This window comes from Rhodoplanes sp. P11 (assembly GCF_964266735.1).
Classification (GTDB): Bacteria; Pseudomonadota; Alphaproteobacteria; order Rhizobiales; family Xanthobacteraceae; genus Rhodoplanes; species Rhodoplanes serenus.
In genome coordinates, this window is the sequence record NZ_CAXWGY010000001.1 from 335,274 (window position 1) to 450,145 (window position 114,872).

Genomic DNA, 114,872 nt, shown 5'->3' on the forward strand with positions numbered 1-114,872 from the left:
GCCGCTGAAAGCCGACCATCCGCTGGCGCGCCTCGACAACGTCACCCTCACGGCGCACGCCGCCTTCCGCACCCGGGAGGCGTCCGAGACGCTGATCCGCCGGGCGATCGACATCGTCCGCGGCCTCGTGGCAACGCCGGCCTGAGCCGATCGGCCCGCCGGCCGGCTCTGCGGCACCGCGGTGAAACCTTTCGCCACATGGCCGGTTGTCGGGAAGCTCCACCGCGGCGCACGGCCGCCGTGGCCGGCGGACCCGCAGGGGAGACCATGGCCGAGACCAAGACGGCCCGCCCGACCATCGCGGCGCATGGCGCCGAGCAACTGCCCGAGGTGGTGGTCGACAGCTACAACGCCGAGATCACCGACGACGAGGGCTTCATCGGCGATCGCGCCAGCCGGCGCGCCTTCCGCGAGATCGTCGAACGCTGGCGCAAGCCGCTGCGCGACCTCGGCGAAGACCCGTTCGGCGACGAGCCGAGCGACCGGATCAGCAAGAAGTCGCTCGACGAGCTTCTCGCCGGCGGCCACCCGGAGGCCGCCGGGGTGGTGCACGGCGCCATCGAGGACTTCGCCCAGGAGCTGGCCGGGGTGATCCGCCGCTTTCTCAAGCTGAAGGCGTGGCGCGGTACCGAGCGGATCGTCATCGGCGGTGGCTTCCGGGCCAGCCGGGTCGGCGAGCTGGCGATCGGCCGCACCGCCGTCATCCTGAAGGCCGAAAAGATCAAGGTCGACCTCGCGCTGATCCGGCACGATCCCGACGAGGCCGGGCTGATCGGCGCCGTGCATCTCGCGCCGGCCTGGATGTTCCAGGCGCACGACGCGATCCTGGCGGTCGACATCGGCGGCACCAACATCCGGGTCGGGGTGGTGCGGCTCAATCTCAAGAAGGCCGATGACCTCTCGAAGGCCGAGGTGGTGCGCTTCGAGCTGTGGCGGCACGGCGACGAGAAGCTGAGCCGCGGCGACGCCGTCGAGCGCCTGGTCGACATGCTCAAGCGGCTGATCGGCCGCGCCGACAAGGACGGCCTCGCGCTGGCGCCGTTCATCGGCATCGGCTGTCCCGGCCTGATCGCGGAAGACGGCTCGATCGAGCGCGGCGCCCAGAACCTGCCGGGCAACTGGGAAAGCCCCCGCTTCAACCTGCCGGCCGTGCTGCACGAGGCGATCCCCCGCATCGGCGATCACGAGGCCGCCATCGTGATGCACAACGACGCCGTCGTGCAGGGCCTGAGCCAAACCCCCGACATGCAGGACGTCGACCACTGGGGCGTGCTCACCATCGGCACCGGACTCGGTAATGCCCGCTTCACCAACCGCGACCCGGACTGATCGCGAGCCGCGTCCGTCAGCGTCTCCCCTCTCCTGCGTTCACCACCCTTCCGGGTGATGTCTCGGGCTAGAGCGGCGTCGGCGACGTGAGAGCCGGTCCGCGGTCGAGACTACGATCAGATAAGGCTCCCGAGAGAAATCCGATCTGGTTTCATCGGATTTCGCGCCAGGCTCGACCGGATACATGGACGTGTGGTTCCGGACGCGCCACTATCGTGCTCCTCCCGAATGCCCGCAGGCACGCGCCGGGCGCGCACGGCCGTTCGCCGGGAGGCCACGAGGACGGAACCGATGGACATCACGGTTGGCAAGCAGGCGATCGCCGACGCCTCCAAGACGCTCAGCAATTGGGGCCGGTGGGGCAAGGACGATCAGATCGGCACCCTCAATCACGTCGCGCCCGAGGACGTGATCCATGCCGCCGCGCTGATCCGCAGCGGCAAGGTGTTCGCGCTCGGCATCCCACTCGATCGAGACGGTCCACAGACCGGACTGTTCGGCGGACGCTTCAACCCGATCCACCAGATGCTCGCCACCGGCACCGACGCGGTGGCGGGCCAGCAGGACTGGAACAAGATCCGCTACGCCGACGACACGATCAATCTGTGCGTTCAGGGCGCCACCCACTGGGACGCGCTCGGCCACGTCTTCTACGAGGACAAGGCGTACAACGGCCATGACGCGCGCCTGATCGACTCGCGCGGCCTCGGCGTGCTCGGCATCGAGCACTCCAGGAACAAGATGGTCGGCCGTGGCGTGCTGCTCGACATCGCCCGCTTCCGCGGCGTCGACTGGCTGAAGGACGGTGAGGCGATCTCCAACGACGAGCTGAACACGTGCGCCCGCGCCCAGAACGTCGAGATCCGCAAGGGCGACTTCGTGATTCTCCGCACCGGGCAGATGGAACGCTGCCTCGCCGAGGGCCGGTGGGGCGGCTACGCCGGCGGCGACGCGCCGGGCGTGAAGTTCGAGAACTGCTACTGGTGCCAGGAGCATCAGATCGCCGCGATCTGCTCCGACACCTGGGGCGTCGAGGTGCGGCCGAACGAGACCGACGAGGCGAACCAGCCGTGGCACTGGGTGGTGATCCCGGCCATGGGCCTGTGCATGGGCGAGATGTTCTACGTCAAGGAGCTCGCAGCCGACTGCGCCGACGACGGCGTCTACGAGTTCTTCTTCTGCGGCCCGCCGCTGATCATCACGGGCGGCACCGGCTCGCCCATCAACCCGCAGGCCGTCAAGTAGGCGGCGGCTCACGGCCAGGAGCCGGGACGAGCCCCGGGTGGCGGCGCGCCCCGTCGGGGAACCGCGCCGCGGCGCCGCTACATCTTCACCGGATAGACCGGCTTCTCGCCCGACAGCACGCGGGCGACGTCGGTCGCGCACTTGGTCTCCAGCTCCAGCAGCGCCTCGACCGAGTAGAAGCCGGTGTGCGGCGTCAGCACCACGTTGTCGCGGCCGATCAGCGGCGAGTCCTTCGGCAGCGGCTCGGTGGTGACGACGTCGAGCCCGGCGGCCGCGACCTTGCCGGCATCGAGCGCACGGACCAGCGCCGCCTCGTCGATCAGCGGGCCGCGCGCCGTGTTCACGATCATCACGCCCGGCTTCATCTTGGCGAAGGCGTCGTCGTTCACCAGCCCGCGGGTCTGCGGCGTCAGCGGCGCATGCACCGAGATCAGGTCGGAGCGCGCATACAGCTCGTCGAGCGTGACGCTCTCGACGCCGGCCGCGTCGAACATCTCCTTGGGGAGATACGGATCGGAGGCGATCACCTTGAAGCCGAACGCCTGCGCCTTGGGAGCGAGGTTGCGCGGAATGCCGCCGAAGCCGATCAGCCCCAGCGTGAGCGTGTTGAAGCGGCGCAGCGGCACCACCACCGGCATTCGCCACTCGCCGCTGTGCACCGACTTGTTGGCGAGCGGGATCTTGCGGGCGATGGAGAGCAGGAGCGCCATGGCGTGGTCGGAGACCTCGTGCAGGCAGTAGTCCGGCACATAGGTGACGACGATGCCCAGCTCCTTGGCGGCCGGGATGTCGATGTTGTCGACGCCGAGGCCGAAGCGGCCGATCACCTTGAGCTTCTTGCACTCGCGCAACAGCTCGCCGGGCAACTTGGCGTAGGTGACCAGAATCCCGTCGGCGTCGCGGGCCACCGCCAGGATGTCCTCGGCGGACGGGCTCTTGGCCTGCACCACCTCGGGATCGAGCCGGGCCAGCGCCTCCTTGGCGGGATCGAGCGACGGGAACGGGCTGTCGGTGACGACGATCTTGAACTTGCTCATGGATCGCTCCGGGCGTGGCAGGCGTCGAAAGAGCCCGGCCGGGACCGGGCAGGACAGGCGGGTCGGGCGGGCCGGCTCAGGTCACCGGCCCGGCGAAGTCGAACAGGTTGGGCGGGGTGGTTCCCCGCACCAGCGCGATGGCATTCTCGGCGACGATATGCGCCATCTCGGTGCGCAGATCGACGACCGCGCTGCCGAGATGCGGCGTGAGCACCACGTTGCTCATGGCCAGCAGCTCGGTCGGCACCCGCGGCTCGTGCTCGAACACGTCGAGGCCGGCGCCCGCGATGGTGCCCGTTTGCAAGGCCCGGACCAACGCCGCTTCGTCGACGATCGGCCCTCGCGACGTGTTGATGAAATAGGCGGTCTTCTTCATCAGCGCGAACTCGCGCGCCCCGAGCGAGTGGCGGGTGTCGTCGCGCAGCGGCGAGTGCACCGAGACGATGTCGGACTCCCGCAGCAGATCGTCGATCGAGGCGTGAACGAGACCCCACTCGCGCTCCTCCGCCTCGGGCTTGCGCCGTGGCGTCGAATAGAGGACGCGCATGTCGAAGCCGCGGCAGCGCTTGGCGACCAGCTTGCCGATGCGGCCACCGCCGCCGATCAGGCCGACGGTCTTGCCGGTGACGCCGAGGCCGGCCAGGTGGTTGGACTGGCCGCCCGGATAGATGCCCGAGCGCAGCAGCCGGTCACCCTCCAGCACCCGGCGGGCGCAGCACAGGATGAGCGCCATCGCCATGTCGGCGGTGGCCTCGCTCACCATCGGCGGAATGACGGTGAGCGGGATGCCGCGCGCCGCCATCGCGCCCACGTCGATGTCCTGCGGGTGGATCGCCATGGCGGCGATGCCCTTGAGGTTCGGATTGGCGGCGATCACGTCGGCGTCGACCTTGTCGTGCATCAGGCAGAACAGCAGGTCGGCGCGCTTGACCCCTTCGATCAGGGTTGCCTTGGCGATCGGCGCCGTGGCGTCGGGATGGACTTCGACATCGGCGACGGCACGCATCGCATCGACGGCGCTCTGGGCGATCGGCTGGGTGACGAAGATCCGCGGGCGCATGCGCAGTTCCGGTGGGGGTGAATCGACGCGAGATGCTGTTCGACGCGCGAAGAACGATCGGGGGCGCCGCCGTGGAGCACACGGCCGGGCGGCACGCGACGCAGCCACGGAGAGGCAACCACGGAGACGCCGCGACGAGAGGCCCGGCAAAGGCGACGGCACGCCGCCGCGCCGCGCACCGCGCCGCTCGAACGGCAACGGGAACTCTATCCAGCCGACTGCGAGAGTTGAATAGCCGTTCGGGCATACGCCTCCCCTGCCAAACGCAACGCGGGCAGTGACCGGCGGCGTAGCCGCCCCGTCCACTCACCCGGGCGCGCCACCGGGATCGGCCGTCAGCCCCACGGCCGCGATGCCGGCGAGAGCGCAGACCTCGTCGCGATCGGAGGTGTCGCCCGAAATGCCGACGGCGCCAATGACCTGCCCGCCCGTATCGCGGATCAGCACACCCGAGGGCACCGGCACCACGCGGCCGCCGCTCGCCGCCATCAGGGCGGTGACGAAGGCTGGGTTGACCTTGGCGCGCTCCACATAGGTGCGCGAGCCGAAGCCCATGCCGAGCGCGCCCCACGCCTTGCCGAAAGCGATTTCGAAACGGAGGATGCCGGAGCCGTCCTCGCGCTTGGCGGCGACCAGATGGCCGCCGGCATCGAGCACCACGACGGTGAGCGGCTCGCAGCCGGTCTCACGTCCCTTCGCCAGGGCGGCATCGACGATCCGGCTCGCCTGCGACAATCCGACCGATCCCATGGGTTTCTCTGCTCCCTGTGCAGGCTGTCACGGCGGATCGCGGCGTTCCGAGAGGCGACCGTCGGAGACGTCGAACACCACGGTTGCATACCGAGTATCGAGAGACGCGCCGCGGCTGCGATGTGCGCACGGCACGATAGGCGATCGCCCGGCGCATAGGAAGGTGCCTTGAAACACCGCCCGTCCGGCGTATAGCGTCGGGCGGGCGCCTTCGGCACGGCGACTGCAGATATTCGGAGATGGATCATGGCGGCTCGGGCGAAGGGCGCGGTCGGCATCGTCGGCCTCGGCATCATGGGCGGCGCATTCGCCAAGAACCTGGTCGCGTCGGGCTGGCGCGTCACCGGCTACGACATCGACCCGGCCCGCCGGCGGGCGCTGGCGCGCGCCGGCGTCACCATCGCGCCGGACATCGCCGCCGCGGCGGCCGCCGCCCCCGTGCTGCTGACCAGCCTGCCGAGCCCGCAGGCTCTGCGCGACGTGGTCGCCGCCATCGTCGATGCCAAGCTGCCGCCCCGCATCATCGCCGAGACCTCGACGTTCACGCTGGAGGACAAGCTCGCGGCCGAGAAGGCGCTCAGGAAGGCCGGCCACACCGTGCTCGACACGCCGATGAGCGGCACCGGCGCGCAGGCGGCCGTCAAGGACCTCGTCGTGCTCGCCTCCGGCGACAGCAAGGCGATCGCCAAGCTGAAGCCGATGTTTCTCGGCTTCGCCCGCCTGGTGCACGATCTCGGCGTGTTCGGCAACGGCAGCCGCATGAAGTACATCGCCAACCTGCTGGTGGCGATCCACAACGTGGCGAGCGCCGAGGCCATGGTGCTCGGGATGAAGGCCGGCCTCGACCCGCAGATGGTGTTCGAGGTGATCAAGTCGGGCGCCGGCACGTCGCGCATGTTCGAGGCGCGCGCCCCCATGATGGTGGCCGACAAGTACGATCCGCCCACCATGAAGATCAAGGTGTGGCAGAAGGACATGGATGTGATCGGGGCGTTTGCCGACAGCCTCGGCGTGCCGACACCGCTGTTCAACGCCACCATGCCGATCTACGCGGCGGCGCGCTCGCTCGGCCTCGGCATGCTCGACACCGGCGCGGTCTGCACCGTGCTGGAAGGGCTCGCCGGAGTGAAGCGCACGGGCCGCCCGCGCAAGCGCAAGAGCGCCTGAGCCGCAGGCGGTTTCCCCTGCGGCGTATCCGGTGTAGCGTCGTCTGGGCGCGCCGCCGTCGGCGGCGGGCCGAGCCTGGAACAACGCTGGATCTGGAATGAAGCGCGCCGGACCGAAGCCCGCCGAACCGAAGCCCGCCAGACCTGCCGTCGCGCTCGCCGCCCTGCTGGTGCTCGCCGCCTGCGCCGGCACCTCCGACGGCCCGGCGCCGGACGCGGCGCCGCTCCCCGCGGCGGCGCCGCCGGGTGCCGCCGCGCCCGACGGACTCGCGAGCCAGGACCTCAAGGTCGGCACCGGGCCGGAGGCCCGCACCGGCCAGCGCCTGCGCGTGCACTACACCGGCAAGCTCACCAACGGCACCACCTTCGACTCGTCGGTCGGCCGCGCGCCCTTCACCTTCACGCTCGGTGGCGACCAGGTAATCAAGGGCTGGGACCAGGGCGTCGCCGGCATGCGAGTCGGCGGCAAGCGCCGGCTGGTGATCCCGCCGGAGCTCGGCTACGGCGCCCGCGGCGCGCCGCCGCAGATCCCGCCGAACAGCACGCTGGTGTTCGAGATCGACCTGTTGGGAATCGAGTAGACGGCCGGACCGCCACCGGCCGGTTGTGGGACGACCCGAAGCCTTCTATACAAGGTGCGGATCGCGCCCCGCAATCGGCCGGCGAGCGATCTTCGAAAGCGGGGACGATCGCGGGGAAGATCGCGACGGGGCGCGGCGAGCCCCGCCGGTTCGGCCGTGGGCCGCTTCCGCTTCGCCCTGTCCGGCCTCCATCCTGCCGTCCGTCACGTCTGTCACACCGAGGGGATCGCCGCATGGCGAACGATTGGAACCGCTACGGCTTCACGGCGGCTCGCCCGCAGGGCCGGCCCGGCCGCGAGCTGCGGCCCGAGAGCCTCACCGTCGACATCCATTCCCATGTCGCGGTGCCGCGTGCCGCCGAGTTCGCCAAGCCGCATCTCGACTGGTCGACCATCCCGCTGGCTCATTTCGCGACGCCGGAGACCAAGGCGCTCAACCAGAGGCAGGATGCCGAGCGGCAGGCCCAGATGACCGGCATCGGCGAGCGCCTCGCCGATCTCGACGCCATGGGGCTCGATCTCCAGGTGATCATGTGCCCGCCGCCGCAGTGCTACTACACGGTGCCGCTCGACATCGCGGCGCCGGCGAGCCGGATGGTCAACGAGGGCCTGTCCGAGTATGCGGCCCAGACCCCCGACCGCTATGCGGTGCTCGGCACGGTGCCGCTCCAGGACGGCGACGAAGCCGCCAAGGAGCTGGAGCACGCGATGACGCGGCTCGGCCACAAGGGCGTGCAGATCCTCACCAATGTGGCCGGCCGCGAGCTGTCCGATCCGGCCTTCGCGCCGTTCTGGGCCAAGGCCGAGGCGCTCGGCGCCGTGGTGCTGCTGCACCCCAACGGCTTCACCGAAGGGCAGCGGCTGACGCGCCACTACTTCAACAACGTCGTCGGCAACCCGTTCGAGACCACACTGGCGCTGCACTATCTGATCTTCGACGGCGTGCTGGAGCGGCATCCGAACCTGAAGATCGTGGCGGTGCACGGCGGCGGCTATCTGGCCGCCTATTCGGGCCGCATCGATCACGCCTGGGGCGCCCGCGCCGACGCCCATGGCACGCTGCCTCACCCGCCGACCAGCTATCTGAAGCGGATCTACGTCGACACGGTGGTGTTCACGCCCCATCAGCTCCGCGCGCTGGTCGAGGTGTTCGGACCGGACCACGTGGTGCTCGGCACCGACTATCCGTACGACATGGCCGAGTACGAGCCGATCGAGCACGTCGTCTCGTCGGGTCTCGATGCCGACACGGTGGGCAAGATCTGCGGCGGCACCGCGAGGCGGCTGCTGGGGATCTGATCGGCCGCATCGCGCGCTGTCGTTGCCCGCGCTGTCACCCCGGGAGCCAGCCGTCCAGCGCCCCGAAGGTCTGCAACAGCAGCACCACGTTGAGGAGCGACACGATCACGGCGCCCACGATGGCCCCGGCTTGCAGCAGCGGGCCGTTGGCGTGCTCGCCCATCAGATCGCGGCGGCCGGTGAACCACACCAGCGCCAGCATGGGGAATGGCAGCGCCAGGCTCAGCACCACCTGGCTCAGCACCAGCGCATCGGTGACGTTGGCGCCGAGCGCCACCACCACGAAGGCCGGCGCCATGGTCACCAGGCGACGCACCAGCAGCGGGATGCGGAAGCCGACGAAGCCCTGCATGATGAGCTGGCCCGCCATGGTGCCGACCACCGAGGACGAGATGCCGGAGGCGATCAGCGACACCAGGAACACCGCGGCGGCGCCGGCGCCGAGCAGCGGCGTCAGGGTCTTGTAGGCGGCCTCGATCTCGCCGACGTCGCTGTGGCCGAGATGGAAGGCGGCGGCCGCCATCATCACCATTGCCATGTTGACGAGGCCCGCGATGGCGAGCGCGATCACCACCTCGCGGTTCGACCAGCGCAGCAGGGCCCGCCGCTCCGCCGCGTTGCGGGCCGGCGCCCGGCTCTGGGTCAGTCCCGAGTGCAAATAGATGGCGTGCGGCATCACGGTGGCGCCGATGATGCCGACCGCGATGGTGAGCGCCTCGCCGGAGGGGATGTGCGGCGTCACCAGCCCGATGGCGGCGGCGCTCCAGTCGATCGGCGCGATGAATACCTCGATCAGGTAACAGAGGCCGATCACCACCACCATGGCGCCGATGATCAACTCCATGGCGCGGAAGCCGGCGCGCTCGAACAGCAGGATGCCGTAGGTGATCACCGCCGTGATCGCCATGCCGACCATCAGCGGCACTCCGAGCAGCAGCGAGAAGCCGATGGCGCCGCCGAGAAACTCGGCGAGGTCGGTGGCCATCGCGGCGATCTCGCCGACCACCCACATCAGCCACACCACCGGCTTCGGCAGGTTGTCGCGCGAGACCTCGGCGAGGTTCTGATTGGTGACGATGCCGAGCTTGGCCGACAGGCCCTGGAACACCATGGCCACCACGTTGGCGACCAGCACGACCCACAGCAGCGTGTAGCCGTATTTGGCGCCCGCCTGGATGTTGGTGGCGAAGTTGCCGGGGTCCATGTAGGCGATGGACGAGATGACGGCCGGTCCCGCAAACAGCAGAAACGTCCAGCGGCCCCGCCGGCGGCCCGCCAGCGCGTCGCGGATCGCCTCGGTGGTGCGATCCGAGGGCTGGTCTCCCGTCACGTCTCGCCCGGTGCCGATCGCCATGGCTGGAGATGTCCGCTCCGTCGTTCGACCGTTTATAGCCATTGCTATAAATCGGGTGAATTGCTATTTCGTCAAGGGTGCCATCCGGTCCGGTCGCGCGACCTGCCGGAACGTCTTTGATCGTGCGCGCCGGCTCTCCGGACGCATCTCGGCCACGACCATCCTGACGGCGCGTGGATGACCGCCCGATGACGCATCGCTCGACGACCCGCTCGACCACCCGCTCGGCCACGCCGGGACGACGCGCCGGCCCCGAGGCGGCCCCGACGCCGCTGCGCCCGGAGACGCGCGCGGAAGGCTTCCGGCAGGCGCGGCATGCCCGCCGCATCGAGCTGTCGGAAGACTATGTCGAGCTGATCGGCGATCTCATCCGCACGGTCGGCGAGGCCCGCCAGGTCGACATCGCGGCCCGCCTCGGCGTGGCGCAGCCGACGGTCGCGAAAATGCTCAAGCGGCTCGCCGACGAGGGGCTGGTGCTCCAGCGGCCGTATCGCGGCGTGTTCCTCACCCCGGCCGGCGAGGTGCTGGCGGAGCGATCGCGACAGCGCCACCGCGTCGTCGAGGCGTTCCTGTGCGCCCTCGGGGTGAGTGCCGAGACGGCCCGGCGCGACTCCGAAGGCATCGAGCACCATGTCAGCGACGAGACGCTGGCCGCCATGCGGCGCTTCACGGCACGCGCCGGCAAGGCTTCGGACGGCCGCTGACGGGCGGCCGATCGCCCGCCGCCCTCACGGACCCGAGCGGCCCGCCCCATAGCTTCATTTGGTCGCGTCGCCGGCGTCCACCATGATGGTCTCGACCTCGCCGGCCCCGCCGCGGCGGAATTTCGCGGCCGCGTCGTACTCGGGCGAGCGGAAGCAGGCGACGCCCTGCTCGAAGGTCGGGAACTCGATGACCACGAAGCGGTGGAACTTGTCGGGCCCTTCCATGATCTCGTAGCGCCCGCCGCGCGCCAGGACCTTGCCGCCATACTTCTTGATGATCCCGGGCACGAGGTCGGTGTACTTCTTATACTCGACCGGATCGTTGATCTTCGATCGGGCTACCCAGTAGGCCGGCATCGCGCGTCTCCTCGATTGGACGGCGGCGAGCTTCGCGGGCCGATGCGGCGCTGTCAAAAGCCGTGGGCGCATGGGGGGCCGGACGGAATTGCATCGCGCCGATGCGCCCCGCCGTTCGGCTCACGGCTCCGTCGGGGCCTGACGGATCGCCGGGGCGCGGCTCGGCCGACCACGGCGGCGTGCCGCCACCCTGTATAACAAGATCGTCCGTCGGCTCTTCCGACGGCTCGCAGCCGCCCAGGCGCTTCGCCCGCCACACGCATTCGGCGTGCCGCCCGTCCAGGACGCGGGGCGGCCGGTCGATGGTGCGGTGGAACCTTTTCGCCAATCGCGCGTTTGGTGTACTCGCGGCATCGGAGCGGGCCGGCGGCCCGCCGTGCCTCATGTCCGATCCCCCGGGGTGAGATCACGCCCCGAAACCCCCGATTCAGCGAGAGGACCAGATGGGCAAGACCTCCACCACGGCCATCGCCATCGCGGCCGCAGCCGCGCTGGCTCTGCCGGCGCTCGGAACCGCGCCCGTCGCGGCGGCGCCTGCCGGGGACGATACCCCGCTGCTGGGCTCCGGAACCGTCGAGGCGAGCGCGCAGCGCCGCTATTACCGCGGCTACCGCCGCGCCCCGATCGCTCCCTACGCGGTCGGCGCCGCCGCCGCCACGGTGATCGGCATCGCGGCCGCCAACTCGGCCAGGCGCAACTCCTACTACTACGGAAGTCCTTACGGCTACTACGGCGGGTACGCGCCCTACGGGTATTACGGGGGCGGCGGCTACGCCCCTTACGGCTACGGGTACGGCTACCGGCCCGGCTGGTAAGCCAGCCCCCCATACCGCCACTCAGGAACCAAAGGGGGCGCCGTGTCACACACGGCGCCCCTTGTCGTGACGTGCCATCTTTCGCGGAGCGGCCGCGCATGACCGGCTGGGCATGACCGGCTGAGCACGACCGGCCGCCGCAGGGTGCCGGCATGGACAACGGCCGGCGCCCCCGCTACAGCGTGGGCCGGCCCGCCGAACCGACCGGACGGGCGCCCTCGGATCGCCTCCTCGCCGGCGAGCCGGTTTCCTCGTCGCCGGAGAAGGTCCGAGCAGGCGTCATGCTGAGAAAGATGTACGACTGGTGCCTGGGCGCCGCCGGCAAGCCGCACGCCTCCTGGGCCCTCGGCGCGGTGTCGTTCGCGGAAAGCTCGTTCTTCCCGATCCCGCCCGACACCATGCTGATCCCGATGGCGCTGGCGCGCCCGGACAAGGCTTACTATTACGCGGCCCTGTGCACGATCACCTCGGTGGCGGGCGGCATCCTGGGCTACGCCATCGGGGCGTTCCTCTACGACTCGGTCGGCCTGTGGCTGATCGGCCTGTACGGCTACGGCGACAAGGTGGAGGCGTTCCGCGAAGCCTACGCGCAATGGGGCTCGTGGATCATCCTGATCAAGGGCGCCACCCCCATTCCCTACAAGATCGTCACCATCACGTCGGGCTTCGCGGGCTACAACTTCCTCCTCTTCGTGCTGCTGTCCATCGTCACCCGCGGCGCCCGCTTCTTTCTCAGCGCCTTCCTGCTCAACCGCTACGGACCGCAGGCCCGCGCCGCGATCGAGAAGCGGCTGGGCTTCTGGTTCACCGTCTTTCTCATCGTGTTCCTCGTCGGCATCGTGGCGGCGCTCTACATCATCTGAGTCTGCGCGTCCGAACGGCGTCGCCGTGACCGACACCCGCCGAGCCGGCCCGCGGCATTTGCCTGCGGCGGCGCGCCGCAGCGACGGCGCGCTAGCCCGTGGGCCGTTCCCTCGCGACGCGAAATGCCTCTAGACTGGTCCCTTGGCGAGCGGACCGAGAGCCGCCGCACGGGAGGTTTTCGCGTGATCCTGCCTGTCTGCTCTGCTCGATCTCACGGTCTCTAGACGCTCCGCTCCGCAGCCGCTCCCGATCTCCGGCCGCGGCCGGAGGTCGGCGCGTCGGCATCGGCGCGTCCACATCGCCGCGTTCGTCCCGCCCTCTGCCGCGAGGCCGCACGCCTTCGCGCCGCCGACCAGGAGCCCCCGCATGTCCCATCTCCGCAAGCTCGCCACCGCCGCCGCGACCCTCGCGCTCGTCGCCGGATCGAGCCCCGCCACGGCCGAGACCAAGCTCACCATCATGGTGTTCGCCGGCATGCAGAACCTGCCGCTGTTCGTGGCGCAGTCGAAGGGGCTGTTCGCCAAGCGCGGCCTCGCGGTCGACATGAAGATCGCCCCGAACTCGGACGAGCTGCGCAACGGCCTCGCCGACGGCCGTTTCCAGATCGTCCATGCGGCCGCCGACAACTCCGTCGCCATGGTCGAGATGGCGAAGGTCGACGCCAAGATCGTGGTGGGCGGCGACAACGGCATGAACCGCCTGTTCGTTCAGCCCGACATCGGAGCGATCACCGACCTGCGCGGCAAGACCGTGGCGGTCGACGCGCCGAACACCGCCTATGCGTTCCAGCTCTACGAGATGCTACGCCTCGCCGGCCTGGAGCGCGAGAAGGACTACACGGTGCAGGTGGTCGGCGCCACGATGCGGCGGGTCGATGCGCTGCTCGCCGACAAGACCCTGTCGGCCACCATGCTCAACCCGCCGTTCTCGCTGCGCGCCGCCAAGGCCGGCCTCAAGGACATGGGCGAGGCGACCGCCTCGATCGGCCCCTACCAGGCATCGGCCGGCTTCGTGCTCGCCTCCTGGGGCCGCGACAACGCCGAGACTGTCGTGAAGTACCTGTCGGCCTATATCGAGGGGATGCGCTGGGCCGCCGACCCGGCCAACAAGGCGGAGGCGATCCGGCTAGTCGCCGAGAACCTGAAGATGCCGGAGGACATCGCGGCGGCCGGCTACGATCTGCTGATGGCCGGCATGAACAAGGACGCGGCACTCGACATGAAGGGCTTCGAGAACGTGCTGGCGCTGCGCACCCGCCACACCGGCAAGCCGACCCGTCCGGCCGCCGACTACATCGACCTGTCCTATTATCAGAAGGCGATCGCCGGGATGTGAGACCCGCCGCTCTCACGCCCATGGAGGACGATGTGCAGGCCGAGATCTGCGCATCCCTTCGCGACGGCAGGGCCCGCCGCGCCAGAACACGATGAAGAGTGTCGCTCCATGAATCTCGCCACGCAGCTCCTCGCCCGCGAGGCCACGGGACATCCCGTCACGGTCGGCCTCGTCGGCGCCGGCAAGTTCGGCGCCATGTTCCTGGCGCAGGCGCGCCTCACCCGCGGCCTGCATGTCGTCGGCATCGCGGATCTCGACGTCGCCCGGGCCCGGCGCCAGCTCGCCGCCGCGGGCTGGGAGCCGGAGCGCAGCGCCGCCGCCTCGCTCGCCGAGGCGCTGACGAGCGGCCGCACCCATGTGAGCCAGGACGCCGCGGCGCTGATCGCCCGGCCCGAGATCGAGGTGATCGTCGAGGCGACCGGCGTGCCGGGCGCCGGCATCCGCCACGCCCGCGCCGCCATCGCCCACGGCAAGCACGTCGTGATGGTGAACGTGGAGGCCGACGCGCTCGCCGGCCCGCTGCTCGCCCGCGAAGCGACGGCCGCCGGCGTCGTCTACAGCCTCGCCTGGGGCGACCAGCCGGCGCTGATCTGCGAGCATGTCGACTGGGCGCGCGCCTGCGGGTTCCGCGTCGTCGCCGCCGGCAAGGGCACCCGCTACGAGCCCCACTACCACGCCTCGACGCCCGACACCGTGTGGGACATCCTCGACAAGTATCTGATGATCACCGACCGCGGCTCGATCAATCCGAAGATGTTCAACTCCTTCATCGACGGCACCAAGTCGGCGATCGAGATGACGGCGGTGTGCAACGCCACCGGGCTGGTGCCGCAGAGCGACGGCCTGCGCTTCCCGCCGGCGAGCCGCTTCGTGCTCGCCGATGTCTGCAAGCCGGAGCGCGACGGCGGCACGCTGGAGAAGGCCGGTGTCACCGAGGTGGTGTCCTCGGTCGACCGCCAGGGCCACGACGTGCCGCACCATCTGGCGCTTGGCACCTATGTGGTGATCGAGGGCGAGACCGAGTACGCGCGGCGCTGCTTCACGGAGTACGCCATGCTGCCCGACGCCAGCGGGCGCTACGCGGCGCTGTACCGGCCGATCCACATGATCGGGCTGGAGCTCGGCATCTCGGTGGCGAGCGCGGCGTTGCGCCGCGAGCCGACCGGCGCGCCCACCGGCTTCCGCTCCGACGTGGTGGCGATCGCCAAGCGGGCGCTGCGCCAGGGCGAGATCCTCGATGGTGAAGGCGGCTTCTGCGTCTGGGGCCGGCAGACACCGGCCGCGGCGTCGCTCGCCGCCGGCCTGCTGCCGCTCGGCCTTGCTCACAGCATACCGATGCGGCGCGACGTGCCGGCCGGTGCCGCCCTGACCTGGGACGATGTGGCGGTCGACGACGGCGACGTCGCGGTACGGGCGCGCCGTGACATGGAGGCCGCGTTCGGCGCGCGGGAGCCGGCGCCCGCGTAGCGGACGGCGAGTACGCGCGTCGTCACGCCGCGGTGGTCGGCGTCCCGTTCAAGAAGGCCGCGATGGCCGGGTCGCGGGCGAGCGCCGCGAGATCGTCGGTGGTCGGAAGCTGCGGCTTGTCGCGGCGCGCGTTGACGAGGCAGAGGAAGCCGAGCGGTTGGGCGCCGGTGGCGCGGAACTGGTGCCAGGTCATCGGCGGGATGTAGACGAGGTCGCGCTCGGCCACCGCCCGCACGCTGTCGCCGACCAGGCAGTGCCCGTGCCCGCGGAAGATCATCACGGCATGGACGTGCTCGTGACGCTCCAGCGTCGAGAAGCCGCCGGCCGCCACCTCGAAGTAGCGCAGCTCGCCGTCGAGGGCCGGATCGGAGAACAGGATCTGGCGCGTCACCCTCTTGAACAGGGCGCGCTCGTCCTCCTTGTAGGGCATCCGCTCGACGCCCTCCCACTGGTAGTCGTCGGCGGCCTTGCGGACGTTCGCTTGCATGTCGGTGGTCATGGCTGCCTCACGCGGGACCGATCTCGTTCACGGGCTGTCCCCCATATAGTCGTGCCGGCGCACCGCGGCCACGAAGTCGGCGGTCGCCTCGACCAGCCGCGGCCCGGCTTCGAGCAGCGCGCCGCCGATCAGCAGCATGACGTCGCGCCCATAGAGATCGAGCAGCTCCGGCACCCGGGCGCGCGTCATGCCGCCGGCCGGTACCGGCAGGCTCGGCGCCAAGCCGTGCCATGGCCGCCGCGCCGCGTCGGCGAGCGCCAGGCAGGTCTCGCGCGGCCAGCCGAACCGCCCGCCGGCATTCGGGAAGATCACCGCGTCGGCGCCGATCAGCCGGAACAGCGTCCCGAACAGGAGCGGCGGCGCGATGCGCGCGGCCCCGCCGAGGCTGGGATGCGCCAGGACGACCATGTCGGGATTCTCGGCGACGAGGCGCCGCACCGTGGCGAAGCCCGCCACCATGGGGGCGATCATCACGGCGGCGAGCCCGGCGGCGCGCGCCACCGCGATCTGGTCGCGCATGTGGTCGAGATCACCCGACAGATTGGGGACGTAGAGCGTGGTGTGGCCGGTGTCGCGGCAGGCTGTCCGCACCGCCGCGGCGATCGCCGGCACCCGCGCTGCGAACGGCGCATAGGCGAGATCCGCGATGCCGTGGTCGTCCTTGACGAGATCGATGCCGCCGCGGGCGAAGCGGCCGGCGAGATCGGCGAGCGCCGCCGGCGACAGCCCTTGCGGCTTCAGCGCCGTCGCGGTGAGGGCGCGGTCGTGGGCGCCGATGCGCTCGCGCAGCCCGGCGATGCCGTGGCGCGGCCCGCCGAATCCCGCCCCCATGGCGGGCGGCAGCGCGATGTCGTGAAGCACCACGTCGTCGTGCAGCGACGAGTTGCCGAACAGCATCGACATCAACTGTCCGGCGTCGTGCTCGACGGTGGCGGCGGCGAGACCGATCCGCACCGCGAACCAGCCGGCATCGTTCTCCACCGGCTCGATCGCCTCGACGCGCCCCACATAGGCGTCGCGGATCGCCGCGTCCGCGATGGCGCCGACCGGCATCTCGACGCTCTGCTCGACCGCCAGCGCGGCGGCGCGCGCCGCCACCGTGTCGGCCGCAGCCCGCACCCGATAGGTAACCTCGATTCGTTCGCTCACCGCCGTCCTCCCTCGCCGGCTTGTTAGAGCACTTTCCGGCGAAGTGGGACCCGGTTCGCCGTCGACAATGGGGTGACGCAAGCGTGTCCGGAGCGTCTCGCGCCCCCCGGACATCGGCTTGAGTGGATGGCGGCTCGTTCTGAAAATCTCGATGGTGCAGCAGCTTGCCCGGGTTTATGGCAAACGCGCCGCCGCAAAGCCGCGGTCGGCCGCCACCGTGGCGCCGAATCTCCGCCACGAAACGATGGCTCAATTCGCGCGGGGACTGGGGAATGGGGATGATCGTCTGGTCGCGGCTCCTGCGGAGCACGGCGGCGTTCGCATACGTCGACAGCACACGACGTCTCGGGTGCGACGGGCCGGGTTGCGATCCGTCGCGCCGACGGACGTCGGCTCGCCCACTGGCGGCAGGCCGCTCGGCGGCAGGCCGCTCGGCCACATATCGCTCGACCGTAAGGCGCTCGCCCGCACGTCGTTCGACCACCACCACGCCCGCCACCGTCGCGCCGGGTCCCGCTCCGGCGACGACGGCCACATCGCGCTTCTCCACGGCCCCGGCTCGACGCCGTCCGCCGCGCTCACGCCCGCTCGGGTGTCGGCTGCGGACGTCCGCCATCTCGCTCCGGCCCACGCCCGCCCGGGCGCGGCCGGTGCCCAGCAGGGGGCCCGCATGGAATCGACCCTCCACGATCTCGCGCCGGCATCGGTGCGCCGCCCGCCCACGACCCGCGAGCGGCTGCTGCGGGCGGCCCTGACGGTCTTCGCCGAGCACGGCTATGCCGGCGCCTCGGTCCGCCGCATCTGCCAGCGCGCCCGCACCAACCCGGCCGCCGTGAAGCACTATTTCGGCAACAAGGAGGGGCTCTATCACGAGGTCCTGGGCCTCGCGGCCGCCGCCTTCGCGGGCGAGGGGGACGCGCCCATGGCCGACGACGACCGCAGCCCCGAGGCGATGCTGCGCGACATGATCCGTCACCAGCTCCGCCCGGTGCTGCGACGGAACACCATCGGCCGCTGCCTCCGCGTGTTCGCCTGGGAGGATCTGGCGCCGTCGCGGCCCTACAAGCAGTTCCTCGCCTCGGGCCGCTCGCCGGTGCTGGCGACCGCCGCCACCATCGCGCGCCGGGTGCTGCCGCCGGAGGCGAGCCAGGAGGAGATCGCGGTGGCGACCGTGTGGCTGATGAACCAGGCGATGCCGTTCGTGCGCAGCCGCGAGGCCCTCGGCGGGGCGCCGTTCGGGCTCCGCTTCGACGCGGCCGCGGTGGACCGCATCGCCGAGCGGCTGACCCGGCTGGCGCTCGCCGGCCTGCCCGGCGCCGCCCGCCGCCTCGATTGACGAGCGCCCTCGCCGCGGTCGCCGCAGCGGCGGCCGGACCTCACTCCCCCTTCGGCGCCCAGGCGGGCCGCCGCTTGTCGCGGAAGGCCGCCCGCCCTTCGACGCCCTCCGCCGCCTCGAAGCCGCGGCGAAACTCCGGCTGCAAGGTGTCGATCAGCGCCGCGGTGGGCGCGAGGCCGGCGAGCCTTCGCAGATCCGCCTTGGCGGCAGCCGTCGCCTGCGGGGCCGACAGCATCACCTCGTCGACGAGCGCCGCCAGCGCCGCCTCCATCTCGGCCACGGCGCAGACGCGATGCGCGACCCCGAGGCGAAGCGCCTCGGCGGCCCCGATCCGCTCGCCGGTGATCAGCAGGCGGCGCAGCGCCCGCGCCCCGAGCGCCCGCTCGAACAGCGGCACATAGGGCGCGACCGGGAAGCCGAGCCGCAGCTCGGGCACCGCGAACATGGCATCGTCGGCCGCCAGCAGCACGTCGCAGCAGGCGGCGAGCGCGAAGGCGCCGCCGATGCAGGCGCCGTGCACGAGCGCGACGGTGGGCTTCGGGCAGGCATCGAGCGCCAGGCACACGTCCAGCATCAGTGGGCCGCCGTCGTCGCGCCCGGCATGCGCCCTGGGATCGCCGAGAATGTCGCCGCCGACGCCGAAGTGCCGGCCATTGCCGCGCAGCACCAGCACCCGCACGGCAGGGTCGGCCGAGAACCGGGCGATGCCCGCCGCCAGCAGGTCGAGCATGCGGCGATCGTAGGCGTTGCCCTTGTCGGGGCGGTCGAGCGTCAGGGTGGCGACGCCGCGCGCATCGCATGCCGCCAGGATGCCGGCCGGATCGCGCGTCATGGGGCGGCCTCGATCGGCGGCTCAGCCGGCGACGGCGCGCAGATCGGCGGCAGCTCCGTCGGCGGGCGCCGCCCCGTCGTCGGTCTCCGGCTGGTCGGAGAGGCGGAGCTGGTAGAAGGTCGCGTAGCGCTGGCCCTTGCGCAGCAGCTCCTCATGGCGGCCGACCTCGACGATCTCGCCGTTCTCGACCACATGGATGCGGTCGGCATGCGCGATGGTGTAGAGGCGATGCGCGATCACCAGGGTGGTGCGCCCCTTGGTCAGCTCGGCCATGGCGGCCTGGACGAAGGACTCCGCCTCGCTGTCGAGCGCCGCGGTCGGCTCGTCGAGCAGGATGATGGGGGCGTCGCGCACCAGCGCCCGGGCGATGGCGATGCGCTGGCGCTGGCCGCCGGAGAGCTGGGCGCCCTGCTCGCCCACCTTGGTGTCGTAACCGGCCGGAAAGCCCATGATGAAGTCGTGCGCGTAGGCCGCCTTGGCGGCCGCCACGATCTCCGCCTCGGTGGCGCCGATGCGGCCGAGCGCGATGTTCTCGCGGATGGTGCCGTGGAACAGGAACACGTCCTGGCCCACATAGGCGATGGCGCGGCGCAGCGAGTCCGGCGACACCTCGGCGATGTCCTGGCCGTCGATCAGGATGCGGCCCGCCTGCGGCCGATAGAGGCCGAGCAGCAGGTTGAACAGCGTCGACTTGCCGCCGCCGGACACGCCGACGAAGGCGGTGACGACCCGCGGCTTGGCGTCGAACGACACGCCCTTGAGCACCGGGTCGCCCGGCCGGTAGGCGAACCCGACGTTCTCGAACTGGACGTGGCCATCGCCGACGACCAGCTCGGCCGTGCGGCTGTCGGACGGCGGGGTCGGCAGGTCGAGCAGCTCGAACAGGATGCGCACACCGACGAGGCCCGCTTGCAGCTCCAGATTCAGCCGCGCGATGCGCTTGGCCGGCTCGTAGGCGAGCAGGAAGGCGGTGATGAAGGAGATGAAGCCGCCGGGCGTCGCGTCGAGCACCAGCACGCTGTAGCCGCCGATCAGCAGCACCGCCGCGATCGCCATGCCGCCGAGCGATTCCATCAAGGGCGTCGAGCGGTTCTGCACGCGGGCGAGCTTGTTGGACGCCTGCTCGATGGCGTCCACATGCTGGTAGACGCGGTCCCGCATGACGCTTTCGAGATTGAACGCCTTGATGATCTTGAAGCCCTGCACGGTCTCCTGGAGCGCCTGGAGAATCTGCATGGTGCCGCCGAACTGCGTCATGGTGATCTGACGCACGCGCTTGATCAGCTTGCGCAGCACCAGCACGGCGGGCGGCATGACCAGCAGGCCGACGATCGACAGGAGCGGCTGCTGGTAGACCATCACGGCGATCAGGCCGACCAGCGTCAGGAGATCGCGGCCGAGCGCCGTGATGAGCGCATTGAGCACGCCCGAGGCCGAGCTGGCGCCGTAGTTGATGCGCGCCACGAACTCCGAGGAGTGCTTGTCGGTGAAAAACGACATCGACTGCCGCACCAGGCGGTCGAACATCCGCTTCTGGTTGCCGGCGATGATGCGGTTGGAGATACGCGCCAGCGTCACCGCCTGGCCGTAGGTGGCGATTCCCTTGACGACGAAGATCACCACGGCGGCGACCGACACGGCGGCGACGCCGTAGAAGCTGCGGTCGACATAGACCTGATTGACCGCCGAGCCGATCAGGTAGGCGGTGGCGGCCGTGCAGGCGGCCCCGAGCCCCATGAACGCGAAGGAGACGCCGTAGCTCTTGGCGTGGCCACGGCCGAACTCGAGCAGAAGGCGCCGGACCACCACCAGGGTGGAGGTCGGATCGGCCTCCGCCCGGGGCGCCGCCAGGCGCGCCAGAAGGCGCGTCCCGAGACGCGCCAGCGGCGCCGCCAACTGCTTGAAAATACTGTTCATAGACGACTCGCTCGCAGGCCGGACGGAAGGCGCGCCGGACTGTAGTCGATCGGGCCCGCGGCGTCCAACCGCGTGGCGAGCGGCCTCGCTCACACGATCGAAGCCGGCGGGCTCGCGCGAGCGCGAGCACACCGGCGGCCAGGCCTCCAGCTCGTGCAGGTCGCTTGGGCCGGTCCCGCGCGACCACCGCGGCGGACACACGACATCCGGCTTCCGAACGCTTCCTCAGACGTAGACACCGGCCGGATGGCGGTCGACCACACCGCCGACCTTGCGGCCGATGTAGAAGAGGCAGTCGCCGCGGAAGCGATGGCTGAAGCCGAAGCGCCGGCAGTACTCGATGCCGACCGGATGCGGCGGCTCGAACACGTCGTAGGTGTCCAGCTCCTCGGTCTCGAAGCCGGCCGCTCGGGTGAGGGTCAGCAGGCTATGGCAGTCGTGCTCGAAATTGTGTCGGTAGCGGTTTCGATCCCGATGATACTGCATGTAGAAATGCGGCCGGTAACCCTCGATCACCTTGGCGACCATCGCGTACGAGGTGCTGTTCGGCGTCGACACGAACAAGTGGCCGCCGGGCTTGAGCACCCGGTTGAACTCGGCGAGCGCATACATCGGGTCGACGTCCATGTGCTCCAGCACCTCCGAGCACATCACCAGATCGAACATCGCGTCGGCCAGCGGCAGCGGCTCGTCCTCGATGTTGACGCGAACGATGGTGGCATCGATGGTCGTCCCGTCTGCCGTGACGGTGTGACGACGGCTCCCGACCGCCTCGCTGTCGGCCCGGAACTCGGTGCCGTAGACGGCTCGCATCTCCAGATCGGCGCCGAGAAGAAACAGGAACAGGTCCGTGTAGCCGATTTCCAGCGCGGCACCGCCGCGGCAGCGCATGCGCAGCAGCGCCTCCAGCGTGGCGGCGTAACGCGATCGGTGCTGCTGGTAGTAGGGCTCGCGGCCCTGGTCGAGCTGACTCAGGACGGCGTCCACCCGATCCGTGCTCTTCATCGCGAGGCTTTCCGTCCAGTCAGATCGGCCACCGAGCCGACATCCTGGTCGCGCGACCGGGTGACCCCATCGATCACCTCGCCCAGGCGCCGACAGAACAGGTCGGGCGCGTGCGCCTTGCGGAAGGCGTCGAGCCGGACCTGACGATCCCGCGACATCGTTCGTTCCTCCAGGATGATGCGGGCGAGATCGGCCGGCTCCAGCGGCTCGTCGACGGCGCGCGCAACATCACGATAGTCGGCAAAGCTGCCGATGTTGGAGAGAATCACCGGCTTGCCGATCTGCAAAAGGCGCGAGATCGGCCCCGAGCTTTCGCCCAGGCTTCTGAGGCGGAGCTGCACGGCGACGTCGACCGACTGGAGCAACGCATCGAAGGCGGCGTCGGTGGGCGAATCGTGGATCTCGAATCCGTCTTGGGGCCGCAGGCCGTGCGCCGCCGCATAGGCCGCCATGTCGAAGCCGGCGAGCACTAGCCGGGCGTCCGGCTCGTCCCGGCGGAGTATCCGGAAGGCATCGACCACCAGATCGGTCCGCTTGGCTCCTCCGGCAACGCCGAAGCTGCCGATCCGCAGCGAGCCCGCGGCAGGCACGTTCGGCGCCCGGCGTGAGACCGGCAGAAAGGGGTGGAACAGAACATGGAGCGGCACGTCGGGCAGTTCGCTCGCCACCATCTCGGCGGCCGCCTGCGAGTTCACCACGATGGCGTCGACTCCGAGGTCGGCAAACAGTGGGCGCAGGCCGTGGATGCCGTCGGCCAAGAGGCGATCGAAATCGAAGCTTCGAACTGGATCGAGGCCATAATGCGTACAGAGCGCGCGACGGAAGTCGCGCCCTTCCGCCTCCATCACGCGCTTGCACAGGTTGAGCAGGCAGGCATCGTGAATGTGGACGATCAGCGGCATCGCTGTCGGGAAGCGGCGAGCCTGACGAAGCTGCATCATCAAGGGAACGTTGTGGTCGGAGTTGCCGATCACCAGCACCTCGGCCCGGTAGCCGACCCGTCCGTGGGCGACCGGCAGGCTGCCGAGCTCGAACAAGCGCAGAGGGCCGTCGCACAGGCGCGGATCGGAGACGCCGAGCAGATAGTCCGCAATAGAGCCATAGGCGGCGAAGATGTCGACCGGATAGGCGGCGGTCCGGAACGTCAGCAGCGTGCAGGTGGCGATGCCGGTCTCGGCTGGCGGCATGCAGGAGATCACCGCCACGGCGCCGTCAGGGTGGCGGCTTGCGCCCTCCAGCCGAGCCACCGAGTGAGCCGTTGCCTGTGAATCGTCACGGCGCTTCAAGTCCGCCAATCGATGATCGATATAATTCCGTAGGTCATCGAAACGGCTCCCCCTGATCGTGACCCGGAAGTTATGGTAGGAGGCGCGAAACTTTCTGTATTTGCGAATTAAGAACATTCGTTGATCCCGCGCGATGCCATCGGCGCACGCGCCACAGAATTCACAGCCTGCACGGTGCGGACTGCCGCATCACGTTTTGCCTACCGTGTCCCAGCGGCAAAATAAAGTACTAAAGACCGATATCCAGCGTCTCATGAATGCGTCGGATTTATTAGAGATCATCGAGATTTAAGAGGATAAAATTGCAACTGTACTAGCCCGAGCATAGGTGGTTTCGCACCAGTACGACATTCATGTGACCGCTGCTTCGGATGGACCGCCTCAGCGGCACCCGGCCCCGCCGGGGCAGCCCGTCCGCTCCAGCGTCGTCGCGACGACGTGGCGGGCGATCGCCGCCGGCGTGTGGTGGGCGAGCACATGGGCGCGGCCGGCGGCCGCGATGGCGGCGAGGCGATCGGGCGCGGCGAGCGCCGCCCGCACCGCGCGGGCGAGACCGCCGGGCTCCGGGTCGTAGTAGAGGGCGTGAGTGCCATCGACGAGCGGCGCGTGCTGAAGGATAGTCGGCCGGTTGGCGAGCGGCACCGAGCCGCACAGCGCCGCCTCGTAGAGGCGGAAGCACTGCCAACCATAGCCCTCCGGCGTCCACACCAGGCGGGCGCGGGCGAGCCGCTCCAGATAGGCGTCGAGCGGCAAAGGCTGGTCGGGAATGTCGACCACGATCCCCTCGTCACGCAATGCGACGAGCTCGGCGAGGCCGCGCTCGCGCACCGTCGAGGAATCCGCCACGCGGCCGGCGAAGAACACGTCGGCGGTCTTCTCGGCCGGCGGAATCACGGCCGGCCGCGGCCGTGAGAACACCGCGAGCGGCAGCCCGAGCGACAACGGCGCGAGCTTCTCCATGCGGCGCCGGTGGCGGGCGACGCGACGGAAGCGTGGCGTCGGCACCCGCCAGTGCAGCGTGCCGGTGAACGCCTGCCAGGCGTCGGGCGGCAGCTCGCGCTTGAAGTAGACGCTGGCACGGTCGAGCAGGAACACGTTGGCGCGATCGACCACGGCGGGATCGTCGAAGTCGAGCACCGCGATCGGCGCCGCCACGCGGCCGCGCAGGAGCTGCGGCGCGAAGGCGCGGGCGAACGGCACCGAGCCACGCAGGAGGCTGCGGCGGAACACGGTCCGCCCCAACCCGCGCGGCGACCACGGGGCGCAGCTCAGCGCATGGACGACGACGAGGTCGACCGCCGGGTCGGCGAGCCGGCCGGCCAGCTCGCGCAGATTGGCGAAGGTCGGCAGCCGGCGCCCGCGTGCGGGGTCCTCGCTGGTCTCGTCCGGCCAGGTCGACCAGAACTCCGTGGTGTCGGGAAACGCGGCCTGCATGAAGCCGGTGTGGCCGATCTCCACGATGGTCGGCGTGGCCTCGTCGCCGGCGGCATTCGGACAGGTCGAATCAGGCATGGGCGGCGGGCGCGTCAGGGTGACGACGCCGTCTCCTTCTCGATGAAGGGCCGCATCGCCGCCGCGAGATGCGGCGCGATCAGCGCCTCAACGGTCCCGCGCTTCTCGTCGAAAAGCTCCGGCCGCCCCATCAGCCCGACCTCGTGCAGCCAGGTCCCGACCCACTGCAACGGCCCGTCGGCGACGGCGAGGTCGTCGCGGAACGGCACGAAACGGGTCTCCGCCTCGCGGAGCGTCGCGAGATCGAGGCGGCTGTACAGCGGCTCCCAGTTGCCGCCGCCGGTGTCGAGGCCGATGAACCAGTCCTGCCCGAAGTCGAGCGGCAGCGCCGCCACCTTGTCGAAGCGGAACATGCAGAAGCCCGCCCACAGGAACCAGCGCTCGCCGATCCGGCGCACCTGGCCGTAGACGTCCTGCTCGGCGAGCGGCGCGAACGGATCGTCGTGGGCGGTGGGGAAGAGATCGTCGTCGATGAAGCCGAAGGCGTGCGGCTCCGCCGGACGGATCAGGTTGTGCCAGGTCCAGTTGAGGGCGAGCCCGTGCGAGCGGCTCGGCGACTTGCCGGTCCACGGATTGCGCGGCAGCCGCAGATAGCGCGCGCCCTCGGCCTCGGCGACCCGGCAGATGCGGACCGCGACCTCGTCGGTCGGCGAGTTGTCGACCAGCACATGCACCACCCCCGGCACGTAGTGGCGGACCAGGGCGATCTGCCAGCGCGCCGCGTTGACGTCGGCGAACGCCACCGTCACCAGCACGTTGCGGCCGGCGATCTCGCGCGCGATCGCGGCGACGTCCCCGATCACCGCGGGACGGCTCCGATACGCCTTGTCGACGGCCCGGTAGCGGGCCGTCTTGAGGGCTTGCATCAGCGGGCGCAACCGGGCCCACTCGAGCAACGAATAGTCCGACATCGCGCGGGGCATGGCTCCCTCATACGGAATCGGCTGCGCTTGCGCCAGTGTTCCGCTGCGCGGCGCCGCCCCCCGCTCCCGTCGCGGGGGTCGTCGCTCCGGCCCGGTGTGCCTATACTAACCCCTCATGGAGATCGGGGTTTCGGTGGTGATGCCGGTGCGCGACGGCGGGGCCTTCCTGGGCGCCGCCGTCGACAGCGTTCTGGCGCAGGATTTTTCCGCATTCGAGCTGGTGGCGGTCGACGACCATTCGACCGACGCGACGCCGGCGATTCTGGCGGCGGCGGCCGCCCGCGACGCCCGGGTGCGGGTGCTGCGGCCGGAGGGGCGCGGGCTCGTGGCGGCACTCGGCTGCGCGGTGGCGGAAGCGCGCGGCCGCTACATCGCCCGCCTCGATGCCGACGACCTCGCCGCCCCGAACCGCCTGCGACGCCAGGTCGCCGCCCTGGAGGCACGGCCCCGGCTCGGGCTGCTGGGAAGCTGGGCCGAGACTATCGACGCCGGCGGCGCCGCGCTCGGGCGGCTCACCCCGGAGACCGACTCGCAGCGGCTCGTCACCCTGCTGCGGCGCACCAACCCCTTCATCCATTCGTCGGTGACGATGCCGACCGACCTGGTGCGCCAGCTCGGCGGCTACCGGGCCGCCTTCGAGGCGGCCGAGGATTACGACCTGTGGCTGAGGATCGCCGAGGTGGCCGAGGTGGCCAATCTGCCGGAGCCGCTGATCCGCTATCGCTGGCACGACAGCAACGTCACGCTGCGCAAGGAGGTGCGGCAGTGCTTCTCGGTGCGGCTCGCCCAGCAGGCCGCGGCGGCGCGGCGGGCCGGGAGCCCCGATCCGGCGGATGACCTGCGCGACCCGCCCGACTGGGCCGATCCGGCCTGCGACGGGGCCTTCTTCGCGGCGACGGCGCGGCTCTATCGGCTGCTGGCGCTCGCCGACCCGGCGGCGCCCCGCCCCGTCACCCTGCCGGCGGACCTGTCGCCGCTACTGGCCTCGCCCGAGCCGCTGTCGCATCGTGAGCGCAAGCTGGCCCAGCGGGCCATCGCGGCCCTGCTCGGGCGGACCGACCGGCCACGCGGCGCCACAGCCCTGCGGCTCCTGTGGGCGGCGCTCCGGCTGCACCCGGCGCGCGCCGCCACCCTCGCCTGGCGCTACGCCGCCGGCGGCGCCGCCTGAGCTGCGGCTCCGGAGGCAGCCGCCGCTGCGGAGCCACGCCCCGCCACCGCCGCGACGATGAGGTCGGCCGCCCTTTCGCGCCCGGCATAGAGGTCCGGACGCGCTCCGTAGACGGCGCCGTGGCGCGACCACGCGGCCCGCCGGTCCGGGTCGGCGGCCTGCCCCAGCGCGGCCGCGAAGGCGGCGGGATCGAACGGCTCGGCCAGCACCAGCCCGGCATCGGCCGCCGCCACATGGGGGGCATAGCCGCACACCGCCGACGCGATCACCGGCAGGCCGTTGACCACCGCCTCCAGGATCACCGTCCCGGTGGTGTCGAGGCGAGCCGGATGCACCAGCAGGTCGGCCGCCGCCATCACGGCCGGCATGTCCTCGCGATGGCCCAGCCAGCGGATGCGGTCGGCGACGCCGAGCCGGCTGGCGAGCCGCACCGTGTCGCGGGCGGCGCGGTCGCCCGCCGCCAGACCGGCCACCAGCAGGCACGCCTCCGGCCGGCCGGCGAGCGCCCGCACGGTGCGGTCGAGCCCCTTGGTGGCGGGCTGCACCACGACTGCGAGCCACGCCGTCGCGTCCGCCAGGCCGAGCCCCTCGCGCAGCGCCACCCGGGTGCCGTCGGTCCGCAGTCCGGGCTGGCGACGGGCCGCCGCCACGGTCGGCGGCAGCACGGTGATACGCTCCGGCTCGGTGCCCCAGGCGGCCGCATAGGCGTCGGCCTGCGGCGCCGCCAGCATCAGCAGCCGGGTCGGCCGGCCGGGTGCGAAGCAGGCCGCCTCCAGCGCCCGGAAGCCGCGGTAGCGGGGCAGCAGCCCCAGCCAGGGCGCCGCCGCCATCCGGGCCGCGATCGACGGATCGGCGCAGTAGAGGACATCGAGGCCGGGCAGCTTGTTGAAGCCGACCACGGCATCGTAGTCGCCGGCGATCGCCGCGAGGGCCGCGGCGAAGCAGGCCTGGCGGCCGTGATTGGTGCGCGCCGCCACCGGCCGCATCCGCACCGGCAGATCGTCGGCGTAATCGCCGGCCGCCCGCTCGGCCGTGACGATCTCGACCGCATGGCCGCGCGCCCTCAAGAGGCGGGCGAGCGCCAGGCCATCGCGTTGAAGGCCGCCGCCAGGGAAGAGCTTCACGATCGCGAAGGCGAGCCGCATGGTCGCACCGGCGGAACCCGCCCGGCCCCCGTCACCGCATCGCCGGGCGCGAGAACCGCGCCAGCAGCCGGTCGCGCAGGGCGCCGAGATCGAGCCGCGGCTCGAAGTCGAGCCCGCGCCCGGTGTAGATGGCGAACAGGCCGAGGCCGATCGCCCCGAACAGGACCGGGTAGAGCAGGTAGAGCACGATCGGCGTGCCCTGCCCGGCCGCCATGGCGGCGAAGCCGAGAATGCGCAGCCCGAACACGCCGAGGATGACGACCGCGGTGGACATCACCCGGCCCTGGCGTGTCGAGCGCGGCGTGCACATCAACACATAGGCGATCATCACGAAGGCGAGCGGATAGAGCGGCGCCACCAGGCGGTCGTGCAGCTCGACCCGGAACTGGTTGGGCGCGGTCTTGAGCAGCTTGTCGTCGGGATCGGGGAACAGCAGCTCCCACAAATAGCGCTCGCGCAACCCGAACGTGACCCGGCCGCCCGACGTGAACGGCGACAGGTCGAACGCATAGCGCTCGAACTTCACCATGGTGGGATCGCGGTCGGCGGCGCGGCGGCGCTGCACCCAGCCGTCGGTCATCACCAGATAGGTGCCGCGGCCGGTCTGGAGAATGTTGCCCTGCTCGGCCAGGATGGTGGCCCGCTCGGCCGGGTTGCGGAAGTCGTCGATGAGGATGCCGCCGAACTGGCTGTCGCTGCGCTTCTCGCGGATGTGGAAGGTCAGCCCGCGCTCGATCGAAGTGAAGGTGCCGGGCCGCACGATGTTGGCCACCACATCGGCGCGGATCTTCGACAGGCGCTCGTTCATCTCGCGCTGGAGACGGGGCGACAGCCAGGTGCCGATGAACGCCACCGCCAGCGACACCACCAGGGCGAGCAGGATGAAGGGGCGGAACAGCCGCCAGGGCGACACCCCGGCCGCGCTGATCACCACCAGCTCGGAGTCGTTGTTGAGCTTGGTCAGCGTATAGACCACCGCGATCAGCATGGCGATCGGGGCGAGGATGAGCATCAGGGTCGGGATGATCAGCACCGTGATCGACAGGAACATCAGCACGGTCTGGCCCTGGCCGGTGATGAGGTCGATCTGGCGCAGGATCTGGGTCACCCAGATCACGCCGGTCAGGCCGAACAGCACCATCAGGAAGGCGCTGAAGCCGGTCTTGAACACGTATCGATCGAGCGAATCCATCGGCTCTCGTCGGGGCCGGCCGGCGGGGACCGCGGCCGGGGCAACGCCCATTGCAGCGATCTTATAGGCGATGTCGTGGCGGATGGCACCCGGCGCCCGACAGGGACCCCGATACCGCTGCATCTCCTGGCGGACGAGGGCGGATCAGGCGGCGGCGCGCGACGCCTGCCCGCGAGCGTCGGCAAATCGGGTTTGAGCCGGCCGCCCGGTGCGCCTATCTCTCGGCCATGCCGTCGTCCGTCGCGTCCCCCGTGCCTCCGCCAGCCGGCTGCGAGCCCGCTCCCGTTCATCGCATCGACAGCGAGGCCGACCTCGCCCACGGCCTCGCCTGCCTGGTCGCCGCCGATCCGCGCCTCGCCGCCGTGCTGGCGACCGGGGGAGCGCCACCGCTGCGGCGCCGCGCCGCCGGCTTCGCCGGGCTCGCCGCCATCGTGGTGGGCCAGCAGGTGTCGACCGCCAGCGCCGCCGCCATCGGGGCACGGCTGTTCGCGGCGATCGATCCGTTCGAGCCGGCCGCGATCGTCCGCGCCCGCCCGGCCCGGCTGGCGCAGGTCGGGCTGTCGACCCCCAAGATCAAGGCTCTCAAGGCGATCGCCCGGGCGATTCGCGACGGCAGCCTCGACCTCGACGGGCTCGCCACCCTGCCGGCCGACGCGGCGCACGAGGCCCTGTGCGCGGTGCATGGCATCGGGCCGTGGACCGCCGACAGCTATCTCCTGTTCTGCCTCGGCCACGCCGACGCCTGGCCCGCCGGAGATCTCGCGCTCCAGGAGGCGGCGCGCCTCGCCTTCGGGCTCGACGCCCGGCCCACCGCCCGGCAACTGGTGGTGCTCGCCGAGCCGTGGCGGCCCTGGCGCGGAGTGGCGGCCTTCCTGCTGTGGACCTATTATCGCACCGCGAAGGGGCGCGAGGCGGTGCCGCCGGCGGCCCCCAGCCCGGTCTGAGAGGAGGACGACGTGGCGCCAGCGATCGACGGTCCCCGGCTGGAGCCGCGCGGCGGCGGCCCGGCGCGGCGGCTGGTCGTGTTCCTTCACGGCTACGGAGCGGACGGCAACGATCTCATCGACATCGGCCGCATGTGGCAGGACGTGCTGCCCGGCACCGCCTTCGTGGCCCCGCACGCGCCGCGCCCGTGCGGGCAGGCGCCGGTCGGCCGCGAGTGGTTCCCGCTCACCTTCCGCGAGCCCGGCGAGCGCTGGCGCGGCGTCGAGGCGGCCGGCCCCGGGCTCGACGCCTTCCTGGACCAGGAGCTGGCGCGCCACCGCCTGCCGGGCGAGGCGCTGGCGCTGGTCGGCTTCAGCCAGGGCACCATGATGGCGCTGCATGTGGGGCTGCGCCGTGCGGTGCCGCCCGCCGCCATCATCGGTTACTCGGGCATCTTCGTGCTGCCGGGCGATGGCGGGCCGGAGGCGGCCGCGGCGGTCGCCGGGGCGGTGCGGTCGCGCCCGCCGATCCTGCTGGTGCACGGCGCCGACGACGACCTGATCCCGGTGCAGGCCCTGCCGATGGCAGCCAGCGCCCTGGCCTCGCTCGACATCCCGACCGAGTGGCATATCTCCTACGGGATCGGCCACGGCATCGACGAGGACGGCTTGCGGCTCGGTGGCGCGTTCCTGGCCGGGCGATTCGGCCGTCGCTGACCGGGCTTGCACCGGCCGCCGCCCGGCGGCCGCCCGGCCGCATGCGGCCGGGCCGCCCATCCGACGGCGCTTTCACGAAAATTCGAGGAGGGGCGACGCCGCTTCACAACCCTGTCACGCCTGCCTATAAGATACGGGGGTGCTGGTTGCTGCGCTGCAGCGGTCGCGCTGCGGCGATCCAACGAACAAGGTTCCAACGAACAGGTTGGAGGGTCGTTGAACGCTCATACCTCACCGAGCGGATGGCCGGTCCTGGTGCTCAACGCCGACTTCCGTCCGCTGAGCTACTACCCGCTATCCCTGTGGTCCTGGCAGGATGCCATCAAGGCGGTCTTCCTCGACCGCGTGAACATCGTGGCCCACTACGACAAGGCGGTGCACAGCCCCTCGTTCGAGATGCGGCTGCCCAGCGTCGTCTCCCTGAAGACCTTCGTGAAGCCGACCACCAATCCGGCCTTCACCCGGTTCAACGTCTTCCTGCGCGACCGCTTCTCCTGCCAATACTGCGGCGACCACGACGATCTGACCTTCGATCATCTGATCCCGCGCTCGCGCGGCGGCCAGACCACTTGGGACAACGTCGTCACCGCCTGCGCGGCCTGCAACCTGCGCAAGGGCAACAAGACGCCGAGCGAGGCGGGCATGCGGCCGGGGCAGCTCCCGTTCCAGCCGTCTGTGACGCACCTGCACCGCAACGGCCGCCTGTTCCCGCCCAACTACCTGCACGAGTCCTGGATGGACTACCTGTACTGGGACACCGAGCTCGACCCGTAAGAGCCCGTTTGGAAACTCGGACGGAGGTTGCGTCGCAATGCGAACAGCCGGAGGCCAGGAGAGAAGCGACGCCGATATCGGGATATCGGCGAGATTCTCGACGCCGCGGCCGGCGTTCGCATCGCGACCCCGCAAGTCGGGCTTGCCCGACTTGCGTCACATGACGAGCTGAACTCGGGCGAGCCCGAGTTCAGGGGCCAGGCCGCTTTCGGCCGCCCGGTGCGTCGCCGATCTCGACCGTACTCCCTGGTACGCCCTTCGATCGGCTCCTGCCGGATCGGCCGAAATCGGCTCCGCCGCAGCCCCGTCGGAGTGTCCAAACGGGCTCTAAGCCGGCCGCAGCCGCCGCCCACCTGCCGGCACGGCAGGAGGAGCGACGGCGGGGCCCCGCCGACCGGGCGGCGCTTCACCCGGCGCAGAGCACCGGCACCGTCAGCTCGCGCAGCGTCGGCTTGCTGCGGCCGCGGCCGCCGAGCCCCAGCGTCATCAGGTCGGCACCGTGGTCGGACGCGAAGTTGAGGATCACGTCCATCAGCGACTCGTCCTCGATCAGGAACGGCTCGAACTGAGCGGTCACGCCGTGACGGGCGAGATGCGCGATGGTGCGCTCGGCGAACTCGCTGCGCTGGTCGCGCTCGTGGGCATAGAGAACCAGCGCCTCGGCCTCGGGCTGCACCAGCGCCAGGCCGTCCTCCAGCGCCCGCGCGGCGCTCGCCGTCTCGCTCCAGGCGAACAACGGCCGGCGGCCGACATCGGGGAAGTGGCCCGCATAGGGAATCACCAGCACCGGCCGGCCCGAGACCGTGCCGACATGGGTGGCGAGCTCGGCCGGGACGGTCCGGCGCGCCGTCTCGTCGAACTGGCCGAAGACGGTCAGATCGAAATAGCCGGCGAGCGCCGCGAAGCGGTGAAGAATCTCCTCCTCGCCACCGCGGTTGAGGTCGATCCACTCGGCCTCCGGCAGATCGCGGGCCGCCGCCGAGAAGGCGTCGCGGCTCGCGGCCGCAGCCTCGGCATAGGCGGCGGGCGGCCAATCGGCGACCACTCCGACCCGGTGTGCCTCGGCGAGCTGGGCGAACACGCCGGAGAGCCGCGCCCCGTGACGCACGGCGAGGCGCACCGCGAGCGCCAGCCGCTCGGCGGTGCGCGGGCCGCCGTCGAGATGGACGAGAAGGTTCTTCAGGGCCATGTCGTTCCTCCAAGGGGGCGATGACGGTTCACCGCCATGTTGTTGTTCGGGCGAGCCGGGCTGTGAGAGCGGACCGGGTTGTGAGAGCGGCTGTTCGGGCGAGCCGGATGGCAGGGGCGCGCTGGTGCGGATTCGCGACGACGATCGCGGACGGACCGGCGACGGGGTGGCGGGGCGGGGCATCGCCGCGCGCGGCGGTTCTGGGCGAGGCCACGACGCGGCGGGCGGCGAAGAGGCGGGCGGCGAAGAAGCGGGCGGCGAAGAAGCGGGCGGCTTGGAGTCGAACGGCTGAGGACGGGACGGCTGCGGGCGGGAGACGGGGCGGGGTGCGACGCGGGATGCTGCGGCGCGGGGTGGCGGCAGCCGCACGGGGCGCGGCGGCGCCGCGTCGGGTGAAGCGCCGCGGCGGGCCCGCAGGGCCGCGAGCCGCACGGCATCCTGCCCGCGACCCCAGCCGACATGCCAGACCACCGTCGCGGCGACGATCGCACCCGCCGCGATCATCTCGACCAGCACCGGGAAATACATGACGGCCCCCTACCCCGCGGTCGCACGACCGCCCTGTCGAGCGAGAGGATCGCGCGAGCGACGTCCGGCCGCAACCGGGTCGCTCGCGTCGTCACGCCGCGGTCGGCACCAGGGGCACACAGCCGGCCGCCGCGGGCGGGCGCGGCACCGCATCGGATGCGGCCCCGAGCCCGCCGAAGCGCCGCTCGCGGCCGGCGAACCAGGCGACCGCCGCGACCAGGTCGTCGGCGGAGAAGTCCGGCCACAGCCGCGGCACGAACAAGAGCTCCGCATAGGCCGATTCCCACAGCAGGAAATCGGACAAGCGCTGCTCGCCGCCGGTGCGGATCATCAGGTCGACGTCGGGAACCGGCTCGCCGGTCCCGTCACCACCGGCCAGCAATCGGGCGAAGGCGTCGCGGGTCACCGCCGGCAGCGCGGCGGCCCGCACGGCGGCATCCAGGATGGCGTCACGCGCCGAGTAGTCGAGGGCGACGCGCAGATGCAGGCGGGTGCCGCCGGCGGTCGCCTGCTCGGCCGCCGCGATCGCATCGGCGAGGCCGGAAGGCAGGCGGTCGCGCCGGCCGAGGGTGGTGAGGCGGGCGCCGGCCTCGGCCAGCCGGCTCGTCTCGTTGCGCACGAAACGGCGCAGCAGCCCCATCAGGGCCGCCACCTCGGCGGCCGGCCGGCGCCAGTTGTCGGACGAGAAGGCGAACAGCGTCAGCGTGCGGATGCCGAGCCGCGGCGCCGCTTCGACCACCCGTCGCGCCGCCTCCACCCCTTCGCGATGGCCGGCGGTGCGCGGCAGGCCGCGGGCGGTCGCCCAGCGGCCGTTGCCGTCCATGACGATGGCGACGTGCCGCGGCCCGGCCGGGAGGATGCCGCTCGGAGTCGTGACGGGGACGGACATGGGGAGCCTGTGTGCTGAGACGGTGATCGACGCGGAGACGTTGGGTGGAGGCCGCCGGAGATCAGGCGGGCGCGGGGTCGTCGGCGAGATCGCGGCGGAGCGTGCCGGGTCCGGCCGCGGCGGCCGCGTCCCGCACCACCCCTTCGAGAACGGCGAGATAGTCGAGGAAGCGGCGGCGCCCGTCGGCCGTGATGCGGCACACCGTGTGGGGCCGGTTGTGATCGTAGCCCTTCAGGATCTCGACCAGCCCGGCCTCCGCCAGCACCTGGAGATGCCGGCTCAGATTGCCGTCGGTGAGGCCGCAGAGCTGCTTGAGGTCCGCGAAGGCGAGACCGGGCGGGTGCGCCATCAGCGAGGTCAGGAGGCCGAGGCGCGCCTTCTCGTGCATGACGCGGTCGAGCCCCTCGTAGGCGAAGCGGCCCGGCGGGGCGGCCTCGGGGCCGGGCTTGCGGGTCTCAGCCATGGGGGTCGGCCTCTCCCAGGGCGCGGTGGATGACGGCGGCGAACAGGAGCTGGCCGATGCCGAACGGCACCCCCATGGTCCAGGCGGCGAACGCACGCTCCTCCGCCGCGACAGCCAGCACCACCAGGCCGCAGACGAGGTACCAGGCGCCGACCGCCGCGACCGCCCGCGGCAGGGCGCGGCTCGCCGCGAACAGGCCGAGCCCGAACACCACCTGCCAGAGTCCCGGCAGCATCCAGAGGACGTCGGGCGCCGCCCGCGCCAGCACCACCGGCAGCAGGGCGCCGGCCACCGCGGCGGGGAGGAACTGCATGGCGGCGGTGTGGATCATCTCGTCGGCGAGGCGCGAATGCAGCCGGCGCGACCGCGTCACCGTCTCGGCCGCGGTGACCGCGATGCCGAGCACCGCGGTGCTGATCCACAGGGCGAGCCAGCCGGCCGGCGTCTCGGCCGGCGCCGGCAGCCAGGCCGCCTGAGCGAGCGCCGCCGCCATCGCCATCAGGCCGGTCAGCGCCACGGTGGCCGGCCCCCAGCCGCGGAACTCGCTGTCGCGCGCGAGCTGCGCCTTGATGGCGTGAATATCGGCCAGCGCCTTCTCCAAATCCCTCATCGCCCCCTCCAGCGACTTTACATTGCAAAGTACATGGGGTCGCAAATCGACGCAAGCAGGTTTGACCGCCCGGACAGCCCCGATGGGTGTGATTTGTTCCGTTTCCTGTTGACTCTCCTGGCCACCCTTCTAAATCGGGCAGTCAGGATCGGTCGCGGGTGGTAGCCCGTCCGTACAAGCAGCCGTTGGCACGTCGCGAGCCGACCGCGCAGGCGCGCCGGAGATGCAGGCCGGCATGCCGCGGCCGAGACGGGAGCCGCCGGGCACCCCGGCCCGGACCGACATTTTGTGAATACTGCGTGGGCCCCGGCACGATCGGCGGCCCCGGGAGAACGCTCGATGCGAACGATCCCGTCGGCGCCGTTGCGGCGCGCCTCCTCCGATCTCGATCTCGACGCCATGCTGCATCCGGCCCATGCCTTCGTGCAGCCGGCCGCGGTGGTCGACGATCCCGACCTCAGCATCGCCGAGAAGCGGGCGATCCTGATCGCCTGGGCCTCGGACGCCGCCGAGCAGGCCGGGGGCGCCGGCCCGCTGCGGCCGGTCGCGGTCGACGAGATCCTCGATGCCTTGCGCGGGCTCGACCGCGCCGCCCAGGCCACCGCCGACGACATCGAGCGCTGCCGTTTCGCGCTGCGTCAGCGCTGGCGCCGCACCTTGCTGCGCGGCCGCGCCCGCGACCGCGACGACGATCGCCCCGGCCGGGCCTGACCGCGGCTCGCCGACCCGGAGCGCCGGGTCAGGCGCCCCGTCGCACCGTCCGGATCAGGCCGGCGAGCGCGACGCCCGCCAGTGCCGTCGAGATCACCACGTTCCAGCCGGCGAGCGACAGGCCGAGAAATCGCCAGCTCACCACGTCGCAGCGGATCACCGAGGTCTGCTGCATCTGGGTGAGAAGGCTGCCGGCATTGCCGAACGGCGCGATCTCGCCGGTGCAGTCGCCCGGGCCGCGCCAGAAGCCCCACTCGATGCCAGCGTGATAGGCGCCGATCCCGCCCGACACCAGCGGCAGCACCAGCAGCACCACCAATCCAGCGACGACGAGCGCCCGCGGCGCCCGCCGCCACGCCGCCGCCGCCACCAGCAGCGCCACCGGCAGCGCGATCATGTGCGGGATGCGTTGCTGGGTGCACAGCGGACAGGGCGGCACGCCGACGACGGTCTCGAAGAACACGGCGCCCAGAAGGGTCGCGGCGCAGACGGCGGCGATCACCAGCGCCGCCAGGGCGGCGGCCGGGAGGCGGCGGACCGAAGCGGCAGCGGGTGCGTCCGGCGTGGCAAGGGCGTCTGATCGTGGCGTCATGGTCGGCTCTGCGGGGCGGAAGCGCCGGCGCGGAGCCGCCGGCCGCGCCTTGTGTCGCGCCAATGGGACCAAGACAAGGCGATCGTCGCGGCGGCAGGCGGCGCGGTCAGATTCCGCGGCCGTCCGTGCCATCCGCCTCTCCGGCGGTCCGAGGCCGATCCGGCCGGGCGAGCCGCGCGGTACCACCGCACAGCGGCAGCAGCGCCGTCCCGCCGAGCCACGGCATCCAGGCGAGCTGCACGGCCTGGGTCCAGGATTGCATCCAGGACTGCGTCCAGAGGGCGAGCGGATTGGCGGTGTCCAGAAATTGGCCGACCGCCGCGAACGACGGGGTGGCTTGCAGATGGATCGACAGCCGCTCGCCATCGCCGTCCGGGGCCGTCCGGTGGACGACCTCGATATGCAGGTTGGGGAGCTGGGCGGTGGCGACGACGGTGCCGTCGTGGCCCTCGCGGCCGATGATCTCACCCTCGGCCGCGGCGGCCGTCTCGCTGTGCTGGGTCACGGCTCGTCTCCTGGACAACGCGGTCTCGACCATGCGCCGCGAACCGCCTGCTCGCGGCCGGGGCGCCCGGTCATCGGCGATCCGGACGAGGTAGCGACGCGACGGGCGCGCGGTCAAGCGGCTGGATCAATCACCGGCTGCCGCACCGGCTCGACACCACCGAGCCGGCCCGCACCGCCTACACCTCGACCGGATAGACGCCGCGCAGCACCGACTCGAAGTGGCTCTTGACCGCCTCGTTGCACAGGCAGGCGCGGGCCTTCAGCGCGTCGATGTCGCGCACCGTCACGGCGCCGCGCCGGGTCGCCAGGATTCCTTCCGCCTTGAAGCCCTGGATGACGCGGCTCGTGTAGCTGCGCCCGACCCCCAGCATGGTGGAGAGCTGCTCGTGGGTAAGCGGCACCACGCTGTCGCCGGTGCGCTCCAGCGCCGAGACGATCCACTTGGCGGTGCGCTGCTCGATGGAATGCACGGCGTTGCAGGCGGTCGACTGGAACACCTGGGCGATCAGGCAGTCGGCATAGCGGGCGAACAGGTAACGCAACGTCAGCGACTGCGCCTTGGCGGCTTCGAGCTGAACGACGCGCAGCCGCACGAACGGCCCGCCGTATTTCACGACGATGCGGCAATAGGCCGGCAGATGCCCCTGGCTGACGATACCGCCGACGGCGCCCTCGCGGCCGACCAGGATGGTCTCCACGTCGCGCCCATCCTCGTTGGCGACCAGATAGGAGACGAGACTCGGCCCGCAGGGGAAATGCACCAGCTCGACATTGTCGCCCGGGCTGTAGAGGAGCTGGTTACCGGGCTGCGCGGCGCTCTCGAGATAGGGGCCGACCAGCGCGTAATCGGCCTCCCGCAAGGTCCGCAACAGATTGTTGTCCGGCCGGTCGTCCCGTCCGGTGCAGGGTGCGCCCATGGGTGCAGGTGCCGTGATGCTGATGGCGTGAGAACGCGGTGCTGGCGGTGCTGGAATGGATTGCCGAGAGCGACTCCGACCCGATCTGACCGGACCCCCTCCCCCTCCTTGTCTGATCGTCTGATCATTGCTTCGGCGGCGAAACGGGTCTCGCTCGCCGGACGATGCTCTAGCGGATCTTCTGATCCCGATATGTTCACAAGTGCACCGACCGGACAAGACCGTGGTGCTATCGTGTTTCTACGGACCCGGGGATGACGCTCGCTCGAGGGATCACCGGAGCGCCGACGACGACCGTACCCGCCTCGCCACCGATCCGGGTGCGGCTCGGCCATGCCGCGGGGCGGCGTGGCGGCGATCCCCTCACCCGGACATCCGATGACGGCCGATCCCGGCACGACCTCCATCGATTCGAGCGCGACCATCGATCTCGGCAACTGCGATCGCGAGCCGATCCATCTGCTCGGTGCCGTGCAGCCCTTCGGCTTCCTGCTGGCCGCCCGGCTCGACGACGGCCAGGTCACCCATGCGTCCGCCAACGCGGCGGCGGCGCTGGGCGTCGCCGCCGACGCGGTGATCGGCCGGCCGCTGCATACGCTGATCGCACCCGAGGCGGTGCATTCCATCCGCGGCCTGCTCCAGGGCGTCGGCACCGACATGGTGGGGCGCGCCTTTGCAATGACGTTGACGTCCGGGCTGGTGTGCGACGTGGCCGCCCATCTGCTCCGGCACGAGGGGGCGACGCTGCTGATCATCGAGGCCGAGCCGACCTCGGGCGAGCCCGATTCCGCCGCGGCCGCGCTGGTGCGCGACATGATCGCCCGGCTCCAGCGGGCGAGCGACCAGCCCGCCTTCCATCGCGCCGCCGCCCGCGAGCTGCGCGCCCTCACCGGCTTCGACCGCGTGATGGTCTACCGCTTCGATCACGACAGCTCCGGCGAGGTGATCGGCGAGGCCGTCGATCCCGGCCATAGTCCCTTTCTGGGCCTGCATTATCCCGCCTCCGACATTCCGCACCAGGCACGCCTGCTCTACGAGCGCAACTGGCTGCGCATCATCCCGGACATCGACGCGGCGCCGGTGCCGATCGTGTCCGCGGGCGGCGGCATGCCGCTCGATCTGTCGCTGTCGGTGCTCCGCAGCGTCTCGACGATCCATATCGAGTATCTGCGCAACATGGGGGTCGCCGCCTCCATGTCGGTGTCGATCCTGCGGAACGGGCGCCTATGGGGTCTGTTCGCCTGCCACCATTACGCACCTCACCGGGTGCCGTTCGGGCGCCGCACCGCCGCCGAGCTGTTCGGCCAGGTGTTCTCGCTGCTGCTGGAGAATCGCGAGCGTGCCGTCGAGACGGCGTACGAGGCGCGCGCCCAGGCGATGCACCAGCGGCTCGTCACCGCGATGGCGCGGGAGGGAACGCGCTTCGAGAGCGTCGTGGCTCATCTCGACGAGATCGCGGCGCTGCTCGCCTGCGACGGCATCGGCGTGTGGACCGGCGGACGCGCCACCCTCAAGGGCGCGACACCGACCCCGGAGGAGTTCGCCGCCCTGATCGCCCATCTCGACGACCAGGGCATCGACAAGGTCTACGCCCGCCATGAGATCGGCGGAGACTATCCGCCCGGCCGGGCGTTCGCCGAGCGCGCCGCCGGCATGCTGGTGGTGCCGCTGTCGCGGCCGGCGCGCGACTACCTCGTGTTCTTCCGTCGCGAGGTGTCGCGCAGCGTCGCCTGGGCGGGCGATCCGACCGTGCCGAAGACATACGGTCCCAACGGCGACCGGCTGACCCCGCGGCAGAGCTTCGCGGCGTGGCGCGAGACCGTGACGGGCCAGTCGCAGCCCTGGCTGCCGCTCGAATGCCGGATCGCCGAGATGCTGCGGGTCAGCCTTCTGGAGGTGATCCTGCAACTCTCCGACCTCACCGAGGAGGAGCGCCGCCGCGCGGTGGCGCGCCAGGACTTGCTGATCGCCGAGCTGAACCATCGCATCCGCAACATCCTCGGCCTGATCCGCGGCGTCATCACCCAGAGCCGCGATTCCGCCACCAGCATCGAGAGCTTCACCGAGGTGGTGGGCGGCCGCATCCAGGCGCTCGCCCGCGCCCACGACCAGATCACCGCCGACAACTGGGGGCCGGCGTCGCTCCGCAGCCTGATCGCCGCGGAGGCCGCCGCCTATCTGGGCGGACGCGGCGAGCGCGTGCATCTCGCCGGCCCCGAGGTGCTGATCGAGCCCGAGGCGTTCACCACCATCGCGCTCGTCGTGCACGAGATGATCACCAACTCGGCCAAGTACGGCGCCCTGAGCGATCAGCGTGGCCGCGTCGATATCGCCGCGGCGTTCACAGGCGACGGCAGCCTGTCGCTGCGCTGGACCGAACGCAGCGGCCCGCCGGTGTCGCCGCCGACCCGCCGCGGCTTCGGCTCGACCGTGATCGAGCGATCGATTCGCCACGACCTCAAGGGCGAGGCGGTGGTGGACTACGCACCGAGCGGGCTCGTCGCACACTTCACCATCCCGGCCGCCTATGTGCGGCAGGCGCCCGGCGGCACCGTGCCCGGCGCCGCGGCGGCCGCGATGCCGTCGCGACCCGGCCGCCTGCCCCAGGACGTGCTGCTGGTCGAGGACACGATGATCATCGCGCTCGACGCCGAGGACATGCTGCGCCAGCTCGGCGTCGCCACGGTACGGCTCGCCGCCTCGGTGGCCGACGCGCTCGCGGTGATCGCGGTGCGGCCGCCGGCCTTCGCGCTGCTCGACGTCAATCTCGGCATCGAGTCGAGCTTCGCGGTGGCGGCGCGGCTGCGGACACTCGGCGTGCCCTTCGCGTTCGCGACCGGCTATGGCGAGCAGGCCGCCTTCCCGCCCGATTTCGTCGACACGCCGCGGCTGCGCAAGCCTTACACGGCGGAGACTCTGCGCGACCTGCTGGAGCCGTTCGCGACCGAGGAGGCGTGACGGCGACGGCCGGCCTAATCCGGGGGCGCGCGCTTGGAGCACGCTCGGTCCGGGCGTAGCATGATGCCTGCTCGCGGTGAGCGAGTCGGCCGGGCTGCGCCCGCGGGTCGAGGCAGCCAAGGGCCAAAGGGGTCGGCGAACAGGGAGGCCATGATGGTGCTTCGCAGGAGCGCGGCGCGACGCCGCTTCACGGCCGCGCTGGCGATCATGTTGCCGGCCACCGGAGCGGCGCTCGCCGATGTGCGGCACACCGAGGTGCCGATCGCCGCCCAAGGCGTCTTCATACCGGCGCCGGACAGCTGTCCGGGCCGCCCCGAGATGGTGATCACAGTGTTCCCGCGGGGCGTCGTGTGGCGCGGCCGGAGTTGCACGCTCGACTGGGTGGAGGAGCGCGCCGGAACGCCCGGCCCGATCTACTCGCTCCATCTGCGCTGCCCGGCCCCCGCCTCCGGCGATGCGGCGGCGGGGGGCGCAGCCGGCAGCTCGGCGCCGGCCGCGACCGTGCTCAACGTCGTCGTCTGGCCGAAGTCGACCGACACGGCCGCCATCGGCCCGGACTTCACGCAGCTCGCCGACTACCGGCGCTGCCGCTGATCCGCCTCGTTCTGGATCAGCCGCACGAGGGTGCCGTCGGGATCGATCAGGGCCGCCATGGTGCCGCCCCAGGGCTGAGCCTGCGGCGCATGGAGACGCGGGCATCCCTGTCGTGCCTCCGGAATATCAGCCGCCGTGCAGCGCGCGTAGAAGCCGGGCAGATCGTCGAGCCGCAGGCAACAGCTGAACCAGCTGGTGAGCGGATCGAGATCGGGATGGGGAAAGAACTCCAGCACGATGCCGCCCTGCTCGAGAATCATCCAGCCGGCATCGCGGTAGCGGACCGCGAACCCCAGGCGTCCGTAGAAGCGCACGGTCGCGTCGAAATCACGGGAGGGCAGGTTGGGCGTCGCATGATCGGCCATCTCGGCGCTCCCGGTTTGCGGCGGCGGCAGCCGCAGCCGCAGCCGCAGCCGACAGTACCGATCGGCCGATCGGTTGGAAACCTATCGGGTGACGGCGGCCGAGAGCACGTCGGTCGCGAACGCGGCCGCAGCCGGTGCAGCCGCCGCGGGTGCATCCGCCGCCGGTGCGGGCGTGGAGGCCGCCATCTCGGCGGCGCGCCGCCGGCGGATCAGCTCGCGGATGTGCGTCATCCGCATCGTGGCGCTGTTGAACACCTCGGCCGAGATCTCGTCGGCCACGAACCGCTCGACGAACCAGTCCGCCAGGTCGTCGAGCTCCCGCTCGGTGTCGTCGAGGCTCGCGGCACCGGGCGTCCGCGCCTCGCTCAGCAAGGTCGGCAGCCGCTCGATGCGAGCCCGCAGTGTCCGGATCTGGCGGCGGTTGCGCAGCGACGAGGCCCACGCCGCCATCGCCCCGAACGCGCCGGTGAACATCGAGGCGTAGTAGACATAGTTCATCGTCTCGTCGAGCAGGTCGGGGGTGTCGCCGTTCAGATACGCGATGGTGCCGGGATGCGCCGGCAGCACCACGTCGCGGTCGGTCGACGGCGCCGCGAGCTGGCCGGCCTCCGGCACTGTGGCGGCGATGTCGGTCTTGGTGGCGAGCAGCAGGCGGGTCAGCTCGCCGGCCGCGTAGTTGGACAGCGACGGGCGGGCCACCAGGAGGAGCGCCGCCCCGACCGTCGAGATGTCGTCGGCGGGTGCCGCCGGCGCGCCACCGAAGGCCCCCTGCGCGATGTCGATGGACTCGTAGACCGGAAAGCGCGCCGCGATGGCGTCGGCCTCGCCGAGATCCAGGAAGGTCGGCGGCTTGCGGGTCACCTTGCGGAACACCTGCACCGCGTCGGCGATCGGACCCGGGCCGACCGGCCCGACCACGACGACGGCGTGGACCTGCTTTCTCTGCAACGCGGCGGCGAGATCGGCGGGCGCGAGCTGGACCACGCGCTTGTCGTCGACGCCGTAGAAGCCGAGCAGCGCGCGGGCGAGCGGATCGACGGCACCGTCCCGGGTGATCACGCCGATGCGCTCGCCGGCGAGATCGGCGACGCTCTCGGCGGAGGATTGCGCCGGCACCAGCACGACGGCGGCGAGCTTGCGCAGCACGAAGATGCTGCGCCCCTCGGCGGCGTTCGGGTCGTCGCGGCGCGCCACCGCGACATCGGCCTCGCCGTTCTTCAGCGCGAGCGCACTCGCCGCGATGCTCGGCGTCGACACCACTTCGACGCGGACCCGCGGATGCGCCGCGGCGAGCTCGCGCCGGAAGGCGGTGACGAACTTTCCGCCCTCGCCGGCGAGCGGGCCGGTGGCGATGCGCAGCACATAGGCGCGGGAGAAGATGAACGGATAGGTTCGCCACACCAGGAAGACGGTGCCGGCGAGGACCATCACGAGACCGAACACCAGAACCGGCAGCAACCAGCGTCCGTGCACGTCATCCCCTCCGCCTCGCCGCTCCTCCGCGTCCGGGTGTCGATCCGCGCCTCGGCACCCGGGCCATCCGCTCGCCGCGGGTCGTCGCCGTCAGCGCCGGCGGCGCGGGGGTGGCGGCTCCGGCGGCCGCTGCCAGATGGTGCCCTTGTCGAACTGGATGGTCATGCCGTCCGGCGAGTAGACGGCACCTTGCCACGCTCCGGCCACCCAGATGCGGCCCGGGTACTCGACCCAGCCACTCGACGGCACGCCGGCGTCGTTGATCACGTTGAGCTGCGTGCCGTACTGGGTGATGAAGGCGGTGCTGCCGACGCCGCCCAGGCAGTTGGCGACGCACAGCCACCGCCCGTTGAGGTCGACGCCCTGCACCTGCGCCAGGGCACCCGTCGCACCGCCCGTGACCAGCGCCATCGCCACTGCACCCGCCGCACAGATCGTCCGCATGATCGGTCTCCGCCGTGATGGTCGTCGTCGATCCCCGTCGCGGCGCAACGATCCGTCTCCGGCTACCATCCGTCAACAGGGGAGTGCGGCCGGTGGCGACCGCCGATCATCAGAAATCCGCGAGCATGCCGGGCCGAGCCGGTCGACCGCGTCTCAGACCACCTTGCCGGGATTTAGGATGCCGCGCGGATCGAGCACCGCCTTGAGGCTGTGCATCAGCGCCATGGCGACCGGGTCCTTCACGTCCGGCAGCACGTCGCGCTTCATCACGCCGATGCCGTGCTCGGCCGAGATCGAGCCGCCGCGCGCCAGCACCTCGGCGAACACGGCCGCCGCGACCTCGTCCCAGCGGGCCAGGAACGCCGCCGTGTCGGCGCCCACCGGCTGGCTGACGTTGAAGTGGATGTTGCCGTCGCCGAGATGGCCGAACGGCACCGGCCGGCAGCCCGGCACGACGGCGCCTGCCGCTGCGCTCGCCGCCGCGATGAAGTCCGGCACCGCCGCGACCGGCACCGACACGTCGTGCTTGATCGAGCCGCCCTCGTGCTTCTGGGCATCCGAGATGAACTCGCGCAGGCGCCAGAACGCGGCGCGCTGGTCGAGGCTCTCGGCCATCACGGCATCGTCGACGAGGCCGCGTTCGAGGCCGAGCGTCAGCGTCTCTTCGATGAGATCCCGCAGGCCCTCGGGGGCACCCGAGGACAGCTCGATCAGCACGTACCAGGGATGGGTCGCCGCCAGGGGATCGCGCAGCCCGATGCCGTGACGGAGCGCGAAGTCGAGACAGATGCGCGCCATCAGCTCGAAGCTGGTCAGGCGGCCGCCGGCGCGCTCCTGCGCCAGGCCGAGAAGCGCCAGCGCCGCCGCCGGCGAGGCGAGCCCGACGACCGCGGTCTCCACCGCGCGTGGTGCCGGAAACAGCTTCAGCACCGCCGCCGTGATGATGCCGAGCGTGCCCTCCGAGCCCAGGAACAGGTGCTTCAGCTCGTAGCCGGTGTTGTCTTTCTTGAGCTTGTTGAGCCCGTGCCAGACACGCCCGTCGGCCAGCACCACCTCGAGCCCGAGCACGAGGTCGCGCGCCACCCCGTAGGCGAGCGCCGCGGTGCCGCCCGCATTGGTCGACAGGTTGCCGCCGATGGTGCAGCTCCCCTCGGCGCCGAGCGACAGCGGGAACAGCCGATCGGCGGCGGCCGCCGCTTCCTGGGCGGCCTGGAGCACCACGCCGGCCTCGCACGTCATCGTGTTGGACGCCGGATCGATCTCGCGGATGCGATCGAGGCGCTTGAGCGAGATCAGGATCTCGCCCGCGAAGGGAATCTGGCCACCGACCAGCCCGGTGTTGCCGCCCTGCGGCACCACCGCCACGCCGAGCGCGTCGGCGAGCCGCAGGATCGCCGCCACCTCGTCGGTCGAGCCCGGGCGCAGCACCACCGGGGTGACGCCGTGATAGAGGCCGCGCGGCTCGGCCAGGTAGGGCGCCTGCTCGGCCGGCGCCACGACGGCATGGCGCTCGCCCACGATGGCGGCGAAGCGGGCGATCTGCTCGGCGGAGAGCGGCGTGCGAGGAGGCGTGCGGAGAGGGGTGTCCATCGGCCGGGACTGTAGCGCGAATCACCGGCCCGTCGAGGCGCGTCCGGCGCGACCCCGCCTCGCCGTCCGGTTCTGCCGGGCTGCTCAGCCCCGCGGCGCGGCGGCCCGGACGAGGCGGTCCGCGATGGCGGCACCGAGGCCGTGGCGGGGAATCGGGGCCACCGCGATGACGGCGGCGCCCGAGGCATCGAGCGCCCGCAGATGGGCGAACAGCCGGGTCGCCGCCTCGGCGAGATCGCCCCGCTCGGACAGGTTGAGCACCGCGACGGCGTCGCCGACACCGTCCGGCAGCCGCGCCCCGAAGGCGAGCAGCGCCTCGCCGGGCGCCACCCGGGTGGCGCCCAGCCGCATGCGCGCCCGCGGAGCGTAGTGCGAGGCCAGCATGCCGGGCGCGAGCGGCGCCGGCTCCGACCCCCCACCCGGCGCCGAATCACCCGCCGGCGCAGGGCCGGCCGCGAGCGGCGCCCCGAGGACCTGCTCCAGCGCCTCGCGCGGCACCCCGCCGGGGCGCAGCAGCCGCGGCGGCCCACCGAGGCAGGCCACGATCGTCGATTCGACCCCGACCGGGGTGGCACCGCCATCGATCACCAGATCGATTCGCCCCGAAAGGTCCGCCACCACATGGGCCGCCGTGGTGGGCGAGACGTGGCCCGAGCGGTTGGCGGACGGCGCCACCACGGGCCGGCCGCAGGCGGCCAGCATGGCGGTCGCGACCGGATGGGCCGGCACCCGCAGCGCCAGGGTGTCGAGCCCGGCGGTGGCGAGATCGGCGACCGGGCAGCCGTCGGCCTTGTCGACCACCAGGGTGAGCGGGCCGGGCCAGAAGGCGGCGGCGAGCTTTTCGGCGGCGTCGTCGAATCGACCCAGCCGGCGCGCCGCATCGGCATCGGCCACATGGGCGATCAGCGGATTGAAGCGCGGGCGGCCTTTCGCGGCGTAGAGCCGGGCGATGGCGGTCGCGTCGGTGGCATCGGCACCGAGGCCGTAGACCGTCTCGGTCGGGAAGGCGACCAGGCCGCCGGCCCGCAGCGTGCGGGCGGCCGCCTCGGTCGCCTCCGGGCCCGCCGCCAGGACCCGGGTCAAAATCGTCGCCGTCACATCGTCTCCCATGCTTGCCGGGGCGAAATCACTTGGCTATAAGACCGTCCTCGCCGGCGGGACGGAGTGTAGCGCAGTCTGGTAGCGCACCTCGTTCGGGACGAGGGGGTCGCAGGTTCAAATCCTGCCACTCCGACCATTCCGCCGCACCGAGAGCGCGAGGCCCGAGGGCGTAGGCCCGACCGGCTGCCTGTGTCAATCGCACCTCCTCCGCGTCGGGCCGAGCGCGTCGTCCTGAGAGCGTGTCGGCCTGAAGGGATGCGCATCCGCGGTCGTCACCGCGTCCACAGCGAACGCGCTCCAAATGACTCCTGCCGCGGCGCCGCGCATTCTTCTCGATCTTTCCTGGACGATGCGCTGGGCCGGCCCGCCGGTCGGCATCCTGCGGGTGGAGCGCGAGCTGGCCCGCTTCGCCTTCGCGCATCTTCCGAGCGCCCGCGCCGTCTTCTTCGATCCCGTCACCGCGACCTATCGCCTGGTCGAGCCCGCCACCGCGGCCGCGTTCCTGGCGGGCGATGCCGTCCTCGACACCCTCGGGCTGCGCGATCCCGGCCGCGCCGGCCGGCGCAAGAGCGACCGCATTCCGCCGGCCCTGCGACCCGCCGCGCGCTGGCTGCTGCAATCGCGCCATATGGCGTTGCAGACCCTGGAGCGGCGCCGTCTCACCGCCGTTAACCCGGCGGTCGCCGACCGCATCGCGCGCCTGCAAGCCCCGTTGATCCGCGGCAAGTATCGCGCCCTGATGGTCAAGCCGGACGGGCATCGGCGCGCCTTCGTGCCGCCCGACCTGGTCGCCGCCGAGCCGGTGGCGTTCCGCCCCGACGACATCCTGGTCTGCGCCGGCGCGGGCTGGTCGCACACCGACATCGCCGCCGTCGCGCCGCAGAAGCGGGCGACGCCGTTCCACCTCGCCCTCCTGTGCTACGACATCATCCCGATCCTGTTCCCGCAGTTCTACAAGCCGCACGACGTCGCGAGCTTCACCCGCTACTTCGAGAGCGCCTTCCCGATCGCCGACCACCTGGTGGTCAACTCGCACCGGGTCGAGCAAGACGTCCGCGACTGGTGCACGGCCCGTGGGCTCGCGCTCGGCTCCACCGCGGTGGTGCCGCTCGGCGCCGACATCCCGACGGCGGCCCCGGCCACCGGGGCGGCGCTGCCGCACGGGCTCGAAGCCGACCGCTACGCCCTGTTCGTCAGCACCATCGAGCCCCGCAAGAACCACCGCCTGCTGCGCGACGTGTGGCTGCGGCTGCTCGCCGAGGGCGTGCCGCAGCGGACCGGCTTCAAGCTGGTGTTCGTCGGCCGCCCCGGCTGGATGGTCGACGACCTGGTGACCGACCTCGACACCGATCCGCGCCTCGCCGGAACGCTGCTCCGGCTCGATCGCGTCGACGACGCCACTCTGCGGGCCTTGCAGGGCGGCGCCGCCTTCGGCCTCTACCCGTCGCGCTACGAGGGGTACGGGCTGCCGCTGGTCGAATCGTTCCATCTCGGCAAGGCGGTGATCGCCGCGACGGGCGGCTCGCTGCCCGAGGTGGCGGGACCGTTCTCGCCCTGCCTCGATCCCGACGACGTCGACGCCTGGACCGAAACCCTGCGGGCGTGGATCACGGACCCGGCGGCCCGCGCGCCGTACGAGGACCGCATCCGCCGCGACTTCCGCCATCCGACCTGGAGCGAGGCGGCGGCCCGCTTCTTCGCTGCCATCGGCGCCCTGCCGGAGCCGGCCGGTGATTCGCCGGTCGCGCACGCCACCGATGCGGACGCCCGGCGATGACGCAGCGCCAGCGCATCCTGTTCGACCTGACGACCACCATGCGCTGGGCGGGACCGCCGGTCGGCATTCTCCGGGCCGAGGGCGAGCTCGCCCGCTTCGCCCGCCGGCGGCTGCCCCATGCCACCTTCGTGTTCTTCGATCCGGACGCGCTGCGCTACGTCGCCCTGCGGGACGACGTCGTCGACGCCTTCCTGGACGAGGATGCGCTGATCGACACCGCCACCATGTCGGACGCGACGCGGCGCCGGCGACGCAAGATCGACCGCATCCCGCCACGGCTGCGGCCGCTGGTCTCCTGGGTGCTGCGGCCACGCCATCGGGCCCTGCTGGCGTTGGAGCAGTTGCGGCACGCCGTGCCGGCCGGCGCCAGGGACCTGATCGCCCGCCTTCAACAGCCGCTGATGGCCGCCAAGGACCGCCCCCTGATGGTCAAGCCGGACAGCAGCCGCCGCTGGCTGCTGACGCCCCGACGGGCGCTCGGCCAGCCGATCGCGTTCCACCCGGACGACATCCTGGTGTGCGCCGGCACCGGCTGGACCAACACCAATATCGAGGCGATCGCGCGCAAAAAGGCGGACACCGGGTTTCGCCTGGTCTGGCACTGCTACGACATCATGCCGCTGACCATTCCGGACTGCTTCCAGCGCGGTGACGTCGAGGCGTTCGCGGCCTATGCGCCGGTCGCGCTGGCGGCGGCCGATCTCGTCGTCGTCAACGCCCGGCGAGTCGAGCAGGATATCCGCGATTGGTGCGCAGCCCACGGCCTGCCGCCCGCACGAACCGCCGTGGTGCCGCTCGGCGCCGACGGGCCGCCGCGGCTCGCGGCCGGTGGCGTCGACGCCCCGCAGGGGCTGCCGGACGGCCTCGAGGCGGGACGCTACGCCCTGTTCGTCAGCACCATCGAGCCGCGCAAGAACCATCGCCTGCTGGTCGAGGTGTGGCGGCGCCTGCTCGACGCCGGCGTGCCGCAGGCCACCGGCTTCAAGCTGGTGTTCGTCGGCCGCACCGGCTGGAAGGTCGACGGGCTGATGCAGGAGATCGCCGGCGACCCGCGCCTCGCCGGCACGCTCATCCATCTCCCGCGGGTCGAGGACGCGGCGATGACACAACTGTTCGGCAAGGCTGCCTTCTGCTGCTATCCTTCGCGGGACGAGGGTTATGGCCTGCCGGTGGTCGAGGCGTTCCGGTTCGGCAAGCCGGTGCTGGCCTCGACTGGCGGCGCCCTGCCCGAGGTGGTGGGCGAGTTCTCGCCCTGCCTCGATCCGGACGATGTCGACGGCTGGACGGCGGCGATGCGGCGCTGGATCGAGGAGCCGGCCGCGCGTGCGCCCTACGAGGAGCGCATCCGCACGGGCTTCCGCCATGTCGGCTGGGAGGACGCGGCGGCGAGCTTCTTCGCCCAGGTCCACGCGCTGGTGGCCGGGGCGCCGCGCATCTGAACCGCCGCGCGCCGGAGCACCGAGCGCCTGACCAGCCCCGCGCCGCTCCGGATCGGCGAAGAACCATGACGATCGCAGTATCGAGCGACGGAGGACGACACGATTCCCACGCGCTTCCGTGAGGAGACGACGAGGAGCCGGCCGCGGATTGCCGCCGCCGGCGCCACCATGGTTCGCGCCCTCGGCCGCGCCGAGGTGGCGGCCGCCGCCTTCGTTCTGACGCTCGGCCCGCTCGTCCTCACCAACGACCTCAATGCGGCGCATGTGCTGTTCGCCTTCGTGCTGCTGCCGGTCGCGGTGCTGCACGGTGTCGCGATCGCGGCCGATCCGGTGGGCGCCACCACGCTGCGGCGGCTGCCCCGCTCGATCGTGCTGATCGCCGTCACGGCCTATCTGCTGGCGCTGACGCTCGCCTCCGCGATGCAGCCCGATGCGCCCCCGCGGCTGATCCGCCGGCTGCTCCAGTTCGATCTCGAGATCATCGCCTTCGTGGCCGCGACCGCGCTGTTGACGGCAACCAGCCGGCAATTCCTGCGGCTGGCGAGCCTTGGCCTCGCGGCCGTGGTGGCGGCGAGCGCGCTGGTCAACGTCGCGGTGTTCCTGCCGACCCTGCCGGCCGATGCCGCCGCGCTGCTCGGCTGGCGGCTCATGGCGGTGCTCGGCATGCCGGAATACGCCAACTCGACCAATATCGGCGCCACCTACGCGGTGGTCCTGGCGATCGCCGTCGCCGCCATGGCGACCCTGGCGCGCACACGCGCCGAAGTCACGGTCCTCGCAGTCGCGACAGTGATTCTCGCCGTCGCGCTCGTGCTCACCCAGGCCCGCGGACCGGCCGCCGGCGCAGTCTGCGCCCTGGCGGCACTCGCCGCCACCCAGTCGCACCGTATCCGCCTGGCCGTCGCGGCCGGCGGCCTCCTGCTCGTCGCCGTGCTGGTGGCGACGCCACTCGGCCAGGACTGGATCGAGCGGGGCATGAGCTACCGGCCGGAGGTGTGGACGACCTTCCTGGCCAAGGCGGCGGAGCGGCCGCTGCTCGGCTGGGGCGTGCACACCGATCTGACGGTGACGATCCCGTCCGGTCTGGCACTCGACCAGGCTCACAACCTGGTGCTGTCGGGCCTGGTGCGGGGCGGCGCCGGAGCGGCGGTCGCCATGGCGGTGATCCTGGTCGGCGGCCTCGCCTGGAGCATCCGGCTGGTGCGGGCCGGCGGCTCGCCGCTGCCGCTGTGCGCCATGATCACGATGACGGTGGCCGGCATGGTCGACTACAACCTGCTGATCACCCGCCCGGCCTGGCCGTGGCTCACCTTCTGGCTGCCGATCGGGCTGGCGGCCGGAGCCGAATTGGCGGTCCACGCCGATAGGCACCGGCATGACGACGAACACGACGAGCCCGAAACCGACGAAGGCGCCGTGGCAATCCGAGCATTGCAGCGGTAACGCCTTGCGGAGCGCCGTTCGGCACCCATTATCACCGGAGGGGCGGCAGCGCCGCCCTGGATCATCCGTCCTAACCGAGCGAGCCCCCCGTGACGCTACGCCTGCATACCATCATCGCCAGCACTCGCCCCGGCCGCGTCGGCCCCGCCGTCGCCCGCTGGTTCCACGACATCGCCGCCGCCCATCCGGGCTTCGACGCCCATCTGGTCGACCTCGCCGACTTCGCCCTGCCGGTCTACGACGAGCCGCATCATCCGCGCACCCGCAACTACCAGCACGACCACACCCGGCGGTGGAGCGAGAGCGTCGCCGCCGCCGACGCCTACGTGATGGTGACACCCGAGTACAATTTCGGGCCGACGCCGGCTCTCGTGAACGCGCTGAACTACGTCTACGACGAGTGGAGCTACAAGCCGCTCGCCTTCGTCAGCTATGGCGGCGTCTCCGGCGGTCTGCGCGCCGTGCAGATGACCAAGCAGATCGCCACCACCCTCAAGCTGGTGCCGATCGTCGAGGCCGTGGTGGTGCCGTTCGTAGCCAAGCAGGTGAAGGACGGCGTCTTCTCCCCGAACGACGTGCAGGCGGGCGCCGCCCGCGAGGTGCTGACCGAGCTGCACCGCTGGGCCACGGCGCTGAAGCCGATGCGCAGCGGCACCGGCGCCTGACGGCACCCTCCGGCCTCCTGGTGATCATTCCGGGTTCGCGGCGTCGTCGCGCCCCGGAACGACACCGAGCCGAACACCCGGGACAGATCATCCGCCGCGAAGGGCGACCGGACCAACTGGTTCCATTGACCGGACCAGCGCCCGTTCCTAGGCTGCGTCCATGTCGACGCAGCTATCCCGCCCTGCCGACTCCTCTCCGCCGCCCGTCGCGCGGCCGCGGAGTGCGTCGGGGCCACCGCTGCACCACTATCACAACATCCATCTGGTGCTGCGACAGCGCATTCTCGACGGCCACTATCCGCGCGGCGCGCTGCTGAGCGGCGAGCGCGATCTCGCCGCCGAGTTCGGCGTCGCCCGCGTCACCGTGCGCTCGGCGCTCGCAGCCCTGCAACGCGACGGCCTGATCCGGCGCGAGCAGGGCCGCGGCACCATCGTGGTCGGCGTGCCGCCGGTGGCGGGCCGGGGCGATCCGGTCGACGCCTTCGACGTGCTGTTCGAAAGCATCCTGTCGCTCGGCCTGCGCAGCCGGGCGCGGGTGCTGGAGTTCGGCACCGTGGCGGCACCGCCCGGGGTGGCGGCGGCGCTGCGGCTCGATCCGGAGGCGCCGGTGCTGCGCATCGTACGCCAGCGCACCCTCGACGACCGGCCGATCTCCTACACCATCGCGTTTCTGACGCCGGCGCTCGGTCGCGGCCTGAGCCCGGACGATCTCGCGGCGCGGCCGCTGCTGAGCTGGCTCCAGGCCGCGGGCGTGCGGGTGGAGCGCGCCGACGAGACGCTGACCGCCTGCGCGGCCGAGCCCGCCGTCGCGGCCGAGCTCGATGTTCCACTCGGTGCGCCGCTGCTGGAAGCCCGGCGCACGCTCTACGACGATGCCGACATGCCGGTGATGCACTTCGTCGGCCGCTACCGCCCCGAACGTTATCAGTACCGATTGCAGCTCTCGCGCGAGCCGCGATCGGCCCGTGTCGAGGTGATCTCCGAGCGCGGCTGACGGCGCAGCCCGTCCCTTCCCCTCCTCCTTCCCCTGCAACGAGCGGAGTCGTCGATGACGTCGTTTCCCGTCCTCCGTCTGGCCACGGCGACGCTGCTCGCCGCGTCCGTTCTCGCCCTCGCGCTGCCGGCCGCCCACGCCCAGAGCCCGTCGGGCGCCCCGATCAGGCTGATCGTCGGCGCCTCGCCGGGCGGCAGCACCGACACCCTCGCCCGCAGCATCTCGGACGAGCTGTCGAAAGCCGTGGGCCAGCCGGTCATCGTCGAGAACAAGCCGGGTGCCGGCGGCAAGCTCGCCGCCATGGAGGTGGCGCGGGCGACGCCGGACGGCAACACCCTGCTGGTCAGCTTCACCAGCCACACCATCAACGCCGCGCTCTACAGCAAGCTGCAATACGATCCGCTGGCCGACTTCACGCCCATCACACTGCTCGCCCGGGTGTCGAGCGTGCTGGTGGCGCGGCCCGATCTGCCGGCCAAGGATCTCGGCGAGCTGGTCGCCCGCGCCAAGGCCGACGGCAAGGATCTGTCGTTCGCCATCGGCGGCACCGGCTCGTCCCTGCACATGGACACCTACGAGTTTCTCACCGCCACCGGCCTGAAGGGAACCCAGATTCCCTTCAAGGGCACGGCGCCGGCGATGACCGACGTGATGGCCGGCCATGTCGACCTGATGTTCGCGCCGGTCGGCGTCAGCCGGCCGCTGATCCAGGCCGGCAAGCTGCGCGCCCTAGCGGTGACCGGGACGAAGCGCATCCCGGCGCTCGCCCAGGTGCCGCCGATCAGCGAGGCGGTGCCGGCCTACAACACCAATCACGGCTGGTTCGGGGTGCTGGGGCCGGCCAAGATGTCGCCCGAGCGGACCGCCCGCATCCATGCCGGCATCGTCAAGGCGCTCGCCGACCCGAAGCTGCGCGAGCGGCTGGAGGACGACGGCAGCACGCCGGACGGCAGCGGCACCGCCGCCTTCGCGGCTTTCCTGCAAGCCGACCTCAACTACTGGGTGGCGAAGGCGAAGGTCTTCGGCATCCAGCCCGAGTGACACGAGATCCGGCTGATCAATTCGGTGGTCATTCCGGAAGCCGCGAAGCGGCTGTCCGGAATCCAGCCGAGAGCTCCGAGTTCGCCGCTGGATTCCGGGTTCGCGGCTTTGCCGCGCCCCGGAACGACGGCGAACTGATCACCCGAAAAACAGTATGACACGAGGACGAACCGCCATGCGCAAGACCACCCGGCTCAAGGAGCTGATCTTCGCCCCCGAGATCCTGGTGATGCCCGGCGCCTTCGATCCGCTGTCGGCGCGGCTGGTGCAGGAGGCGGGATTCCCCGCCATCCAGTGCTCGGGCTTCGCCATGTCGGCGACCTATCTGGGCCTGCCCGACTACAGCTTCCTGTCGTTCTCCGACATGCTGGACGTCACCCGCCGCATCGTCGACGCCGTCGAGCTGCCGGTGATGGCGGACGGCGACACCGGCTTCGGCAACGCCGTCAATGCCTGGTACACGGTACGTGCCTTCGAGCGGATCGGCGCTGCCGGCATCAATATCGAGGACCAGGTGATGCCGAAGCGCTGCGGCCATCTGGACGGCAAGACCATCGTGCCGCTCGACGAGGCGGTGGCGAAGATCCGCGCCTGCGCCGAGGCCCGCACCGATCCCGACTTCGTCATCAACGCCCGCACCGACGCCCTGGCAGTCGCCGGCATCGACGAGGTGATCCGCCGCTGTAACGCCTATCTCGACGCTGGTGCCACCATGGTGTTCATCGACGGCATGACCTCGCGGGCGCTGACCGAGCAGGCGGTGCGCGCCATCCGCGGCCCGGTCGCCATCAATCTGGTCGAAGGCGGCCGCTCGCCGGCCGACTTCGACTTCGCCGCCATGCAGGCGATCGGCGTCGCCCGCGTCAGCCTGCCGCTCACCACCATCCTGGGCGCCATCCACGGCATGCGGCAGGCCCTCGCCGCCGTGCGGACGCATGGCGGGATCGCCGGCAATGCCGGCCTGGTGGCACCGTTCGCCGATCTGAAGCATCTGGCCGGCTTCGACGAGGTGTTCGCGCTGGAGCAGCGGCATCTCGCCGGGCTGCGCCGGGACGAGGTCCCGGCCGGAGCGCGGTGACACGACCATGACGATGACGCCACACGGCCGCACGGTCATCGACCGCATCTGGGACGCCCATGTGGTGACCGAGCTCGGCGGCGAGCGCACCCTCCTGCATATCGACCGCATCTTGCTGCACGAGCGCACCGGCCCGGCACTCCTCGCCGGGCTGGCGGCGGCCGGCCGCGAGCCCGCCCATCCCGAGCTGGTGTTCGGGATGATGGACCACACCGTCGACACCCGGCCGACCCGCAGCGAGGACCCGCGGGCGCCGAGCGGCAGCGTCTTCATCGACAGCTTCCGCCAGCGCACCGCGGCGGCGGGCATCCGGGTGTTCGACCTCGGCGACCCGCGCCAGGGCATCGTCCATGTGGTGTCGCCCGAGCAGGGCATCGTGCTGCCGGGCAGCACCGTGGTCTGCCCCGACAGCCACACCTGCACGCTCGGCGGCATCGGGGCGCTGGCCTGGGGCATCGGCTCGACCGAGGGCGAGCACGCGGTGGCGACCCAGACGCTGGTGCGGCCGTGGCCGCGCCGCATGCAGGTCCGCTTCGACGGCCGGCTGTCCGCCGGGGTCAGCGCCAAGGACCTGGTGCTGGCGCTGATCGCCCGCTTCGGGGTCAATGGCGGCCAGGGCTGCGCCATCGAGTTCGCCGGCGAGGCGGTGCAGGCGATGCCGGTCGAGGCGCGGCTGACCCTGTGCAACATGGCGGTCGAGTTCGGCGCCTGGACCGGGCTCGTCGCGCCCGACGACACCACCATCGAATGGATCGCCGGGCGGCCGTTCGCTCCCGGCGGGACCCTGTGGGACCGGGCGGTGGCGCATTGGCGCAGCCTCGTCTCCGATCCCGATGCCGACTGGTGCGAGATGCTGAGCCTCGATGCCGGAGCGCTCGCCCCGCAGGTCACCTGGGGCACCAATCCCGGCCAGACGGTGGCGATCGACCAGCCGGTGCCCGACCCGGCCGCCGCGCCCGACGGCCAGCGCCGCGCCGCCATGGAGCGCGCCCTCGCCTACATGGATCTGCGCCCTGGCACGCCGCTCGCCGGCACGCCGATCGAGGCGGCCTTCATCGGCTCCTGCACCAACAGCCGCCTGCCCGACCTGCGCGAAGCCGCCGCCGTGCTGCGCGGCCGGCGGGTCGCCGAGGGCGTGCGGGCAATCGTCGTCCCAGGCTCGACGGCGGTGCGCGCCGCCGCCGAGGCCGAGGGGCTCGACCATGTCTTCACGGCGGCCGGCTTCGAGTGGCGCAAGAGCGGCTGCTCGCTGTGCTTCTTCAGCGGGGCGGACGACTTCGGCGGCGCCCGCCGGGTGATCAGCACTACCAACCGCAACTTCGAGGGCCGCCAGGGGCCGGGCGTACGCACCCATCTGGCCAGCCCCGCCACGGTCGCCGCCTCGGCGGTCGCCGGCCGCATCGCCGACGTGCGACACACGCCGAGGAGCTGAGCCATGGAGCCGCTGAACCGGATCGAGGGGATCGCCGCCCCGCTCATGCGCCCCGACATCGACACCGACATCATCATCCCGTCGCGCGAGATCACCTCGCCGGATCGTACCGGCTTCGGCGACAAGCTGTTCGCGCCCTGGCGCTATCTCGATGGGACGCGGCGCGAGAACCCGGATTTCGTGCTCAACCGCGCGCCGTTCCGGCATGCCCGCATCCTGATCGCCGGCGACAATTTCGGCTGCGGCTCGTCGCGCGAGATGGCGGTGTGGGCGCTCCACCAGTTCGGCATCCGCTGTATCGTGGCGCCCTCCTTCGGGGCGATCTTCCGCACCAACTGCATCCGCAACGCGCTCCTGCCGGTGGAGTTGCCGGAGGCCGACGTGCAGGCGCTGGCGGCGGCCGCCGAGGCGGCCCCCCTCCACCTCGTGGTGGACCTGGAGCGCTGCGAGATCACCGGCCTCGCCCACCGCCGGCTGCGCTTCGAGATGGATGCGGGCGAGCGTGACTGCCTCATCGCCGGGCTCGACGCCATCGACCTCACCTGGCGGCATCGTGCCGCCATCGAGGCGTTCCAGGCGCGGGACCGCCAGGCCCGGCCGTGGATCTGGGAGCCACGCTGAGACCCGCCGCCCCGGCCCGTTCCGCTCCGCCCGGTGTGCGCGCGGCCGACTGCCGCTATACTCCCTCCCTGGTGAGGCGACCGATATCCGGCAACCAGGGACGTCAGCATGAGGACGCGCCGGCGCGGCGGCCTGTTCGGCAAGTATGTCGGCACCTTCGTCGGCTTCGCGGTGTTCGTGCTGGCGGTCAACGGCGCGCTCGAGCTGGCGTTCACCTATCGCGAGACCACCGCCGCGGTGATCAAGCTGGAGAGCGAGAAGGCCGAGGCGGCGGCCGCCCGCATCGCCGGTGAGATCGCCGAGATCGAGCGCCAGATCGCCTGGACGACGCGGGCGAGCGCCAGCCCGGAGCAGCGCCGCAGCGACTACATGCTGCTCTTGCAGCAGGTGCCGGCGATCGACGAGCTGATGCAGATCGACGGCCGCGGCAAGGCGCTGCTGCGCGTCTCCCGTTTCGCCGTCGAGGCGACCGGCGACGCCGATTACGCCCGTGACCCGCGCTTCGTCGAGGCGATCGCGCGCCGCCTGTGGGTCGGGCCGGTCGGCTTCCGCAACGAGGTCGACCCGTCTTTCACGATCGCAATGGCCCATTCGGGCCAGCAGGCCGGCGTCACCGTCGCCGAGATCGACCTGCGGTTCCTGCGCGACCTGGTGGCGCCCTTCGCGGTCGGTGAGCAGGGCTACGCCTATGTGCTGGACCGCCGGGGACGGCTGCTCGCCGCTTCCGATCAGCTCAGGACGCCGCGCGGCAGCGAGCTCGGCGGGCTGCCGCAGGTGGAGACCGCCGCCGCCGAGATGGCCGACCGGCCGGCCACCGATCGCAGCGCCGTCGCGGCCTTCGGGCGCGATCTCGCCGGCCGCTCGGTGCTCGCCGCCGCGATGCCGATCCCGCGCACCGACTGGCTGGTGCTGGTCGAGCAGCCGCTGTCCGAGGCGTTCAAGCCGTTCTACGTGCTGATCCTGCGCATCGGCGGCCTGATCCTGCTGTGCATCGCGGTCGCCGTGCTGGCCGGCGTGCTGCTCGCTCGCCGCATGGTGGTGCCGATCCGGGCGCTCGCGGCCGGCGCCGAGGAGATCGGGGCCGGCGCCTTCGACCATCGCATCACGGTGAAGACCGGCGACGAGATCGAGGCGCTCGCCGGCTCCTTCAATCGCATGGCCGAGCAGCTCGACCGCTCCTACACAAGCCTGGAGCAGACCGTGGAGGAGCGCACCCGCGACCTCGCCCGCTCGATGCGGGCGCTGGAGGAGCGCGGCCGCGAGCTGTCGATCGCCAACGAGCACAAGTCGCAGTTCTTCGCCAATATGAGCCACGAGCTGCGCACGCCGCTCAACGCCGTGCTCGGCTACGCCGAGCTGCTCGCCGACGGGCTCTACGGCGAGCTGCCGCCCAAGGCCGTCGAGGTGCTGGAGCGCGTGCAGGCGAACGGCCGCCATCTGCTCGGCCTCATCAACGACGTGCTGGACCTGTCGAAGATCGAGGCCGGCCAGCTCGTGCTCGCCTGCGACACCTACGCGCTGCGCGCAGTGATCGAGCAGGTGGTGGCGTCGACCGAGTCGCTGGCGCGGGCCAAGGGCCTTGCGCTGACGGCGGAGATTGCCGACGATCTGCCGCTCGGGCACGGCGACGAGCGGCGCTTGACGCAGGTGTTCCTCAACATCGTCGGCAACGCCATCAAGTTCACCGAGCAGGGTGCGGTCGTGATCCGCGCCGGCGCCGTCGACGGAACCTTCGTGGTCACCGTGCAGGACACCGGCCCCGGCATCGCGCCGGAGGATCGCGCCCGCGTCTTCGAGGAGTTCCATCAGGTGGACAACTCGACCACCCGGCAGAAGGGCGGCACCGGCCTCGGCCTCGCCATCGCGCGGCGGCTGGTCGCCCTGCACGGCGGCGACATCCGGCTGTCGTCCGAGCTGGGCGCCGGCTCGATCTTCACGGTGGTGCTGCCGGTGCACGCGGCCGCGCCGGCGACAGCCGGCTCCGGTCAGGAGGCGGACGCCGCCGCCCATGCCGGAGCGACGCCATGACGGCCCGCATCCTGGTGATCGAGGACACCGAGGACAATCGCCGCATCCTGCGCGATCTCCTCACCCATGCGGGGTTCACGCTGATCGAGGCCGGCGACGGCGAGCGCGGCGTCGCGCTGGCGCTGGCCGAGACGCCCGACCTGATCCTGATGGACATGCAGCTCCCGGTGATCGACGGCTACGAGGCGGCCCGGCGCATCCGCGCTGTGCCGGCCCTCGCCCGCACCCCGATCGTGGCGGTGACGTCCTACGCGCTCTCCGGCGACGAGGCGAAGGCGCGCGCCGCCGGCTGCGACGCCTATGTGGCCAAGCCGTTCAGCCCGCGCCAGCTTCTCGCCAAGGTGCGCGAGCTGCTGGGCCAGACGCCGGAACCAGATCACGAGAGACGCCGACATGCGACGCCCTGACCCGGCCGCGGTGATCCCTCACCCCGCATGCAGGGCGAGGTGAAGACCGGGACCGACATGCACGATCCACCAAAGATCCTCGCCGTCGACGACGCGCCGGAGAATCTGGAGATCCTGCGCACCCGCCTCGCGGCGCGCGGCTACGCGGTCGTCACCGCGGCCGACGGCGCCGAGGGGCTGGCGCGCGCCCGCGCCGAGATGCCAGACCTCGTGCTGCTCGACGTGATGATGCCGAAGCTCGACGGCCTCGCGGTGCTGGCCGAGCTGAAGGCGGACGCGGCGTTGCGCTTCGTGCCGGTGATCCTGGTCACCGCCAAGGCCGATAGCCGCGACGTGGTGGCCGGGCTGGACGCGGGCGCCGACGACTATCTCACCAAGCCGTTCGATCAGGCCGCCCTCGTGGCGCGGGTGCGCTCGCTGCTGCGCATCAAGGCGCTTCACGATCTGGCGCAGGAGCAGGCGGCGCGGCTCGCCGAGCAGGCCGAGGCGTTGGCCGCCGCCAACCGCTCGCTGGAGGAGCGCGTCGCCGCCCAGGTGGCCGAGATCGAGCGCATCGGCCGGCTGCGCCGTTTCCTGCCGCCGCAGATCGCCGCGCTGGTGTCGCAGCGGGATGGCGGCGCGTTGCTCGACAGCCATCGGCGTGAGATCACCGTGGTATGCTGCGACCTGCGCGGCTTCACGGCGCTGACCGAGACCTCGGAGCCCGAGGACGTGATGGCGGTGCTGGGCGAGTATCACCGGGCGGTGGGCGAGCTGATCTTCCGCCGTGACGGCACGCTGGAGCGGTTCGCCGGCGACGGCGTCATGGTGATCTTCAACGATCCGCTGCCCTGCCCCGACCATGCCGAGCGCGGCGTTCGCCTGGCGCTGGAGATGCGCGACGCCATGAGCCGGCTCGGCGACGCCTGGCGCAAGCGTGGCCACGAGATCGGCTTCGGGGCTGCGGTGGCGCTCGGCTACGCCACGCTGGGCGAGATCGGCTTCGAGGGGCGGCGCGAGTACACCGCGATCGGCAGCGTGGTCAGCCTGGCCCACCGGCTGTGCGCCGCCGCACGCCCGGGCCAGGTGCTGATCAGCCAGCGAGCCCACGCCGCCGTCGAGGCGGGCTGCGTGGCGACGCCGATCGATCCGCTGGAGCTCAAGGGCTTCCAGCGGCCGGTGCCGGCTTTCGACGTGACGGGATGGCGGACGCCGTGACGACGGCGCCGCCGGGAGGAGGCGGCGCCGTCGCCGGGCCGAGCGACGTCAGGGGGCGTGCGGCGTCGGACAGAAGATCGGCAAGCCGGTCAGGCGGTGCGGGCCTGGCGCTCGAGCGTGGTCTGCTCGGCCCGGCCGAGGCCGTTGCGCAGCGAGCCGTCGATCACCAGGATCACGGCGATCCAGGACGTGACGAAGTTGGCGAAGAAGAACCCCAGGAACACCACCAGGCCGGCCGCTTCCGAGAACTCCCGCTCGACATAGAGGCCGACCAGGGCCGCGGCGACGCCGCCGATGGCGACGAACAGGGTGTAGAGCACGAGCGCTTTCATCGGGGAGTCTCCGCGGAGGTTGCGGACGGGGGACGGCCGAGCGAGGCGGCCGGCGTGCCGTTCGGAGGGCATGGCCCATGCGGCGGAGCCGCCGACCACGATCGAAAGTCTAGCGCGATGGGCTGACTCTCGCCTTACGGCGGGCTTACGCGAAGCTGACGGCGGCCTCGCCGCCGGCCGGCATCGTCCGTCCGGCGAGGCGGAAGCGCAGCGTGAAGCAGGCGCCGCCGCTCGGGCGATTGCCGACCGCCACGCTGCCGCCGCACAGATCCATGATGCGCTTGACGATCGACAGGCCGAGGCCGGCGCCGCCGACGCGCTTGCGGTCGCGCCGCCAGAAGCGGCGGAACAGGAGATCGCGATCCGCCTCGTCGATGCCCGGTCCCTCGTCGGCGATGTGCAGGGTGCCGTCGGGCTCCACCGTCACCTCCACCACGGTTCCGGGCGGCGTGTGACGGATGGCGTTCTCGACGAGATTGCGCAGCGCCCGGGCGATCACCTCGCCGCGGCCGGACACCCAGACCGGCCGCTCGGTGCCGGCGAGCGCGATGCTGCGATCTTGGGCGATCGCCAGCGGCACCAGGAAGGAGATCACCTCCTCGGCGACCGCCCGCAGATCCGCCCGCTCGCCCGCCTCGGGCGACATGTTCTCGACCTCGGCCATCTCCAGGAGCTGGGTGACGACCCGCGTCATGCTTTCGAGATCACGGCGCAGCGGCTCGGCCACCGCGGCATCGGCGAGCGTGTCGAGGCGGGTGCGCAGGATGGTGATGGGGGTGCGCAGCTCGTGCGCCGCATCCGCGGTGAACTCGCGCTGGACGCGAAAGCCCTGCTCCAGCCGGTCGAGCGCCTCGTTGACGGCGACCACCAGCGGAGCGATCTCGCTCGGCACGTCGTCGAGCGACAGGCGCACGTCGGTGCGGCGCGGGCCGATCTCGCGGGCGCGCTGCGACGCCGCCCGCACCGGGCGGAACATCCGGCGCACCACATGGGTCTCGATCACCAGGAGCAGCAGCAGGATGGGCAGCGCCACCCAGGCCACCCGCGGGATGAAGTTGGAGACGATGTCGTCGATCAGCACGTCGCGGTGCGACAGGTTCTCGGCCACCTCGATCCACACGGTGCGGCCGTCCTGGGTCTTCGGCACGCGGGTGCCCGAGATGGTGCTGTAGGCGCGCTGCACCTGGAGGAAGGCCGGCTCCGGCTCGCGCGGCGCATCCGGAAAGATCGGCTGGCCGGCGTTGTGGGAGCCGAACAGCACCGTGCCGGAGACGTCGACGATGGCGTAGACGTAGCGGTCGTAGGCGTCCGAGTAGAGATCCTGCAACGCCTCCGGCAGATCGAGCTGCCAGCGGTCGTTCTCGCCGAGCCACAGATGCTCGGCGATCCGGTCGGCCTGCTCACGCATCGAGGCGCGGTGCAGGCTGGCCGTCTCGGCCACCAGCATGAAATAGAGCGACAGCGGCACCAGGACCGCGATGGTGCCAACCGCCACCGTGTGCATCCACAGGATGCGGCTGACGATCGAGCGCGGCCGTGTCACGCCTTCGCCTCGGCGATCATGTAGCCGACGCCGCGCACGGTGTGGATGGTGACGTGGGCGTTGCGCTCGGCGAGCTGCCGGCGCAGCCGATGGACATACACCTCGACGGCATTGGAGGAGAGATCCCCGGAGGCGCCGAAGAGCTGGTCCTCGACCAGCTTCTTGGGCACCACGCGGCCCTTGCGCCGCAGCAGGATCTCCAGCACGGCCAGCTCGCGCGCCGAGAGGATGTGCGGCTCGTCGTCGATGAACGCCTGCCGCCCGGTGGTGTCGAGGCTCAGATTGGCGAGGCGGAGCACCAGCCCGTGCATGGCGCGCGGCCGCCGCGACAGCGCCTCGATGCGGGCGACCAGCTCCTCGAAGGCGAAGGGCTTGACCAGATAGTCGTCGGCGCCGCTGCGCAGGCCCTCGACGCGATCGTCGACACCGGCCCGCGCGGTGAGCACCAGGATGGCGGTGGGGTCCTGCCGGGCCCGCATCTCGCGCACGATGGCGAGCCCGTCGGCATCCGGCAGGCCGAGGTCGAGCACCACCGCGTCGTAGGTCTCCACCGCCAGGATGTGCCGCGCCTCGGCCGCCGTGGCGGCGTGGTCGGCGGCGTGGCCGGCCTTGCCGAGCCCGCCCACCACCAGCCGCGCCAGCTCCTCGTTGTCCTCGACGATCAGAACCCGCATGCGCTCGCCTGCCTTGAGGTCGCCGCCCGCGGCCCCGTCGTCGCAGACATACCATACTCCGCGGCCGGCGGGAGACGGCCGACCTACCGGCTCCAGCCGAACAGGCCGCGGCTCGGCGCCCGCTTGGGCTCCGGCTTGTCGGGCGGTGCAGCGGCGGCCGGCGCCGCCTCGCGGCCGCGGTCCGCGGTGCGCTCGGCCACCCGCTCCGGAACCCGCTCGGGCGCCCGTTCGGCGGTCCGCTCCGGGGCCCGCTCGGGCGTCCTCTCCGGTGCCCCATGGCCGCCGCCGGGCGGCGGCTCGCCCGGCCCGTCGTGGCCGGCATGGCTGCCGTGCCCGGTGACCAGGCCGCCGAACAGCCGGCCGAAGCCGCGACCGACATCGTCCATGACCGTGAACACCGCCGGCACGAACAGCAGCGACAACAGCGTCGAGACGATCAGGCCGCCGATCACCGCGGTCGCCATCGGCGAGCGGAACTCGCCGCCCGCCCCCAGCGCCAGCGCGGCCGGCACCATGCCGGCCACCATGGCGATGGTGGTCATGATGATCGGCCGCGCCCGCTTCTGCCCGGCGTCGATGATGGCGGCGTTGCGGTCCATGCCGCGCGCCATCGACTCGATGGCGAAGTCGACCAGCATGATGGCGTTCTTGGTGACGATGCCCATCAGCATCAGGAGGCCGATCGACACCGGCAGGTCGAGCTGGTTGCCGGTGATGAGCAGCGCGATCACGGCGCCGCCGATCGACAGCGGCAGCGAGAACAGGATGGTGATCGGTTGCAGGAAGCTGTGGAACAGCAGCACCAGCACCGCATAGACCGTCACCATGCCCTTGGCCATCACGGGCGGGAAGCCCTCCAGCAGCTCCTTCTTGGCCTCGGAGTCGGCCGATGGTTGCAGCCGCACCCCCTTGGGCAGATGCGAGATGACCGGCAGCGCGTCGATCTCCTTCTCGGCCTGGCTCTGCGGCGTGTGGCCGACGAGATCGGCCTCGATGCGCACCTGGCGCTCGCGGTCGTGGCGGGAGATCACCGCCGGTCCCTGGGCGAGCTGGATGTCGGCGATGGCGAGCAGCGGCACGGTGGTGCCGCGCAGCGTCGGCACCCGGAGCTGCTCCAGCACCTGGCGGTCGGCCCGCCCGGTGTCCTCGATCATCACCCGGATCGGCACCAGCCGATCGCCGACGTTGAACTTGGCGAGGCGCGGCCCGACATCCCCGATGGTGGCGACCCGGATGGTGGCGGCGAGCGTCTCGGTGTTGACGTTGAGGCGCGTCGCCAGCGCCTTGCGCGGCACGATGCGCAGCTCCGGCCGATCGAGGGCGGCGGTCGACACCACGTTGGAGATCGACGACAGCCGCCGCATCTGATTGGCGAGCTCGGCCGCCACATTGGCGACAGTGTTGCCGTCCTGGCCGGTGACGATGCGCGAGATGACCCGCTGGCCGTTCTCGTCGAGGAACCAGAAGCGCACGTCGGGCACCTCGGCGAGATCGCGAGCGATGTCGCGCTCGAGCTGCGCCTGGGCGACCTTGCGCTCCTTCTTGGGCACGTAGTTGATGATCAGCGCCGCGGTGTTGACCTCGGTGACCTTGGGCGGGATGCGGCCGCCGTCGACGAACACGCTGCGCACCTCGGGCCGCTTGCGGATGATGTCGACCATGCGGCCGGTCACCGCCTCGGTCTCGGCGAGCGGGGTGCCCGGCGGCAGCTCGGCGGCGAGCAGCGAGCGCGCCACGTCCTGCTGCGGCAGGAAGCCGGAGGGCAGCAGGGTCAGCCCCCAGATCGAGGCGGCGAACACCCCGAGCCCCACCAGCACGGTGAGATAGCGCGAGCCGACCGAGACTTCGAGCACCCGGGTGTAGGCCCGCATGATGGCGCCCGGCGGCTTCTCCACATGAGCCTTCGGCTTGAGGAAGTAGGCGGCGAGCACCGGGGTGACCAGCCGCGCCACCAGCAGCGAGAACAGCACCTGCACCGACACGGTGACGCCGAACTGCTTGAAGAACTGCCCGGCGATGCCGGGCATGAAGCTCGCCGGCAGGAACATCGCCACGATGGCGAGGCTGATGGCGATGACGGCCAGCCCGATCTCGTCGGCCGCCTCGATCGACGCCTCGTAGGGCGACTTGCCCATCTGGATGTGGCGCTCGATGTTCTCGATCTCGACGATGGCGTCGTCGACCAGAATGCCGGTCGACAGCGTGATGGCGAGCAGCGTGACGAGGTTGAGCGAGAAGCCCAGCATGTCCATCACCCAGAAGGCCGGGAAGACGGACAGCGGCAGCGCGATCGCCGCGATGGTGGTGGCCCGCCAATCGCGCAGGAACAGGAACACCACCACGATGGTCAGCAGCGCGCCTTCCAGCAGCGTCTGCATGGCGTTGTCGTAGTTGGCGCGGGTGAAGTCGACCGAGGAGTCGATCAGCCGGACGTCGACGTCGGGATGCTCGCCCTTGATGCGGGCGATCTCGCGCTCGACCGCCTCGGAGACGCGCACGTCGCTCGCCCCCTTGGCCCGGTAGACCGCGAAGGCGACCACCGGGTCGCCGTTGAGGCGCGCGAAGGTGCGCGGCTCCACCACCGTGTCGGTGACGACACCGAGGTCGTCGAGCCGCACCTCGCCGCCGGCCAGCAGGCTGAAGGTGGTGCCGGCCAGCGCCGACAGGGTGGGGGCGCCCGCAATGGTGCGGATCGACTGGTCGCGGCCACCGATCTCGGCGCGGCCGCCGGCGACGTCGACATTGTTCTTGAGGAGCTGCTCGCTGATGCCGGCGGCGGTGAGACCCACCGCCTGGAGCCGGTCGGGATCGAGCGACACCAGGATCTCGCGGTCGGCGCCGCCGATGCGCTCGAACTTGGCGACCCCGCGCAGGCCCTGGAGGTTGCGCTTGACCACGTCGTCGACGAACCACGAGAGCTGCTCGGGGGTGCGGCCCGGCGCGATCGCCGCGTAGGTCATGATCGGGAACGGGATCACCTCCTGGCGCTGCACCAGCGGCTCGGTGATGCCGCTCGGCAGGCTCGATCGCACCCGGGTGACGGCGTCCTTGACGTCGTTGAGCGCCCGGTCGGGATCGGCGTCGAGCAGGAACGTGATGGTGGTGACGGACAGGCCGTCGCTGATGCTGGAATCGATGTGGTTGACGCCGACGATCGCCGCCACGGCGTCCTCGATCGTCTTGGTGACCTGCGCCTCCAGCTCGGCCGGCGAGGCGCCGAACTGGGCGACGGCGACCGAGACGATCGGCACGTCGACGCTGGGCAGGCGGGTGATCGGCAGCTTGGTGAAGCTGAACCAGCCGAGCAGCACGATGATGATCGAGAAGACGACCGAGGGCAGCGGCTTGCGGATCGACCAGGCCGAGATGTTCACGTCAGCGCTCCTCGAGCTGTCCGGTGGCTTCGTCGCGCACCATCGGGCGAACCTTCTCGCCGTGGCGCAGCGAGCCGCCCGCATTGGCGATCACCACCTCGCCTTCCTGCACGCCCTCACGGATCTCGGCACCGCTGTCGGAGACGAGGCCGACCTGCACCTTGCGGGTCTCGACGGTGCGGTCGCGCACCACCTGCACGGTGGCGCCTTCGGTGCGGAACTGCACAGCGGCGCGCGGCACCGCGACGCCGCAACTGCGCGCCGCATCGATGGTGGCGCGCGCGAAGGTGCCGGCCCGCAGCGACGGCTCGTTCTCGATCGACACCCGCACCTGGCCGAGCTGGCTGACCGGGTTGATCTCCACCGGCACCAGGCGGACGCGGCCGGGAATGTCGCGGCCCTCCTCCAGCTCGACGCGGGCGGTCTGGCCGGGTTGCAGCTTGGGCAGATAGATGCTCGGCACCTCGGCCATCAGCTCGATCTCGCCGTCCACCGCGATGCGGAACAAGGGATCGGCGGCGCGGGCGGAGGCGGGCGCGCCGAGCGTCGCGCTGGCCTTGACCACGAGCCCGTTGACCGGCGCCCGCACCGTCACGGCGGTGCCGTCGCTGCGGGTCAGCCGGGCGAGCGACTGGCCGGCGCTGACGCGGTCACCCTCGCGGGCCAGCACCTGGGCGACCTTGAAGCCGGTGTCGACCTCGGGGAACACCATCGCCTCGGAGCGCGCCAGCAGCAGGCCGTTGACGCGGACCGCGCTGCTGAAGCAGGCCGTCTCGGCCTTGGTGACGATCACCGGAACGCCGGTCGAGGCCGAGGCGGGCGGGGCCTTGTCGGCGGCGCGCGCGGCCGGCGCCCAAACGAGCGCCACCGTGGTGAGCGCCACCGTGGCGAGCGCCGCCGTGGCGAGCGCGACCAGACGCGCGACCGCGAGCCGGCCACGCGATCCCGTCGCCGCGGCCTGCCTCGTGCTTGCAGGAGGTGTCATGCGGATGTCCCGTTCCGTCACGATGTCGGACGCCGCGAGGAGGCGCGGCGGTCAGGATGAACCGTTCAGATCGGTCGAATGATACGAAGGCAATTCGAAACAGAAATGGCGAGACAATTTCGCCTGACGTTACGCCTTCCGGGTTTGTCCGGCAAGGCGCTCCAGATCGACCTGGATGCGGCCGCGGCCGAGCCGGACGATGCCGCTCGCCCGCCACTCCTGAAGCTGCCGGTTGACGCTCTCGCGGGTGACGCCGACGAGGCCGGCCAGCTCGTCCTGGGTGATCTGGAGATCGGACCCGAAGTCGGCCGCGAGCGCCTCCAGCCGGCGGGCGAGCCGCACCGGCAGCGGCTGGAACATCATCTCCTCGGTGCGCTCGTTGGTGGAGCGCAGCCGGGCGCACAGAAGCTCGATGATGCGGATCGCCAGCCGGCCCTCGCGCTCCAGCATGGCCATGAACTCGGCGCGCGGCAGCACGAACAGCTCGCAGTCCTCCTGAGCGACGGCGTCGGCGGTGCGCGGACGCCCGTCGAGCACCGCGATCTCGCCGAACAGGTCGCCGGCGCCGAACACCTCGATGGTCATCCGCTCGCCGGTCGCGGTGCCGGTCTCGATGCGGATCTGGCCGCGTCGCACGCCGTACAGCGCATCACCCGGATCGCCCTTCACGAACAGGGTGCGGCCGGCCGGCAGCCGGCGGATCTGGCAGAGCCGGGCGATCGCCGCGATGGCGTCCGGATCGAGCCCGGAGAACAACGGATTGAGGCCCAGGAGGGTGGCGAATTCGAGCGGCTTGCCCATCGGTGTCGCTGGCTCCCCTCCCGCCGGTGATGACCGTTTCGCCCGATGGTCGGGTCGCCCGGTTGGCAGATCGCCCGGTGCGTCTCGCCGACCCGGCGGCCGCTTGGTGACGGCGCGGCGGCGCCACCATGACCAAACAGCGGCGTCCGTCCGGAGTCCGCCGAAGTGCGTGAATATGGTGTTTCATCCGGAGCATAGACCGAATATGTAGAGCCGCAAAGGCGGCCCGGCGGAGGCCGGTCGCCGGCCAGGAGTGTCGGGGCGCGTGTCCAAGACCGGCGGCGGCCGAACCAGAGGCAGGCAGGCGAAGCGATCGGCGGCCCCGCGGCGACGGCCCGCCTCCACCCATGCTTTCGAACGCCTGCTCGCCGCCCTCGCCCACGAGATCCGCACCCCCCTCACCGGAATCCTGGCGATCAGCGAGCTTTTGGCGATGACGCCGCTCGGCGCCCGCGAGCGCGAATGGGTCGACGCCCTCAAGAGCTCGGCCGAGCACCTCACCGCTCTCACGTCGCTGATCGTCGACGGCGCCCGCGCCGGCGAGACCGGGCTTGTCCTGCGGCACGAGCCCTTCGATCTCGCCCGGATGCTCGCCGATGCGGCCGCCTCGGCGGCCGCCCGCGCCGAGGCGAAAGGGATCGGCTTCTCGGCCGATATCCCGGCCGATCTGCCGGCCGTCATGGGCGATCAGGTGCGGCTGCGGGCGGCGGTCGAGAACCTGCTCGATAATGCGGTGAAGTTCACGACCGTCGGCGGCGTCCGTCTCACGGTCGGCGACGCGGCGGCCGGCGACGGCCACCTCATCTCGATCGACGTCACCGACAGCGGCATCGGCCTCGCCAAGGCGGAGATCCGCCGCCTGTTCCGGCCGTTCGCTCAGGGGAGCGACCGCATCGCCGAGCGTTTCGGCGGCTCCGGACTCGGCCTCGCCTACGTGAAGCGGCTCGCCAATGCCATGGGCGGCGACGTGACGGTGACCAGCGCGCTCGGCCGCGGCAGCACCTTCCATCTCACGGTACGGCTCGCTGCGGCGCCCGATGGCGAGGCAGCCGCGTCGCTCGGCCCGGCCGAGACCCCGGTCGCCGCCGACGGCGGCCCCGACACCCCGGCGCCGCTGCGCATCCTGTGCGTCGAGGACAACCCTTACGGCCGCATCGTGCTGCGCACGGTGCTGCACGAGCTCGGCCACGCCACCGATTTCGTCGATTCGGGCCCCGCGGCCGTGCAGGCGCTCGGCCGCGCCGTCTACGATCTCGTGCTGATGGATGTGGTGCTGAGCGGCATCGACGGCTTCGAGACCACCCGCCGCATCCGGGCCCTGCCGGGCGAGGCCGGCGGCGTGCCGGTGATCGGGCTGTCGGGCCAGGCGACCCGCACCCACGCGGCGCAGGCCGCCGCCGCCGGGATGACCGGCTATCTCCAGAAGCCGGTGAGCCCGCGGGCGCTCGCCCGGGCGCTCGCCGCAGTGCCCCGGCGCGGCTGAGCCGCGTCGGCGCCCATATCGGCACCCACGTCGGTGCCCACGAGGGCGCGCCGGGCGATCACCAGGGCGACCACCAGCGTCGCCGCGAGCCCGAATTGCACCGGGCAGAACGGGTAGGCGAGCAGGAAGGCGCCGGCGGTGAGGAGCGCGGCCGGCTCGTCGGGCAGGACGCCCTCGTCGAGCCCGAGCCGCAGCAGGAACGCCACCGGCACGGCGAGCAGCACCAGGTCGTAGATATAGACATAGGGCGTGGCGAGCAGTGACGCGGTGACGAGCGCCGCCGCCCTGAGCCCGTAGGACGCCCGGCTGCGCCACAGGACGACGACGCCGACCGCGGCCGCCATGGCGACCGCGCCGTGCAGCACGACGGCCAGCGTCTCGCTGCCGCCCAGCGCCCGGACGAGGCCGAAGACGCTTTGCAGCTTCCACCAGTTGCCGAGGCCGAGGGTCAGGAAGGTCTCGCGGGCGACCGGCAGGCCGTGCAGGAAGGCCGCCCACGGCGCCGTCCCGAAAGCGAGCCACGAGACCGCCGCGAGCGCCGCCGCCGTGGCGGCCGCCGCCGCGATCGTCCGCCAATGGCCGCCGGCCACCAGCGCCAGCGGGATCAGCAGGCCGAATTGCGGCTTGTAGGTCAGAAGCCCGAACAGGCAGCCGGCCAGCAGCGGCCGCCGCGGCAGCGCCAGGAGGGCGCTGCCGAACAGCGCCGCGGTGAGAAAGCCGTTCTGAGTCGCGGTCAGGTTCCACAGCGCCGCCGGGACCGCACAGGCGACCAGCACGCCGGCCGCCCCGCCGAGAATGCCGCGGATCGTCAGCACATAGAGCGGCGCCGTGACGGCCAGCCAGGCGAGCATCGCCGGCACCAGCGGCAGCAGCGCGAACGGCGTCGCGACCAGCAGGAGCGGCGGCGGATAGAACAGCGGATAGTGGTCGGGGAAGTCGCGCCCGATCGCCGTCACCACGACCTGCTTGGCGGCCTCCGCGTCCCAGGCGAGCGCCGGGGTGCCGGCGAGGGCCAGGCGGCCGGCCGCCCAGGTGGCGGCGAAGTCGTTGACGATCGGGGCGCCGTCGCGATCGAGAAGCCAGTCGCCGGCCAGCACGGCGCCGGCGATCAGCACCGCATAGCCGAGGGTGAGCGCGAGGCCGACGACGGCGATCAGCCGGCGCGGATCACGCGGGCCGGTGGCAGCCGGAAGGGCGTCGATCGGGGTCATGGCGCGGTCGCGAGCGATCCGCCGCGACGGGGCGGCATCGAAGCCTAGCGACTGCGCGCTTTCAGAACGCTTAAGAGACCGTTTGGACACTCCGACGGGGCGGCGCGGCGAGGCCGCCGCTCAGCCGATGTCGGCGCCGAGCCCCCGCATGGTCTCGACGAAGCCCGGGAAGCTGGTGGCGATGAAGGCCGCGTCGTCGACCGCCACCGGCGCCTCGCTGGCGAGCCCCATCACCAGGGCCGACATGGCGATGCGGTGGTCCATGTGGGTGGCGACGAGGCCGCCGCCGGGCGCCCGCCCGCGGCCCTCGACGATCATGTCGTCGCCTTCGATCGTCACAGAGACGCCGTTCACCCGCAGCAGATCGGCGGTGGCGGCGAGCCGGTCCGACTCCTTCACGCGCAGCTCCTTCAGGCCGCGCATCACCGTGGTGCCGCGCGCGAAGGCGGCGGCGACGGCGAGCACCGGATACTCGTCGATCATGGCCGGCGCCCGCTCGGCCGGCACCTCCACCCCGACGAGATCGGAAGCGCGCACCCGCAGGTCCGCCATCGCCTCGCCGCCGTCGCGGCGGACGGCGACCTCCTCGATCGCGGCGCCCATCTCGCGCAGCGTGGTGAAGAGGCCGGTGCGCAGCGGATTGGTCATCACGTCGGCGAGCACCACGTCGGAGCCCGGCACCAGCAGCGCCGCCACCAGCGGAAAAGCGGCCGACGACGGGTCGGCCGGCACCGTCACCGGCGCCGCCGTCAGCTCCGGCTGGCCCACCAGGGTGATGCGGCGGCCGTGCGGCCCCTGCGGCTCGACCCGGACATCGGCGCCGAAATGGGTCAGCATGGTCTCGGTGTGGTCGCGCGTCGCCTCGCTCTCGATCACGACGGTTTGGCCGGGCGCCGCGAGGCCGGCGAGCAGCACCGCCGACTTGACCTGAGCGGAGGGCACCGGGGTCGCGTACTCGATCGGGATCGGATCGCGGGCGCCGGCGAGCCACACCGGCAGGCGGTCGCCCTCGGCGGCCTGCACGACGGTCGCGCCCATGCGCACCAGCGGCTCCAGGATGCGCCGCATCGGCCGGCGCCGCAGCGAGGCGTCGCCGTCGAAGGTCGCCGTCACCGGACAGCCCGCCACCGCGCCCATGACCAGGCGGCAGCCGGTGCCCGAGTTGCCGAAGTCGAGGGTCTGGTCGGGCGCCTTGAAGCCGCCGACCCCGACCCCGTCGATCACCCAGGCGCCCGGCCCGGTGCGGGCCACGCTGGCGCCGAGACGCCGCATCGCCTCTCCGGTGGCGAGCACGTCCTCGCCCTCCAGGAGCCCGGTGACGGTGGTGCGGCCGACCGCCAGCGCCCCGAGAATCAGCGCCCGGTGCGAGATCGACTTGTCGCCGGGCACGCGGACCCGGCCGACGAGCGGGCGGGCGCCGCGCGCGGTCAGCGGCAAGAGGGTGGCGGCGGTCGACGACATGGCGGAACCCCGTCAGGCGAATGGGTCGGATGCGGCCGGGCTGGCCGCAGGCGGCGCCCTGCTTATCGGGCTTTCCGGCCCCCGCCCACAGGAATCTGGGCGGCGAGGCGCCCCTCCCCCGGTCCGGCGCCGAGCCGCCGGCACGCCACGTCCTCCCCGACCGCACCCGAAGGTCCAGGAGCGCCGCGCGACAGTGAAAACCCCAGTGGAGGGCAAGTCGCCGGCGCTATTGACACCGGCCCATCGAGTCGCCAAGGGGATGGTCCGTTTTTTCCGACGATCGCTCCAAGGATTTCCGACCGTGGCAAAACCCGAGCTCGGTACGAAGCGCCTCTGCGCCGCCTGCGGCGCAAAGTTCTACGACCTCGCCAAAGACCCGATCACCTGCCCGAAATGCGGCAGCATCTACGAGGTCACGCTGCCGACGGCGCCGCGCGGGCGGCCCGATGCCGCAGCGAGCCGGGCGGCCGTGCAGGACGAGCTGCCGGAGTCGAGCGAGGCCGAGTTCGTCTCCCTCGAGGAGGCCGATGCCGAGGCGTCGGGTGGCAAGAAGGCGGCGGTGGGCGAGGACATCGCCGACGTCGAGGACGACGTCGACATCGACGAGAGCCTGGACGACGACGCCTTCATCGACGAGACCGAGGAAGAGGATACCGACGTGTCCGAAATCCTCGGCGGCGACATCGAGGACGAGGAGGAGACTTGAGATCGGTCGCAAAGTGTGGTTCTAGGGCGGCGGCCGATCACGCCGCGCCCTCGGGCCGAGCGGCGATCGACCAAAAAATCGTCGTCCCGGTGACATAATTCGGGATTGCGATCCGGACCGCGACCGGCCATAAGAGGCCCGCGATCCGGGACCGGCGGCCGACAGGCGAGCCGGACCATCGATACGGTGTCCCAAGACCGTGTCGCGCGCGTGGGGCCATAGCTCAGTTGGGAGAGCGCTTGAATGGCATTCAAGAGGTCAGGGGTTCGACTCCCCTTGGCTCCACCAACTCCCCGCTCCCAATGACGACCGCTGTATTGGTCCTGCCGATGGCGTAGCGGGCCGGCCGATGCCGCCCGGAACGACCCGATGCCGGCGGGTCGGCGAACCGCCCTCGATCCCCATGCTGAACGATGTCGCGGGCCCGCCGCAGCACCCGCGGCCTCGGCCCGACCTCCGCACCGCCGAGCGCCTACCCCGAGCACGGCGAGCGCGTCGATTCCATCGGTCGCGGCGGCGTCACTCCTTCCGCGCCACGATGTAGGGCCGGACGTCTCTGCCGCGGCTGGCGTGGCCTTCGGTCGCCGTGATCAGGAAACCGGCCGCCGCGATGGCCCGGTGCAGCTCCTCCGCCCGGAAGACGCCGACATGCGGCGCCTTTCCGATCGCCCGCATCACCGGCAACAGGGCGAGGCGGACGAACGCGTTCATGTCTCCGAGGCAAGGCGTCTTGGAGACGAACAGGCCCCCCGGCGCGAGCAGGTCGTGGATGGAGCGAAGCGTGGCGGGGAGGTCGCGGACCAGATGGAGATAGTTGAACCCCAGCACGACGTCGAATCGGCTGTCCTCCCGGGCGAGCGCCTCCGCAGTCGCGCAGCGGAAAGCGAGCGTCGGAATCGGGGTGGCGGCGCGCTTCTCGTCGGCGATCGCGATCATCCCGGCCGACAGATCGGTCGCCAGATAGCTCCGCACCCCGGCGGCGAGCTTCAACGCCGTCGTGCCGGTTCCGCAGCCGAGCTCCAACACCCGATCGTCCGGCTTCAGCCGGGCGCGGGTCCGGTCCAGCGTGCGGTCGTAACCGGCCTGATCCGAGATCGCGGAGGCGGCATATTTACGTGCTGTCCGATCCCAGAAACGGGCGTCGTCCACTGCGCTCATCGGCGGAGCTCCTTTACGGCATCCCTACCCATTATAGGATTCCGGCGCGCCCGGCCGACCTCGCCGAGGCGGGCCTGATCGGCTCGACCCCGGTGATTTCCGGCCGCAAGCGCCGCGGGGACGACATGGTATGCAAACGCCCGCCTGTCGTCGCCATCGAGGCGCACGGCTTCGCCGGGCCGGATCGCGTGCGATCTCGCCGAAGTGATTCGCGCCCCGCCGTCCCGACGGTCGCGGCCGATTGCGCGGGCCGACCGGCCATGCACAATCGAGCCGTCCTGCCTCACGCATCTCATCACACAACAAAAAAGCGCATCCCTGGGAGAGAAACGCATGTCCCGTCGACTCTCGCATTGCGTCCGAACCACCCGCCTCTCGCCGGCTCGCCGGTCCCCGACCGGCCGGCGGCTGGCGGGCGTGGTCGTGGTCCTCGGCGTCAGCGGGCTCACGGCCCTGGCGGCCCAGGCCCAAACACAGGCCCAAACCCAGGCCCCAACACAGGCTCAGGCCCCGCCCGCTTCCCCGGCCGCTCCGGCGGCTGCCGGGGCGGCGGCAGGCACATCACCGCCAAGCACAACACCGGCGAGCGCGACACCGGCGAGCGCGACACCGGCGAGCGCGGCGTCGGGTGGCCGGATGATCACCCAGGGGCAGGCCAAGCCGACCGTCGAGAACCTCTACAAATGCCCGGTGCAGGTCTCGAACCATCGCGTCAGCGCGATCGGCACCATCACGGCGACGGACGGCACCGTGATCACCATGCCGGCCCCGGTCCAGTATGGGAAAGGCCCGATCGCCGCCGACCTCTACAACGAGTGCAACCAGGTGACGCCGGCCACCGCCAAGGACGTCGACGCCTCCAAGGTGCCGGTGGTCGAGATCGATCCGGACGGCGAGGTGATCACCGGATACATCGTCGCCGACAACTATTTCGAGATGTACGTCAACGGCAAGCTGGTCGGCATCGACCACACGCCCTACACGCCGTTCAATTCCGCCATCGTGAAGTTCAAGGCCAAGAGGCCGTACACGCTGGCGTTCCTGCTGGTGGACTGGGACGAGCAGCTCGGCATCGGCATGGAGCTGTTCCAGGGCAATCCGCGCCATCCCGGCGACGGCGGCCTGATCGCCCGCTTCTCCGACGGCACCGTGACGGACTCCAACTGGAAGGCGCAGACCTTCTATATCGCCCCGCTCAACGCGCCCGACGAGGTGGTGGAGATCGGCAATGTCCACGACACCACTAAGCTTGGCCGCGTGCATCCGGTCGCCAAGAAGCCGCCCTGCGCCGACGCCTGCTACGCGGTCCACTACAAGATGCCCGACAACTGGCAGGGGGCTTCATTCGACGACTCCAAGTGGCCGCGCGCCTACGAGTACACCGACACGGACATCGGCGTGACGGCGCTGCCGGCCTACACCCGCTATCCCGAGCTGTTCGAGGGGGCTCGCTGGATCTGGTCGTCCAACCTCGTCTTCGACAACGTGGTGATCACCCGCCGCACGGTGCGCTGACGCGCCCCCGCTGCGACCGCGGCGCCGCCTGCCGCGGTCCGGCGCCACCGCCTGTCGCCACGGCGGACGCGCGTGGTGCCGGCGCCCGAGAAGGACATGGACAGAATGCAGCCCGAGCACACCCCTGTCGTCGCCATCGAGGAGCACTATTGGGACGCCGAGCTGGTGACCCACTTCACCGGCGGCGAAGCACCACGGCCGGGCCAGCTCGCCGACCGACTGTACGATCTAGGGGCACAGCGGATCGCCGCCATGGACGCGGCCGGCATCGACATCCAGGTGCTGTCGCACGGCTCGCCCTCGACCCAGAAGATCGCCGGCGACGCCGCGGTGCCGCTGGCCCGGCGGGTCAACGATCGCCTGCACGCGGTGATCCAGACGCATCCGGATCGCTTCGCCGCCTTCGCGGCGCTGCCCACCATCGATCCGCCGGCCGCCGCCGACGAGCTGGAGCGCTGCGTCGAGCGCCTCGGCTTCAAGGGCGCCATGCTGCACGGCATGCCGCACGGTGTCTTTCTCGACGACCGCCGGTTCTGGCCGATCTTCGAACGCGCCGCGCGGCTCGGCGTGCCGATCTACCTGCATCCCTCGGTGCCGCATCCGGCGGTGTCGGCGGTCTACTACGACGACTACACAGCCGACTTCCCCATGGTGGCGCGGCCCGCCTGGGGCTACACGGTAGAGACCGCCACCACGGCGATCCGCCTGGTGCTGTCGGGGGTGTTCGACGCCCATCCCGGGCTCCAGCTGGTGCTCGGCCATCTCGGCGAGACGCTGCCGTTCCTGCTGTGGCGGATCGAGCAGGCGCTGACGCGGCCGGGCCAGAAGCGCATCGCGTTCCGCGAGGTGTTCAGCCACAACGTCCATGTCACGACGAGCGGCTTCTTCTCGACGCCGGCGCTGCTGTGCTGCGTGATGGAGCTCGGGATCGACCGCATTCTGTTCGCGGTGGACTGGCCGTTCGTGGACAACGCACCGGCGGTCGAATGGATGGCCGGGGTGCCGCTGTCGGAGGCCGACAAGCTGAAGATTCTCGGCGGCAATGCGCGCCGGCTGCTGCGGCGGTGAGCGTCGAGAGACGAACAAGCGTCCGGCCCGCGCGTCCCGCCGAAACGGGCGCCACTGGCATCGCGCCACCGCGTCTCACATCGCGACGATCACCACGCGCCGACCCAGCGCCCAACGTCGAAGACCGCGGCGGCGATCACCGAGACGGCGAGCCCGCTCCACACCAGTCCGAGGGCGATGTTGCGGTTGACGCGGACGAAGGTGTCTTTCTCGACCAAATGATGGGCCATGGAGCTGACCTCCGAGGCACGAACTGTCCAGCCGAAATAACGATTGGTTTCGCTGATCGTTCCAATGCGAGTCGATTAACGTGCGGTGCCCCACATGACAATCCGCAGTTGCACGCAGGCGGCCCGCGCCGGCAGGCCGGCTCGATACGGGACGAGCAGCCGATTCCGGTGTTGCCGCAGAGCCGGTCAGCCGAGCAGCCGCAGCGTCAGCCGGACGAGGCGCTGCACCAGCGGCGTGTAGGGCGGGAACAGCAGGGGCGTGACCGAGAAGCGATCGCGCAGGATCGCCTTCTCGTGAGAAAACGCGCGGAAGCCATGCTCACCATGCGCGGCGCCTATCCCGGACTGGCCGATGCCGCCGAACGGCAGGCCGACATGCAGGAAATGCGCGAGGGTGAGATTGATCCCGACCGCCCCGGAGCTGGTGCGCGCCGTGATCGCCTCGGCGAAGCTGCGGGAGCGGTCGAAGACATAGAGGGCGAGCGGCTTCGGCCCGGCGTCGATGCGGGCGATCACCTGGTCGAGATCGTCGTATGCGATCACCGGCAGGACCGGCCCGAAGATCTCCTCCTGCGACACCGCCATGTCGAGCGTGGTGCGAGCGATCAGCGTCGGCGCCACATAGCGCGCGACCGGATCGGCCTCGCCCCCGGCCAGCACCTGCGCGCCCGCTGCGGTGGCGCTCTCGATCAGGTCGTGCAGGCGATCCGCATGCCGGCGGCTGACGATGCGGGCATAGTCGGGCGAGTGCCGGCGGGCCGACGGGTCGGCCCCGTAGGCGCGAGCGATCTCCGCCTCCAGCGCCGCCACCAGCCGGTCCGCCACCGAGCGATGAACGAAGACGTGGTCGGGCGCGATGCAGGTCTGGCCCGCATTGGCGAACTTGCCCCAGGCGATCCAGCGCGCCGCCTTGCGCGGGTCGGCGCCCGGCCCGACGATGGCGGGCGACTTGCCGCCGAGCTCCAGCGTCACCGAGGCGAGGGTGCGCGCCGCCGCCGCCATCACGATGCGGCCGACCGCCGGGCTGCCGGTGAAGAAGATGTGGTCGAACGGCAGCGCCAGGAGACGTTCGGCGACCGCCGCATCCCCCTCCACCACGGCGACCAGCCCCGGCGGAAACGTCTCGGCGATCAGCGAGGCGATCAGCGTCGACGTCGCCGGCGCCAGCTCGGACGGCTTGAGCATGACGGCGTTGCCGGCCGCCAGCGCCGAGACCAGCGGGCCGAGCGCGAGGTTCAACGGATAGTTCCAGGGCGCGATGATCAGGCAGACGCCCTTGGGCTCCGGCCGCACCCGCGCCGCGGTGCCGATCAGCCCGAGGGTCGGGCGCACCCGGCGCGGCCGCATCCATCGCCGCAGATGGCGGCGGGCGTGGGCGATCTCCTGGCGCACCGGCAGGATCTCGGTGAGCAGCACCTCGGTGGCGGGCTTGCCGAAATCGGCGGCGAGCGCCGCCACGATGTCGGCCTCGCGCCGCACCAGCGCGTCGCGCAGCCGCTCCAGTGCCACCAGGCGGGCCGCATAGTCGAACGACACCCGCCGCACCGCGACGCCCTGGCGCTGGGCCGCGAACAGCGCCGCGATGCGGTCGCCATCGACGGCGGTTCCCGCGACGGGCGCGTCCGCTGTCGGCATTGTCGTCTGCGTCGTGTGGCTCACCCGCCGCGCCCCTTGAACGTCGCCATCGAGTCGTGAATGCCGAACCAGCGCCCGCAGACGACATCGAACCAGCGCGTCGGCAGCAGGCCCTGAACGAGCGGCACGAGATACAGGAGCCGCGGCATGCGCAGCAAGATGCGGCCGCGCGCGACCGCATCGACGATCATCCGCGCCGCGTAGTCGGGTTTAAGGATCGGCAGCACCGGCGAGCGCACGCCGGCGAACATGCCGGTGTCGATGTAGAACGGCATCACGGTGGTGACCCGCACGCCGGAGCCGGCGCGCTCGAGCTCGATGCGCAGCGACTCCGACCAGCCGACCATGGCGAACTTGCTAGCGCAGTACACCGCCATGCCGGGATTGGCCACCATGCCGGCCGCCGACGCGATGTTGACGACATGGCCGCGGCGGCGTGCCAGCATGCCGGGCAGGAGCGCGCGGGCGAGCCGCATCGGCGCCGTGGCGTTCACCTGCATGGTACGCTCGATATCGGCGTCGGAATGCTCCGCGAAGCTCTTGCCGACGACGATGCCGGCATTGTTGACCAGCACATCGACCGCGAGCCCCTGGCGGTCCATCTCGGCGAGCGCGCGCCGCACCTGCTCGGGGTCGGTGATGTCGACCGCGAAGCCGACAACCGACCGGCCCGGCGCCCGCAGCGCCGCCTCGGCCTCGGCCAGCGCGTCGGCCCGCATGTCCCAGATCACCAAGCGGGCGGCGCCCCGCTCCAGAACCAGCCGCCCCATCAGAAAGCCGATGCCGGACGCCCCGCCCGTGATCAGGACGGTGCCCCCCTCGATGCTGCCCATAGCCCCTCCCCGGCACCGATGCGCGGCCCCACCGACACCCGCACCGCGTGCAAGAGGCGATCCAACAGGAGCGGCCGCCGCCTCATCAACAGGGCACGGCGCCGCACGGCCCACCCGCCGCCGAGGCCGTCGCCCGGACGAGCTGGGGCCGGAGGCGCGCGTCAGCGCCGCAGAGTGCCGGGCTGGGCCGCCGGCTGCGCGGTCGGGGCCGGGCTGCCGAAGAACGGCGTGTAGGTCTGGTAGGTGGTGGCGGCAGGCGCCGGTGCCACTGGCCGTGAGACTGTCCGAACCACCGGACGGCGGGCGGCCGGGCGGCTCGCCCGGGCCTTCTTGCGGGCCGCCGGCTTGGCGGTGCGCTTGGCCTTCTGCGCCGTCGGCTTGGCGGCGGGCCGCTCGGGGCCGAAGACCACCGCCGGCTCCGCCGTGGGCAGGGCCGCGACGACAGCCTCGCCCGGCGCCGCGGCGGCCGCGCCACGCTCCGGATCGGCGGGCACCGGGTCGGCGGGCGTTCGATCGGCGGACACCGGGTCGGCCGGAGCAGGAGCGGCCGCCACGGGCTCCGGGGGCATGGCGGGCGACGGCGCGGGCGGTGCCGCCGGTGCCGCCGCGAGGGCCACGACCGTCCCGGCTCCCTCGTCGCCGCCGGAGCCGGCAGGCCGCGGCGACGGCTCCGGGGTCTCGGGAACGACGGCGCGGATGAGGTCGCCGAGAGGGTCCGCCGAGGCGGGCACGGCGGCAGCCGGGCGGCCACGCTCGTCGGCCGCGACCAGCGGCAAGCTCGGCCCGCCCGCCGGACGGCTGTCGGCCGCGATCTCGGAAGCCATCTCGGGTGCGGTCTCGGGCGCTCTCGGGGCCGCGGCACCGTCTGCCGTGACGGACCGGCCGGCGGCGTCCGCCTGCTGGATGCGGGCTGCGGCTTCGATCTCGGCCCGCTCGGCGCGCGCGACGGCCTCGGCGACGAACCGCTTCTGGGTGTCGTCCAGCGGCACCTGGGCGAGCTGGACCAGGGTGCGGCCGAGCGGCGGCACCTCGCCGATGCGGGTCACCGCCTCGGGCGCCGTGACCAGGCCTCGCGCCGTCACCATGAGGGCGAGAAACACGGCCGCGACCGCGATCACCATGGTCCGGAAGGTTGGGAGCATCTGGAAACCGCCTCGTCCACCCGCGGCGCGCCACCCGCGGCCGCCGGCTCGCGGAGGCGCGGCGTGATTCGGGGTCAGGCTAACAGAGTCGGACCTGTCCGTGAATCGGCGGCCCGCCACCCGTGGCGAGATACCCGCGGGGAGAGGCACTGCGGCGAAGCCGGGCCGGCCGCCGCTCGGCTCCCCGCCGGCCGGGGCGGACGGTCGAGCCGACCGTTGTATGGCTCCGGACCCGCTGCTACGGTCCGCCACCGCGCATCGCCTGGCCGCCGGGCGGGGCCCGTAGCTCAATGGTCAGAGCCGGCGGCTCATAACCGCTTGGTTGCAGGTTCGAGTCCTGCCGGGCCCACCAGCCGACCGAATTATGCCACCTCCCTAAGAGTGCAGCGATGACGCTGTAAAAGTGGGGCGAAGGTGTATCGACCGATTTACTCTATCATTGGTTTGTAATTTCTGCTACCCGAAATCGCGTTTGCTCGAATCGCATCCAATTACGATAGTCAGTGGCACTACTTTTGGTTGTTCCTCAAGATTGATTTCGGTTCCGTGTTCGCGAGTTTGCCTTCGCGGGAGGGGAAAGTGGCCGGACAACTCATCGCAGTCGCCAACATGAAGGGGGGCGTCGGTAAGACGACCACAGTGGTCAGCTTGGCCGAGGGACTGGCGGCCGCCTACAACGCTTCGGTCCTGGTCCTTGACCTCGACCCGCAGTCCAGCGCCTCGATCGCCATCGCTGGTGAAGCCCGATTGGATGCGGGCCCATCTGGTGACGCTGGCAAATGGCACCTCCGAACCAACGGCCAAACCGTCTGCGAAAACCAAAGCTGTGGATAAGAAGCAGGCTGCACCAAAGCCGCGGAAGCAGCCCCCGAAACGCGCTATTTCAGCAAAAGCTTTCGAAGCGGCGTGGGATGGGAAAAACAGAGATGAATAAGGACCGACATTAAGCGTCGAAACGAAGAACATCGGCTGCCCGAGGTCAAGCTTCGACAAGCTGCCGTTTGACCAGCACGTTATCGTACTGCCCCGCCTATGCCTTTCGGTGAAGAAGTTCGTCAAGACGGCATACAGCACGATATATGGCACTTCGCGCAGCGCCATCGCTACCGGTTTCCACCCGATCCAAGGATTCAAGTAGAATCGGCTTGAACCGTTCCACGTCCAGCGTACCAGCCGGAAGTCCCATCACGGCATTGGCAAATGCCTGGTCGGTGGCCCTGTCTACGGGTGGAGTGAACTTTCCACGTGCGATCTCTCGGCACAGTTTGCCAACCTTCCCAACTTGGACCCGCTGGGCACGTTCTGCTCCGATCAGCCGCTGTACAAGAAAGTCGCGCGTCGCAGGATGGCTCGCCACTTCGGAGCGCAAATCCTCAATCAACTCGTCGAGCGGCTTTCCGACCTTCTCGACGTAATACCAGACCGGCAGCCAACGCCGCTGACAGTGCGCTTGCGCGCGAATGTACTCGAGCGGGTGTTCCACCTTCTCCCCACGCAGGAAGTTCCTTACGATGGCATCGGGGGTCACCGACTCTCGGACAACACGGACGCGCTCGCGTTCGGAGACGTCGATCGGCTCCACTTCCCCAATCAATCGCAGCGCCGGCGCACCACGCCGCTCGGTGAAATCCCCCTCTCGCACAAACTGGAGTTCCGGCAGGAGCGACTTGTCGATGATGAATCTGCCGGATTTACCCGCGACTTCACCCATATCGAGGTTGACAGTCGCCTCGACGCCTTCGGCGATACGCGCCATCCGGCGGGAAAATTCAGCCACCGCCTTCTGTTCGCGCTCAGCAATGATGCGCCGTAGTTCCCCAGGACGGATGGCCCGCGTTTCGCCAACGTACCGGTAATAGATCGTTCCCTCCTTCACATCCTGAGCAATGTTCTTGATCGCAATGACAGGCGGCGTCTCCTGTTTCGAGACATGTAGGACCCCAATCTTGCGCCCACCGACCGCGATTACCGATGAACGGACCTTCGGAACCGGATCGAGCGCACCTACAAGAACGCGATTAATCTCGGCCGGGTCGGCTTTCTCGAAACGCTCGTCCGGAAGTCCCTCGACCGCGAGGGTGCCGTTGGCTATGCCGATGAAAATGTAGCCCCGGAATTGTTGGCAAGGCCCGCAATCGACCTCAAGATGTCTGCGAAACGTTGCTCTGGAGCAAGGCAGAATCCGCGCTTGCACTCGAACCGATCGGTCTCGCCGGCTACCAGACGCCAAATGCCGGCCTCCTTCGCAAACAAGGCACCGAGCAAAGCGCGTTCGGCGGCGGAACCGGGCGTATCTGTGGCGTGACGCGGCGCCCATTCGAGAAGAAAGCTCTCGAGCACTTCCGGCGTAGCCTCGGGAACAGCCGCGCCATAGGTGCCGCTCTTTATTTGCGCGATACGACCGGAGCTGATGAGCCTATCAGCGCGGTTGAAATGAAAATGCACAACGTCGTTCTTGAGCCCTCGCTTCAACATCGCCTTGGCGAGGCCGATCCCTTCGTCGGTCATCGTCCGTTGACGTTTCGCCATCGTCCCCCCGGTCGATCAAGCAGAGTATGGCTCGCTCATTGCGGGTACCATCATCCTCGACCACGTCTGCTTACTTGTCGGCTGCACCCTCACGCTACTCGCGCTCCGACCTTCGTGACGCGTGGTCTCACGACCGCCGAGCCAACCTGATCGCAGCCTCGAACCGCGCCCTCGCGGCTTCCCGCAGGCGCTCCAAGCCGAAGAAGTTCCGCATGTGATCGAGGATTTCCTCGTCGTCCTTCCGCCGAGCAAGCAGCGGGGACGCCAAGCTCGCAAGCTCGACGAGCGGGATGTCGTTGTAGGTCCGAGCCCCCTGCCCGTTTTTCCGGAACGGAACCAGCTTCTCCGGCGTCCTGCCGGCAGGCCACACAAGATCCCTGTCACCTTCCGTCGTCCGCGCAAAGCGGCGATCGATTGCGCGCGCGACCGCTTCGAAGATGTTGGCTCCATTCCGCTGGAATCCGTGCGCCCGCGCGATGCGGGTCACCACCTGATCGACATAGACGGGCCCCTCGGTCTCAATCACATGAGCGACCATCTTCGAGAGCGTCAGGCTGTATCCGGGGTCGTAGAATCGCCTCGCGTCCGGCACCAGACCGCAGGCTGAGAAGTCGGCCACCACGTACTCGTCGGAGCCGGGGCGGCGCCCCTCCTGCGGCTGACCCCCACTCTGCGGGAGAGCAACGGATTTCGGCGGGATACCCGGTGAAACCCCAGCGCCGAACAGCTTGAACTGGGTTTCCTTCCGCTCCGGCTGCACTTCGGCCGTCAATTCAAACGCCGGCCGGCCCGGCTTCGGCTGATCGCCGGCGCGCCGACCTTCCAGTCGACCGACGATGTCGCAGACCCTGTCGAGAAAGTGGGATCGTTCGGCTCCATTTGTCCCCTGCCGGAGATACATGGGCACCTTTCGGTGCCAATCGTTCGGGTCGTCGAGACGTTGCTCGACGAAGGTCTCGATCATGGCGTCGCGGAGGATGGAGCGGTGCGGCTCCCAGGGAGCGACCTCGGCTGCGATGACCGTGTCGCGGAATTCCCGCAGCGCCTTCTGGAGTTCGACCTTGGTCAACGGGCCATCGTCTTGAAGCCGTGATTTCGGCTTCTCCCCCGGAACTGGACCACCCGCAGGCGGGTCGGACTCTAGGTCGACCTCATTGAGATTGGCCTCCTGATTGGCTGCATCGGCTGCGAGCGGCTCCATCGGTCGGTCGGCGGGATCACCTTCAGCTTCATCGACCTGGTCCGAAGCCCCGGGGGCAATCGCCTCCACCCCACCCAGCCGGTATTCATCATCGCGATCGAAAGGCCTGTCCTTGATCTCCGTGAGCCGCTTGACCAGCCGCTCGGTTTCCCGATCAGGGTTGTCGAACCAGTCGGTTGACCAGACCCGGACGATCTCCCAGCCGAGCCCCCTCAGGATCTCCTCCCGAAGGCGATCCCGATCCCGTGCGCTCTTGCTCGAGTGATAGCTGGCGCCGTCGCATTCGATGCCCGCCAGGTAGCGCTCGGGATGCTCCGGGTGCTTGACGCCGAGGTCGATCCGATACCCCGAAACGCCGACCTGGCAGTCCAAGGTGTAACCGCGCGACCGCAGCCGATCGGCTACTTCGGACTCGAAATCGCTCTCGACCTCCGCCGCGCCGGCGCGTGCCTCCGCAAGTCCCCGTTTCTCGGCGTATTCGAGGTAGCGCTTGAGGACGTGCACGCCCTGGGAACTCTTGTCGGTCGGGACAACGTGGATCGAGCCGAAAGACGTGAAGAGACCGATGCGGACCCTGGCGCGGGAGAACAGGACGTTCAGACGCCGGTGTCCCTGCTTCCCGTTTATCGGCCCAAATCTCTGGCTGACGGCCGTCTGCCCCGGCTTCGGGCCGTACGTCATCGAGATGAAGATGAAATCGCGCTCGTCGCCCTGGACGTTCTCCAGGTTCTTGATGAACAGCGGCTCCCCCTTCTTCGACGCCTTTTCCTGGTACCGCTCGACGAGTTCGTCGCCGATCGCGAGACGTCGCACCTCCTCCATCAAGAGGTCGCGCTGGTCGCTGTTGACGGCCGCGATCCCGAGGGTGGGCATCGTCTCCGGATTGTCGTCGGCGAACCGCCTCATGAACCGGATGGCCTCCTCGGCGACGACTTGCGCCTCGGCCGGGTTCCGCCTCGCCTCATAGCTGCCGTTCACCCGGATGAGGTCGATCGAGAACGACCCGGGCTTTGCCATCGGAAAGGTGATCAGCTCACCCTTGTAGAATTCGCGGTTGGAGAACGAGATGAGGCTTTCGCACCGGCTTCGGTAGTGCCAACGAAGCAACCGGGTCAGGCGGAACGTCTTCTGGCAGGCCTCCAGGATCGACTCATCGTCGAGATCCTCGAACTCGTCATCATCGGACACCTCGTCGGAGGACCGCGAGAAGAAGTCCGTTGGCGGCAACTGCTTCTGGTCGCCCACGACGACAAGCTGCCGAGCCCTCAGCATCCCGCCCAAGGCATCTTCCGGCCGCATCTGTGACGCCTCGTCGATCACAACGAGGTCGAAATCGATCTTGTCCGGGGGAAGGAACTTCGCCAAGGAGAGCGGCGACATCATGAAACACGGCGTCAGCGCCTGAACAGCGGTGCTGGCGCGCTGCATGAGGTCACGAACCGGAACGAAGCGCTTCTCCTTGCCGAACTCGTTATGGAGAAGCTCCATCTCCGTCCAGGTGGACCGGGGGCCGTTGCGGATGCCGTTCGGCGGCTGCGCCGCCATCAAAGCTTCCTTGACCCGGGCGCGATCGATCTCGATCTTCTGCCGGTCCCGCTGGATGAAATCCTGGCGCCTCGCCTCGATGCGCAAGCCGTTTGCCTGAGCCAGGACAGGGTCCGTCCGGCGCGATGTCTCGGCTCGCCGCCGGGACACAAGCCCGGAAAATAGGGACGGCAGAAGGTCGGGGTTCAGATGGATCGCATCGGCGGTCTGGAGCAGAGTTTCAAGGCCTTTGCCTTTCAACAACTCCCGCTGCCCATGCAGGCTCAAGTACTCCGACAGTTCGTCCCGCCGCTCCTGCAGATCAGCGGCCAGGGCCGCAAGAACGCGGGGTGCCCCCGGATCGAATCCCGTCACACCGAAGTCGCGCTCGAGCCCGGCCACCGCGTCCTTCAGGTCAGCAATCGCCGGGGCTGCGCGACCCGCACATTCGGCAATGCGCTGGCGAAGCGCTCCACCCGTGTCCGACAGCAGTGCACTCCTGAGGATTCCGGGAGGCACGTGCTCCTTGACCACCGAGACCCAGGACAATGTCGCACGCGTTCGATCAACCGCCAGAGCGGACCCGGCGAGGTCTTCAGCGCCGGCTGCGAGCGAGTGCGCGGCAAGCTTGGCTCGGGCCTTTGCTTGGTCGGCCTCCAGCAGGATGATTCCTTCGAGATCGGTGATCGAGCGATCGTACCTCGTCAGTGTCCTGTCCGGATCGACCTCTAGCACCGCCCGGGCGCGTTCCCTCGCCTGCTGCAGTTCAGAGAGCTTTGCCTCCAAGGCGGTGTCATCCAGCGCCTGTAACTCCGGATTGAGCCCCGCGAAGGTGCGGAGACCATCATGGGTCTCCGCGAGTCTCACCAACCCAGCGGGCGGGAGCCTGTTCAACGACGCGACGACCTCGTCGCCATGCGGATGCTCCGAGATCTTTTCGTGCACGACCCTGCGCAAATTTAGGGCCTTGGCGATCATTGGGAAAGGCGTGTTCAACCCCATCCAGCTGGCGCCGAGCATCTGCCGATAGGCGTGGTTGTTCTGGAAGGCAGCAAGGGCACGCGCGTGCGAAGCCAATCCGTCGAGGTCGTCGGCCGGAATTCTGGTTCCTGCAGGGACTCCGAGCCGCTCCGAGATCGCAGCCAAGGCCTTTCCATCGCCGCCAAAAACGCCGAACACCTTGGCGAGCCCGCCCTTGCGGGCGACGGATGCGCCAGCATGCAATTCATCGGGCGTCGGCCAGGACGGCTGGCGGAACCCGGGAAACCGGCCCCGCCAATGCGTTTCGTTGGCGACCAGCTTCGTCCAGTCTGCGTGCGCCCGGTCGAACTCTTCCTTCCCCTCGTTCGGGTGCCAACAAAACCACGTTCTCAAATCATCGGTCAGGCCCGAGGCCGCGACCGCCGCGAACAATACCGGCTCCCACCCCGAAACCGGAAACCGTCCGCCGAGGCTCAAGATCTCCACAGCCGCCTTGAGATGATCGAGTGCATCAAGAAGCGTCGACGCAACCTCGATGCGGCGGGCGACCTGTTCATAGAGGGCGGTGGGGGCAAGCCCGGCAAGCGCCGTGCCGGCGGTGATCTCGACCAAGCGCCCGATGCGGACCCTGTCCTCAGCGGACAAGTCCGAAAGCTCCGCGAAACCCGCAGCGCGCTCGTCCAAGATCCGAAGCGTCGACCTCAGACGGATGACGCCCTCCACCTCCGCCGCATCCAGCGCCGCCACACGGGGCACCATGACCGGGTCATGCGGGAAATCCGGGAGCACCTGATCGAGGGCAATCAATGTCTCCAGAGCGGGCAGGTTTTCCACCCCGAGATCCTGGACGCTCTCGATGAGTCCCGCGACGATCTCGGCTCGCGCCCGCAACTCGACGATACCGTCGACAAAACGGAACACGATTGCTGGATTGGGGTCAGCGAAGGTGATCACCCGCCAGGGGGACTTGGCTGGACGGCCGTATGCGGTGGTGAACGCCTGCGCCATCCGGGCATAGATCGACACGTCGCCTGCCGCCTCACGGTACGCGATTGGACTGTCGAGGATGTCCGCCGGTAGCGGAACCATCTTGAACGCCTCGAAGGCCACCCCGAGTTCGCTCCGCGCCCGCAAGGTTCGCCATATCAAATCGAACGGGGCTTGGCCGTCTTCCGCGGGAGCATTGAGGGCGGCGACGTAAGCCCCTACCTCCCTTCGGCTTGTGTCCCAGGTCGAATCCCGCTGCGCCAGCCCCGGGACCGCCCTTCCGCGGCGGAGCGCGACCCGGGTCTTCAGGCTCTCCACCACCAGGCGTGGCGTCGCCTTTTCCGAATGCAGCTCGAGGCAGAAATGCCCCAGGCCGGCCGTCCCGAGCCGCCGCGAGACCACCTCGAGCGCCGCCTGCTTCTCGGCGAGAAAGAGCACCGTTTTTCCAGCGGCGAGCGCGTTCGCGATGATGTTCGTGATGGTCTGCGACTTCCCCGTTCCGGGCGGGCCCTGGATGACGAGGTGCTTCTCCTGCATGACGTCGACGAGCGCGCTGTGCTGGGAGGCGTCGGCATCGTGGATCAGGATCGGAGCGATCTTCTCGATTTCAGGGGCGTCAACCTCGTAGTCGTCCGGCGGATGGAAAAGCGAGCTTCCCCCATCGCCAGCCAACTCCGTCCCCCGAACGATGGACCCGACCAAGTCATCCGCGACCGGGTGCGCCGTCCAATTTTCCGACGCCAAGTCGGCGTACATCGCGAACCGGCCGAAACTGAAGTGCCCCAGAGTGAGGAAACGCCGGACCTTCCACTCCTTGATGTCCTTGATCGCCTTCGAAACCGAGGCGAGATACTTGTCGACCGATCCGCTGCTCTCCTCGGTGGTCACGAACTTGGGGAGACGCATCCCGAAATCGCGCTCCAGCTTCTTCTGAAGGCTGATGTTCGGGTCGGCGGCATCGGCAATCGCCGAAACAGAAAAGGTGATTTTGCCGCGGACCGACTTGTTCCTTTCCAGCTTGACCGGCAGGAGCAACAGTGGCGCGAACAGCGCCTTGGCGCTGTCGTCGCTCTCACGCCACTCGAGGAAGCCGAAGGCCAGGAACAGAGTGGAGAGGCCGGTTTCCTGTTCGGCCAGACGCGCGTCGCCGAAGATGCGGTCGAGGATGGATTCGAGCGAGTCAGGCCACTCCAGGGTCTGCAGCTTTTTCTTGGCGTTCTCGTTCCTGTTTCCCTGTTGAGGGACCTTGGTCAATTCGAGGGAAGGGTCGATACCGAGCGACCGCGCATGCTCGATCGGGTTGACGGTCCGCCGGTTAGGGCGCGGCTCCATCCCGAGGCTTTCGCGGACGCGATCGCGAAGCTCCCTTTCCGCCTTCGCCAGTTCGAAAGGGTCGTCGCGCCCCGCGCTTTCCAGCGCCTCGATTCCCGTGAGGTATTCGACGTCGGAAACCTTCGCGTGGGCGAGCGCTGAAACGAAGTCGTCCGCCTTCTCGTCTGGCGGCGTGTCATCGGGCTCCCGGAGCGAAAGGATCTCAAAAGGCTGCCCATCCGTCAGTTGACCGTAGATGCCTTCCAGCGCGCCATCGACGATCCGGAGTTGACGCTTTGACTTCGGACGGTGCTTGTAGCTCAGCATCGGGTTCCGAAGGGACATGTCGAGCAGCCGTTCCCGAAGCCGCTCATACAGCTTCTCCAGTCGCTCGGTCTCCGGTCGGTCGGGCATGATCGAACAACGTCTCTTCGACTGTGGACAACGTTCAGCGTGAACTCGCGGGAGAGCGTCCCGACCAGCCGCCTGCGGCTCATCATCGAGGTCGGCCGCCGCCGCTGATTTCAAACCCCTTTCAGGAACCCCGCCGTCTACATCTTAAAATCGCTCATATGTTGGACGGTACGACAAGGGAGGCGATGAAAAGAGCTGTTGATTCGAATACCCCTCTTCGCTCATTCGGCCTCGTCATCGGGCTCGGCCACGGCCGTCTTCCCTCCACCGCTCTTGCGCTTCCGTCCGGGCTCATTCGCTGCGAGCCATTGGACGACAGCCTCCTCGACGAGCGCCGAGGCGCTGACGTCGCGCTTGAGCGCCGCGAGCTTCACCTTCTTGATGAGGTCCGGCTCCATGTAGACCAGGAACTGGCGCCGCGTGCCGGCCTTTCGGACGCGAGATGTAGTGTCATCTTCTTGAGCCATTGCGCGATCGGGCCTGCCGCTCCCCTCTAAATTCCGACCAAGTTGGCTCTACAGCGGTGCCCATGCAACCCCCCACGGCTGATTAGCGCGTTGATTCACCGATATTTCGCGATGCCGCCCCATCGCTGCAATAGTGTACTATTTTATTGATAGTATGCTATTGACTCGCCTTGATGTTCCCGCTATGTACTCATCGTCGACCCTACCGGCCCCTTTAGGAGGGAGCAGACGATGGATGGGAACGGGACCATGGCGCGGCGGACCGACCTCCTCAGGGAGGAAGAGCGCGGCTGCATGGTTGTCCTCGATGGGGTCGAGCGGCCGTGGTTCGCGCGATTGCTCCCCACGCGGCGGCGCTCGGCAAACTCAAGCGCTGACCATCCCATTACACTGCGGCGAGCGATCTCCGCGATCTCATCGAGGCCCGAGGCCCAGACCTCGGGAACCACGGTCACAGCCACCGGAGCGGGGACCATCGCATCGGCCGCACCCGTTATCGTGTCGAACCCCAAAGGGTATTCGACCCGCGGTCGCGCGGAGAACGGGCGGTTCGGCCCAGGACTGGTCATCGAGATCGAGGGAGTTCGGGCATGAGCAAAGACGAGCGCGACCTTCCGCCCGCGTGTGAGCACGCGGCCAGCCCGAACAAGCGTCGAGTACCCTCATGTCCGCGTTCCCTGCCCAACGACGAACCGACCCGTTCCTGTTCAACGGGGCCAAGTGCGCCGTGCCGGTTCCGGCCGGTCATGCGCTGGTCCGTGCAGCCCTGGTGCAGGCGTCCCTCGACCCGACGGTCCGCGCGATCGGCGTGGTGTCGGCGGTCAAGGTCGAGGGCCACGGGGTCGCACTGAACGCCATCGTTCTCGACGGCGACCGCGGACGGCAGGTGCTGGACATCATCGAGGCGCGCCTGATCAGGGATGTCGACGGCGAGGGACTTTTCCTGCTCGCGATCGACGCACTCGGGCTGCCGTTGCTGACGCTCACTGCGGCCGACGTGCTGCGGGAGCCTTGGCTCTCGAACGCAACCGCCGTGTGGAGCTGCCGCTTCGTGCGGGTCCCGGTGAGCGACCGGATCACCATCCTGCAGTCCCTTGCGGAGGGACCATTGACGATCGCCGAGGCGGCGTCGGCCGCCCGGCTGTCCCGCGACCCGGTGGGCAGCGTGCTCTCGCTAGCCTGCGCGGACGTCATCGAAATCGACATCACCGACGCGCCCCTCGGACCGGAGACCTCGGTCCGGCGCCGACGCGCACCCTGAAGGACGAACAACATGTCGCAGATCACCCACGAGGCCATCGAGACGCTTCGCCGCCTCGTCGGCGACCTCGAGCGCATCCATGCCGGCCAAGCGCCGACCGCAGCAGACCTCGCGAACGCGCCGCTGCTCGACCCGTGGCTGCCCGCCTACACCGGCGCCCCCGTGCTGACCGGCACGGTGACGGGCCACCCGCGGCTCGGCGACCGACCGTTCATCGCCACCACGCCCATCTACGCCATCGACCCTCACCGGTGCTGGGTCCGCACCTGGTCCCGGTTCTATCGGCTGGGCTTCGAGGCAGGACAGCCAGGAGGCCGTGCATGACCGAGCCAACCCACAGACCACGCTCCACCCTGCGCGAGCGGCTCGGCATCATCGAGCCGATCCTCGATCTCGATGAGGAGGTGCAAGCTGACGAACCCCCGTCGCCCGTCGCGCCCAGCGCGCGGCGCTCGCGGCCCTTTGCCGGCTGGCCGATCAGGGCGATCGCCGCCGCCGCATTCGACGCCGCCACTACCCCTGCGGTCCGCAACGCCCTGTGGCGGCGGCGCACGCTCGCGGTGGTGATCAAGGTGCCGACCCGGCGATGGATCGAGCCCATCGGGAGGCACGCAGAGGCGCTCGTCCGCTCCCCGAACGTCCTGTTCGCGCCGGCCGGCGACCGGCGCTCCGATCGAACCGCGGGCGACAGCCCGGTGGCAGAAGCGCTCGGAAGCGGCACCTCCGCAATCGGCGTCTCGCACGCCCCGGATCGACTGCTCCCGCCGACGCTGCTCGCCGCGGCCGATCTCCACATCCGGATCGACGCTCCCGACGGGGCGGTCATCCGTGACGCGATCCGCCGATGCCTCTCGGGGCGGCTGCCGGCGACGCTCGAGGACACGATCGCCGCCGGGCTCGACCTCGACGACATCGTCTCGGCGTTCCGTCCGGACGGCACGGCGGCTGACGCCATCGCAAGGCTGCGGGCCGCCTCGCGCGCCCGCATCTTGCCCGACGGCGACGACGGCCTCCCTCGTCTCGAGACGGCGGCCGGCTTCGGCGAAGCCCGCGAGTGGGGCCTTTCACTCGCGCGCGACATCGCGGACGGCCGAATCTCAGGACGCTACGACCACTGTGATCGTGGGGCGGTGCTGCACGGGCCCCCGGGGACCGGAAAGTCGCTCCTAGCGCGCATGATCGCGCGGGCATGCGGCGTGCCGCTGCTCGCCGCCTCCGTGGCGGAGTTTTTCGCGTCGTCGGCAGGGTACCTGGACTCGGTCGTGAAGGCGCAGCGCGACCTTTTCGCGAGGGCGGCCGCACTGGCCCCGTGCATCGTGTTCCTCGACGAACTCGACGCGATGCCGAACCGCCAGACGCTGTCTCCGCGCGGGCGCGACTGGTGGACGCCGGTGATCACCGACCTGCTGCTCCTGCTCGACTCGGCGGTCTCGCAGCGCGACCGGATCTTCGTCATCGGGGCCACCAACCGCCTCGCCGACATCGACGCGGCCTTCCTGCGCCCGGGCCGGCTGGAGCGTGCGCTGCACGTCGGGCCGCCCGATGCGGAGGGGCTCGCCGGCATCCTGCGCCATCACCTGAGCGAGGACCTGCCCGACGTCGATCTCCTGCCGGTCGCGCGTCTGCGTCCCGGGGCGGTCGGCGCCGACGCGATGGAGTGGGTCCGGGCGGCACGCCGGCGGGCCCGCATGTCCGGCCGCAGCCTCGTCCTCGACGACCTGACCGCGATCGCAACGCCGCCCGACCTCCGCAGCCCGGAGACCATCGCCCGGGCCGCTGTCCACGAGGCTGCCCATGCGGTCGCGGCCACGGTGCTGAAGACCGGGACCCTCCGGCACGCGACGATCGTCGCGGCCGACACGTCCGGCGGCCACACCCGCCTCGACCAGATCGAGGTCAGCACGATGACCGCCGACAGGATCGAGGCGCTCATCGTCATGGTCCTGAGCGGCCGGGCCGGCGAGGAGATCTTGGCCGGCAGCATTGCCGCTGGCGCTGCGGCCGATCTCGCCATGGCGACGCGGCTCGCGACGGCACGGCACGCGAGCCTCGGCCTCGGCGGCACCCTAGCGGCACTCGCGCCCATGGAAGAGGTGGGACTGCTGCTCACGACCGACCCGAAGCTCCGGGCCGCAGTCGAGGCGGATCTCCAGCGGCTCTACGCGGTCGCGCAGACGCTCGTCCGGACGCACCGGACCGGCATCGAGGCGGTCGCCGAGGCGCTGCGGACGCGACGCGTGCTCACCGGTGCCGAGATCGAGGACGTCGTCCGCAACTGTTTTCCGACCGAAAGCAAGGGTCTCGACCGGGCAGAATGGGCGGGCAGCCAAATTTCTTGATAACATGGTTAATAAACGATTAACCCGGCCTCCCGAAATGGTCGCCATTATGCGACTTGTTAGCTGACCACGCGGGTTTCCTGCGACTCCGGACCCCGCGACCATCGGCGGCGATCCCACGAGACCCCGGGGAAGGCCGAAGGACTCGTTGGAAAGGTCGGAAGACGAATCCTTGCAACTCACTGGACAGACTTGCATTTTCGCCAAACCACCGATTGAAAGTCGTCGCCGGTCGCGCTATGTGCGGAGCAAGCCTCGGGGACGACCCCCGGCGCGAACCTCGGTCAAAGGCTGCGAGCAAGCATGCCGTTGACCGAACCAAACAGCAGGAAGGCCGGGTTCTCGATTAGAGCCTCCGAATAGCTATTCGGGGCAACGAAACCCTTTTGCCTTTTGCAATGCCGACCGACCGGCAAATCCCGCCGGCCGGAAGAGAGAACGCGTGCCCGACACGCAGGAGAGCAACGTGAACAGCACCAGCTACCGCATCCTCATGGGCTCCACCGACGTCACGGTGGACACCGCCATCCCCCGCTACCCGACCTCGCACTACCTCGCGGTCTGCATCGACCCGGTCATGCGTCGGATCCTCGGCGGCAACGTGGTCGACGCCGGCCCCGACGGCGACCCGCCGACCATGTCCGCCGGTGACCTCAAGAAGCTGATCGGCGCCCCGGCGCCCAGGCGCGCCGTGGTTTCGATCGCGCCGCTCGACGTCTCTCTCCCGCCGGACCTCGTCGCGGCGCCGACCACTAAGGCGCTCCGCCGGAACGGGAGGTCGTGATGGATGACACCCCGCTGATCGACCGCCGGTCGGCGGGGCCCAATCGCCAGTGGACCCCGCTCGGGCTTCCGGCGGTCGTCATCACTGACTTTGGACGGGACTTCATGTCGACGAGCTTCGCGGCGGCGCGCGCCGCTATGCCGCCCGATGAGACGCCACTGAGGTCGGCAAACCACCGTGGGAGGATGACGTGACGAACGAACGCGACCGCGAAGCTGCGGCCCGGGTGTTCCTGGGCAAGACGATCCGCCTGCTCTCCGGCGCGGACAGCCAGCCGGCCCGGCGGATCCGTCTCCGCGGCCAGCGCAAGCCCATCGGGCGGTACCCGTCGCTCAAGGCCGGACGTGGCGTCAAGTGGGAGGCGATCCACGAACAGCACCTGATGTGGATCCTCGAGGCCGACGCGAACGTCGTCAGCTACCTCGAGCAGCCGTACACGCTCGTCATCCAGCGCCCGGGCGAGCGGGACCTCCGCTACACCCCCGATCTCCGCTGCGTCATGTGGGACGGCACGGGGGAAGTCATCGAGACCAAGGACACCCCCGAGGAGTTCGAGGACCCCGAGTACGCACGGAAGCTCGAGATCGCGGAGCAGGTCTTTCACGCCGAGGGCATGGTGTTCCGGCGGCTCACGGCCGTCGACGACATCGACGTCGAGCCGCGTCTCTCGAACTCCAGGCTCATCTCCGGCCACCGGTACACCTTCGTGCGGTCGCTGGACGAGTTGAAGCTCCGCGAGGCCATCGACGCCGCCGGCGGCACCCTCCCGTATGGCCGCGCGATCGAGGTCCTGAGCGCCACCGCTGACCGGTGGGATGTCCTCGCCCGGGCGCGACTGCACGCCCTCATCGTCCGGCGCGTCGCCGCCGTCGATCTCTATCAGAGGCTTGACGCGGACGCCCTCATCACCGAGGCCCCGCGCCGAACGTAAAGCACCAGGAGCACCTGATGCCCGCAGACGCCTTGCCCGACGACCTCAGGCCCGGCCCCCCGGGACCGGTCTTCCTTGATTTGCCGCTGCAGATCCGGGTGGGCGAGACGTACGAATTCCCCGACGGCCTCTTCCGTTTCTGTCAGCAGCGGCCGAACGGCATCCTACTGTTCCAACGGGAGGGCACCGCGCTCGACAAGCCGATCACGATCGGAATGTTCAGCGAACTTCTCGACCGCGCAGAGGTGCGAAGGATCGATTTCTTCCCCTCCCGCCGCCACGTCGCGAAGGACTCGGAGTTCGGCCCGCACGAAGAAGACACTCCGGACTGCGCGCGGGCGCGCACCCTCCAGTTTTATGTCCGAATGTGGGACAAACAGAAAGGCGCACAACTCGGCACGAAGTGGCTGAAGAGCTTCATCGCACGTCTGCGCACCCATGCGATAGCGAAAGGCCTCGACCACGACTTCTCTGCGTCCACCCTGTTCCGCGCCATCAAAGAATGTGGCGCCCCGGACTGCCGTCCGCTCCGGGCTTTCCGGTCGAGCCGGGGACGCGGGCCCCGCAGCCGTCTCGCCCCGCGGATCCTCGAACTGATCGCGAGGACCGTCGAGGAATACTGGTCCGACCGCACGTGTGACTACAACGACGCCTATGGCGTTTTCCGGCAACTCCTGCGCGAGGAAAACGCGCGCCGGCAGGCCGAGGGCCGCGAGCCGCTGAAAGGGCCGCGCCGGATGGAGACCATCCGCCGCCGCATCACGGCGGCGACCAGCCATGAGAACTGGGCCCGGAAGTACTCCAAGAAGGAGGCCGACGAGAAGTTCAAGGGCTGCCGCCAAGGCGTCTCCGCCGAGCGGCCGCTGCAGCTCGCGATTATGGACAGCACGACGGCAGATACCTGGACCGTCATCGACACCGAGACGTTCATCCCGCTCGGGCGTCCGACAATCACTGTCTGCATCGACGTCTACACGCGCATGATCCTCGGCCATCTCGTCTCGTTTGAGCCGCCCTCGCTCTTCTCGGCGCTGCTCGTCCTCAAACGCGTCAATCGGCCGAAGGCTTACATCCGCAAGGTCTTCTCGCACATCCAAGGCACCTCCGATGCATGGGGATGTCCCGAGGCAATCCTGGTCGACCACGGCCTCGAGTTCACCAGCCCGTCGTTCCAGGACGCGCTCGCGGACGCCGGCATCGAGGTGATCTGGGCCCCGGTCAAGACGCCCCAATACAAGGCGATCGGGGAACGGTTCTTCGGGACGCTGAACACGATGCTCCTGCACAAGCTGCAGGGCGGCGTGCCGTACGACCCCAAGACCATGCGGCAGGTCGGGCTCGACCCGAAGGCCGATGCCATCATCACCCTCGGAGATCTCGACGCTCTGCTCCACGAAATGATCATCCTTTACCAGGGCAAGCCCCACGAAGGGCTCGGCGCCGTCCCGGCACGTGTCTGGCGTGAGGGCATTGAGCGACACGGACGGCGGTTCATCGCCGACATCCGGCAGCTCGACGCGATGATTGGCCGCGTCGACGAGGCCGTGCTGACCCGCCGGGGCATCCGCTTCAAGCGGATGGTGTTCCATGACACCGACCTGACGACGCGCTTGCTCGCCGATATGGCGCCCGGGGAGTCGAAGCGCACGCAGTCGCGCCGGCTGCTGTCCTCGGCGCGGGTGAAGGTGAAGATCAAGTACAACCCGGCCGACTGCTCGTCGATCCAGGTCTGGAACCATGCCGGCAAGCCGACCCCGCATTATGTGAGCCTGCCGAACCGCGCGAGGAAGTTCTCGCAGGGACTGTCGTTCTGGCAGGCCGCCCAGATCTTCGCCGTCAACGCCGAAAAGAACCTCCAGGACGAGGACGAGATGTGGGCCGCGCGCGACCGCCTGCGGCAGCGCTGGATGAGCATCGCAGGCCAACTCCCGCTGCGGGAAACTCGCGATGCCCGACGCGGCCTCGCCCAGAGCATGGGCACCTACGGAGAGGCCGACACCCTCCCCGAGGAGCCGATCCGGCACAAGAATGTGCTGCACGGGACCATCCATCCGGACGGCAGAATCGAGCACGACCCCGCCCTCATCCCGATGAAGGTGCCGGCTTCGACCGCACCGACGACGGCGAGCGGCCCGCCGGCGAGCGGCCCAGCAGGAAGGCGCTCAAGAAGGCGGCCGAGACGCGCAAGCGCAAGAAGGAGGAGGCGGCGGAGGAAAAGCGCCAGCACGACGCCGAGCGCACGCGCAAGGCCAGGAACCCCTCCAAGATCAAGATCCCGAAGATCGACCCGGGCAAGTCGGGCGGCACCTCCTTCGCCGAAAAGCTGCTCGGCGACCTCGACTGGGACGAGGACAAGTAGCCCTCGCCCCCAAGCACCTGCGTATCCGGAGTACCGCGATGACCCTCGACGAACAGATGGAACGGCTCGACCGGTTCCGCAGCATCCTCATCCCGCACCCGCGGATGAAGCTGGTTAAGCAACGCCTTCTGGCGCTGCGGGCGGAGACGATGAGCGCTGCAGCCGCGAACGAGCGGCGCGTCGCGGTGGCCAAGGGCCGCCCGGTCAAGCTCGAGGAGTTCTGGATCCTGCCCATCGTCGGCCCCAGCGGCGCGACCAAGAGCAAGTCCATGAGCGTAGTGGTCGACGAGATCCTCGCCGACCCGAACCTTAGCGACGACGAAATCCCCGTGCTCGTCGTCACCCTAAAGTCGAGCATTAAGTCCACGCGGGCCCTGCAGGCCGCCATCCTTGAGGCATACGGAGACCCGTCCGCGAGCGACGTCCTGGTCTCCCGGTCCTACAACGAGGCGCGCATCAACCGCGAAATCGGGAGGATCGCAAAGGAGAAGCGGACGTTCGTGGTCGTCCTCGACGAGGCCCACAACCTCCTCATCGACGCGGGGATCAACACCGCGAGGTCGATGGCCGGTGCCCTGAAGAGCCTCGTCAACGATGCGGTGTTCTCGATCGCGATCCTTGGCACGGACAAGATGCTGCCGCTGTTCACCGCCGAGCCGGAACTGCGCTCGCGGCGCAAGGAAACGATCAGCCTCACGGCCTTCGATATCGCGGTGAAGGAGGACCGACAATACTTCTTCGGCTTCGCCGCGAAGCTCGAGCGGAAGATGCTCGACGACGGCGTCGTCGATGCGCCAATCGGCCTCGTCGAAAGCGTTGAGGCCCGCGCCATCCTCTACGACATGACGGGGGGCGTGATCGGCCTCATCAGCCGTATCCTGCGCCTCGCCCTTCAACGAGCGTTCGAGAAGGACCGAACCACGCCCGACTGGAACGACATCGAGGCGTCCTTCCGCAGCTGGATGGAACTAAGCGACGACGAAGTCTTCTACGATCCGTTCGCGAAGGGTGCCCGCCCCGACACGCTCGAGGCCGTGCGCGAGGACCAGTGATGTCCGTCCTCGACACCATTACCGGCCGGCTCAAGATCGTGCCGCCCGAAGCGGTCCGGCCGTTCGTCGCGCACATGCCGGCGCCCATCCCGGGCGAAAGCCTGCTTGGCTTCGTCACCCGCTGCCTCGCCTGCACGCCGACGGAGCAGACGTCGCGAGGGCTCGCCTTCGCCGGCATCGGAAAACTCGTGCCGTTCGCGTTGCCGACCACCCTCGCGGATCCCGATCGCATCAGCGGCCTTGCGACGCTCCTGAAGACCGACGCGGACGAGATCGCGGCCCGGCTCCACAAGCCCGGCACCCTGCCAGGCGTCCAAACCGAGGCCATCGACTTCTTCGGCGTCATGATCCGCTCCGAGTACCGGGAACTGAAGATCCGCCGCGTCGCGCCCGGTGCCCTGGGCAAGGGCACGCCGTTCCATCGGGCGCTCTGGGACATCCGGCTCTTCAGCTTCGACCCACACACCCGCGAGCAGCTGATCTCCGCCTGCCCGGTTTGCGGACACGCCCTCGGCTGGACCCGCCCCCGCGGCATCGACGTCTGCGACCGGTGCGTCAACACATCGGGACTCCCGAACGTTTTCCTCGCCGACTTCCCACAGCCCCTGGTCGAGGTCGCCGACGGCGAGGCGCTCGATTTCGTGACCGGGCTCGTCGATCCCGATCCCGACCGCAAGGCGGCTGCCCGCCGCCTGCTCACTGGCCCGTGGGCCGACCTCGACAACAGCACTCTCTTCGAAGCCGTGGTCGCCTTCGCATGCGCCCTCACGGCAGCGCCCGACGGCCCGACCTCGACCCTCGAGCGCCCCAAAAAGCTCGACACCTACGCCCGGTTCACTCCGAACGTCCTCGCCGGCGCCGGGCGCGCCATCATCGGCGGCGACGCCGGCTTTTCGACGATCGCCAACCACGTGCGCGCGATCGCGAACGAGCGCCCCGGCCACTACGGCGTCCGGAAGGAACTCGGCCCCCTCTATGCGATGGCGCATGACCAGCACCTTCCGGCCGTCGTGCGGACGCTCGTTCGCGACGGGATCGAGCGCGACATGGCGCGGACGGCCGAAGCCGGAGTGCTCCGACGCGCCGACTACGCCCGCGACGAGCGTTGGCTGCCTGCCGAAGCGCTCGCGAAGATCACCGGCCTCCCCCGCAAGAACCTAGGATGGCTCGCCGCGAGCGGCGCCATCCCGGTGGTGACGTCGGCCGAGGCCGGGCTCTCGCCCCGCCTGATGAAGGTCGCCGACGTCGCGCCGCTCGTCCCGCTGTTCGAGGATGCCCTCCACGAAAAGTTTGCCGCCGGGATGCTGGCGGTGAAGCCCGAGGTGCTGCCGGCTCTCGTCGAGCGCGGGCTCATCGAGCGCATGGAGGGACCCGTCCTCGGGCTACTCCAGGCCGAGGGACCATATTTCCGGAGATCGACCGTCGAGCGAGTCCTCGCGGCGATCGCCGCCCGCGCCGAGGAGGGAGGCCCGTCGCTGCCGCTGCCGCGCGGCATGCGCATCTCCAAGGCAGTCAAGCGGCTCGGCATCGCCCCCGTCCCCTGGGACGCCGTCATCGCCGCGATCGTCTCCGGCAAGGCCGCCGTCCGCCAGCATTTTGGCCGCAACCGGAACTGGCTGACTGCGGTGAGCGTCGCCGATGTCGGCCGGTTCGTCGAGGCGGTGACGGCGGAAATCGGCGAGGCGCCCATCTCGGCAGACGCCTGGATCGGCAACCAGGTCGCGGCAGAAATCCTCGGCGTCACCGAGGTCACGGTCTGGAAGCTCGCCAAAGCCGGCAGGCTCGCCCGGAAGGGCGCCGACCCTCTCAAGGCGTTTGCCCGCGCGGACGTCGAGGCACTCGCCCGCGAGTTCGTCTTCGTCCCCGAGATCGTGCGCCACGCCGGCATCGCGCGGGCCCGCGACGTCCCGGCGTGGCTCCGTGAACACGGCATCGAGCCCGCGTTCACGCTCGAGGAGAACCGCGGCTTCGCCTTCCGGCGCGAGAGGGTCGAGGTACTGCTTGATCACAAGCCCGAGACCAGAGCATGACGTGCCTGAACACCATATGCCGGATGTACCGGGTCGCGTTCTTCGCTGGTCGTAGTGTAGACCTGCGCCTGGCCGCATCCTTGAAACCAGAGTGGCGCGTGTCGATGGCATCACTTGTGTTTGCCGCAAAACGAGCCAGGGCATCAATGATCGGCAAGTCGAATATATCTGGAAGCAATTCAACATTCACAAGATTAAGCTTCGCGAACCGCCCGAGTCGGATATTCCACCCGAGCAGCCGACCACAGTGAACGACCTGCTGAATCTCCATCTGGAGGAGATGGGATACTCGATCTCCGATCTCGCATCCATGATGCGAATTCACGAAAGTGAGGCGATCAGGCTATACTCGATCAACCTGCCTACCGACGACAAAGGGGACTCAGGGCATCTCCGCATCGTTAAGTAATGATAGTTAGTTGTTTTCAGGCCGCGCACGGTAGACCCTCGCATGACCCTGTTCAAACACCTCCACGAAGACGCCTTCCTGGTGTTTTCCCGGGCGCACCGGCACCTGTACGAAGCCTGCCTGTTGGACCTGTACGAGCGGTTCTTCACCGGGGTGCCTCGCTTCCCGGCGTCGAGGGACGTGGTGCACGCGATCTACGACGTCATGCGTGCGAACCCCTCCCTCTGGAGCGAGGCCGACGACTTCGGCGAGGGTCTTCCGGAACTGGTGTCCAAGGGTCGCCGGCGCATGCGTCGGGCAAGCAACCGCCCATCCGAGGCGGGGGACAAGGCGCTCGGTATCGCTCGGCAGATTTATGGCCGGCTCCTCGCAACAGGATGGCTGGAGGAGGAGGAGTTCGGCATCAGGGTCACCGTCGACATGCCGATGGGGCCACTCCTCGTCCTGCAGCGACTGGCCAGCCTGAACAAGGACGTGTCCCAGAGGTTCAGCGGGCTGGTCATCAACATCCGGCTCGGACTGGAGGCCATCCAGAAGCTCACCCCGAAGTCGAGCCTGAAGGACCGGGGAAGCGCCATCGGCCTTCAGCACCTGAAGACCCAGTCCGAGCAGTTCACCGGGAGCCTGAGGGCCATCCTGTCAGACCTCAAGCGCATCCGGACCGTCATCATGGACGCCCGGTCCTTCGGAGACCGGTTGCAGGCCTTCTTCACGGACTTCGTCGACCAGCTTTTGCTGAAGGACTTCGAGTCCATCCTGACCGTCAACCACCCGGACCGGTTTCGCGACGAGATCGTGGACCTCACTCATCGCATCGGCCGGTCGCCGTCCATCATGGCGATCATCGCGGAGGAGTACGTCACCGCAAAGCTCTCCCCGGACCTCGACAACGCACATCAGGACGCCGAAAGCGACCTCCTCTCGATCGAGCAGATGTTCCAGCAGATCGGGGAGATGTTCGAGCGGATCGAGGCGTTCCGGCGCCAACTGGAGATACGGGTCCGGAACACGATCAAGTACGCCGAGCGCGACGGACGTGGCCTCGCTGGCCGGGCGGGGGACCTCGTCCGCCGCTTCGATGCGATCCTGGCGCGAGCGCCGGACAAGACCCCCGAAGTCGTCCAATGGGGTATCGAGCCCCTCCGGTCGGCCTGGTCCCCGCTCCTGCATGCCCCTACGCGGCGACCGCGTCAGCCGGTGCAGGTCCAGGCGCTCCAGGCACGCGCCGTCGACCCGATCCATGCCGCCAGAAAGCGCCTTCGCCTCGCCTACATCACCAGGCTGGCCCCCCGACCGGAGGATGTCCGGCGCTTCCTCGAGCAGCAGGTGCCGCCCTTCACCCACAAGGAAGCACGTTTCATCTGCTTGGCGACCATCGACGACTTCCTCGCCTTCGACGCGGCCCGCCGATACGCCCTCACGGGAGAGATTCCTTCCGAGGTTGCCGACCATTTCAAGCTGGAACCTGCCCCGGATACGCCTCCACACGACAGCGAGTGGGTGCTCTGTGACAACTTCGTCGTGGCCCCGCGCGAAGCGATCCTGGACTTGTGAGGCCCCATGCTCGCAGAATTCGACCGCATCCAGGACGAACACGGCCCGGACAAGCTCCGCGACCTGCGGAAGACGCTTGCAATGCTCCTGCGACAGCAATTCATCTTCGCCGGCGATCGCGGAACAGCGCTGGCCTACAACACGGCCATGGACAATCGATTCCGCGCAGCGATCGACGGCTTCTTCGATTGCTGCGGATACACCGTCCACCGCGAGCCGGAAGAGCAATGGGTCGGGATCGTCCCGAACGACACCGAGATCCCGTTGCCCAAGATGCGTCTCGAAGAGACGATCGTGATGCTGGTGCTCGCCGCCCATTGGCAGGACGAGGTGAATGTCGGTGCCGTCGAGGACCGCGCGGTGGTTCGGACGTCGCTCAACATGCTCCACCACCGCTATCAGGACATGACCCAGGCGGGCGGCCGATCGATCATCCCGCCGGCAAAGCTCCATGAAATCCTGCGCGAGGCGGCGCAGCGCGGTCTCGTTTCCATCGGCGAGTACGACCCCGACGAGAGCGACTATGAGGTCGAAATCCGTCCTATGATCAAGCTCATCAGCGGCGACGATGCGCTCAAGAAGCTCGAAAGCTACGCTTCCTATGAGGAAGCCCGGCGCCCGCCCGAGCCGGAACCGAACCCGCAAGACAACGACGACCAGGACGTGGACCCTGCCGAGGCCGGAGGCCACCAGCCATGATCGAACTCCGGCACATCACCATGGTGAATTGGCACCTGTTCGATGCCGAGGACATCGAGGTCGGCGGGCACATCGGGGTGCTCGGCGAGAACCGATCCGGCAAGTCGACGGTGCTCGACATGATGCAGGTCGTCCTCACCGGGGCGAGCGGCAGCTACATGCGCCTGAACGCCATCGCCGGAGAATCCGGCAAGGCAACCGGCGGCTCCAAGCGAAGCGTTCTCGGATACTGCCTCGGAGCACTCGGCGACGACCAGACGCGCCGCCAGGATTCCCTCACCTATATCGCCTTGGGTTTCGAGAGCACTGACGCCGACAGGAAGCCCGTGACCATCGGCCTCGCAATCGAGGCCCGAAAGTCCGATCCGAAGGAGACGATCCTCGGCCGGTTCGTGGTGGTCGGCCGCATCCTGCGCACGCAAGACTTCCTCGATGAACGTGACGGCGAGCGCTTCCCGGCGCAGTGGGACGACGTGCGCGCCCGGATCGTGGAGGCGGTCGGCCCGGAGAACTTCCAGAACCACCGGGACAGGCCCCTCGACTTCGTCCGAGAGTACATGCGCGTCCTGGTGCCCGGCATGCCGGCCGCGCCACAGAACGCCGGCGCCCTCCAGAAGGCCGTCGTCAACGCCCTCACGCTCAACCAGAACCTCGCAGCCACAGAGTTCGTCCGTCGCTTCATCCTCGAGGAGAACGACATCCGAATCGGCGAACTGCGCGATTCGATCCAGACCTACAGGGGCATCAACGAGACCATCGCGAAGATGCGCCGCAAGCTGGATGCCCTCAAAACGCTGCGTGAGGTGCTCCAGCAGTTCGAGACGGCGCTCGAAACGAAATCGCGAGAGACCTGGATCTCCGCCAGGGCCGGCTGGCTGGCCGCCAGGGCTGCCAATCGAGACATCCTGCAGAAGCTGAGCGTCGCCCATGAGCGCGAGAAGGCTGAACTGAAGGAGATCGAGTTCCTCGACGAGGAGATCGATGGCATCGAGAAAGAGGTCAAGCGCCTTAACGAGCAAATCGCGGAGCACGATGCAAAGAGCGGGCGCGGTGGCCTGCTCCGTACTCTTCAAGCAGCAAAGAAGGACGAAGAGGCAGCCGAGCGGGATTTCCGGCGCCGAGTTGACGAGGTCAAGAGGCTCAATAACGCCGTTTCACTATTACACAACCTTCGGCAGGACGACGTCGCGGCACCCGTGTTGCAGGGACTGCGGGATGGTAGATTTGCGTCGACCGTCGCGAACGCAGACTCGGCCCTGGCCAGCGCAACTCCCGGCGCACTTCCCGACGCGGCCCAGAGCGCAGAGGCATCCCTGATCGAAGTGTTGCCGGAAGTCGCAGCAGCTATCAAACGGGCCCGAACCGATGCCTCGGCCAAGCTGGTCGAAGCTCAGAAGAACGAGGAACGGCTGCGCTCCGAATTGGACCGGAGCGCCTTGACCGGAGGTCCACCCCTCAGCGATCCCGCTGATCACCTTTGTCGCTCGCTTCGACAAAAGAATATGGCCCCCCGGGTCCTGTGTGAACTGATCGAGATCGAACGTCCCGAGTGGACGGCCGCCGAGGGGCTTTTGGCCCGTGACCGGGAAGCGGTGTTCGTCGACCGCAAGGATATTTTCGCGGCAACGACCCTCTTCAAAGAGGGCCGCCGCGAGTTCCGCGGAGCCTCCCTGGTCAGCCTCAACAAGCTCGAGGTTCTCCGGGCCCCGCCGGAGGCCGGAACCTTCCCGACGATCTTCCGAACGACCGACCCCGATGCGATGGCTTTCCTGATCCGTCGCTACGGCAACGTGCGGCTCGCAAACACCCTCCAAGAATTCGAGCGTCCCGGCCGAGCCATAATGACCGATGGACTGTACGATGATGGATTGGTCCGGAGCCACCGCGCTGCCAATGAGCGAGACTACCGCATCGGTCGTGCAGCCCGGGCACAAGCCGTGCATCGTCTCGCCGAAGAACGTGCAGAATGGGAGGAAGTCGCGCGTAAACTGGATTCCATCGTCGGCTATCTCGAACGAGCCAATAACGCCATCCAGTGGCTATCAGACCTGAACGGCCCGGGAAAACTCACCGATATCTCGGCCAGATTTATCCAAGCCCGGGACGAGTGGATCGGCGTAGACCGCCAGATCGCCGCGCTCGACCAGGTCGGGGACGGCGGACTGAAACAGAAACGTACCGCCCAGGTTGCTCTCAAGAAAACCCGTGATGATGAGCGCAACTCACACAGAGAAGCCCTCGGGAAGGCGAGATCCGATATCGAACATCAGAAGCGGATGCTTGGTCTCGGCGAGACTTCCCCCGGCTCCGATTTCAATCTTCGTCTCGCACGCAGGATTTACCGTCACCAGCGTCCGATGTTCTCATGGTTAGATGGTCGTGCTTCTTACCGTGCACGGCTCGACATCCAGCGTGCTTCGTCTGCACCCGAACTGCATCGGGCCATCAAGAAGCGCGCTGACGAAAAAGCGGCCGAGGCCGACGAGGCCCGCCAGCGGGCCGAACTCTCCGCCCGGACCAAGCTGAAAGACTACTTCAACGAGTTCGGGACGGTGGTGGACGTGGGCGCCGAGAGCGAACTCATGGCCATCGTCAAGCCATGGGCCATCACCCTCATCGAACTGATCGAAGGCAACGAACTGCGGCAGTACGAGCGCCAGGCTCGAGAGGCAGCGGAAAAAGCCAAGACCCTCATTCGCGGCGACTTCATCAACGCGCTCACCCAGCGCATCAACAAGATGGATCGGGACCTGCGCACTCTCAACGAGAACCTGCGAGACCACCCCTTCCACAATGAACGGTACTCATTCCACAAGACCGCCGTGGCAGACTTCCAGCCGATTTTGCGGGTGCTCGAGATCGCGGGAACGTCCAGCGATGCGCTCGACATGCTTTTCCGGGGCGACTTCCCGGAAGACTACCCCCACCGCGAGACCATCCTGGCGCTCGAAGCCCTGCTCGAGGACCCGAACCGGGACGTCACACAGTTCGAGGACTACCGGAACTTCTACACCTTCGAAATCCACATGGAGGACATCAACACGGGTCGGCGGACCAAGTGGGAGACGCGCCGCGGAACCGGCTCCGGCGCCGAGCAGCAGGTGCCGATCTACGTCGCCATCGGCGCATCGCTCGCCACCGTCTACGGCGGTGGCCGGGCCGACCGCGACCGCCCGAAAGGCATCTCGCTGGCCATCTTCGACGAGGCCTTCTCCAAGATGGACGGCAAGAACCAGCGCCAGATGATGTCCTTCTACAAGGACCTCGGCCTGCAGATCGTCATCGCCGCCCCCTTCGAGAAGCGCGTCGCCGTGCTCGAGCACATGGAGACGATCGTCGAGGTCGACCGCATCGAGGAACAGTCCCAAGCTACGGTGATCCGGCTGAAGGAGCAGACGCGATCCGCCCTTCGCGACATCAATCCGGACCTGCTGACCGACGAGCAGGTCCTCGCCCGGACCGCTGCGGAATAGCGCGATGGCACGTCGGTTCACCGTCGCCCAGGACCTGCTGGCCGACCTTCTCGATCGCTTCGAGGCAGGCACCGCGGCGCCCATCGCCTACCCCGACGATTTCCCCTCGATCGCGGTCGCCGATGCCTTCGAGAAGGCGATCCAGAAGGCCGAGAGCGATGGCGCCGTCGAGATCGGTCGCGGCCGGGGCAGCCACCGCGACTCGATCAAGCACGTCCGCTTGGCCGACCCTCTGCCGTTGTACAGGCTCCTCGGACGGCAACCGGCCGCGACCCTCGCCGACCAGGCCATCCGGCAGGCGACCGACGGTCTGATTCTCGATCCGGCTCTCGCCGCCGCCGCGTCGGCGATCGGGGACGTCTGGCGCAAGGCGAAGTCCTGGCAGAACCTCGAACCCGAACACGCCAGAAAGCTCCGCACCGCCCTCGTCCTCGCGCAAACGATCCTCGAGGGGAAACACCTTCACGCCGACTACCGCACGTTTTCGCGAAGGATCACCGGCGACAGCAAGGCGCTCGAAAGGATCGAGAACGCCGTCGTCAAGCTGGTCGCGTCCGCCCGGGAGATGCCGGAACTGCCACCCCAGGCGCGGCCGCGCGAGGTGCTGCGCGCGATCGGGCTGGAGCGCTTCGCGCCCCCGCTCCTCATCGGCGGATGCATCTCGATCGACCGTGGAGGACTTCCTGACCCTCTGCCGGCCTATGTCGGCATTCCGCCTGCCGATGCGGGCCGGCTGCGCTTTCCGACGCCGCCCCAGCACCTTCTCACCATCGAAAACTACGCCAGTTTCAATCGCCACGTGATCGAGGCAGATCCAAACCGCCTCGGCATCACGGTCTATGTCGGCGGCTACCCCTCGCTCGGCACTCAGGACGCCCTCCGGGTCATCGTCGGCGCGCTCCCCCCGGAAACCCCGATCTATCACTGGTCCGACATCGACCCCGACGGGACCTGGATCTTCCGTACCGTCGAGCGGGCGGTAGGACGGCGCGTCCGCCCGCACCTGATGACGCCCGAACTCGCCCAGGAACTCGGGACCCCGCCCGAAAAGCTGACGCCGCTGCCGCCTTGCCCGCCAGAGAGCGGAATCGGCGAGCTTGTCGAGTACCTTGGTCGCCCGGGCGCAAGCACGCTCGAGCAGGAGGAACTCGATCCCGAACTGCCGGTGTATTCGCCCGACCGCGCGCCGTGCTGAGCACTGCGTCGGATCGAAACTCGCAAGCATGAACAAGATAAGGGCTGGTGGTAAACCGCAGCGCTATTTTGAACATCCGGCGACTATCGGCGATCAGGACGGCCAAGTGCCGCCCATCTCGGCAGCTGTCTCGACGATGGCTGCATCTGCTCCACTGCTGGACGTCCCGCTTTGATCATCGTCTTCGGCTACGCCAGCCTGCCGAGCCACGCCCCGTCAGCGGCTGAGGCCAGTCAGGCGGCCCTGCGGCGGCCCCCCTTCTTGGCCGCACCGCGCTTGTGCACCATAAACGCCTGCGCGCAAGACGGGATTACCTGCAATCCGCGATGGACACACGACGACACATCACACATAGTGCCGGTCCTCGCCAAGATGGCGGCCCGACGACGTGCTGGGTACAAGGCCATCGGCTACGACATCACCGACGCGAACGACCTGTTCGCTGTTTCGGCGGGCGGGTCGCCCGCCGCTGATGGCGATGGCAGCCGCGAGACCGCTGGCCGCGACCTCCTTGACAGGCTTCCTATCGAATAGCCGGCCGGCCCTCTCACGCTCAACGCGACCTACGCCGCCTTCCGGCGTCCGCCCCTCTTGGCCACGCCGCGCCCGGCGCGGCGCCGGGTTCGCCTCCTCGACCTCTTCGTCCTCCTCGGCTCGGCCGACGGCGAACTCCTCGATGTCGTGGCACGGAGCCGGTACTCCGCCTGCTGGCGCCCCGTCCTGGCGAGCGGATCCTGGACATCGGATGCGACCCCGGGCGGGTCGCCCTGCCGCTCGCCTATGCGGTCGCGCCCAGCGGCGAGGTCGTCGCCCTCGACCTGCAGGCGCGCATGCTCGACCGAGTGAAAGGGCGGGCGGCCTGCGAAGGCGAGACGAACATCCGGTCCCTGCAGTCCGACGCCCGCAGCGCCGCCATCCAACCGGTCGCTCGACCGCGCAACGCTGGTGATGGCACGGGGCGAGATCACCGATCCCGCCGGGTTCTCTACGCCGTCCACGTAATTCGCGATCCATCAACCAAAATCTCATCCGATGGAGGTCTTAATTGCATCCATTGCACTTCGGATATATATCTGATGCTGTTCACACTCCCAGGAGGCACTCGAATGGCCGACAGCAGCGAGCGAGAGACAGGCACTACGAAGGTATCGGTCGTCCTGACAGACCCGATCCGGGGGGCCCTGACCCGGGAGGCGGAGGATCTCGGACGGGACCTGCCTGAGCACCTGCAGCGGGTGCTCGCCGAGCACGTCCTCCGGAATAAGCTAATCCCGGACGACGAGGCACAGCGCCTGCGGAAATTGTGGTCAATGACCGAACGCGTCGCCGAGGAGGCAAAGAAGATCTGCCGCGACGGAGGGTTCACCAGCGGAATTACGCTATCGGCGATTCATGCATGTATGAAGGACCCTGCATGGGTCGAAGACTATCGCACCTGGGTAAAGGACGACATCTATAAGCACGGCAATCCGCTGAAGAAGCTGATAAACCCTGGTTTCGGCGCGCGCGTCAAAGCGGCGATCAAGGGCAGGGTCGAAAAAGACGACGAAAACAAGGCCCGGACGGTCAAGGTCGCGGGCGAAATCATCCAGAGCTACACACCGATGATCGGCTTCGATCCCAAAGCCGTCGCATAAGCCCCGCCGCGGGATCCACTGGGCCCTTGGTGACGCAGGGCCCTAGATGAAAACGAACCTAAACGGCCGCATAATCGGTGCCATCTTGACGCTCATGACCGAGGCGATGGCGAAATCGCGCCGCTAAGGCCGGGGGCGGCAACAAAGTCATGCCCGCCAAGCTGCGCGCCGCCCTCGACGATGCGCTCGCCGATCCAGGAGTACCCAGGACCCTCCCGTGGCGCGAGGAAGTTCGCGTTCATCAGGGCAGCAACCGAGAGGCTGGAGGCAACCGGACTCTAGCTCGCCGGAAGGACCGGACAACCGTCTCAACGTTGACTCATCAACCGTCGAAGCCGGGGCTCGCGCCGCCGACCTCGACGGCGAGGTCACCGAACGGGGTGTGCCCGACCACCTGCCCGTCGTCGCCGACGCGACGAGCCCGTCGGCCGGAAGCGGTCGACCAGCCGGACCTCGTCTTGGCCGCCGAACGCCTCACGGACGAGGACGCCACCGCGTGTCCGCGCGTGTTATGCGTCCGGGGGAACGAGGCGATGCCGAGCCGCGCGCATCCCGCGCGGGGACCTCTTCTCCAGAGGCGCGACATGACCGGCAACAGAAGCGAGACCGCGGCGGGCGATCAGGGCGGGGGATCGCCGCCGCCGCCGGACAGCGGCCTGATCATTCAGCCGGGGGACCTGTTGCCCGGCGACGTGCTGCTCTACAGATCGCGCGAGATCACCGGATTCCGACGAACGATAGCGGAGGCGACCGGCAGCCCGTATACGCACGCTGCGATCTATCTGGGGACGGCGAGGTCGCCGAGTCAAACTTCCCGCGCGGTGTGGGCAGGCACGCGCTCCAGGCCTCGATCGAGGGCAGCCGGTGCGTCGCGGTCCTGCGAACCCAAGCCGGTTTCGGCGGCGACCGGCCGCGGGCGCTGCGAGAGTTCGTCGATGCCGTCATCGGACAGGGCCGGTTCTATGACCTGATCGGCGCGGCGCGGTTTCAGAAACGGAGCCGTGAGTACTTCGACAACCAGATCGACATCGTCAGGAACGGTTACGGCGTGGTCGCCTCGAAGGAAGACGTCGCCAAGCAGAGCTTCTTCTGCTCCGCCTTCGTCGTCGCTTGCCATTGGGTCGTCGGCGTCATCGACACGAGCGCGCAGTCGGCGTACCCGCCCTGGGCGTTCGCGCCGGGAAGTCTTTATCAGGAACCCACCTTCGGCTGGCTGCTCGGCTATCTGGTGCCGCAGGGCGGCTCGGTCCCGAGCGATGACCCGGTGCTGACCGGGGCGACCCTGTGGCGCGACCAGGCCGACGGTCAGTGGTGGTGACCGCGCCGGCCACGCGTTCCCCGCCCCCACGGAATCGCCGCGGCCGGGTCTCCGGAGGGCCGTCGATAATCGAGGAAATCAGGGGGATTTCTCAACGGGGACGCGGGGTTGCGGTCAACCCGCGAGCACGCAAAGAGGGTATAGCTACCCCCGACGAGAAACGGAAACGTGTAGGTACCAAACGGCCCAGGCTTGGGAGCCCACGCAGACCTCACCAAATTGGCCGCCGGGATGCGGCTTCGCACGCGGCTTGGCGGCCGACGGCGGCGCGCTCCTCGCTAGTCCACGAAAGCGTGTCCAGGAGTGCGTCTACCAGACTGGTGGGTTCGCTCACCGGATCAAAGTCGCGGGTGTCCGCCCACTCGTCCATACCTTGGGGCGCTATCGCTTTGACGGCGCTCTCCAGCGTCAGCATTTCTGGCCCGGGCAACGAAAGAACTACGAACGTAGCTCGGCAATACGTCCTGGCGAAAGTGGTCCGTAGTCGCTTCGCGAGGCATGCATCGGGGCTGCTGTCTCGCGCGGCCCGCCACATCCGCCCGCAGTTGTAGGCCCTTGAGAATTTGTGGCTGCGGTCTTCGGAGCCGCGTGAGTGCCGACCATGAATGCGATCTCGCAGGTCACCGTTCCGCGGCGTGCTTCCGATGTAGCGGATATCACCGGCATGGTCATGAAGGGCGTAGATCCCTCGTGCTATCGGCAAGGTGGAGCACGGGGGTAGCGGACACGAGTTCGCGGAGAAGGATTCGAGGATCGACGCAGGTCATTAGATTATCCGGCGATGGACTGTTTCGCCTGTATATATAGCGCGCGGACGCTGGCATACGCCGAGAAGGGAATTCACAGCCGGTACCCGGGCCGCGCGCCCGCCGGTAGCCGGCAGGCAACCGCCCCCCGCCTGACCGGCCGCTCGGTGCTTTGCGAGCCGCCCGCGCCGCACTCGGAAGCATCGTGACGACGATTGGCCCGAGATGCTCGATTGCGGTGTGTTGAAACTCTCCGAATCTCCTCAACCTGTAAGCGAATAACGGACTCGGCATACGCTCGTAAAATCAATGGCTTGTGCACCGCGCTGCAGTCTTAAAGCGCAGAGACCGATTCCGCTTCATTCTTAAAGTCTCGCGCGCTTCACTCTTACAGCGTCGTTTGTGGAATATCAGAGACTTAGAGCCCCCCAGCGCCTCACTCTTAAAGTGCAGGCATAAACAGAATCACCGGACGGACCGGCCAGACCTGAAAACCCCTATATTTCGCGGACTTCCTGCGCCCCGGTCGGAGGGATTCACGGTCTCCGGTGTCCGGTCCGCGACAGTTCCAGCCGGCCGGCGACGGCGGCCTCGACCAGATCCGGGGCCAGAAAGGCCAGCGAGATGATCTTGTTCACGTGGCGCACGCTGCAGCCCTCGCGGACCGCGATCGCATCGGCGGTGTCGACGCCGCCCCTGACGATCTCGGCGAGCCAATGACGGCCGCGGGCGATCGCCGCCACGAGGGTCGCGCGCGTCTCCGCGCGGATCGGTGGAAGGGGGAGTCCAGCACTGCACTCACAGCCACCTTTTGCGTCTCCGGAAGCTTTTCAGGTTCTTGAAGCTCTTGCGCTGGTCGCCGCTGCCGCCGAGGTAGAATTCCTTGACGTCCTCGTTGTCGCGTAGCGCGTCGGCGGTGCCGTCGAGAACCACCTTGCCCTGTTCCATGATGTAGCCGAAGCTCGCGACCGACAGCGCGGCGCGCGCGTTCTGCTCGACCAGCAGGATGGTGACGCCGAGGTCGCGGTTGATTTGCCGCACGATCCCGAACACCTCCTGCACCAGCAGCGGCGAGAGGCCCATCGAGGGCTCGTCCATCAGGATCAGCTCGGGGCGCGCCATCAGGGCGCGGCCGATCGCCAGCATCTGCTGCTCGCCACCGGAGAGATAGCCGGCGAGTCCGGTACGCTCCTTCAGGCGCGGGAAATAGGTCAGCACGCGCTCGAGGTCGTCCTGCACCTCGCCGTCGCGGCGGATATAGGCGCCGAGCCGCAGATTCTCGAGCGGCGTCATGTCGGCGATGATCTTACGGCCTTCCATAACCTGGGAGATGCCGCGGCGCACGATGCGCTCCGGGTCGGTGCCGTCGATGCGCGCGCCGTCGAACACGATCTCGCCGCGAGTGACGCTGCCGTTCTCGGTCTTGAGCAGGCCCGAGATCGCCTTGAGGGTGGTCGACTTGCCGGCTCCGTTGGCGCCGAGCAGGGCGACGACCGCGCCGCGCGGCACCTGCAGGCTGAGGCCGCGCAGCACCAGGATCACCTCGTCGTAGACCACCTCGATGTTGCGCACGGCGAGCAGCGGCGCCTCCGCGCTGCCCGGCCCACCCCCGCCATGGCCCGTGTCGATCGCCGCCTCGTCCTGCCGGCTCATCATACTGCTCATGAAGGTTGGTTGTTCACTCTGTCCGGCACGGGGGAAGGTCGGGGCCGACCTTCCCCCGCCGTCGGGGACCTGCAGAACCACTGCATCGGGACTCGTTCATCATGCCGTTGCGGGGGCTTCCGGGCTTGATCTGCATTACCCCCCGGCCCGGCTTTAGTCGCGAGCGTGCGAAAACCCGCGGCTCACCAGCCCATCCAGTCCGGTTTGCGCGGCAGATCCACAGTGGTGACCTTCTCGAGCGAGACGGTGCCGTTCTTGACGAGATCGGGAAGCGGCGCGTCGGTCGGCCCCGACACCTTGGAGCGGTACAACGCCACGCTTGTGGTCGGGCGATGGTCGTCCGCGGTCCAGGTCGAGGGCACGCACACGCCCTCCATCCCGGCCGGCACCCAGTCCTTCTTCTGGTAGAAGCCCTGCTTCACGTTCGGGCCGGTGACGCCGCCGTTCGCGGCGGCCCATGCCATCGCCTCCTTCAGGACCATGGCCGAGCATACGCCGGCGAGATAGTGCACCGGACGATAGGCCTCTCCCGACGGGTCGGACTGCTTCGAGATCTCCTTCAAGGTCGCCATGCCGGGGGCGTCGCCGCCCCACGCGACCGCCGTGCGCAGCGGGAACACCACGCCGTTCGCGGCGTCGCCGGCCGCCCTGGCGGCGTTCTCGTCCATGCCCCACACGTTGCCGAGGAACTGCACGTCGACGCCGGCGGTCTTGCAGGCCTTGAGCACCGCGATATTGGAGCCGGCGGTGTTGCCGAGATAGGCATAATTGGCGCCGGTGCTCTTCAGGGTGAGACACTGCGGCGTGTAGTCGGCCGGCGTGAAGGCGAACTGAACCGGCGGCAGCACCTCGAAGCCGAGTTCCTTGGCGATCGCCTCGCCGGCCTCCTTGGGCGCGTTGGGGTAGGGATGATTGGCGCCCATGTGGACGAACTTCGGCTTGCCGGCCTTGCCCTTCTGCTTCCAGTCCTCGGCCGCCCAGGTCAGCATGGCGCGAAGGCTGTCGGAGTAGCTCGGGCCGTAGAAGAAGTTGTAGGGCGCGGCCTTGGCCTTGCCGCTCTTG

Annotated in this window: 99 protein-coding genes, 3 tRNA genes and 2 pseudogenes (2 of these 104 cut by a window edge); 57 read left to right on the top strand and 47 right to left on the bottom strand. The window is 69.7% G+C overall.

All coding sequences use genetic code 11. The annotated features are described in order from the left end of the window. The 3 genes from ACFQUV_RS01570 to ACFQUV_RS01580 form a co-directional block, all read left to right on the top strand. Positions 1-145: the final stretch of a 2-hydroxyacid dehydrogenase gene (locus ACFQUV_RS01570; protein WP_129608177.1), read on the top strand. 770 nt of this gene lie to the left of the window's left edge; the window shows 145 of its 915 coding nt (coding positions 771-915); its start codon lies beyond the left edge, outside the window; it ends in the stop codon at positions 143-145. A 122-nt stretch (positions 146-267) separates the two neighbouring features. Beyond that, on the top strand, positions 268-1,329 hold the full coding sequence (locus tag ACFQUV_RS01575) for an ROK family protein (protein ID WP_129608176.1): 1,062 nt from the start codon (positions 268-270) through the stop codon (positions 1,327-1,329). A gap of 291 nt (positions 1,330-1,620) precedes the next feature. Beyond that, complete coding sequence (locus ACFQUV_RS01580) at positions 1,621-2,574, top strand: cyclase family protein (RefSeq protein WP_244601489.1); 954 nt, start codon at positions 1,621-1,623, stop codon at positions 2,572-2,574. 77 nt (positions 2,575-2,651) lie between these two features. Here the strand turns inward: ACFQUV_RS01580 and ACFQUV_RS01585 are convergent, their stop codons facing one another. The 3 genes from ACFQUV_RS01585 to ACFQUV_RS01595 form a co-directional block, all read right to left on the bottom strand. Next, complete coding sequence (locus ACFQUV_RS01585; RefSeq protein ID WP_129608175.1) at positions 2,652-3,611, bottom strand: C-terminal binding protein; 960 nt, start codon at positions 3,609-3,611, stop codon at positions 2,652-2,654. A gap of 76 nt (positions 3,612-3,687) precedes the next feature. After that, a complete protein-coding gene (locus ACFQUV_RS01590) occupies positions 3,688-4,671 on the bottom strand; it encodes a D-glycerate dehydrogenase (protein ID WP_129608174.1) in 984 nt (327 codons plus the stop codon). A gap of 306 nt (positions 4,672-4,977) precedes the next feature. Beyond that, positions 4,978-5,421: a heme-binding protein gene (locus ACFQUV_RS01595; protein WP_129608173.1), complete on the bottom strand. Its 444-nt coding sequence runs from the start codon at positions 5,419-5,421 to the stop codon at positions 4,978-4,980. 246 nt (positions 5,422-5,667) lie between these two features. Here ACFQUV_RS01595 and ACFQUV_RS01600 point away from each other — a divergent pair, with 246 nt between their 5' ends. The 3 genes from ACFQUV_RS01600 (at position 5,668) to ACFQUV_RS01610 (ending at position 8,466) form a co-directional block, all read left to right on the top strand. Beyond that, on the top strand, positions 5,668-6,588 hold the full coding sequence (locus ACFQUV_RS01600; RefSeq protein WP_129608172.1) for an NAD(P)-dependent oxidoreductase: 921 nt from the start codon (positions 5,668-5,670) through the stop codon (positions 6,586-6,588). Positions 6,589-6,685: 97 nt separating this feature from the next. After that, entirely contained in the window at positions 6,686-7,168 is a 483-nt protein-coding gene (locus ACFQUV_RS01605) for an FKBP-type peptidyl-prolyl cis-trans isomerase (RefSeq protein ID WP_207211404.1), read from the top strand. Positions 7,169-7,401: 233 nt separating this feature from the next. After that, a complete protein-coding gene (locus ACFQUV_RS01610; RefSeq protein ID WP_129608171.1) occupies positions 7,402-8,466 on the top strand; it encodes an amidohydrolase family protein in 1,065 nt (354 codons plus the stop codon). A 34-nt stretch (positions 8,467-8,500) separates the two neighbouring features. Here the strand turns inward: ACFQUV_RS01610 and ACFQUV_RS01615 are convergent, their stop codons facing one another. Further along, entirely contained in the window at positions 8,501-9,820 is a 1,320-nt protein-coding gene (locus ACFQUV_RS01615; RefSeq protein ID WP_129608170.1) for an Nramp family divalent metal transporter, read from the bottom strand. 188 nt (positions 9,821-10,008) lie between these two features. Here ACFQUV_RS01615 and mntR point away from each other — a divergent pair, with 188 nt between their 5' ends. Beyond that, entirely contained in the window at positions 10,009-10,524 is a 516-nt protein-coding gene (gene mntR, locus ACFQUV_RS01620; protein WP_129608169.1) for a manganese-binding transcriptional regulator MntR, read from the top strand. Between the two features lie 54 nt (positions 10,525-10,578). Here mntR and ACFQUV_RS01625 read toward each other — a convergent pair whose 3' ends face one another. Continuing rightward, a complete protein-coding gene (locus ACFQUV_RS01625) occupies positions 10,579-10,881 on the bottom strand; it encodes a DUF1330 domain-containing protein (RefSeq protein WP_111385918.1) in 303 nt (100 codons plus the stop codon). 443 nt (positions 10,882-11,324) lie between these two features. On the opposite strand from ACFQUV_RS01625, the gene ACFQUV_RS01630 reads away from it, so the two are divergent. The 4 genes from ACFQUV_RS01630 to ACFQUV_RS01645 all read left to right on the top strand — a co-directional run bounded on the left by ACFQUV_RS01630 (position 11,325) and on the right by ACFQUV_RS01645 (position 15,362). After that, entirely contained in the window at positions 11,325-11,696 is a 372-nt protein-coding gene (locus tag ACFQUV_RS01630; protein ID WP_111385919.1) for a hypothetical protein, read from the top strand. 281 nt (positions 11,697-11,977) lie between these two features. Then, on the top strand, positions 11,978-12,559 hold the full coding sequence (locus ACFQUV_RS01635) for a YqaA family protein (RefSeq protein WP_111385920.1): 582 nt from the start codon (positions 11,978-11,980) through the stop codon (positions 12,557-12,559). A gap of 367 nt (positions 12,560-12,926) precedes the next feature. Continuing rightward, the gene (locus ACFQUV_RS01640) at positions 12,927-13,895 is read left to right on the top strand and encodes an ABC transporter substrate-binding protein (RefSeq protein WP_129608168.1); all 969 of its coding nucleotides are present in this window, start codon (positions 12,927-12,929) and stop codon (positions 13,893-13,895) included. Between the two features lie 108 nt (positions 13,896-14,003). Next, on the top strand, positions 14,004-15,362 hold the full coding sequence (locus ACFQUV_RS01645; protein WP_129608167.1) for an NAD(P)H-dependent oxidoreductase: 1,359 nt from the start codon (positions 14,004-14,006) through the stop codon (positions 15,360-15,362). Between the two features lie 22 nt (positions 15,363-15,384). Here the strand turns inward: ACFQUV_RS01645 and ACFQUV_RS01650 are convergent, their stop codons facing one another. Both ACFQUV_RS01650 and ACFQUV_RS01655 read right to left on the bottom strand, forming a co-directional pair. After that, positions 15,385-15,861: a cupin domain-containing protein gene (locus ACFQUV_RS01650; RefSeq protein WP_129608166.1), complete on the bottom strand. Its 477-nt coding sequence runs from the start codon at positions 15,859-15,861 to the stop codon at positions 15,385-15,387. Positions 15,862-15,888: 27 nt separating this feature from the next. Then, a complete protein-coding gene (locus ACFQUV_RS01655) occupies positions 15,889-17,010 on the bottom strand; it encodes a RuBisCO large subunit C-terminal-like domain-containing protein (RefSeq protein WP_129608165.1) in 1,122 nt (373 codons plus the stop codon). Between the two features lie 670 nt (positions 17,011-17,680). Here ACFQUV_RS01655 and ACFQUV_RS01660 point away from each other — a divergent pair. After that, positions 17,681-18,346, top strand: a complete 666-nt coding sequence (locus tag ACFQUV_RS01660) for a TetR/AcrR family transcriptional regulator (RefSeq protein WP_165363804.1) — start codon at positions 17,681-17,683, stop codon at positions 18,344-18,346. A 40-nt stretch (positions 18,347-18,386) separates the two neighbouring features. Here ACFQUV_RS01660 and ACFQUV_RS01665 read toward each other — a convergent pair whose 3' ends face one another. The 6 genes from ACFQUV_RS01665 to ACFQUV_RS01690 form a co-directional block, all read right to left on the bottom strand. Next, positions 18,387-19,178, bottom strand: a complete 792-nt coding sequence (locus ACFQUV_RS01665) for an enoyl-CoA hydratase/isomerase family protein (RefSeq protein WP_129608163.1) — start codon at positions 19,176-19,178, stop codon at positions 18,387-18,389. A 21-nt stretch (positions 19,179-19,199) separates the two neighbouring features. Continuing rightward, positions 19,200-21,095: an ABC transporter ATP-binding protein gene (locus tag ACFQUV_RS01670; RefSeq protein WP_129608162.1), complete on the bottom strand. Its 1,896-nt coding sequence runs from the start codon at positions 21,093-21,095 to the stop codon at positions 19,200-19,202. 225 nt (positions 21,096-21,320) lie between these two features. Continuing rightward, positions 21,321-22,100, bottom strand: coding sequence for a class I SAM-dependent methyltransferase (locus tag ACFQUV_RS01675; RefSeq protein ID WP_129608161.1), 780 nt, complete (start codon positions 22,098-22,100; stop codon positions 21,321-21,323). After that, on the bottom strand, positions 22,097-23,287 hold the full coding sequence (locus ACFQUV_RS01680) for a glycosyltransferase family 1 protein (protein WP_129608160.1): 1,191 nt from the start codon (positions 23,285-23,287) through the stop codon (positions 22,097-22,099). Before ACFQUV_RS01680 ends, ACFQUV_RS01675 begins: the two co-directional genes overlap by 4 nt. A gap of 480 nt (positions 23,288-23,767) precedes the next feature. Beyond that, on the bottom strand, positions 23,768-24,898 hold the full coding sequence (locus ACFQUV_RS01685; RefSeq protein ID WP_207211401.1) for a glycosyltransferase: 1,131 nt from the start codon (positions 24,896-24,898) through the stop codon (positions 23,768-23,770). Positions 24,899-24,912: 14 nt separating this feature from the next. Then, positions 24,913-25,821, bottom strand: a complete 909-nt coding sequence (locus ACFQUV_RS01690) for a hypothetical protein (protein ID WP_165363803.1) — start codon at positions 25,819-25,821, stop codon at positions 24,913-24,915. Positions 25,822-25,936: 115 nt separating this feature from the next. Between ACFQUV_RS01690 and ACFQUV_RS01695 the strand changes: the two genes are divergently transcribed. Further along, positions 25,937-26,989: a glycosyltransferase gene (locus ACFQUV_RS01695; RefSeq protein ID WP_129608159.1), complete on the top strand. Its 1,053-nt coding sequence runs from the start codon at positions 25,937-25,939 to the stop codon at positions 26,987-26,989. Here the strand turns inward: ACFQUV_RS01695 and ACFQUV_RS01700 are convergent. After that, a complete protein-coding gene (locus tag ACFQUV_RS01700; RefSeq protein ID WP_129608158.1) occupies positions 26,965-28,134 on the bottom strand; it encodes a glycosyltransferase family 4 protein in 1,170 nt (389 codons plus the stop codon). The genes ACFQUV_RS01695 and ACFQUV_RS01700 overlap by 25 nt on opposite strands. Before the next feature lie 31 nt (positions 28,135-28,165). Then, positions 28,166-29,326, bottom strand: a complete 1,161-nt coding sequence (gene lptF / locus ACFQUV_RS01705) for an LPS export ABC transporter permease LptF (protein ID WP_158859743.1) — start codon at positions 29,324-29,326, stop codon at positions 28,166-28,168. Positions 29,327-29,577: 251 nt separating this feature from the next. Between lptF and ACFQUV_RS01710 the strand changes: the two genes are divergently transcribed. From ACFQUV_RS01710 to ACFQUV_RS01720, 3 genes are all read left to right on the top strand, one after another. Continuing rightward, entirely contained in the window at positions 29,578-30,270 is a 693-nt protein-coding gene (locus tag ACFQUV_RS01710; RefSeq protein WP_244601488.1) for a DNA-3-methyladenine glycosylase, read from the top strand. A 12-nt stretch (positions 30,271-30,282) separates the two neighbouring features. After that, positions 30,283-30,966: an alpha/beta hydrolase gene (locus tag ACFQUV_RS01715; RefSeq protein WP_129608155.1), complete on the top strand. Its 684-nt coding sequence runs from the start codon at positions 30,283-30,285 to the stop codon at positions 30,964-30,966. Between the two features lie 216 nt (positions 30,967-31,182). Next, positions 31,183-31,740 carry an HNH endonuclease gene (locus ACFQUV_RS01720; protein ID WP_111388260.1) on the top strand — a complete coding sequence of 186 codons (558 nt, stop codon included), beginning with the start codon at positions 31,183-31,185 and terminating at the stop codon, positions 31,738-31,740. Between the two features lie 406 nt (positions 31,741-32,146). On the opposite strand, the gene ACFQUV_RS01725 is transcribed toward ACFQUV_RS01720, so the two are convergent. Beyond that, positions 32,147-32,929 carry a universal stress protein gene (locus tag ACFQUV_RS01725; RefSeq protein WP_129608154.1) on the bottom strand — a complete coding sequence of 261 codons (783 nt, stop codon included), beginning with the start codon at positions 32,927-32,929 and terminating at the stop codon, positions 32,147-32,149. On the opposite strand from ACFQUV_RS01725, the gene ACFQUV_RS01730 reads away from it, so the two are divergent. Beyond that, the gene (locus tag ACFQUV_RS01730; RefSeq protein ID WP_129608153.1) at positions 32,928-33,221 is read left to right on the top strand and encodes a hypothetical protein; all 294 of its coding nucleotides are present in this window, start codon (positions 32,928-32,930) and stop codon (positions 33,219-33,221) included. The genes ACFQUV_RS01725 and ACFQUV_RS01730 overlap by 2 nt on opposite strands. 327 nt (positions 33,222-33,548) lie before the next feature. Here the strand turns inward: ACFQUV_RS01730 and ACFQUV_RS01735 are convergent, their stop codons facing one another. The 3 genes from ACFQUV_RS01735 to ACFQUV_RS01745 all read right to left on the bottom strand — a co-directional run bounded on the left by ACFQUV_RS01735 (position 33,549) and on the right by ACFQUV_RS01745 (position 35,419). Then, positions 33,549-34,346 (bottom strand): di-trans,poly-cis-decaprenylcistransferase, encoded by a 798-nt coding sequence (locus ACFQUV_RS01735; protein WP_129609328.1) that lies wholly within the window; start codon positions 34,344-34,346, stop codon positions 33,549-33,551. A 61-nt stretch (positions 34,347-34,407) separates the two neighbouring features. Then, positions 34,408-34,809 carry a transcriptional regulator gene (locus ACFQUV_RS01740; protein WP_111388649.1) on the bottom strand — a complete coding sequence of 134 codons (402 nt, stop codon included), beginning with the start codon at positions 34,807-34,809 and terminating at the stop codon, positions 34,408-34,410. Continuing rightward, a complete protein-coding gene (locus ACFQUV_RS01745) occupies positions 34,802-35,419 on the bottom strand; it encodes a hypothetical protein (RefSeq protein ID WP_129609327.1) in 618 nt (205 codons plus the stop codon). Before ACFQUV_RS01745 ends, ACFQUV_RS01740 begins: the two co-directional genes overlap by 8 nt. A gap of 339 nt (positions 35,420-35,758) precedes the next feature. Between ACFQUV_RS01745 and ACFQUV_RS01750 the strand changes: the two genes are divergently transcribed. After that, complete coding sequence (locus ACFQUV_RS01750; protein ID WP_129609326.1) at positions 35,759-36,130, top strand: hypothetical protein; 372 nt, start codon at positions 35,759-35,761, stop codon at positions 36,128-36,130. Positions 36,131-36,158: 28 nt separating this feature from the next. On the opposite strand, the gene ACFQUV_RS01755 is transcribed toward ACFQUV_RS01750, so the two are convergent. From ACFQUV_RS01755 to ACFQUV_RS01765, 3 genes are all read right to left on the bottom strand, one after another. Further along, complete coding sequence (locus ACFQUV_RS01755; protein WP_129609325.1) at positions 36,159-36,722, bottom strand: disulfide bond formation protein B; 564 nt, start codon at positions 36,720-36,722, stop codon at positions 36,159-36,161. A gap of 106 nt (positions 36,723-36,828) precedes the next feature. Further along, positions 36,829-37,227 (bottom strand): hypothetical protein, encoded by a 399-nt coding sequence (locus ACFQUV_RS01760; RefSeq protein WP_129609324.1) that lies wholly within the window; start codon positions 37,225-37,227, stop codon positions 36,829-36,831. 178 nt (positions 37,228-37,405) lie between these two features. Continuing rightward, the gene (locus ACFQUV_RS01765) at positions 37,406-38,146 is read right to left on the bottom strand and encodes a Crp/Fnr family transcriptional regulator (protein WP_129609323.1); all 741 of its coding nucleotides are present in this window, start codon (positions 38,144-38,146) and stop codon (positions 37,406-37,408) included. Positions 38,147-38,524: 378 nt separating this feature from the next. On the opposite strand from ACFQUV_RS01765, the gene ACFQUV_RS01770 reads away from it, so the two are divergent. Further along, positions 38,525-41,104 carry an HWE histidine kinase domain-containing protein gene (locus ACFQUV_RS01770; RefSeq protein ID WP_129609322.1) on the top strand — a complete coding sequence of 860 codons (2,580 nt, stop codon included), beginning with the start codon at positions 38,525-38,527 and terminating at the stop codon, positions 41,102-41,104. A gap of 153 nt (positions 41,105-41,257) precedes the next feature. Beyond that, a complete protein-coding gene (locus tag ACFQUV_RS01775; RefSeq protein ID WP_129609321.1) occupies positions 41,258-41,698 on the top strand; it encodes a hypothetical protein in 441 nt (146 codons plus the stop codon). On the opposite strand, the gene ACFQUV_RS01780 is transcribed toward ACFQUV_RS01775, so the two are convergent. The 5 genes from ACFQUV_RS01780 to ACFQUV_RS01800 all read right to left on the bottom strand — a co-directional run bounded on the left by ACFQUV_RS01780 (position 41,680) and on the right by ACFQUV_RS01800 (position 46,680). After that, a complete protein-coding gene (locus ACFQUV_RS01780) occupies positions 41,680-42,063 on the bottom strand; it encodes a bleomycin resistance protein (RefSeq protein WP_129609320.1) in 384 nt (127 codons plus the stop codon). The genes ACFQUV_RS01775 and ACFQUV_RS01780 overlap by 19 nt on opposite strands. Before the next feature lie 81 nt (positions 42,064-42,144). Next, entirely contained in the window at positions 42,145-43,536 is a 1,392-nt protein-coding gene (locus ACFQUV_RS01785) for a TAXI family TRAP transporter solute-binding subunit (protein ID WP_129609319.1), read from the bottom strand. A 90-nt stretch (positions 43,537-43,626) separates the two neighbouring features. After that, entirely contained in the window at positions 43,627-43,980 is a 354-nt protein-coding gene (locus tag ACFQUV_RS01790; RefSeq protein WP_244601596.1) for a hypothetical protein, read from the bottom strand. A gap of 153 nt (positions 43,981-44,133) precedes the next feature. Then, complete coding sequence (locus tag ACFQUV_RS01795; RefSeq protein WP_129609318.1) at positions 44,134-45,570, bottom strand: FAD-binding oxidoreductase; 1,437 nt, start codon at positions 45,568-45,570, stop codon at positions 44,134-44,136. 84 nt (positions 45,571-45,654) lie between these two features. After that, a complete protein-coding gene (locus tag ACFQUV_RS01800) occupies positions 45,655-46,680 on the bottom strand; it encodes an L-threonylcarbamoyladenylate synthase (protein ID WP_129609317.1) in 1,026 nt (341 codons plus the stop codon). 50 nt (positions 46,681-46,730) lie between these two features. Between ACFQUV_RS01800 and ACFQUV_RS01805 the strand changes: the two genes are divergently transcribed. The 13 genes from ACFQUV_RS01805 to ACFQUV_RS01865 all read left to right on the top strand — a co-directional run bounded on the left by ACFQUV_RS01805 (position 46,731) and on the right by ACFQUV_RS01865 (position 60,793). Continuing rightward, a tRNA-Pro gene (locus ACFQUV_RS01805) sits at positions 46,731-46,807 on the top strand. Positions 46,808-46,972: 165 nt separating this feature from the next. Then, positions 46,973-48,448, top strand: coding sequence for a glycosyltransferase family 1 protein (locus ACFQUV_RS01810; protein ID WP_129609316.1), 1,476 nt, complete (start codon positions 46,973-46,975; stop codon positions 48,446-48,448). Then, positions 48,445-49,887 (top strand): glycosyltransferase family 1 protein, encoded by a 1,443-nt coding sequence (locus tag ACFQUV_RS01815; RefSeq protein WP_129609315.1) that lies wholly within the window; start codon positions 48,445-48,447, stop codon positions 49,885-49,887. Before ACFQUV_RS01810 ends, ACFQUV_RS01815 begins: the two co-directional genes overlap by 4 nt. Before the next feature lie 168 nt (positions 49,888-50,055). Further along, complete coding sequence (locus tag ACFQUV_RS01820) at positions 50,056-51,330, top strand: O-antigen ligase family protein (protein ID WP_129609314.1); 1,275 nt, start codon at positions 50,056-50,058, stop codon at positions 51,328-51,330. Positions 51,331-51,419: 89 nt separating this feature from the next. Continuing rightward, positions 51,420-51,995 (top strand): NADPH-dependent FMN reductase, encoded by a 576-nt coding sequence (locus ACFQUV_RS01825; RefSeq protein WP_129609313.1) that lies wholly within the window; start codon positions 51,420-51,422, stop codon positions 51,993-51,995. Positions 51,996-52,155: 160 nt separating this feature from the next. Beyond that, positions 52,156-52,989, top strand: a complete 834-nt coding sequence (locus ACFQUV_RS01830; RefSeq protein WP_129609312.1) for a GntR family transcriptional regulator — start codon at positions 52,156-52,158, stop codon at positions 52,987-52,989. A gap of 54 nt (positions 52,990-53,043) precedes the next feature. Then, positions 53,044-54,030 (top strand): tripartite tricarboxylate transporter substrate binding protein, encoded by a 987-nt coding sequence (locus ACFQUV_RS01835; protein ID WP_129609311.1) that lies wholly within the window; start codon positions 53,044-53,046, stop codon positions 54,028-54,030. Positions 54,031-54,205: 175 nt separating this feature from the next. Further along, positions 54,206-55,108 carry an oxaloacetate decarboxylase gene (locus ACFQUV_RS01840; protein ID WP_129609310.1) on the top strand — a complete coding sequence of 301 codons (903 nt, stop codon included), beginning with the start codon at positions 54,206-54,208 and terminating at the stop codon, positions 55,106-55,108. Positions 55,109-55,121: 13 nt separating this feature from the next. Continuing rightward, positions 55,122-56,540 carry a 3-isopropylmalate dehydratase large subunit gene (leuC, locus tag ACFQUV_RS01845; protein ID WP_129609331.1) on the top strand — a complete coding sequence of 473 codons (1,419 nt, stop codon included), beginning with the start codon at positions 55,122-55,124 and terminating at the stop codon, positions 56,538-56,540. A gap of 3 nt (positions 56,541-56,543) precedes the next feature. Beyond that, positions 56,544-57,161 (top strand): 3-isopropylmalate dehydratase small subunit, encoded by a 618-nt coding sequence (gene leuD / locus ACFQUV_RS01850; RefSeq protein ID WP_129609309.1) that lies wholly within the window; start codon positions 56,544-56,546, stop codon positions 57,159-57,161. 108 nt (positions 57,162-57,269) lie between these two features. After that, positions 57,270-59,189: a hybrid sensor histidine kinase/response regulator gene (locus ACFQUV_RS01855; protein WP_129609308.1), complete on the top strand. Its 1,920-nt coding sequence runs from the start codon at positions 57,270-57,272 to the stop codon at positions 59,187-59,189. Beyond that, the gene (locus tag ACFQUV_RS01860; protein ID WP_129609307.1) at positions 59,186-59,596 is read left to right on the top strand and encodes a response regulator; all 411 of its coding nucleotides are present in this window, start codon (positions 59,186-59,188) and stop codon (positions 59,594-59,596) included. Before ACFQUV_RS01855 ends, ACFQUV_RS01860 begins: the two co-directional genes overlap by 4 nt. Positions 59,597-59,653: 57 nt before the next feature. Continuing rightward, positions 59,654-60,793 (top strand): adenylate/guanylate cyclase domain-containing protein, encoded by a 1,140-nt coding sequence (locus ACFQUV_RS01865; RefSeq protein WP_129609306.1) that lies wholly within the window; start codon positions 59,654-59,656, stop codon positions 60,791-60,793. Positions 60,794-60,882: 89 nt separating this feature from the next. On the opposite strand, the gene ACFQUV_RS01870 is transcribed toward ACFQUV_RS01865, so the two are convergent. The 6 genes from ACFQUV_RS01870 to ACFQUV_RS01895 form a co-directional block, all read right to left on the bottom strand. Continuing rightward, the gene (locus tag ACFQUV_RS01870; protein ID WP_129609305.1) at positions 60,883-61,125 is read right to left on the bottom strand and encodes a hypothetical protein; all 243 of its coding nucleotides are present in this window, start codon (positions 61,123-61,125) and stop codon (positions 60,883-60,885) included. Positions 61,126-61,270: 145 nt separating this feature from the next. After that, on the bottom strand, positions 61,271-62,668 hold the full coding sequence (locus ACFQUV_RS01875) for an ATP-binding protein (protein WP_165363911.1): 1,398 nt from the start codon (positions 62,666-62,668) through the stop codon (positions 61,271-61,273). Next, the gene (locus ACFQUV_RS01880; protein WP_129609304.1) at positions 62,665-63,342 is read right to left on the bottom strand and encodes a response regulator transcription factor; all 678 of its coding nucleotides are present in this window, start codon (positions 63,340-63,342) and stop codon (positions 62,665-62,667) included. Before ACFQUV_RS01880 ends, ACFQUV_RS01875 begins: the two co-directional genes overlap by 4 nt. Before the next feature lie 83 nt (positions 63,343-63,425). Beyond that, a complete protein-coding gene (locus ACFQUV_RS01885; protein WP_244601594.1) occupies positions 63,426-66,716 on the bottom strand; it encodes an efflux RND transporter permease subunit in 3,291 nt (1,096 codons plus the stop codon). Position 66,717: 1 nt separating this feature from the next. Further along, the gene (locus ACFQUV_RS01890; protein WP_129609302.1) at positions 66,718-67,701 is read right to left on the bottom strand and encodes an efflux RND transporter periplasmic adaptor subunit; all 984 of its coding nucleotides are present in this window, start codon (positions 67,699-67,701) and stop codon (positions 66,718-66,720) included. 129 nt (positions 67,702-67,830) lie between these two features. After that, positions 67,831-68,502 (bottom strand): Crp/Fnr family transcriptional regulator, encoded by a 672-nt coding sequence (locus ACFQUV_RS01895; protein WP_111384679.1) that lies wholly within the window; start codon positions 68,500-68,502, stop codon positions 67,831-67,833. A gap of 265 nt (positions 68,503-68,767) precedes the next feature. Between ACFQUV_RS01895 and ACFQUV_RS01900 the strand changes: the two genes are divergently transcribed. Further along, positions 68,768-69,985: an ATP-binding protein gene (locus ACFQUV_RS01900; protein ID WP_207211481.1), complete on the top strand. Its 1,218-nt coding sequence runs from the start codon at positions 68,768-68,770 to the stop codon at positions 69,983-69,985. Here ACFQUV_RS01900 and ACFQUV_RS01905 read toward each other — a convergent pair. Together ACFQUV_RS01905 and aroA are read right to left on the bottom strand one after the other, a co-directional pair. Continuing rightward, entirely contained in the window at positions 69,916-71,196 is a 1,281-nt protein-coding gene (locus tag ACFQUV_RS01905; RefSeq protein ID WP_129609300.1) for a glycosyltransferase family 87 protein, read from the bottom strand. The genes ACFQUV_RS01900 and ACFQUV_RS01905 overlap by 70 nt on opposite strands. Before the next feature lie 120 nt (positions 71,197-71,316). Continuing rightward, complete coding sequence (aroA, locus tag ACFQUV_RS01910; protein ID WP_129609299.1) at positions 71,317-72,657, bottom strand: 3-phosphoshikimate 1-carboxyvinyltransferase; 1,341 nt, start codon at positions 72,655-72,657, stop codon at positions 71,317-71,319. A 301-nt stretch (positions 72,658-72,958) separates the two neighbouring features. On the opposite strand from aroA, the gene ACFQUV_RS01915 reads away from it, so the two are divergent. Together ACFQUV_RS01915 and ACFQUV_RS01920 are read left to right on the top strand one after the other, a co-directional pair. Continuing rightward, positions 72,959-73,363 carry a TIGR02300 family protein gene (locus ACFQUV_RS01915; protein WP_111384675.1) on the top strand — a complete coding sequence of 135 codons (405 nt, stop codon included), beginning with the start codon at positions 72,959-72,961 and terminating at the stop codon, positions 73,361-73,363. Positions 73,364-73,575: 212 nt separating this feature from the next. Further along, positions 73,576-73,651, top strand: a tRNA-Ala gene (locus ACFQUV_RS01920). A 231-nt stretch (positions 73,652-73,882) separates the two neighbouring features. Here the strand turns inward: ACFQUV_RS01920 and ACFQUV_RS01925 are convergent. After that, positions 73,883-74,521 carry a bifunctional 2-polyprenyl-6-hydroxyphenol methylase/3-demethylubiquinol 3-O-methyltransferase UbiG gene (locus ACFQUV_RS01925; RefSeq protein WP_129609298.1) on the bottom strand — a complete coding sequence of 213 codons (639 nt, stop codon included), beginning with the start codon at positions 74,519-74,521 and terminating at the stop codon, positions 73,883-73,885. Between the two features lie 636 nt (positions 74,522-75,157). On the opposite strand from ACFQUV_RS01925, the gene ACFQUV_RS01930 reads away from it, so the two are divergent. Together ACFQUV_RS01930 and ACFQUV_RS01935 are read left to right on the top strand one after the other, a co-directional pair. Next, entirely contained in the window at positions 75,158-76,036 is an 879-nt protein-coding gene (locus tag ACFQUV_RS01930) for a hypothetical protein (RefSeq protein ID WP_129609297.1), read from the top strand. 96 nt (positions 76,037-76,132) lie between these two features. Next, positions 76,133-77,104: an amidohydrolase family protein gene (locus tag ACFQUV_RS01935; protein ID WP_129609296.1), complete on the top strand. Its 972-nt coding sequence runs from the start codon at positions 76,133-76,135 to the stop codon at positions 77,102-77,104. 89 nt (positions 77,105-77,193) lie between these two features. Here the strand turns inward: ACFQUV_RS01935 and ACFQUV_RS01940 are convergent, their stop codons facing one another. The 4 genes from ACFQUV_RS01940 to ACFQUV_RS01955 all read right to left on the bottom strand — a co-directional run bounded on the left by ACFQUV_RS01940 (position 77,194) and on the right by ACFQUV_RS01955 (position 80,944). After that, positions 77,194-77,334 (bottom strand): hypothetical protein, encoded by a 141-nt coding sequence (locus ACFQUV_RS01940; RefSeq protein ID WP_155479543.1) that lies wholly within the window; start codon positions 77,332-77,334, stop codon positions 77,194-77,196. Between the two features lie 186 nt (positions 77,335-77,520). Then, entirely contained in the window at positions 77,521-78,969 is a 1,449-nt protein-coding gene (locus tag ACFQUV_RS01945) for an aldehyde dehydrogenase family protein (RefSeq protein ID WP_129609295.1), read from the bottom strand. A 20-nt stretch (positions 78,970-78,989) separates the two neighbouring features. Then, on the bottom strand, positions 78,990-79,802 hold the full coding sequence (locus tag ACFQUV_RS01950; RefSeq protein ID WP_129609329.1) for an SDR family oxidoreductase: 813 nt from the start codon (positions 79,800-79,802) through the stop codon (positions 78,990-78,992). Between the two features lie 161 nt (positions 79,803-79,963). Beyond that, positions 79,964-80,944 carry a hypothetical protein gene (locus ACFQUV_RS01955; protein WP_129610424.1) on the bottom strand — a complete coding sequence of 327 codons (981 nt, stop codon included), beginning with the start codon at positions 80,942-80,944 and terminating at the stop codon, positions 79,964-79,966. A gap of 276 nt (positions 80,945-81,220) precedes the next feature. Between ACFQUV_RS01955 and ACFQUV_RS01960 the strand changes: the two genes are divergently transcribed. Both ACFQUV_RS01960 and ACFQUV_RS01965 read left to right on the top strand, forming a co-directional pair. Beyond that, positions 81,221-81,296: transfer RNA gene (locus ACFQUV_RS01960), tRNA-Ile, on the top strand. A 227-nt stretch (positions 81,297-81,523) separates the two neighbouring features. Beyond that, positions 81,524-81,694, top strand: a pseudogene (locus ACFQUV_RS01965) (ParA family protein); the annotation flags it as partial. 280 nt (positions 81,695-81,974) lie between these two features. Here the strand turns inward: ACFQUV_RS01965 and ACFQUV_RS01970 are convergent. The 4 genes from ACFQUV_RS01970 to ACFQUV_RS01985 form a co-directional block, all read right to left on the bottom strand. Continuing rightward, complete coding sequence (locus ACFQUV_RS01970; RefSeq protein WP_165364060.1) at positions 81,975-83,138, bottom strand: RNA-binding domain-containing protein; 1,164 nt, start codon at positions 83,136-83,138, stop codon at positions 81,975-81,977. After that, complete coding sequence (locus ACFQUV_RS01975; RefSeq protein ID WP_165364058.1) at positions 83,033-83,452, bottom strand: hypothetical protein; 420 nt, start codon at positions 83,450-83,452, stop codon at positions 83,033-83,035. The genes ACFQUV_RS01970 and ACFQUV_RS01975 overlap by 106 nt, the downstream gene beginning before the upstream one ends. A gap of 148 nt (positions 83,453-83,600) precedes the next feature. After that, the gene (locus ACFQUV_RS01980) at positions 83,601-89,891 is read right to left on the bottom strand and encodes a DUF3320 domain-containing protein (RefSeq protein WP_129610420.1); all 6,291 of its coding nucleotides are present in this window, start codon (positions 89,889-89,891) and stop codon (positions 83,601-83,603) included. A gap of 221 nt (positions 89,892-90,112) precedes the next feature. Beyond that, a complete protein-coding gene (locus ACFQUV_RS01985) occupies positions 90,113-90,358 on the bottom strand; it encodes a hypothetical protein (protein ID WP_129610418.1) in 246 nt (81 codons plus the stop codon). A 664-nt stretch (positions 90,359-91,022) separates the two neighbouring features. Between ACFQUV_RS01985 and ACFQUV_RS01990 the strand changes: the two genes are divergently transcribed. The 17 genes and pseudogenes from ACFQUV_RS01990 to ACFQUV_RS02070 all read left to right on the top strand — a co-directional run bounded on the left by ACFQUV_RS01990 (position 91,023) and on the right by ACFQUV_RS02070 (position 111,399). Continuing rightward, complete coding sequence (locus ACFQUV_RS01990; RefSeq protein ID WP_129610416.1) at positions 91,023-91,619, top strand: hypothetical protein; 597 nt, start codon at positions 91,023-91,025, stop codon at positions 91,617-91,619. Between the two features lie 12 nt (positions 91,620-91,631). Further along, on the top strand, positions 91,632-91,943 hold the full coding sequence (locus tag ACFQUV_RS01995; RefSeq protein ID WP_129610414.1) for a DUF6634 family protein: 312 nt from the start codon (positions 91,632-91,634) through the stop codon (positions 91,941-91,943). After that, entirely contained in the window at positions 91,871-93,958 is a 2,088-nt protein-coding gene (locus ACFQUV_RS02000) for an AAA family ATPase (protein WP_129610412.1), read from the top strand. Before ACFQUV_RS01995 ends, ACFQUV_RS02000 begins: the two co-directional genes overlap by 73 nt. Before the next feature lie 442 nt (positions 93,959-94,400). Beyond that, entirely contained in the window at positions 94,401-94,742 is a 342-nt protein-coding gene (locus ACFQUV_RS02005) for a hypothetical protein (protein WP_378394049.1), read from the top strand. 190 nt (positions 94,743-94,932) lie between these two features. Then, positions 94,933-95,673, top strand: a complete 741-nt coding sequence (locus ACFQUV_RS02010; RefSeq protein WP_129610408.1) for a TnsA endonuclease N-terminal domain-containing protein — start codon at positions 94,933-94,935, stop codon at positions 95,671-95,673. Between the two features lie 17 nt (positions 95,674-95,690). Next, positions 95,691-98,150: a DDE-type integrase/transposase/recombinase gene (locus ACFQUV_RS02015; protein WP_129610406.1), complete on the top strand. Its 2,460-nt coding sequence runs from the start codon at positions 95,691-95,693 to the stop codon at positions 98,148-98,150. Beyond that, positions 98,071-99,084: a TniB family NTP-binding protein gene (locus ACFQUV_RS02020; protein WP_129610404.1), complete on the top strand. Its 1,014-nt coding sequence runs from the start codon at positions 98,071-98,073 to the stop codon at positions 99,082-99,084. The genes ACFQUV_RS02015 and ACFQUV_RS02020 overlap by 80 nt, the downstream gene beginning before the upstream one ends. Next, a complete protein-coding gene (locus tag ACFQUV_RS02025; RefSeq protein ID WP_129610402.1) occupies positions 99,084-101,114 on the top strand; it encodes a helix-turn-helix domain-containing protein in 2,031 nt (676 codons plus the stop codon). The genes ACFQUV_RS02020 and ACFQUV_RS02025 overlap by 1 nt, the downstream gene beginning before the upstream one ends. A 91-nt stretch (positions 101,115-101,205) precedes the next feature. Beyond that, entirely contained in the window at positions 101,206-101,523 is a 318-nt protein-coding gene (locus ACFQUV_RS02030) for a hypothetical protein (protein ID WP_129610400.1), read from the top strand. Between the two features lie 42 nt (positions 101,524-101,565). Then, complete coding sequence (locus ACFQUV_RS02035) at positions 101,566-103,077, top strand: Wadjet anti-phage system protein JetA family protein (protein ID WP_129610398.1); 1,512 nt, start codon at positions 101,566-101,568, stop codon at positions 103,075-103,077. 6 nt (positions 103,078-103,083) lie between these two features. Beyond that, positions 103,084-103,776 carry a DUF4194 domain-containing protein gene (locus ACFQUV_RS02040; RefSeq protein ID WP_129610396.1) on the top strand — a complete coding sequence of 231 codons (693 nt, stop codon included), beginning with the start codon at positions 103,084-103,086 and terminating at the stop codon, positions 103,774-103,776. Continuing rightward, positions 103,773-107,249, top strand: coding sequence for an SbcC/MukB-like Walker B domain-containing protein (locus ACFQUV_RS02045; RefSeq protein WP_129610394.1), 3,477 nt, complete (start codon positions 103,773-103,775; stop codon positions 107,247-107,249). The genes ACFQUV_RS02040 and ACFQUV_RS02045 overlap by 4 nt, the downstream gene beginning before the upstream one ends. A gap of 4 nt (positions 107,250-107,253) precedes the next feature. Further along, positions 107,254-108,444, top strand: coding sequence for a Wadjet anti-phage system protein JetD domain-containing protein (locus tag ACFQUV_RS02050; protein WP_129610392.1), 1,191 nt, complete (start codon positions 107,254-107,256; stop codon positions 108,442-108,444). Positions 108,445-108,615: 171 nt separating this feature from the next. Beyond that, positions 108,616-108,978, top strand: coding sequence for a hypothetical protein (locus ACFQUV_RS02055; protein WP_129610391.1), 363 nt, complete (start codon positions 108,616-108,618; stop codon positions 108,976-108,978). A 173-nt stretch (positions 108,979-109,151) separates the two neighbouring features. After that, a pseudogene (locus ACFQUV_RS02060) lies at positions 109,152-109,343 on the top strand (methyltransferase domain-containing protein); the annotation flags it as partial. 207 nt (positions 109,344-109,550) lie between these two features. Further along, positions 109,551-110,081 (top strand): hypothetical protein, encoded by a 531-nt coding sequence (locus ACFQUV_RS02065; protein WP_244601660.1) that lies wholly within the window; start codon positions 109,551-109,553, stop codon positions 110,079-110,081. An 823-nt stretch (positions 110,082-110,904) separates the two neighbouring features. Continuing rightward, positions 110,905-111,399 carry a hypothetical protein gene (locus ACFQUV_RS02070; RefSeq protein WP_129610389.1) on the top strand — a complete coding sequence of 165 codons (495 nt, stop codon included), beginning with the start codon at positions 110,905-110,907 and terminating at the stop codon, positions 111,397-111,399. Positions 111,400-112,681: 1,282 nt separating this feature from the next. Here ACFQUV_RS02070 and ACFQUV_RS02075 read toward each other — a convergent pair. From ACFQUV_RS02075 to ACFQUV_RS02085, 3 genes are all read right to left on the bottom strand, one after another. After that, entirely contained in the window at positions 112,682-112,888 is a 207-nt protein-coding gene (locus ACFQUV_RS02075) for a hypothetical protein (RefSeq protein WP_129610387.1), read from the bottom strand. 55 nt (positions 112,889-112,943) lie between these two features. After that, entirely contained in the window at positions 112,944-113,798 is an 855-nt protein-coding gene (locus tag ACFQUV_RS02080; RefSeq protein ID WP_129610426.1) for an ABC transporter ATP-binding protein, read from the bottom strand. Positions 113,799-113,992: 194 nt separating this feature from the next. Further along, a protein-coding gene (locus ACFQUV_RS02085; protein ID WP_129610386.1) for an ABC transporter substrate-binding protein crosses the window boundary here: on the bottom strand, positions 113,993-114,872 show its 3' portion. It continues 404 nt past the right edge of the window; 880 of the gene's 1,284 nt are visible here — the last part of the coding sequence; its start codon lies off the right edge, out of view; the stop codon is at positions 113,993-113,995.

Coding starts and splice junctions, on each gene's coding strand:
- aroA (WP_129609299.1), bottom strand. CDS start 72,657: ATGTCGTCGACCGCCGCCACCCTCTTGCCGCTGACCGCGCGCGGCGCC.
- ACFQUV_RS01680 (WP_129608160.1), bottom strand. CDS start 23,287: ATGCCGCCAGCCGAGACCGGCATCGCCACCTGCACGCTGCTGACGTTC.
- ACFQUV_RS02020 (WP_129610404.1), top strand. CDS start 98,071: ATGACCCTCGACGAACAGATGGAACGGCTCGACCGGTTCCGCAGCATC.
- ACFQUV_RS02065 (WP_244601660.1), top strand. CDS start 109,551: ATGGCCGACAGCAGCGAGCGAGAGACAGGCACTACGAAGGTATCGGTC.
- ACFQUV_RS01940 (WP_155479543.1), bottom strand. CDS start 77,334: ATGGCCCATCATTTGGTCGAGAAAGACACCTTCGTCCGCGTCAACCGC.
- ACFQUV_RS01905 (WP_129609300.1), bottom strand. CDS start 71,196: ATGACCCCGATCGACGCCCTTCCGGCTGCCACCGGCCCGCGTGATCCG.
- ACFQUV_RS01835 (WP_129609311.1), top strand. CDS start 53,044: ATGACGTCGTTTCCCGTCCTCCGTCTGGCCACGGCGACGCTGCTCGCC.
- leuD (WP_129609309.1), top strand. CDS start 56,544: ATGGAGCCGCTGAACCGGATCGAGGGGATCGCCGCCCCGCTCATGCGC.
- ACFQUV_RS01865 (WP_129609306.1), top strand. CDS start 59,654: ATGCACGATCCACCAAAGATCCTCGCCGTCGACGACGCGCCGGAGAAT.
- ACFQUV_RS01685 (WP_207211401.1), bottom strand. CDS start 24,898: ATGCCTGATTCGACCTGTCCGAATGCCGCCGGCGACGAGGCCACGCCG.
- ACFQUV_RS01780 (WP_129609320.1), bottom strand. CDS start 42,063: ATGGCCGATCATGCGACGCCCAACCTGCCCTCCCGTGATTTCGACGCG.
- ACFQUV_RS01665 (WP_129608163.1), bottom strand. CDS start 19,178: ATGACGCGCGATCCGGCCGGCATCCTGGCGGCATGCGATGCGCGCGGC.
- ACFQUV_RS01645 (WP_129608167.1), top strand. CDS start 14,004: ATGAATCTCGCCACGCAGCTCCTCGCCCGCGAGGCCACGGGACATCCC.
- ACFQUV_RS02015 (WP_129610406.1), top strand. CDS start 95,691: ATGCCCGCAGACGCCTTGCCCGACGACCTCAGGCCCGGCCCCCCGGGA.
- ACFQUV_RS01630 (WP_111385919.1), top strand. CDS start 11,325: ATGGGCAAGACCTCCACCACGGCCATCGCCATCGCGGCCGCAGCCGCG.
- ACFQUV_RS01585 (WP_129608175.1), bottom strand. CDS start 3,611: ATGAGCAAGTTCAAGATCGTCGTCACCGACAGCCCGTTCCCGTCGCTC.
- ACFQUV_RS01870 (WP_129609305.1), bottom strand. CDS start 61,125: ATGAAAGCGCTCGTGCTCTACACCCTGTTCGTCGCCATCGGCGGCGTC.
- ACFQUV_RS02035 (WP_129610398.1), top strand. CDS start 101,566: ATGACCCTGTTCAAACACCTCCACGAAGACGCCTTCCTGGTGTTTTCC.
- ACFQUV_RS01610 (WP_129608171.1), top strand. CDS start 7,402: ATGGCGAACGATTGGAACCGCTACGGCTTCACGGCGGCTCGCCCGCAG.
- ACFQUV_RS01660 (WP_165363804.1), top strand. CDS start 17,681: ATGGAATCGACCCTCCACGATCTCGCGCCGGCATCGGTGCGCCGCCCG.
- ACFQUV_RS01750 (WP_129609326.1), top strand. CDS start 35,759: ATGCGAACGATCCCGTCGGCGCCGTTGCGGCGCGCCTCCTCCGATCTC.
- ACFQUV_RS01840 (WP_129609310.1), top strand. CDS start 54,206: ATGCGCAAGACCACCCGGCTCAAGGAGCTGATCTTCGCCCCCGAGATC.
- ACFQUV_RS01590 (WP_129608174.1), bottom strand. CDS start 4,671: ATGCGCCCGCGGATCTTCGTCACCCAGCCGATCGCCCAGAGCGCCGTC.
- ACFQUV_RS01945 (WP_129609295.1), bottom strand. CDS start 78,969: ATGCCGACAGCGGACGCGCCCGTCGCGGGAACCGCCGTCGATGGCGAC.
- ACFQUV_RS01990 (WP_129610416.1), top strand. CDS start 91,023: ATGTCCGCGTTCCCTGCCCAACGACGAACCGACCCGTTCCTGTTCAAC.
- ACFQUV_RS01765 (WP_129609323.1), bottom strand. CDS start 38,146: ATGGGCGCACCCTGCACCGGACGGGACGACCGGCCGGACAACAATCTG.
- ACFQUV_RS01800 (WP_129609317.1), bottom strand. CDS start 46,680: ATGGGAGACGATGTGACGGCGACGATTTTGACCCGGGTCCTGGCGGCG.
- ACFQUV_RS01955 (WP_129610424.1), bottom strand. CDS start 80,944: ATGCTCCCAACCTTCCGGACCATGGTGATCGCGGTCGCGGCCGTGTTT.
- ACFQUV_RS01670 (WP_129608162.1), bottom strand. CDS start 21,095: ATGAACAGTATTTTCAAGCAGTTGGCGGCGCCGCTGGCGCGTCTCGGG.
- ACFQUV_RS01830 (WP_129609312.1), top strand. CDS start 52,156: ATGTCGACGCAGCTATCCCGCCCTGCCGACTCCTCTCCGCCGCCCGTC.
- lptF (WP_158859743.1), bottom strand. CDS start 29,326: ATGGATTCGCTCGATCGATACGTGTTCAAGACCGGCTTCAGCGCCTTC.
- ACFQUV_RS01820 (WP_129609314.1), top strand. CDS start 50,056: ATGGTTCGCGCCCTCGGCCGCGCCGAGGTGGCGGCCGCCGCCTTCGTT.
- ACFQUV_RS01860 (WP_129609307.1), top strand. CDS start 59,186: ATGACGGCCCGCATCCTGGTGATCGAGGACACCGAGGACAATCGCCGC.
- ACFQUV_RS01595 (WP_129608173.1), bottom strand. CDS start 5,421: ATGGGATCGGTCGGATTGTCGCAGGCGAGCCGGATCGTCGATGCCGCC.
- ACFQUV_RS02025 (WP_129610402.1), top strand. CDS start 99,084: ATGTCCGTCCTCGACACCATTACCGGCCGGCTCAAGATCGTGCCGCCC.
- ACFQUV_RS01635 (WP_111385920.1), top strand. CDS start 11,978: ATGCTGAGAAAGATGTACGACTGGTGCCTGGGCGCCGCCGGCAAGCCG.
- ACFQUV_RS01895 (WP_111384679.1), bottom strand. CDS start 68,502: ATGGGCAAGCCGCTCGAATTCGCCACCCTCCTGGGCCTCAATCCGTTG.
- ACFQUV_RS01995 (WP_129610414.1), top strand. CDS start 91,632: ATGTCGCAGATCACCCACGAGGCCATCGAGACGCTTCGCCGCCTCGTC.
- ACFQUV_RS01615 (WP_129608170.1), bottom strand. CDS start 9,820: ATGGCGATCGGCACCGGGCGAGACGTGACGGGAGACCAGCCCTCGGAT.
- ACFQUV_RS01770 (WP_129609322.1), top strand. CDS start 38,525: ATGACGGCCGATCCCGGCACGACCTCCATCGATTCGAGCGCGACCATC.
- ACFQUV_RS01730 (WP_129608153.1), top strand. CDS start 32,928: ATGTCGTTCCTCCAAGGGGGCGATGACGGTTCACCGCCATGTTGTTGT.
- ACFQUV_RS01810 (WP_129609316.1), top strand. CDS start 46,973: ATGACTCCTGCCGCGGCGCCGCGCATTCTTCTCGATCTTTCCTGGACG.
- ACFQUV_RS01745 (WP_129609327.1), bottom strand. CDS start 35,419: ATGAGGGATTTGGAGAAGGCGCTGGCCGATATTCACGCCATCAAGGCG.
- ACFQUV_RS01880 (WP_129609304.1), bottom strand. CDS start 63,342: ATGCGGGTTCTGATCGTCGAGGACAACGAGGAGCTGGCGCGGCTGGTG.
- ACFQUV_RS01980 (WP_129610420.1), bottom strand. CDS start 89,891: ATGCCCGACCGACCGGAGACCGAGCGACTGGAGAAGCTGTATGAGCGG.
- leuC (WP_129609331.1), top strand. CDS start 55,122: ATGACGCCACACGGCCGCACGGTCATCGACCGCATCTGGGACGCCCAT.
- ACFQUV_RS01650 (WP_129608166.1), bottom strand. CDS start 15,861: ATGACCACCGACATGCAAGCGAACGTCCGCAAGGCCGCCGACGACTAC.
- ACFQUV_RS01690 (WP_165363803.1), bottom strand. CDS start 25,821: ATGCCCCGCGCGATGTCGGACTATTCGTTGCTCGAGTGGGCCCGGTTG.
- ACFQUV_RS01790 (WP_244601596.1), bottom strand. CDS start 43,980: ATGCGGACGATCTGTGCGGCGGGTGCAGTGGCGATGGCGCTGGTCACG.
- ACFQUV_RS01985 (WP_129610418.1), bottom strand. CDS start 90,358: ATGGCTCAAGAAGATGACACTACATCTCGCGTCCGAAAGGCCGGCACG.
- ACFQUV_RS01795 (WP_129609318.1), bottom strand. CDS start 45,570: ATGGACACCCCTCTCCGCACGCCTCCTCGCACGCCGCTCTCCGCCGAG.
- ACFQUV_RS01775 (WP_129609321.1), top strand. CDS start 41,258: ATGGTGCTTCGCAGGAGCGCGGCGCGACGCCGCTTCACGGCCGCGCTG.
- ACFQUV_RS01925 (WP_129609298.1), bottom strand. CDS start 74,521: ATGAGCGCAGTGGACGACGCCCGTTTCTGGGATCGGACAGCACGTAAA.
- ACFQUV_RS01855 (WP_129609308.1), top strand. CDS start 57,270: ATGAGGACGCGCCGGCGCGGCGGCCTGTTCGGCAAGTATGTCGGCACC.
- ACFQUV_RS01580 (WP_244601489.1), top strand. CDS start 1,621: ATGGACATCACGGTTGGCAAGCAGGCGATCGCCGACGCCTCCAAGACG.
- ACFQUV_RS01695 (WP_129608159.1), top strand. CDS start 25,937: ATGGAGATCGGGGTTTCGGTGGTGATGCCGGTGCGCGACGGCGGGGCC.
- ACFQUV_RS02050 (WP_129610392.1), top strand. CDS start 107,254: ATGGCACGTCGGTTCACCGTCGCCCAGGACCTGCTGGCCGACCTTCTC.
- ACFQUV_RS01605 (WP_207211404.1), top strand. CDS start 6,686: ATGAAGCGCGCCGGACCGAAGCCCGCCGAACCGAAGCCCGCCAGACCT.
- ACFQUV_RS01975 (WP_165364058.1), bottom strand. CDS start 83,452: ATGACCGACGAAGGGATCGGCCTCGCCAAGGCGATGTTGAAGCGAGGG.
- ACFQUV_RS01575 (WP_129608176.1), top strand. CDS start 268: ATGGCCGAGACCAAGACGGCCCGCCCGACCATCGCGGCGCATGGCGCC.
- ACFQUV_RS01675 (WP_129608161.1), bottom strand. CDS start 22,100: ATGAAGAGCACGGATCGGGTGGACGCCGTCCTGAGTCAGCTCGACCAG.
- ACFQUV_RS01890 (WP_129609302.1), bottom strand. CDS start 67,701: ATGACACCTCCTGCAAGCACGAGGCAGGCCGCGGCGACGGGATCGCGT.
- ACFQUV_RS01935 (WP_129609296.1), top strand. CDS start 76,133: ATGGACAGAATGCAGCCCGAGCACACCCCTGTCGTCGCCATCGAGGAG.
- ACFQUV_RS01700 (WP_129608158.1), bottom strand. CDS start 28,134: ATGCGGCTCGCCTTCGCGATCGTGAAGCTCTTCCCTGGCGGCGGCCTT.
- ACFQUV_RS01640 (WP_129608168.1), top strand. CDS start 12,927: ATGTCCCATCTCCGCAAGCTCGCCACCGCCGCCGCGACCCTCGCGCTC.
- mntR (WP_129608169.1), top strand. CDS start 10,009: ATGACGCATCGCTCGACGACCCGCTCGACCACCCGCTCGGCCACGCCG.
- ACFQUV_RS01725 (WP_129608154.1), bottom strand. CDS start 32,929: ATGGCCCTGAAGAACCTTCTCGTCCATCTCGACGGCGGCCCGCGCACC.
- ACFQUV_RS01815 (WP_129609315.1), top strand. CDS start 48,445: ATGACGCAGCGCCAGCGCATCCTGTTCGACCTGACGACCACCATGCGC.
- ACFQUV_RS02045 (WP_129610394.1), top strand. CDS start 103,773: ATGATCGAACTCCGGCACATCACCATGGTGAATTGGCACCTGTTCGAT.
- ACFQUV_RS01735 (WP_129609328.1), bottom strand. CDS start 34,346: ATGTCCGTCCCCGTCACGACTCCGAGCGGCATCCTCCCGGCCGGGCCG.
- ACFQUV_RS01755 (WP_129609325.1), bottom strand. CDS start 36,722: ATGACGCCACGATCAGACGCCCTTGCCACGCCGGACGCACCCGCTGCC.
- ACFQUV_RS02080 (WP_129610426.1), bottom strand. CDS start 113,798: ATGAGCCGGCAGGACGAGGCGGCGATCGACACGGGCCATGGCGGGGGT.
- ACFQUV_RS01950 (WP_129609329.1), bottom strand. CDS start 79,802: ATGGGCAGCATCGAGGGGGGCACCGTCCTGATCACGGGCGGGGCGTCC.
- ACFQUV_RS01930 (WP_129609297.1), top strand. CDS start 75,158: ATGATCACCCAGGGGCAGGCCAAGCCGACCGTCGAGAACCTCTACAAA.
- ACFQUV_RS01740 (WP_111388649.1), bottom strand. CDS start 34,809: ATGGCTGAGACCCGCAAGCCCGGCCCCGAGGCCGCCCCGCCGGGCCGC.
- ACFQUV_RS02040 (WP_129610396.1), top strand. CDS start 103,084: ATGCTCGCAGAATTCGACCGCATCCAGGACGAACACGGCCCGGACAAG.
- ACFQUV_RS01600 (WP_129608172.1), top strand. CDS start 5,668: ATGGCGGCTCGGGCGAAGGGCGCGGTCGGCATCGTCGGCCTCGGCATC.
- ACFQUV_RS01625 (WP_111385918.1), bottom strand. CDS start 10,881: ATGCCGGCCTACTGGGTAGCCCGATCGAAGATCAACGATCCGGTCGAG.